Origin of the sequence: Rouxiella sp. T17, from assembly GCF_036663475.1 — a bacterium.
Lineage (GTDB): Bacteria > Pseudomonadota > Gammaproteobacteria > Enterobacterales > Enterobacteriaceae > Rouxiella.
This window is the reverse complement of the sequence record NZ_JAWUEA010000031.1, coordinates 57,672-154,160: the sequence shown is the minus strand read 5'-3', so window position 1 is coordinate 154,160 and position 96,489 is coordinate 57,672. Positions and strand designations below refer to the sequence as shown.

Annotated in this window: 75 protein-coding genes and 1 pseudogene (1 of these 76 cut by a window edge); 44 read left to right on the top strand and 32 right to left on the bottom strand. The window is 52.9% G+C overall.

Annotation, left to right across the window (positions count from 1 at the left end):
• Positions 1-247: 247 nt before the first annotated feature.
• The gene (locus SC206_RS11725; RefSeq protein ID WP_332737369.1) at positions 248-2,284 is read right to left on the bottom strand and encodes a choline transporter; all 2,037 of its coding nucleotides are present in this window, start codon (positions 2,282-2,284) and stop codon (positions 248-250) included.
• A gap of 441 nt (positions 2,285-2,725) precedes the next feature.
• On the opposite strand from SC206_RS11725, the gene betI reads away from it, so the two are divergent.
• The 5 genes from betI to SC206_RS11700 all read left to right on the top strand — a co-directional run bounded on the left by betI (position 2,726) and on the right by SC206_RS11700 (position 8,946).
• Positions 2,726-3,319: a transcriptional regulator BetI gene (betI, locus tag SC206_RS11720; protein WP_332737367.1), complete on the top strand. Its 594-nt coding sequence runs from the start codon at positions 2,726-2,728 to the stop codon at positions 3,317-3,319.
• 46 nt (positions 3,320-3,365) lie between these two features.
• Complete coding sequence (gene betB / locus SC206_RS11715; protein ID WP_332737365.1) at positions 3,366-4,838, top strand: betaine-aldehyde dehydrogenase; 1,473 nt, start codon at positions 3,366-3,368, stop codon at positions 4,836-4,838.
• Between the two features lie 25 nt (positions 4,839-4,863).
• On the top strand, positions 4,864-6,549 hold the full coding sequence (gene betA, locus SC206_RS11710) for a choline dehydrogenase (RefSeq protein ID WP_332737363.1): 1,686 nt from the start codon (positions 4,864-4,866) through the stop codon (positions 6,547-6,549).
• Positions 6,550-6,957: 408 nt separating this feature from the next.
• Entirely contained in the window at positions 6,958-7,830 is an 873-nt protein-coding gene (locus SC206_RS11705) for a nucleoside-specific channel-forming protein Tsx (protein ID WP_332737361.1), read from the top strand.
• Between the two features lie 255 nt (positions 7,831-8,085).
• The gene (locus SC206_RS11700) at positions 8,086-8,946 is read left to right on the top strand and encodes a glycosyl transferase (RefSeq protein ID WP_332737359.1); all 861 of its coding nucleotides are present in this window, start codon (positions 8,086-8,088) and stop codon (positions 8,944-8,946) included.
• Here SC206_RS11700 and SC206_RS11695 read toward each other — a convergent pair.
• Together SC206_RS11695 and SC206_RS11690 are read right to left on the bottom strand one after the other, a co-directional pair.
• Positions 8,943-9,458: a type II toxin-antitoxin system YhaV family toxin gene (locus SC206_RS11695; RefSeq protein ID WP_332737357.1), complete on the bottom strand. Its 516-nt coding sequence runs from the start codon at positions 9,456-9,458 to the stop codon at positions 8,943-8,945. The genes SC206_RS11700 and SC206_RS11695 overlap by 4 nt on opposite strands.
• A 7-nt stretch (positions 9,459-9,465) precedes the next feature.
• Positions 9,466-9,819 (bottom strand): type II toxin-antitoxin system PrlF family antitoxin, encoded by a 354-nt coding sequence (locus tag SC206_RS11690; protein WP_332737355.1) that lies wholly within the window; start codon positions 9,817-9,819, stop codon positions 9,466-9,468.
• Between the two features lie 295 nt (positions 9,820-10,114).
• On the opposite strand from SC206_RS11690, the gene SC206_RS11685 reads away from it, so the two are divergent.
• Positions 10,115-11,710: an ABC-F family ATPase gene (locus tag SC206_RS11685; RefSeq protein ID WP_332737353.1), complete on the top strand. Its 1,596-nt coding sequence runs from the start codon at positions 10,115-10,117 to the stop codon at positions 11,708-11,710.
• A gap of 93 nt (positions 11,711-11,803) precedes the next feature.
• Here the strand turns inward: SC206_RS11685 and moeB are convergent, their stop codons facing one another.
• Both moeB and moeA read right to left on the bottom strand, forming a co-directional pair.
• A complete protein-coding gene (gene moeB, locus SC206_RS11680; protein ID WP_332737351.1) occupies positions 11,804-12,559 on the bottom strand; it encodes a molybdopterin-synthase adenylyltransferase MoeB in 756 nt (251 codons plus the stop codon).
• 4 nt (positions 12,560-12,563) lie between these two features.
• The gene (gene moeA / locus SC206_RS11675) at positions 12,564-13,820 is read right to left on the bottom strand and encodes a molybdopterin molybdotransferase MoeA (RefSeq protein ID WP_332737349.1); all 1,257 of its coding nucleotides are present in this window, start codon (positions 13,818-13,820) and stop codon (positions 12,564-12,566) included.
• A gap of 304 nt (positions 13,821-14,124) precedes the next feature.
• On the opposite strand from moeA, the gene SC206_RS11670 reads away from it, so the two are divergent.
• The 6 genes from SC206_RS11670 (at position 14,125) to gsiD (ending at position 21,136) form a co-directional block, all read left to right on the top strand.
• Positions 14,125-14,355, top strand: coding sequence for a DeoR family transcriptional regulator (locus SC206_RS11670; RefSeq protein ID WP_332737384.1), 231 nt, complete (start codon positions 14,125-14,127; stop codon positions 14,353-14,355).
• A 225-nt stretch (positions 14,356-14,580) separates the two neighbouring features.
• Entirely contained in the window at positions 14,581-15,594 is a 1,014-nt protein-coding gene (locus SC206_RS11665) for an isoaspartyl peptidase/L-asparaginase family protein (protein WP_332737347.1), read from the top strand.
• Positions 15,595-15,634: 40 nt separating this feature from the next.
• Positions 15,635-17,557 (top strand): dipeptide ABC transporter ATP-binding protein, encoded by a 1,923-nt coding sequence (locus SC206_RS11660; protein WP_332737345.1) that lies wholly within the window; start codon positions 15,635-15,637, stop codon positions 17,555-17,557.
• Positions 17,558-17,669: 112 nt separating this feature from the next.
• Positions 17,670-19,208, top strand: coding sequence for a glutathione ABC transporter substrate-binding protein GsiB (gsiB, locus tag SC206_RS11655; RefSeq protein ID WP_332737343.1), 1,539 nt, complete (start codon positions 17,670-17,672; stop codon positions 19,206-19,208).
• 78 nt (positions 19,209-19,286) lie between these two features.
• On the top strand, positions 19,287-20,207 hold the full coding sequence (gene gsiC / locus SC206_RS11650) for a glutathione ABC transporter permease GsiC (protein WP_332737341.1): 921 nt from the start codon (positions 19,287-19,289) through the stop codon (positions 20,205-20,207).
• 8 nt (positions 20,208-20,215) lie between these two features.
• Positions 20,216-21,136, top strand: a complete 921-nt coding sequence (gene gsiD / locus SC206_RS11645; RefSeq protein WP_332737340.1) for a glutathione ABC transporter permease GsiD — start codon at positions 20,216-20,218, stop codon at positions 21,134-21,136.
• 941 nt (positions 21,137-22,077) lie between these two features.
• Here the strand turns inward: gsiD and fghA are convergent.
• Both fghA and ptrR read right to left on the bottom strand, forming a co-directional pair.
• Positions 22,078-22,938: an S-formylglutathione hydrolase gene (gene fghA, locus SC206_RS11640; protein ID WP_332737338.1), complete on the bottom strand. Its 861-nt coding sequence runs from the start codon at positions 22,936-22,938 to the stop codon at positions 22,078-22,080.
• 62 nt (positions 22,939-23,000) lie between these two features.
• Positions 23,001-23,894, bottom strand: coding sequence for a putrescine utilization regulator PtrR (ptrR, locus tag SC206_RS11635; RefSeq protein ID WP_332737336.1), 894 nt, complete (start codon positions 23,892-23,894; stop codon positions 23,001-23,003).
• 170 nt (positions 23,895-24,064) lie between these two features.
• Here ptrR and SC206_RS11630 point away from each other — a divergent pair, with 170 nt between their 5' ends.
• The 7 genes from SC206_RS11630 (at position 24,065) to mglC (ending at position 32,629) form a co-directional block, all read left to right on the top strand.
• Positions 24,065-25,192 carry a YbfB/YjiJ family MFS transporter gene (locus SC206_RS11630; RefSeq protein WP_332737334.1) on the top strand — a complete coding sequence of 376 codons (1,128 nt, stop codon included), beginning with the start codon at positions 24,065-24,067 and terminating at the stop codon, positions 25,190-25,192.
• A gap of 127 nt (positions 25,193-25,319) precedes the next feature.
• Complete coding sequence (gene folE / locus SC206_RS11625; RefSeq protein WP_332737332.1) at positions 25,320-25,991, top strand: GTP cyclohydrolase I FolE; 672 nt, start codon at positions 25,320-25,322, stop codon at positions 25,989-25,991.
• Between the two features lie 91 nt (positions 25,992-26,082).
• A complete protein-coding gene (yeiB, locus tag SC206_RS11620) occupies positions 26,083-27,240 on the top strand; it encodes a DUF418 domain-containing protein YeiB (protein ID WP_332737330.1) in 1,158 nt (385 codons plus the stop codon).
• 287 nt (positions 27,241-27,527) lie between these two features.
• Positions 27,528-28,550, top strand: coding sequence for an HTH-type transcriptional regulator GalS (galS, locus tag SC206_RS11615; protein ID WP_332737328.1), 1,023 nt, complete (start codon positions 27,528-27,530; stop codon positions 28,548-28,550).
• A gap of 200 nt (positions 28,551-28,750) precedes the next feature.
• Positions 28,751-29,749 carry a galactose/glucose ABC transporter substrate-binding protein MglB gene (gene mglB / locus SC206_RS11610; protein WP_332737327.1) on the top strand — a complete coding sequence of 333 codons (999 nt, stop codon included), beginning with the start codon at positions 28,751-28,753 and terminating at the stop codon, positions 29,747-29,749.
• Positions 29,750-30,079: 330 nt separating this feature from the next.
• Positions 30,080-31,600 carry a galactose/methyl galactoside ABC transporter ATP-binding protein MglA gene (mglA, locus tag SC206_RS11605; protein WP_332737325.1) on the top strand — a complete coding sequence of 507 codons (1,521 nt, stop codon included), beginning with the start codon at positions 30,080-30,082 and terminating at the stop codon, positions 31,598-31,600.
• Between the two features lie 18 nt (positions 31,601-31,618).
• Entirely contained in the window at positions 31,619-32,629 is a 1,011-nt protein-coding gene (gene mglC / locus SC206_RS11600; RefSeq protein WP_332737323.1) for a galactose/methyl galactoside ABC transporter permease MglC, read from the top strand.
• A 114-nt stretch (positions 32,630-32,743) separates the two neighbouring features.
• Here mglC and sanA read toward each other — a convergent pair whose 3' ends face one another.
• The 3 genes from sanA to cdd all read right to left on the bottom strand — a co-directional run bounded on the left by sanA (position 32,744) and on the right by cdd (position 36,638).
• The gene (gene sanA / locus SC206_RS11595) at positions 32,744-33,562 is read right to left on the bottom strand and encodes an outer membrane permeability protein SanA (protein WP_332737321.1); all 819 of its coding nucleotides are present in this window, start codon (positions 33,560-33,562) and stop codon (positions 32,744-32,746) included.
• Positions 33,563-33,836: 274 nt separating this feature from the next.
• A complete protein-coding gene (locus SC206_RS11590; protein ID WP_332737319.1) occupies positions 33,837-35,534 on the bottom strand; it encodes an NAD-dependent malic enzyme in 1,698 nt (565 codons plus the stop codon).
• Positions 35,535-35,744: 210 nt separating this feature from the next.
• Positions 35,745-36,638 (bottom strand): cytidine deaminase, encoded by an 894-nt coding sequence (gene cdd / locus SC206_RS11585; RefSeq protein ID WP_332737317.1) that lies wholly within the window; start codon positions 36,636-36,638, stop codon positions 35,745-35,747.
• A 230-nt stretch (positions 36,639-36,868) separates the two neighbouring features.
• Between cdd and SC206_RS11580 the strand changes: the two genes are divergently transcribed.
• Positions 36,869-37,954 carry a hypothetical protein gene (locus SC206_RS11580; RefSeq protein ID WP_332737315.1) on the top strand — a complete coding sequence of 362 codons (1,086 nt, stop codon included), beginning with the start codon at positions 36,869-36,871 and terminating at the stop codon, positions 37,952-37,954.
• Between the two features lie 75 nt (positions 37,955-38,029).
• Here SC206_RS11580 and artM read toward each other — a convergent pair whose 3' ends face one another.
• The 4 genes from artM to artP form a co-directional block, all read right to left on the bottom strand.
• Positions 38,030-38,698 (bottom strand): arginine ABC transporter permease ArtM, encoded by a 669-nt coding sequence (gene artM, locus SC206_RS11575; protein ID WP_332737312.1) that lies wholly within the window; start codon positions 38,696-38,698, stop codon positions 38,030-38,032.
• The gene (gene artQ, locus SC206_RS11570; protein WP_332737310.1) at positions 38,698-39,414 is read right to left on the bottom strand and encodes an arginine ABC transporter permease ArtQ; all 717 of its coding nucleotides are present in this window, start codon (positions 39,412-39,414) and stop codon (positions 38,698-38,700) included. Before artQ ends, artM begins: the two co-directional genes overlap by 1 nt.
• 11 nt (positions 39,415-39,425) lie before the next feature.
• Complete coding sequence (gene artJ, locus SC206_RS11565) at positions 39,426-40,157, bottom strand: arginine ABC transporter substrate-binding protein (RefSeq protein WP_332737308.1); 732 nt, start codon at positions 40,155-40,157, stop codon at positions 39,426-39,428.
• 96 nt (positions 40,158-40,253) lie between these two features.
• Positions 40,254-40,982, bottom strand: coding sequence for an arginine ABC transporter ATP-binding protein ArtP (gene artP, locus SC206_RS11560; protein WP_332737306.1), 729 nt, complete (start codon positions 40,980-40,982; stop codon positions 40,254-40,256).
• Positions 40,983-41,324: 342 nt separating this feature from the next.
• On the opposite strand from artP, the gene SC206_RS11555 reads away from it, so the two are divergent.
• Positions 41,325-42,173, top strand: a complete 849-nt coding sequence (locus SC206_RS11555; protein WP_332737304.1) for an N-acetylmuramoyl-L-alanine amidase — start codon at positions 41,325-41,327, stop codon at positions 42,171-42,173.
• 65 nt (positions 42,174-42,238) lie between these two features.
• On the opposite strand, the gene SC206_RS11550 is transcribed toward SC206_RS11555, so the two are convergent.
• From SC206_RS11550 to SC206_RS11530, 5 genes are all read right to left on the bottom strand, one after another.
• Complete coding sequence (locus SC206_RS11550) at positions 42,239-43,270, bottom strand: NAD-dependent epimerase/dehydratase family protein (RefSeq protein ID WP_332737302.1); 1,032 nt, start codon at positions 43,268-43,270, stop codon at positions 42,239-42,241.
• Between the two features lie 220 nt (positions 43,271-43,490).
• Positions 43,491-44,963 (bottom strand): DUF2867 domain-containing protein, encoded by a 1,473-nt coding sequence (locus SC206_RS11545; RefSeq protein WP_332737299.1) that lies wholly within the window; start codon positions 44,961-44,963, stop codon positions 43,491-43,493.
• Positions 44,964-45,044: 81 nt separating this feature from the next.
• A complete protein-coding gene (ltaE, locus tag SC206_RS11540) occupies positions 45,045-46,058 on the bottom strand; it encodes a low-specificity L-threonine aldolase (RefSeq protein WP_442976082.1) in 1,014 nt (337 codons plus the stop codon).
• A gap of 124 nt (positions 46,059-46,182) precedes the next feature.
• Positions 46,183-47,904 carry a ubiquinone-dependent pyruvate dehydrogenase gene (poxB, locus tag SC206_RS11535; protein ID WP_332737297.1) on the bottom strand — a complete coding sequence of 574 codons (1,722 nt, stop codon included), beginning with the start codon at positions 47,902-47,904 and terminating at the stop codon, positions 46,183-46,185.
• A gap of 96 nt (positions 47,905-48,000) precedes the next feature.
• Entirely contained in the window at positions 48,001-48,900 is a 900-nt protein-coding gene (locus SC206_RS11530; protein WP_332737294.1) for a lysine exporter LysO family protein, read from the bottom strand.
• 185 nt (positions 48,901-49,085) lie between these two features.
• Between SC206_RS11530 and SC206_RS11525 the strand changes: the two genes are divergently transcribed.
• Positions 49,086-50,969: an ATP-dependent endonuclease gene (locus tag SC206_RS11525; protein WP_332737292.1), complete on the top strand. Its 1,884-nt coding sequence runs from the start codon at positions 49,086-49,088 to the stop codon at positions 50,967-50,969.
• A 327-nt stretch (positions 50,970-51,296) separates the two neighbouring features.
• On the opposite strand, the pseudogene SC206_RS11520 reads toward SC206_RS11525, so the two are convergent.
• Positions 51,297-52,141, bottom strand: a pseudogene (locus SC206_RS11520) (VirK/YbjX family protein).
• A 388-nt stretch (positions 52,142-52,529) separates the two neighbouring features.
• The gene (gene cspD / locus SC206_RS11515; RefSeq protein ID WP_332737290.1) at positions 52,530-52,751 is read right to left on the bottom strand and encodes a cold shock-like protein CspD; all 222 of its coding nucleotides are present in this window, start codon (positions 52,749-52,751) and stop codon (positions 52,530-52,532) included.
• Between the two features lie 498 nt (positions 52,752-53,249).
• Between cspD and clpS the strand changes: the two genes are divergently transcribed.
• Positions 53,250-53,570, top strand: coding sequence for an ATP-dependent Clp protease adapter ClpS (gene clpS, locus SC206_RS11510; RefSeq protein ID WP_045046344.1), 321 nt, complete (start codon positions 53,250-53,252; stop codon positions 53,568-53,570).
• Between the two features lie 27 nt (positions 53,571-53,597).
• The gene (gene clpA, locus SC206_RS11505; RefSeq protein WP_332737288.1) at positions 53,598-55,877 is read left to right on the top strand and encodes an ATP-dependent Clp protease ATP-binding subunit ClpA; all 2,280 of its coding nucleotides are present in this window, start codon (positions 53,598-53,600) and stop codon (positions 55,875-55,877) included.
• Between the two features lie 348 nt (positions 55,878-56,225).
• Here the strand turns inward: clpA and infA are convergent, their stop codons facing one another.
• From infA to trxB, 5 genes are all read right to left on the bottom strand, one after another.
• The gene (gene infA / locus SC206_RS11500) at positions 56,226-56,444 is read right to left on the bottom strand and encodes a translation initiation factor IF-1 (protein WP_002211347.1); all 219 of its coding nucleotides are present in this window, start codon (positions 56,442-56,444) and stop codon (positions 56,226-56,228) included.
• A 101-nt stretch (positions 56,445-56,545) separates the two neighbouring features.
• Positions 56,546-57,274, bottom strand: coding sequence for a leucyl/phenylalanyl-tRNA--protein transferase (aat, locus tag SC206_RS11495; protein ID WP_332737282.1), 729 nt, complete (start codon positions 57,272-57,274; stop codon positions 56,546-56,548).
• Positions 57,275-57,364: 90 nt separating this feature from the next.
• Entirely contained in the window at positions 57,365-59,047 is a 1,683-nt protein-coding gene (cydC, locus tag SC206_RS11490; protein WP_332737280.1) for a heme ABC transporter ATP-binding protein/permease CydC, read from the bottom strand.
• On the bottom strand, positions 59,044-60,816 hold the full coding sequence (gene cydD / locus SC206_RS11485) for a heme ABC transporter permease/ATP-binding protein CydD (protein WP_332737278.1): 1,773 nt from the start codon (positions 60,814-60,816) through the stop codon (positions 59,044-59,046). The genes cydC and cydD overlap by 4 nt, the downstream gene beginning before the upstream one ends.
• A 241-nt stretch (positions 60,817-61,057) precedes the next feature.
• Positions 61,058-62,026 carry a thioredoxin-disulfide reductase gene (gene trxB / locus SC206_RS11480; protein ID WP_332737277.1) on the bottom strand — a complete coding sequence of 323 codons (969 nt, stop codon included), beginning with the start codon at positions 62,024-62,026 and terminating at the stop codon, positions 61,058-61,060.
• Between the two features lie 601 nt (positions 62,027-62,627).
• Between trxB and lrp the strand changes: the two genes are divergently transcribed.
• The 6 genes from lrp (at position 62,628) to SC206_RS11450 (ending at position 72,190) form a co-directional block, all read left to right on the top strand.
• Positions 62,628-63,122: a leucine-responsive transcriptional regulator Lrp gene (gene lrp / locus SC206_RS11475; RefSeq protein WP_009636652.1), complete on the top strand. Its 495-nt coding sequence runs from the start codon at positions 62,628-62,630 to the stop codon at positions 63,120-63,122.
• Between the two features lie 126 nt (positions 63,123-63,248).
• Positions 63,249-67,001: a DNA translocase FtsK 4TM domain-containing protein gene (locus tag SC206_RS11470; protein ID WP_332737276.1), complete on the top strand. Its 3,753-nt coding sequence runs from the start codon at positions 63,249-63,251 to the stop codon at positions 66,999-67,001.
• 328 nt (positions 67,002-67,329) lie between these two features.
• Positions 67,330-67,941 carry an outer membrane lipoprotein chaperone LolA gene (gene lolA / locus SC206_RS11465; RefSeq protein ID WP_332737275.1) on the top strand — a complete coding sequence of 204 codons (612 nt, stop codon included), beginning with the start codon at positions 67,330-67,332 and terminating at the stop codon, positions 67,939-67,941.
• 7 nt (positions 67,942-67,948) lie between these two features.
• Positions 67,949-69,292, top strand: coding sequence for a replication-associated recombination protein A (locus SC206_RS11460; protein ID WP_332737274.1), 1,344 nt, complete (start codon positions 67,949-67,951; stop codon positions 69,290-69,292).
• 105 nt (positions 69,293-69,397) lie between these two features.
• Entirely contained in the window at positions 69,398-70,690 is a 1,293-nt protein-coding gene (serS, locus tag SC206_RS11455) for a serine--tRNA ligase (RefSeq protein ID WP_332737273.1), read from the top strand.
• Positions 70,691-71,044: 354 nt separating this feature from the next.
• Positions 71,045-72,190 carry an MFS transporter gene (locus SC206_RS11450; RefSeq protein ID WP_332737379.1) on the top strand — a complete coding sequence of 382 codons (1,146 nt, stop codon included), beginning with the start codon at positions 71,045-71,047 and terminating at the stop codon, positions 72,188-72,190.
• A 140-nt stretch (positions 72,191-72,330) separates the two neighbouring features.
• Here the strand turns inward: SC206_RS11450 and pflA are convergent, their stop codons facing one another.
• The 4 genes from pflA to ycaO form a co-directional block, all read right to left on the bottom strand.
• Positions 72,331-73,071, bottom strand: a complete 741-nt coding sequence (gene pflA / locus SC206_RS11445; RefSeq protein ID WP_332737272.1) for a pyruvate formate lyase 1-activating protein — start codon at positions 73,069-73,071, stop codon at positions 72,331-72,333.
• A gap of 153 nt (positions 73,072-73,224) precedes the next feature.
• Positions 73,225-75,507 (bottom strand): formate C-acetyltransferase, encoded by a 2,283-nt coding sequence (pflB, locus tag SC206_RS11440; protein ID WP_332737271.1) that lies wholly within the window; start codon positions 75,505-75,507, stop codon positions 73,225-73,227.
• A gap of 86 nt (positions 75,508-75,593) precedes the next feature.
• Positions 75,594-76,451 (bottom strand): formate transporter FocA, encoded by an 858-nt coding sequence (focA, locus tag SC206_RS11435; protein ID WP_332737270.1) that lies wholly within the window; start codon positions 76,449-76,451, stop codon positions 75,594-75,596.
• A gap of 523 nt (positions 76,452-76,974) precedes the next feature.
• Positions 76,975-78,735: a 30S ribosomal protein S12 methylthiotransferase accessory factor YcaO gene (ycaO, locus tag SC206_RS11430; RefSeq protein ID WP_332737269.1), complete on the bottom strand. Its 1,761-nt coding sequence runs from the start codon at positions 78,733-78,735 to the stop codon at positions 76,975-76,977.
• Between the two features lie 275 nt (positions 78,736-79,010).
• On the opposite strand from ycaO, the gene serC reads away from it, so the two are divergent.
• Positions 79,011-80,096, top strand: a complete 1,086-nt coding sequence (gene serC, locus SC206_RS11425; protein ID WP_332737268.1) for a 3-phosphoserine/phosphohydroxythreonine transaminase — start codon at positions 79,011-79,013, stop codon at positions 80,094-80,096.
• Between the two features lie 134 nt (positions 80,097-80,230).
• The gene (gene aroA, locus SC206_RS11420; protein WP_332737267.1) at positions 80,231-81,514 is read left to right on the top strand and encodes a 3-phosphoshikimate 1-carboxyvinyltransferase; all 1,284 of its coding nucleotides are present in this window, start codon (positions 80,231-80,233) and stop codon (positions 81,512-81,514) included.
• Between the two features lie 12 nt (positions 81,515-81,526).
• Here the strand turns inward: aroA and SC206_RS11415 are convergent, their stop codons facing one another.
• Positions 81,527-81,739, bottom strand: a complete 213-nt coding sequence (locus SC206_RS11415; RefSeq protein ID WP_332737266.1) for a hypothetical protein — start codon at positions 81,737-81,739, stop codon at positions 81,527-81,529.
• A gap of 67 nt (positions 81,740-81,806) precedes the next feature.
• Here SC206_RS11415 and cmk point away from each other — a divergent pair, with 67 nt between their 5' ends.
• From cmk to kdsB, 10 genes are all read left to right on the top strand, one after another.
• A complete protein-coding gene (cmk, locus tag SC206_RS11410; protein WP_332737377.1) occupies positions 81,807-82,508 on the top strand; it encodes a (d)CMP kinase in 702 nt (233 codons plus the stop codon).
• Positions 82,509-82,685: 177 nt separating this feature from the next.
• The gene (rpsA, locus tag SC206_RS11405; RefSeq protein WP_332737375.1) at positions 82,686-84,359 is read left to right on the top strand and encodes a 30S ribosomal protein S1; all 1,674 of its coding nucleotides are present in this window, start codon (positions 82,686-82,688) and stop codon (positions 84,357-84,359) included.
• Positions 84,360-84,434: 75 nt separating this feature from the next.
• Positions 84,435-84,719: an integration host factor subunit beta gene (gene ihfB, locus SC206_RS11400; RefSeq protein ID WP_045046360.1), complete on the top strand. Its 285-nt coding sequence runs from the start codon at positions 84,435-84,437 to the stop codon at positions 84,717-84,719.
• Positions 84,720-84,966: 247 nt separating this feature from the next.
• Positions 84,967-87,258, top strand: coding sequence for a ComEC family protein (locus SC206_RS11395; protein WP_332737265.1), 2,292 nt, complete (start codon positions 84,967-84,969; stop codon positions 87,256-87,258).
• A 35-nt stretch (positions 87,259-87,293) separates the two neighbouring features.
• Positions 87,294-89,042: a lipid A ABC transporter ATP-binding protein/permease MsbA gene (gene msbA, locus SC206_RS11390; protein WP_332737263.1), complete on the top strand. Its 1,749-nt coding sequence runs from the start codon at positions 87,294-87,296 to the stop codon at positions 89,040-89,042.
• Positions 89,039-90,049 carry a tetraacyldisaccharide 4'-kinase gene (gene lpxK / locus SC206_RS11385; protein WP_332737261.1) on the top strand — a complete coding sequence of 337 codons (1,011 nt, stop codon included), beginning with the start codon at positions 89,039-89,041 and terminating at the stop codon, positions 90,047-90,049. The genes msbA and lpxK overlap by 4 nt, the downstream gene beginning before the upstream one ends.
• 540 nt (positions 90,050-90,589) lie before the next feature.
• Entirely contained in the window at positions 90,590-90,802 is a 213-nt protein-coding gene (locus tag SC206_RS11380) for a cold-shock protein (RefSeq protein WP_332737259.1), read from the top strand.
• Positions 90,803-91,063: 261 nt separating this feature from the next.
• Positions 91,064-92,290, top strand: a complete 1,227-nt coding sequence (locus SC206_RS11375; protein WP_332737257.1) for a winged helix-turn-helix domain-containing protein — start codon at positions 91,064-91,066, stop codon at positions 92,288-92,290.
• A 101-nt stretch (positions 92,291-92,391) separates the two neighbouring features.
• The gene (locus SC206_RS11370; protein WP_332737255.1) at positions 92,392-92,574 is read left to right on the top strand and encodes a Trm112 family protein; all 183 of its coding nucleotides are present in this window, start codon (positions 92,392-92,394) and stop codon (positions 92,572-92,574) included.
• Complete coding sequence (kdsB, locus tag SC206_RS11365; RefSeq protein ID WP_332737254.1) at positions 92,571-93,329, top strand: 3-deoxy-manno-octulosonate cytidylyltransferase; 759 nt, start codon at positions 92,571-92,573, stop codon at positions 93,327-93,329. Before SC206_RS11370 ends, kdsB begins: the two co-directional genes overlap by 4 nt.
• 132 nt (positions 93,330-93,461) lie before the next feature.
• Here kdsB and elyC read toward each other — a convergent pair whose 3' ends face one another.
• Positions 93,462-94,247: an envelope biogenesis factor ElyC gene (gene elyC / locus SC206_RS11360; protein ID WP_332737252.1), complete on the bottom strand. Its 786-nt coding sequence runs from the start codon at positions 94,245-94,247 to the stop codon at positions 93,462-93,464.
• 132 nt (positions 94,248-94,379) lie between these two features.
• Here elyC and cmoM point away from each other — a divergent pair, with 132 nt between their 5' ends.
• Positions 94,380-95,204: a tRNA uridine 5-oxyacetic acid(34) methyltransferase CmoM gene (cmoM, locus tag SC206_RS11355; RefSeq protein WP_332737250.1), complete on the top strand. Its 825-nt coding sequence runs from the start codon at positions 94,380-94,382 to the stop codon at positions 95,202-95,204.
• Positions 95,201-96,489: the 5' portion of a chromosome partition protein MukF gene (mukF, locus tag SC206_RS11350; protein ID WP_332737248.1), read on the top strand. The gene runs 37 nt beyond the window's last position; the window shows 1,289 of its 1,326 coding nt (coding positions 1-1,289); it begins with the start codon at positions 95,201-95,203; the stop codon falls past the right edge of the window. Before cmoM ends, mukF begins: the two co-directional genes overlap by 4 nt.

Genomic DNA, 96,489 nt, shown 5'->3' with positions numbered 1-96,489 from the left:
TGAATTTGAATTTAAAAGTTTGCTGTTAGATTTTCAAATCTAAACCCGACTGCGCCTCTTTGGGCGGTCTGCGCCGCTGCCCAGTAAGCGAAGCGCATGAAGTTGACCTAAAAGATTTTGAATTTAAAAGATTAAAGGTCAAAATCCGTTGACCCATAACTTTTGAATTTAAAAGATTAGGAACCTAAAAAAATTGCCATTAGATTCCAAATCTACTTAAAAACCATTTTTAAGCGCCACCGAGTCGCTACTCGGGAAAGGTGAGCGTATTCCCCGGCGCTTCTCGATTAATGTGCAAGAAGTTCAAGTGACGCTCGTACTGATCCAGAATGTCGTTGATGACCTGATGCTTGGTAAAGTCCATCAAATCATTACCCTGCGTGCCTTCCAGCAGGAAAGTCTCCAGACGGTAATAGTGCGATTTCCCGGTGCGGGCGCGATAGGTAAACGCCGGAACCGCGTAGCGCTGCGGCCAGATTTGATAGATAAAGTTCTGCTCTTCACCCAGCTTGACCAACAACTCCAGATGATTGATCTTCTCGTCTTCCAACGGTTCGCCTTCGCTAAACTCTACCTTGGCGCCACGCAGCTTCAACTCGTTCGCCACGTCCTGCATCGCCGGACGACACACCGTATCCAACATCTTCTGCGTGTGCGTCGTGCCCGGGAAGTTCATCACGCGGGAAAGACGCTGCTTCCAGTTCAGCGCGGCATCACCGGTTGAAGGGGTCGCAGGCGCGAAGTTTTGCAACGTACTGGCGCGGCGATAATCTTCAAGACGCAGCGATTTATACAAGCCGGCCATCACGAAGAAAATCACGAAACTAAACGGTAGCCCCATGATAACCGTGGTATTTTGCAGCGCAGAAACCCCGTCCGTCATCAACATGCCCAGCGTCAGCACGCCAATGGTCACCGACCAGAAAATACGCAGCCAGTTAGGAGCATCGTTATTAATGTCGGCCAGCTTCGAGGTGAAATTACCCAGCACCAGCGAACCCGAGTCAGCTGAGGTGACATAGAACAGCAGGCCGGTAATCGTCGCCACCGAGGCGCTCAGTGTAAAGCCCGGATACTGCGCCAGCAGGCTGTAAACGCCGCGTTCAGGGTGCGCAATCACCTCGTTGGCGAAGGCCAGATTGCCATGCAGAATCTGATACAGCGCGCTGTTGCCGAAAATCGACAGCCAGAACAGCGTAAAGACGAACGGAATGATCAGCGTACCGAGCACGAACTGACGGATAGTACGGCCACGCGAAATACGCGCCAGGAACAGGCCGACAAACGGCGACCAGGCAACCCACCATGCCCAGAAGAATAGCGTCCAGCTGTTCATCCATTGGGTCGGCCTGTCAAACGCAAAGGTGTTCAGCGTCATGCCCATAAAGCGATTGATGTAATCACCGATGTTCAGCACCAGCGCGTTCAGCAGGAATTCCGTGTTGCCGAAGAACAGCAGGAACAGAATCATCCCGAGCGCCAGCAGCACGTTCAGCTCCGAAAGAATTCGGATACCTTTATTCACGCCGGACGTCACGGAAACCGTCGCCATAATCACCGACAGCAAAATCAACGCCGCCTGCACACCCAGATTTTCCGGGATGTGGAACAGTACTTTCAGCCCGTAATTCAGCTGCACCACGCCGATACCTAACGTAGTCGCGATACCAAAGATAGTGCCGACCACCGCCGCGATATCAACCGTATGACCAATTGGACCGTTGATTCGCTTGCCGAAAATCGGATACAGCGCCGAGCGAATCGTGAGCGGCAGGTTATAGCGATAGCTGAAATAACCCAGCGCGATGCCCATCAGCGCGTACATCGACCAGCCGGTCAGCCCGTAGTGGAACAGCGTCCAGACCATTGCCTGCCGCGCGGCTTCCATAGTTTGACCGTGTCCTTCGGGCGGCATCATATATTGCGTAACCGGTTCGGCCACCGAGAAGAACATCAGGTCGATGCCGATACCGGCGGCAAACAGCATCGCGGCCCAGCTCATCATGCTGAATTCAGGTTTTGACTGCTCCGGCCCAAGCTTGATGGAGCCGAAACGCGAGGCGGCGATAAACACCACGAAGACGATATAAAGCGTGGCGGCCAGCATGTAATACCAGCCAAACGTTGCAGACACCCATTCCAGCGCCGCGCTAATTGCTTTCCCAGACATATCGGTAAAGAAAATGGTCATCAGCGTAAAGGCCAGAATCAGCCCCGCCGAGGTAAAAAACACCACCTTGTTCAACGAGTCTTTTGGTTTATCCGAAAGTTCGATAGAAGCCATCGTTTTCCCATTCTTAAAAAGAAAAAAACATCAAAAAGTAGAGGCCAAAAAAGAAGCTAAAAGCAGCGCGCCTTAGCGCATATCAAGAACACCGGGGACATCGATTCTTTACAAAAATCTTTATAAAACTCTCTATAAATTTTTTATAAAAAAAGTGTCCTGACAGGAGATCCGCTGAGTGCACTGGCTGTAAATCCCATTTTTTGACCAAGCGGTAAATTCGTGGCAATTACGCCGTTTATTCACCTTTTATCAACCATTTGGCAATTAATGTGCTCTGTTTAGATCACAAAATTGTTGCCAGCTGGTCATAAAATATATTCATTTTTTATTGAACGTTCAATCAAAAAAAAGTTTAATAGGGTCAGTTCCGGCGTTAGCTAACAACGAAACAGGCATCAAAACGGCCGTTTCATAGCGCCTTTTTCAGGAGTGGAGTTCATGCCCAAAGTTGGAATGCAGCCGATCCGTCGGCAGCAATTAATAGACGCGACGCTGGCCGCCGTAAACGAGGTCGGCATGCATGACGCCTCTATTGCCCAGATTGCCCGCCGAGCGGGTGTCTCTAACGGCATCATCAGTCACTATTTTCGTGACAAAAACGGCCTGCTCGAAGCGACGATGCGCTATTTGCTGAGTCATTTGGGCGAAAGCGTCAAGAAACGGCTTCTTACGCTCAACGATGATGCCCCGACGGCGCGACTGCGTGCGATTGCGCAGGCCAACTTTGATGAAGGGCAAACCAACGATCCGGCGATGAAAACCTGGCTGGCGTTTTGGGCCAGCAGCATGCATCACCCGGGGCTTTATCGCCTGCAGCAGGTGAACAGCAGAAGGCTCTACTCAAATCTATGCGTCGAATTTCGACGATTTTTACCTCATCACGAGGCACGTTTGGCGGCGAAAGGTCTGGCCGGACTGATTGACGGTTTGTGGTTACGCAGTGCATTAAGTCACGAAGCGTTTGACCGTCAGGAAGCGTTGTTGATTACGCATCGTTATATCGAATCACTGGCGCAGTCCGCACCCCGCTAAGGGGCGTTCCACCTTATTCGTTGCCCGCTTTGAAACAGGAGAATTTATGTCGCGCTTTGGCATGCAAAAACTTTATATCGACGGTCACTACCAAGAGAGCACCGGCGCTGAAACCTTCCCGGCGATTAATCCAGCCAACGGCGAAACGCTGGCAGAGGTTGCGTCTGCGACTCGCGAAGATCTCGATCGCGCCGTCGAAGCAGCGCAAAAAGGACAGAAAGTCTGGGCCGCGATGACCGCCATGCAGCGTTCGCGCATCCTGCGTAAAGCGGTGGATATCCTGCGCGATCGCAACGACGAGCTGGCGCAAATCGAGACGCTGGACACGGGTAAACCGCTGTCCGAAACCACCGCCGTGGATATTGTTACCGGCGCTGACGTGCTGGAATACTACGCCGGTCTAATCCCTTCCATTGAAGGTCAGCAAATTCCGCTGCGTGACAGCGCGTTTGTCTATACCCGTCGCGAGCCGCTGGGCGTGGTGGCCGGTATTGGCGCGTGGAACTACCCGATTCAGATTGCCCTGTGGAAGTCTGCGCCTGCGCTGGCCGCGGGCAACGCGATGATCTTCAAGCCGAGCGAAGTGACCTCTTTAACCGCGCTGAAACTGGCCGAAATCTATACCGAAGCGGGCGTGCCCGACGGCGTGTTCAGCGTGCTGACAGGAAAGGGCGCTGAAATCGGCCAATACCTGACCGAGCATCCGGGCATCGCCAAAATCTCCTTCACCGGCGGCGTAGTGACCGGCAAGAAAGTGATGGCCAGCGCCTCAGCCTCGACGCTGAAAGAAGTGACGATGGAGCTGGGCGGTAAATCGCCGCTGATTATCTTCCCGGATGCCGATCTGGATAAAGCTGCCGATATCGCCATGATGGCGAACTTCTACAGCTCGGGTCAGGTCTGCACCAACGGCACCCGCGTTTTCGTACCGAAAGCGTTGCAGGCCGCATTCGAAAGCAAAATTGTTGAACGCGTTCAGCGCATCAAGCTGGGTCAGCCAACTGACGAAGCGGTTAACTTTGGCCCGCTGGTCTCCTTCCCGCACATGGAAAACGTGCTGCGCTTCATCGAAAGTGGCAAGCGTGAAGGCGCGCGCCTGCTGATTGGCGGCCATCGCGTGACCGACGGCGACTATGCCAAAGGCGCATTTGTCGCGCCAACCGTCTTTACCGATTGTCACGACCAGATGGAAATCGTCCGTGAAGAGATTTTCGGACCGGTAATGAGCATCCTGACGTACGAAAGCGAAGAAGAAGTGGTGCGCCGCGCCAACGACACCGATTTCGGTCTGGCAGCTGGCTTGGTCACTCGTGATCTCAATACCGCGCACCGCGTGATTCACCAGCTGGAAGCCGGTATTTGCTGGATCAATACCTGGGGCGAATCCGCCGCAGAGATGCCGGTAGGTGGCTACAAGCATTCAGGTGTCGGTCGTGAAAACGGCGTCAGCACCCTCGAACATTACACACAAATCAAATCCGTGCAGGTTGAGCTGGGCGAATTTAGTTCGGTGTTTTAACCGCCGACCGCAAGAGGAGATTTTTATGGAATACGATTACATCATTATTGGTGCCGGTTCTGCCGGCAACGTGTTAGCGACCCGTTTAACCGAAGACAGCAGTGTCAGCGTGCTGCTGCTGGAAGCGGGCGGTCCTGACTATCGCGCCGATTTCCGTACCCAAATGCCCGCCGCGCTGGCGTTTCCGTTACAGGGCCGTCGCTACAACTGGGCGTATGAAACCGATCCTGAGCCACACATGGACAACCGTCGCATGGAATGTGGACGCGGCAAGGGCCTCGGCGGCTCGTCGCTTATTAACGGCATGTGTTACATCCGTGGCAACGCGATGGATTTCGACAACTGGGCGACTGACCCGACGCTCGAAAACTGGAGCTACCTCGACTGTCTGCCCTATTTCCGTAAAGCGGAAACCCGTGACATCGGCCCGAACGATTTCCACGGCGGTGACGGTCCGGTGAGCGTTGCGACGCCAAAAGCGGGCAATAATCCGCTGTTCCACGCGATGGTAGAGGCGGGCGTGCAGGCCGGTTATCCGCGCACCGATGACCTGAACGGTTATCAGCAGGAAGGTTTTGGTCCGATGGATCGCACCGTCACGCCGAAAGGTCGCCGCGCCAGCACCGCGCGAGGTTATCTGGATCAGGCCAAGCCGCGCGCCAACCTGACTATCGTGACCCACGCCACTACCGATCGCATCCTGTTTGAAGGCAAAACGGCGGTAGGCGTCAACTATCTGAAAGGTGACAGCGTCGAGCACGTTGAAGCGCGCGCCCGTCGTGAAGTGTTGCTGTGCAGCGGCGCGATTGCTTCGCCGCAAATTCTGCAACGTTCCGGCGTAGGTCCTGCCGATCTGTTGAAATCGTTGAACATTCCCGTAGTGCATGATTTACCGGGCGTGGGCGAGAATCTTCAAGATCACCTGGAAATGTATTTGCAGTACAGCTGTAAAGAGCCGGTGTCGCTTTATCCCGCGCTGCAATGGCACAACCAGCCGAAAATCGGTGCCGAATGGCTGTTCAACGGCACGGGCGTAGGTGCCAGCAACCAGTTTGAAGCCGGCGGTTTTATTCGTAGCCGCGAAGAGTTTACCTGGCCGAACATTCAGTACCACTTCCTGCCGGTAGCAATTAACTACAACGGCAGCAACGCGGTAAAAGAGCACGGTTTTCAGGCGCACGTTGGGTCGATGCGTTCGCCAAGTCGTGGCCGCGTGCAGGTGAAATCGAAAGATCCGCGCCAGCATCCGAGCATTCTGTTCAACTATATGTCGAGCGAGCAGGATTGGCAGGAGTTCCGCGACGCGATTCGTATTACCCGCGAAATCATGGCCCAGCCCGCGCTGGACCCGTATCGTGGCCGCGAAATCAGCCCGGGTATCGAGGTGCAAACCGACGAGCAGCTCGACAAGTTTGTGCGCGAACACGCCGAAACGGCTTTCCACCCGTGCGGCACCTGTAAAATGGGTGGCGACGCAATGTCGGTGGTTGATGGACAGGGCCGCGTTCACGGCATGCAGAACCTGCGTGTCGTCGATGCTTCTATCATGCCGCAGATTATTACCGGCAACCTGAACGCGACCACCATCATGATCGGCGAGAAAATTGCCGATGCGATTCGCGGTCGTCAGGCCTTGCCGAAAAGCACGGCAGAATACTATCAGGCCAATGGTGCGGTGGTTCGAACTGAACCTGCCAAGAAAATCGCCTGATTTTGCTGGATATTTAGCCAATTCAGTAAAGAGATTATTAATAGCAAAAGGCGACCTTCGGGTCGTCTTTTTTTGTTTTTATTTGTTCGTTTTTTATTGAATAATTTTTTATTTAATGAAAGTCGCGCTGAAAATTTGCACGAAAAAAGCACAGAAGGATAAGGCTGAAATGGCTTTAAAATGTGATCGAAATCACATAAAGCATGTATCCGAATGAAACTGAAATTGACAAATGTTGACGGAATCGATAATTAAGGGGACGTCTAGCGCGCTGAATACAGAATTTTCCGATGTGCCGTTTTTTTGAACGCGTCGTTTACCGGAATGGTTCAGCCTTTTTGGCATGTCGTTAACCCTTCTAGTCGACTCCTGCAGGGGAGAGGCTTTACCTTTTGCTTCTGGTAATCCATGAAAAATAAAATCTTGCTGGCAAGTGCACTCCTGATTTCTTCCTACAGCGCGCAATCGCTTGCGGAAGACCTTAAAGATCAATACGTTTCCGACTGGTGGCATCAGAGCATCAACGTAGTGGGCAGCTATCACACCCGCTTCGGACCTCAGCTGAACAACGACGTTTATCTCGAATATGAAGCCTTTGCCCGTAAAGACTGGTTCGATTTCTACGGTTATGTCGATGTGCCAAAATTCTTCGGCGTGGGTAACGGCAACGACAACGGTATCTGGGACAAAAAAGTCGGTTCTCCGCTGTTTATGGAAATCGAACCGCGTTTCTCCATCGATAAGCTGACCGGCACTGACCTGAGCATTGGTCCAATCAAAGAGTGGTATTTCGCCAACAACTATATCTACGATATGGGCCCGAACAACGCCAATCGCCAGAACACCTGGTACATGGGCCTCGGCACTGACGTAAACACCTACACTCCGTTGAATCTTTCCCTGAACGTCTATGCCAAATATCAATGGCAGAACTACGGCGCAGCTAACGAAAATCAGTGGGACGGCTACCGTTTCAAAGTGAAGTACTTCCTGCCATTGGGCGACATGTGGGGCGGAAAGGTGAGCTACATTGGCTTCACCAACTTTGACTGGGGTTCAGATCTGGCCGATAACGGCAACACCTCGCGCAGCAATAATTCCATCGCCTCCAGCCACATTCTGGCGTTGAACTATGCGCACTGGCATTACTCGCTGGTGGCGCGTTACTTCCACAACGGCGGCCAGTGGGAAGACGGCACCGGCCTGAACTTCGGCAAGGGCGATTTCACCGTGAAATCCACCGGCTGGGGTTACTACGCGGTGATCGGTTACAGCTTCTAATAGCCTGTTAGATAAGGTCTTTTAAACCGCCTGCTGATTGATTTCAGCGGCGGTTTTTTTATTTGTTTAAGTTACGTTTAGACACCTTGCTTTAGTTTGGAGAAATATTTAGAAATCTTTATCGATAATAACCGATCGGCGAATTTCTGTTCTATGCGCTAAATTCTTAGCAGTAGCTCTCTTTGTTGCTAATAACATTGTTAATGACTTTATTAATGACGAAAGAAATTCTGCCGACGACTAAAAGGATGATTTATGTCTTTCCCCGCTGAAACGGCGCGCGTTTTTGTGGGTTGTGATCCCAACGATTGTGACCTTGAGCAAATGATGGTGCTGGAATACAGCCTGCGCAAACACGCCTCCATTCCCGTTGAAATAATCTGGATGCGACTGTCACGCGACGAGAAAAGTTTCTGGTTCTCAGACGGCAAAGGGGCTGGCTGGACCACCGATCGCTGGGCCACGCCTTTCTCTGCGTTTCGTTGGGGAATTCCGGCCTACTGTAATTTCGAGGGCAGGGCGCTGTATCTCGATGCCGACATTATGTTTATGAGCGACGTGGCCGAAATGTGGCAGCATCCGATTGAAGCGGGGCGCATTATGCTGGCTTCCGGTGCAGGAAAGGCGCTGCGATTAGGGGAAATACTGTGGGATTGCGCCGCCGCCAAGGCCGTATTGCCCGAGATTCGCCAACTGCATCGCGAGCCGGAAGGCCATAAAAAGCTGCAACACTATTTCGAAGAGCATCCACAGCAAGTGCAGCCCCTGGGCGCGGAATACAGCAATATCGACGGCGATGACATTCCACTCGAGCAGCTGAAAGCGGTGCATTATTCGAAAATGGGCACCCAGTTTTCCCATCAATTTGCCTTGCCGCGCCTACAGGCCGAGCAGAAAGGGCACTGGTTCGACGGCAAAATCGAGCCGCATCCGCGCGACGAACTGCGCCAGCTGTTTGAGCAGTATTATCACGACGCGCTTGCCGCCGGTTATTCCCTTGATAACTATCGCAATCCCGAACCTTTCGGCGCATTCAACAAACAGTCGCAAAATGTCGGTCACGGCAAAAAGCGCAAACCTTTCCTCAAGCGCCTGTTCGGCAGTCTGGTTGGCTAAGTAGCTTGTTGAAGCAGCTCGCGCCAGTCATCGGGCGGGTTGCCATTTTTCAGCATGCTGCCAAAATCGGCGTAGGCATCAGATTTTTGGTCGTAGGCGCGTAGCGTTTTGTCGTCATTGACCCAAGCCAGAATCACAATTTTCGCCTGCCGGTCGAAACGAAAAAACAGCCGATACTGTTGCAGGAATTTGGCTCTGCACCCGTGTTGATGCCCCTTGCCCAGCGTTTTCCCCTGCATAAAATCCGCTGCGGCCGGATTAACGGCAATTCTTTCCGTAATCACTTTATGGATAGCGTAGAGCACTTTGCTGGCACGTTTATTCTGAAAACTCTCTGGATGCTTTAGACGCAGCGCCTCGACCTTATCGATTAACGCCGTGAACTGCGCGTCGAAGCAGGGATGATGAAAGAAAGTCCAGCTATTGATCGTCATGGCGTTTTGCAGAATAGCGTGATTAGAATGAGTCTGTTGAGCGTCCGCGTTGCTGGTCATAAACGTGTTGCTGGACATAAATTAGTTACTCATCATCATCTTCCGTGAGAGGGTCATCAAGAGAGACCTCCATACCGGCGGTAAGTTCTGCCACGTTGTCCATTAAGGCCTTCGAAAGCGGTAAAATGTGCTGCGGATTTTGCTGCATGTCGTGCGATAAAAACACTAAAAACGCGCTAACCACAGGATCTTGCTCATTCTCCTCTTCCTGACGTGAAATCAGCACTTTACCGCCGGGTAAAATCTCGTAAGCGATACGATCTTCGCCGGGCTTGAGTTTCAACGCTTCACGAACCGGCGTGGGAATAGTCGTTTGGCCTCGCTGCGTGACTTTTGATTCAACGCGTAACGCCATTTCTGCATGAGGAGTGATGGGCATAATAGAGGCCTATAAAGGAAGGGGTGATATTTTCAGCATAATGCAGTTGCATTATTTTGGCAATGCATTTGCATTATCAGCCACGTATGAAGCAGGTCAAGCCTGTCAGCAGGCCATTAGCGCAATAATTCACCAAAACTTCGCACGATCTCTCGCCTCATTTGTGGCATAATGCGCGCCAAATCACACTTGATACTCTTTATCTTTCAAATTGCATCTGTCAGGTTTCAGACAGTTGATTGCCCTTGAAATCGATTGAGTATGTTTAACCCTATTAAACTTAAGAGCGAGCTCTGTGCTAAGTACTTACAACATCACCATGCAATTCGGCAGCAAGCCGCTATTTGAAAACATTAACGTCAAGTTTGGCGGCGGTAACCGTTATGGTTTGATCGGCGCGAACGGCTGCGGTAAATCGACCTTTATGAAAATCCTCGGTGGCGATTTAGTGCCATCGGGCGGTAACGTCGTGCTCGACCCGAACGAACGTCTGGGTAAGCTGCGTCAGGACCAATTCGCCTTCGAACAATACAGCGTGCTCGACACCGTTATCATGGGTCACAACGAGCTGTGGGCCGTAAAAGAAGAGCGCGATAAAATTTATGCCATGCCAGAAATGAGCGAAGAAGACGGCTATAAAGTCGCTGACCTCGAAGTGGCTTACGGCGAAATGGACGGCTACAGCGCCGAATCTCGTGCCGGCGAACTGCTGCTGGGCGTAGGTATTCCGGTTGAACAGCATTATGGCCCGATGAGCGAAATCGCGCCGGGCTTCAAGCTGCGTGTCCTGTTGGCGCAGGCGCTGTTCTCGGATCCTGAAATTCTGCTGCTCGACGAACCAACGAACAACCTCGACATCGACACCATTCGCTGGCTCGAGCAGGTGCTGAACGAACGTAACAGCACCATGATTATTATTTCGCACGACCGTCACTTCCTGAACATGGTCTGCACCCACATGGCTGATCTGGACTACGGCGAGCTGCGCGTTTATCCGGGCAACTATGACGAATACATGACGGCGGCAACCCAGGCGCGCGAGCTTCTGAACGCCAACAACGCCAAGAAAAAGGCGCAGATTGCCGAGCTGCAATCTTTCGTTAGCCGTTTTAGCGCCAACGCCTCGAAATCCAAGCAGGCGACCTCGCGTGCGAAGAAAATCGATAAAATTCAGTTGGATGAAGTCAAAGCTTCTAGCCGTCAGAACCCTTACATGCGCTTCGAGCAGGACAAAAAACTGTTCCGTAACGCGCTGGAAGTGGAAGGCATCACTAAAGGTTTCGACAACGGTCCGCTGTTCAAAGGTTTCAGCCTGATGCTGGAAGTCGGCGAGAAAGTCGCGATTCTGGGCGCTAACGGCGTGGGTAAAACCACCATGCTGAAAACGCTGGTCGGCGACACTCTGCCAGACGCGGGTACGGTCAAATGGTCTGAAAACAGCAAAATCGGTTACTACGCGCAGGATCACGAATACGAATTCGACGAAACCCTGAACGTGTTTGACTGGATGAGCCAGTGGAAAGCCGAATCTGACGACGAGCAGGCCGTGCGCGGCATTCTGGGTCGTTTGCTGTTCGGTCAGGATGACATCAAGAAGAAAGTCAAAGTGCTTTCCGGTGGTGAAAAGGGCCGTATGCTCTTTGGTAAATTGATGATGCAGAAGCCAAATATTCTGATCATGGACGAACCCACCAACCACTTGGATATGGAATCCATCGAATCACTGAACATGGCGCTGGAAATGTACGAAGGCACGCTGATCTTCGTTTCCCATGACCGCGAGTTCGTGAGTTCACTGGCGAGCCGTGTCATCGAAATCACGCCAAACAAAATCACTGACTTCACCGGTAATTACGAAGATTACCTGCGCAGCCAGGGTATCAACAGCTAATCAGCCCGTCTGAATCGTTTTTGATTTGTTGGTGAAAAGAAAACAAAAGGCCGATCGCAAAGATCGGCCTTTTTAATGCCCGCAAAACGGCAATTAGCTGCCGCAGACTTCACAATGCGGATTTTTTGGCAGTTTCATCTCGGTGAATTGCAGAGTCATGGCGTCGAACATTAACAGACGGCCCGGCTTGGTTTCGCCATAATTCGCCAGCAGTTTGATGGCTTCCAACGCCTGCAAGCTGCCGATAGTGCCAACCAGCGGCGCCATCACGCCCGCCTCGACGCAGGTTAGCGCCTGCTCACCAAACAGCCGACTCAGGCAGCGATAGCAAGGTTCGTTTTGATGATAAGTGAAAACGCTTATCTGACCTTCCATGCGAATGGCCGCGCCGGAAACCAGCGGAATTTTGTGGCTAAAGCAGGCCTGATTCAGCTGATTGCGGATTTCAACGTTATCGGTGCAGTCGAGCACCACGTCACAGCGGGCAATCAGCGCCGCCAACGCTTCTGCGTCGAGCTGGTGGTCAATTTGTTCCAGCACGACGTGCGGATTAATCGCCGCCAGCGCGATAGCCGCCGAGGCCACCTTTTTCATGCCAATTCGCGCGTCGGTATGCAGCGTTTGACGTTGCAGATTCGACAGCGAGACGGTGTCAAAATCCAGTAGGGTCAGCGTGCCAACGCCCGCCGCGGCCAGATACTGCGCGGCAGCACAGCCTAATCCGCCCAAACCCACCACCAGCGCATGGCTGGCTTTGAGCTTTTCCTGTCCGTCGAAATCGAAACCTCGCAGCACAATTTGGCGATTATAACGCAGCATTTCTGCGTCGCTCAGCTCTGGCAGCGTCATCGGTTTATCCTTGTAACAGCGCGTTGAACGGCTCGACCTCAACCCATTCGCCCACCGCCACGTCGCCGCGCTCGCGCTCGAGCACTACGAAGCAGTTCGCCAGACTGTAAGAGCTGAAAACGTGGGAACCCTGAGCGCCGGTGGTGCGAGCTTCAAGTTCACCCAGCCCATTATCATCTTGTTGATAGCTGAACACCGCGCGCTGGAAATCCAAACGTCCCGGCGTCTTTTTAAACGGCGTCGCCGCTTTGGCGCGCAGGCGAGGGGGCAGGCTCCAGTCGCTTTGCGCCGACAGTTTGGCAATCAGCGGCTGCACCAGCTGGTAAAAGGTCAGCGCGGCAGAAACCGGATTGCCCGGCAGGCCGCAGAACCACGCATTATTCAGCTTGCCAAAGGCAAATGGCTTGCCCGGCTTGATTGCCAGCTTCCAGAAACCGATGGTGCCGATCTCTTCGAGCATAGTTTTGGTGTAATCCGCCTCGCCCACTGACACGCCGCCGCTGCTTATCACCAAATCGGCAAACTCATCGGCCTGTTTAAACGCCTGACGCAGCGCCTCGGGGTCATCGCGAATAATGCCGAGATCCAGCACCTCGCAGCCGAGCTTGTCGAGCATCAAATGCACGGCAAAACGGTTGGTATCGTAAATTTGCCCTTCTTTTAGCGGCGTGCCGACCGGTTGCAGCTCGTCGCCAGTTGAGAACACCGCCACTTTCAGCCGACGATTAACTTCAATCTTTTCAACGCCCAGTGACGCCAGCAACGGCAGCTGAGACGCGCCCAAACGTACGCCAGCGGCCAATACTTCCTGACCTTCACGAATGTCGTCACCGATTAGGCGAATATTTTGTCCCGGCTGAATCTCGGCGGTAAAACGCACGCCCGCGTCACGCGTTTCGGCCTCTTCCTGCATGATAACCACGTCGGCACCGGCTGGCACAGGCGCGCCCGTCATGATGCGAATAGCGCTTCCCGCGGGCCATTCACCCGTAAAAGGCGCGCCGGCAAAGGCTTTACCCGCCACGGGGAAAATGGCTTCGGGATGGAAATCGGCGCTGCGAATGGCATAACCGTCCATCGCGGAGTTATCGAAAGGCGGCACAAATACCGGCGAACTGACGGGCGTTGCCGTAATGCGTCCGGCGGATTCGGTCAGCGGCAGCCATTCGGTTTGCGTGGAGGTCAGCGGCGCGGTTTGCGTCAGCATTTTATCCAGCGCTTCCTGAAGAGAAATCAGGCCGGAAGTGAACGTGTTTTCCATGAGTAAACCTTTTTTATGACCGGTGCTGAGAAAATAAGGATGAAATAGGTGTTGAAAACGATTCTGTCAGTATGCCAGAAAACGCGCCCTTCATTAATACACCTCTCTCGAACGTCTCGGCTTAACCCCGCTTCAAAACGATCCTTTAACGCTAAAAAAGCCAGAAAAGCTAAATTTCCGCTGATAAAAATCTTAAAACAATGAGATCGATCGCAAAATTTACCGCTGCAAACGCGTATCATAAGCCTCGATTTTGTGACCTGTGTCACATAAAATTGTCTTCTGCGTTTGGAGTTGCATCGTGATGAAAAAAAACCGCCACCAGGCAATATTGAAATTGGTGGATCAGCATGAGGTAGTTCAGGTAAACGAGTTAGCGCAGTGGTTGGCGGTGAGTTTGGAAACAATTCGCCGTGACCTCAATGAAATGCAAGACAAAGGATTGATTCAGCGCCGCCATGGTCGGGCCCGGCGCGTAGATCCACTGCCGTCTTACGGCTGGATCAACAGCTTGCAGCGCGTCTCGCCAAGTTGAGCACCCCGCAATAGAAAAAAGGAAAATCAGTCCCGCTGGTTTTCCTTTTTTTATGCCTTACGTCCCGACGTTATTCGATTTTATCCGCAATTTTCTCTAAATATTCTAAGCAATTACCTCTGTTGCCGTGGACTTCACTTTCAGCTTTACATACGCTGGCGGGCTAAATATAGTCAAAATCTTCGACTATTCTTTAGACTGCCTTAATGGCAGAAGAGCGCGCACATGACAGATTCAAGCAACGTTTCCAACAGTGAAAAGCCCAACCTTTCCGCGCCGGTCGCGGTCATTGCCATTCATGGCGGCGCGGGCGCGATAACGCGGGCGGCGATGAGCGCTGAAAAAGAGCGCCTTTATTTGCTCGCGCTGGAACAGATTGTCAGCAGCGGTCAGGCGATTCTGGCGGCGGGCGGCAGCGCGCTGGACGCCGTGACCGAAGCCGTGCGCCTGCTCGAAGAGTGTCCGCTGTTCAACGCCGGAACCGGATCGGTGATGACCCATTTGGGCACCCATGAGCTGGACGCCTGCATCATGGATGGCAAAACGCTCGACGCAGGCGCGGTAAGCTGCGTGAGCCATATTCGCAATCCGATTTTAACTGCGCGAAAAGTGATGGAATTGAGTCCGCACGTCCTGTTTACTGGCGAAGGTGCAGAAATTTTCGCCCGCGAGCATCAGCAGGAAATGGTGGCGGCAGACTATTTTTATACTCAGGAGCGCTATGACCAGTTGCAGCGCGCCAAGGCCAGCGCGGGCGTCATGCTGGATCACGACGCGGCGTCGCTGACGGCGAGTAAATCGGACGATCCACTCGATCCCGATCGCAAATTTGGTACAGTCGGCGCGGTGGCGTTAGACGCTTTTGGTAATCTGGCGGCGGCGACGTCAACCGGCGGCATGACCAACAAACAGGCCGGAAGAGTAGGCGATACGCCAATTATTGGCGCGGGCTGCTACGCCAGCAATCGCACGGTTGCCGTTTCCAGCACCGGCACCGGCGAAGTTTTCATGCGCGCAGTGGCGGCTTACGACGTCGCAGCGCTCATCGACTATGCCGGCATGACGCTGCAACAGGCCGCCGACAAAGTCGTCATGGAAAAACTGGTCGCGCTCGACGGTCAGGGCGGCATGATTGCCATTGACCGTTTCGGCAACGTTTGCCTGCCGTTTAACAGCGAAGGCATGTATCGCGGCTTTGGCTACGTCGGTCAGGCGCCCGAGGTCGCAATCTATCGATAAAACGTGTTTTCAGGGAGCGTTAAATGAGTAAGGAGTCACGGTGAAATCGCAAAATCCTCAACCTGTCAGCCCTGCCTTGCAAGAGGATGAGGTGCTGTCGGTGCGCGACCTCGGCGTGCGTTTTGTGCATGACGGGCAAACCACCGACGCCGTCCGCAATCTCAGCTTCGAGGTGAAACGCGGCGAAACGTTGGCGATCGTCGGGGAGTCAGGTTCGGGGAAATCCGTGACGTCTCTGGCGCTCATGCGGTTGGTGGAGCAGGGCGGCGGCGAGCTGCATCACGGCGACATCAACTTTCGGCGGCGCAATGGGCAGCAGGTGAATCTGACCACTGCCCGCCAATCCGAAATGCGCAAGCTGCGCGGCGCGGACATGGCGATGATTTTTCAAGAGCCGATGACCTCGCTGAACCCGGTGTTTACCGTCGGCGAGCAGATTGCCGAATCCATTCGACTGCATCAGGGCAAAGACCACGCGGCGGCCTCTGCCGAAGCGCTGCGCATGCTGGAACTGGTGCGCATTCCCGAAGCCAAAAATATCCTCGTCAGTTATCCGCATCAACTTTCGGGCGGCATGCGCCAACGGGTGATGATTGCGATGGCGCTCTCCTGCAAACCGGCGCTGCTGATTGCCGACGAACCCACGACCGCGCTCGACGTCACTATTCAGGCGCAAATTTTGCAGTTAATTCGCGTCCTGCAACAAGAGATGCAGATGGCGGTGATTTTCATTACCCACGACATGGGTGTGGTGGCCGAAATCGCCGATCGCGTGTTGGTGATGTATAAAGGCGAAAGCGTGGAAGAGGGCGAGGTCAGCCAGATTTTCAATGCGCCGCAGCATCCTTACACCCGCGCGCTACTTGCCGCCGTGCCCCAGCTTGGCGCGATGGCAGGCACCCAGTTGCCCGCACGTTTTCCGCTGCTCGCCGTCTCGGACAACGCACCGGCTGTTGATCCCGATTCCCTGATTCAAACCACGCTACGCCCTAACGCTGCGCCTATTTTACAGGTCCGTAATCTGGTGACCCGATTTCCCCTGCGCAGCGGCTGGCTAAATCGCGTGACGCGTTACGTGCACGCCGTCGAAAAGGTCAGCTTTGACCTGCATCCGGGTGAAACCTTGGCGCTGGTGGGCGAGTCGGGCTGTGGAAAATCCACAACCGGGCGATCGCTGCTGCGACTGGTCGAAAGTCAGGGCGGATCGGTGATTTTTAATGGCAAAACCGTGTTTGATGGCGACGTTTCCGATAACAGCAAGACGGGGCAAATTTCTTCCTCTTCATTGCAGCATTTGCGGCGTGATATTCAGTTTATTTTTCAGGATCCCTACGCCTCGCTCGACCCGCGCCTTACCGTCGGTTATTCGATTATGGAACCGCTGCTGGTTCACAAAATTGGCACGCGGCAGGAGGCGAAAGCGCGCGTTTCGTGGTTATTGGAGAAGGTTGGGCTGCTGCCTGAACACGCCGATCGCTATCCGCACGAGTTTTCAGGCGGCCAAAGGCAGCGAATCTGTATCGCCCGCGCGCTGGCGCTGAATCCGAAAGTGGTGATTGCCGACGAATCCGTTTCCGCGCTCGACGTCTCGATTCAGGCGCAGATCGTCAATCTGCTCATGGATTTGCAGAAAGAATTTGGGATCGCGTTTCTGTTTATTTCGCACGACATGGCGGTGGTCGAACGTATCAGCCATCGAGTTGCGGTGATGTATCTGGGGCAAATTGTCGAGATTGGCCCGCGCGCGGCGGTGTTTGAAAATCCGCAGCATCCGTACACCCGCAAGCTGATGGCCGCCGTGCCGGTAGCGTCGCCGGAGCATCGCCGTAAAGAGCACACGCTGCTGGTCGACGATATTCCGAGCCCTATTCGGCCGATTGGCGACGATCCTGTTATTGCGCCGCTGGTTGAAGTGTCAAAGGGACATTTCGTTGCGCGGCACGCGATTTCCAGCGTCTATTGACCAGCATTTTTATGACGATCGACCTATGCCAATCAATTTATGACGAGCGACTTATAGCAATCGATTTATGGCAAGCAACAATTCTACGGGTTACTAAGGAAAAGGAATCAGTATGCAGCAGAAAACAATACGCAGGGCCGTGTTAGCCACGTTAATGGTCAGCGCGATGGCGTCCGGTTCAGTCTGGGCAGCGAAAGACGTGGTGATTGCCGTGGGGTCAAATTTCACCTCGCTGGACCCTTATGATGCCAACGATACTTTGTCGCAGGCGGTCGCCAAATCCTTCTATCAGGGCCTGTTTGGCTTTGATAAAGACATGAAACTTATCAACGTGTTGGCAGACAGTTATACCGTCAGTCAAGAGGGTTTGACCTACACCATCAAGCTGCATCCGGGCGTGAAATTCCAGGACGGCACCGATTTCAACGCCGAAGCCGTGAAGGTTAACCTCGACCGCGCCAGCAATCCCGACAGCCATCTCAAACGTTATAATCTGTTCAAGATGATTGCCAAAACCGAAGCTGTAGACGCAACGACGGTCAAAATTACTCTGAAGGCGCCATTCTCGGCCTTTATCAATAACCTCGCGCACCCGTCGGCGGTGATGATTTCGCCTGCTGCGCTGACCAAATATGGCAAAGATATTGGCTTCCATCCGGTCGGTACCGGCCCTTACACGCTGGAACAGTGGAACCAGACCGATTTCGTCAAGGTTAAGAAATTCGACGGTTACTGGAAAAAAGGCGAGCCGAAGCTGGACACTATCACCTGGCGTCCGGTGGTCGACAACAATACCCGCGCCGCGATGCTGCAAACCGGCGAAGCGGATTTAGCCTATCCCGTGCCTTACGAGCAGGCCGCGCTGCTGGAAAAAAACGCCAAGCTGAATCTGGTGACCTCGCCTTCGATTCTGCAACGTTACATTAGCTTTAACGTCACGCAGAAGCCGTTCGACAATCTGAAAGTACGTCAGGCGATTAACTACGCGATTAATAAGCAGGCGCTGATTAAAGTCGCCTTTGCCGGTTATGCCGTGCCCGCTGAAGGTCCGCTGCCCGCCAATATCGAGTTTTCGACCAAATATCAGCCGTGGCCTTATGATCCGGCAAAAGCGCGTGAACTGCTGAAAGAGGCGGGTTATCCAAACGGCTTTAGCACCACGCTTTGGTCATCGCATAACTCCAGCACCGCGCAGAAAGTGATTCAGTTTGCTCAACAGCAGCTGGCACAGGTGGGCATTAAAGTGACCGTCACCGCCTTTGACGCCGCACAGCGCGCTGCGCAGGTAGAAAACGTCGGTCAGAAAGAGTCGGGTTTGCGGATGTTCTATACCGGTTGGTCAGCCTCGACGGGCGAAGCCGATTGGGCGTTAACGCCGCTGTTTGCCACTCAGTCTGCGCCACCAAAACAGTTTAATACGGCGTTTTACAGCAATCCTCTCGTTGATAAAGACCTGAGCGATGCGCTGAATACCACCGACAAGGCCGCCAAAGCCAAGCTCTATAAAGACGCGCAGGACAAAATCTGGGCCGACGCGCCGTGGGCTTTCCTGGCGACCGAGCGCCTGCTTTCAGCCAGCAACAAGCGCCTGAGCGGTTTCTACGTAATGCCCGATACCTCCTTTAACTTTGACAACGCGGATGTGAAATAACAGCCGTTTTTGCCACCGCCCCGGGGCGACTCGGGGCAATAAAGGGATGAAAGACTCAATGATGACACCCGTTTTATTATGCTGAATTATTTTATCCGCCGACTGCTTGGGCTCATTCCCACCTTGCTGATTGTCGCCGTGCTGGTGTTTTTATTCGTCCACCTGCTGCCGGGCGATCCTGCGCGGATGATGGCCGGACAAGACGCCGACGCCAGCGTGGTCGAGCTGGTGCGTCAGGATTTGGGCCTCGACAAGCCGCTGTGGCAGCAGTTTATTACCTTCTTCGAACGGGCACTGCACGGCGATTTTGGTCATTCGATGGTCTCCAAAAGGCCGGTGAGCGAAGAAATCAGCTCGCGCTTTATGCCGACGCTTTATCTCACGCTGACCAGCATGCTGTGGTCGGTGATTTTTGGTCTGGTGATCGGCGTGGTTTCTGCCGTGTGGCGCAATCGCTGGCCCGATCGTCTTGGCATGGCGCTGGCCGTGTCTGGGATTTCTTTTCCGGCGTTCGCGCTCGGCATGCTGTTAATGCAGGTCTTTTCCGTGCAACTTGGCTGGCTGCCGACTATCGGTGCCGACGGCTGGCGCAACTATATTTTGCCCTCCATCACGCTGGGCGCGGCTGTCGCCTCCATTATGGCGCGCTTTACTCGCGCCTCGTTTGTCGAGGTGATGCAGGAAGATTACATGCGCACCGCGCGGGCTAAAGGCGTGCGTGAATCTGTGGTGGTCGTGAAACACGGCCTGCGTAACGCGATGATCCCCGTGGTCACCATGATGGGTTTGCAATTCGGTTTTCTGCTGGGCGGCTCGATCGTCGTTGAAAAGGTCTTTAACTGGCCCGGCTTGGGGCGATTATTGATTGATTCAGTTGAAATGCGCGATTACCCGGTGATTCAGGCCGAAGTGCTGTTGTTTTCGCTGGAGTTTATTTTGATTAACCTGCTGGTCGACATGCTTTACGCGGTCATCAATCCTTCAATCCGATACAAGTGAGTACGCGCATGAAAAACTGGCGACGCAAGGCCGCGCTGGCATCCATGCCATTGATTACCCAGAATACGTTGAGCAGCACGCCCGTGCGGACGCCGTGGCGCGCTTTCTGGCGACGCTTCCGCAAACAGCATATTGCGCTGGCTGCCGGCGTATTTGTTCTGCTGCTGATTGCCGCCGCCGTGTTCGCGCCGTGGCTGGTGCCGTTCGATCCTGAAAACTATTTTGATTACGATCGCCTAAACGAAGGGCCATCCGCGATGCACTGGCTCGGCGTCGACTCGCTCGGACGCGATATTTTCAGCCGCATACTGATGGGCGCAAGAATTTCATTGGCGGCGGGCGTGCTTTCGGTAATTCTCGGTGCGGCGATAGGCACGGTGCTTGGGCTAATGGCGGGATATTACGAGGGCTGGTGGGACAGAATCACCATGCGAATCTGCGACGTGCTCTTTGCCTTCCCGGGCATTTTACTGGCTATCGCGGTGGTCGCGATTATGGGCAGCGGAATGTCGAACGTCATTATAGCCGTCGCCATTTTCAGCATTCCGGCCTTTGCGCGATTGGTGCGCGCCAACACGCTGGTGCTGAAAAATCTGACCTATATCGAGGCTGCCCGCAGCATTGGCGCGTCTGACGTCACGATACTTTTCCGTCACATTTTGCCCGGCACATTATCGTCGGTGGTGGTTTATTTCACCATGCGCATCGGCACGTCGATTATCACCGCCGCGAGCCTGTCATTTCTCGGCATGGGTGCACAGCCTCCCACGCCGGAGTGGGGTGCAATGCTTAACGAAGCGCGCGCTGACATGGCGATGGCACCGCATGTGGCTATTTTTCCGAGCGTGGCAATATTCCTGACGGTGTTGGCGTTTAATCTTCTAGGCGATGGCCTTAGAGATGCGCTCGATCCGAAATTGAAAAACTAGGTTTTATCTTTTGATTCAAAATATTTTTTAAATTCAAATTAAAGGATTTAAATTCAAATTCAAGTTCAAAAGCATGCGCTTCGCTTACTGCGCGGCGGCGCAGACCGCCTCAAGGATGTTCCTAAGCGAACACCCTTGAGAATCCCGCGCTTTTTTTCCAAAGTTGCAGCTTGAGGACTACATTCGTAGATCTTTCCAGAAGCCTCCGCGCGTGGCGTAGGTCGCGCGGCTTCGCCGTCCCCTCGCTGCGTTCACAAGCCAAAAACGTCTTGTTCATCTCCGCTCAGCGCCGCCCTGAGGCCGCCAATTACAGCTATTAAAGAAAAGGCGGATACTCTTGGGCGGTCAAGGACCGATTACTTGGGCTTGTTTGAGAAATCAGCAATATCAGAAAAAAATCAGGAAAAAATCAGTTTTAATTTGCATGATTATCAGACTCAAAGTGTGAGTTGCCGAAAAACAAAAATTTTATTCAGTTAGAGGGATCGGCTTTTGACCGCCTAAGAGATACCGCCCTTGCCGTAAATGCTGTGACAGGTTGAGGAGTCGGTTCTTGACCGCTGAAAAGTTTCCGCCCTTGCTTTAATTGCTGTGATTGGCGGCTTCAGGGCGGCGCGGAATGGAGTCGAGCAAGACGTTTTTGGCTTGCGAGCGTAATGAAGGGAGTGCGAAGCACCGCGACCTACGCCACGCGCGGAGGCTTCTGGAAAGATCTCCCTTTCTAGTCCTCAAGTTGCAGCTGTGGAAGAAAAACGCGGGAGTGCAGAGGGTGCTCGTTAAAGCACCTTCTGCCTGGTCTGGGCCAGCGCCCAGTAAGCGAAGCGCATGCAGTTGATTTTAAAGATTTTGACCTAAAAAGACTTTGACCCAAAAGATTTTGACCCAAAAGATTTAGAATCTAAGAAAATTGCCTTTAGATTCCAAATCTAAAAATTCAGCCGTTAATTCGAACGCAGACGCAGAGTCTCTTCATGAAAGCGAAGATGTTCTTCAATAAACGACGCTATCGTAAAATAGCTATGATCATACCCAGGTTGAACCCGTAACTGTAATGGCCACCCGCGCTGACGAGCAATTTCAGCCAGTTTCGACGGCTGAAGCTGATCCGGCAGGAACTGATCGCTATCACCCTGATCCACCAGGATCGGGAAGGTCGGCTGATCCGCTGGCAATACGCTCAGCAAATGACAGCTGTCATACTGCAACCACTGGCTTTGGTCATCGCCCAGATACGCGGTAAAGGCCTTTTGACCCCACGGCACCTGCGCAGGATTCACAATCGGTGCGAAAGCGGAAACCGAACTGAAACGCTGCGGATTGCGTAGCGCAAGCATCAGTGCACCGTGGCCGCCCATCGAGTGACCCATAATCGACTGGCGATCGCTGATGTTGAAATGGCTCTGCACCAGCTGCGGCAGCTCGTCGACCAGATAATCGTACATCTGATAATGAGCCGCCCACGGCGCTTGCGTCGCGTTGAGATAAAAACCGGCGCCCTGACCCAAATCATAACCCTGATCGTTGGCGACGTCGTCACCGCGCGGGCTGGTGTCGGGCATCACCAGAACCAATCCGAGCTCGGCGGCAACGCGCTGTGCGCCCGCTTTGGTCGTGAAGTTTTCATCATTGCAGGTCAAACCGGACAACCAGTAAACCACCGGCGGTGGATTGTCATCGCGCGGAGGCGGCAGATAAATGTTGAAGGTGGCGCTGCTCTGCAAACTGCTGGAAAAATGACGGTAACGCTGTTGCCAGCCGCCAAACATCCGATGTTCTTCCAGAAGTTCAAGTGAGGTGCTCATCTGTTGCTCCTTTCTTTTTTATTGTTCAATATTTCGATGAATGGGTCTTTTTTATGCCTAAATCACGCCAAAACAGGCTGAACATCAGTCAGCGTCGCCTGCTGTTCGAGAATCAACGCCTTCAACGCCTGCACGTTCGGGCCGAAAGCATCGCGCCGCCAGAATAACCAGGTGGTCGCGTCGGCAAACTGCGGGGCAATTTCATTAACCTGCACCCGCTCGGCACCCGGCAGCTGGGCAAGCAGGCTGCGCGGCAGCATGGCAATGCCCGCGCCGCTGGCCACACAGGCCAGCATCGAATGATACGACTGGATTTCCATGGTGGTGTTGGCTTGCAAACCAGAATGTTTTAACCAGTTTTCCAAACGTTGACGATAAGAGCAGCTCGGGCGAAAAGCAAATACGGTATGCCCCGGCCTTCCGGGCAAATCGACCATCGGCGCTTCCCCAAGAGGCGATATAATCACCATCGTTTCGTGAAACGCGATACAACCGGTTAAATCATCATAGTCTATCGGGCCATCGGCGAGCCCGGCGGCCAGTCTGCCCGAACGCACGCCTTCCATCGTTTCACCCGAGGTAGCGGTAATCAGCGACAACGCAACCCGAGGATAATGTTGATGATAATTCGCCAGTAGTGCCGGAAGACGGGTGGCGGCGGTGCTTTCCATCGCGCCGAGAGTAAAGTGTCCGGCGGGTTCGCCCGCGTGAGTCAGTGCCAGCGCCTCGTCACTTAGGGCCAGAATACGCTGTGCGTAATCAAGAAAATTATGCCCCAGCGCCGACAGCCGCAAACGCTGTTTCTCGCGGATGAAAAGATCGTTGCCCAGCTCGAGTTCAAGCTGGCGCAGACGGGTAGTGAGATTGGAAGGCACGCGGTGCAACAGCTCGGCCGCGCGGGCAACAGAACCGGTTTCCGCCACCGAACAAAACATGCGCAGCTGGGTAAGATCCATAGTTGTTCTCTTATCGTCACGAAGTTGATTTTAATTATTCACTATTCGTGATTCTAACTTTGGACCATGATGATGCAAGACTTTTCTTTTATTCAACGACAACAGTTTTACTCTACAACAACTAAGGGTCGCGGGTAGACGTTTTAGACCGCTATTTAAAGGGAACAGGTATGGCATTTCGCGTGGCGTTAACGGGTTTTTTGGCCTTCGTGGTCGCGATGGGTATCGGGCGTTTTGCGTTTACGCCGCAGGTGCCTTTAATGATAGCCGAGCACCAGTTTACCCTGACGGGCGCGGGGCTGGTCGCGGCATTCAACTATCTGGGCTACCTGTTTGGTGCCTATGATGCGATGAAAGCCACGCGACACGTCGAGCGCCGCGTGTGGATTGGCGTGTGGGGCGCGGTGGTGCTGACCCTGCTTTCAGCGGCCGTCACGGGCGAAGTCTGGCATTCGGTGATCCGCTTTGCGATCGGCTGGACCAGCGGCTGGGCAATGGTGTTGATTGCGGCGTGGTGCAACGAACGGTTGGCGCATTTTGGCCGCCCCGCACTGAGCGCGGCGGTGTTTGCAGGGCCGGGCGCGGGTATTTTTCTCAGCGGAATTCTGGCGGCGGCAATTCACAGTCTGGCGTTGAGCGCGGCGCAGGCGTGGGCGGTTTATGGCGTTCTCGCCCTCATTCTGGTGCTGCTGATCACTCGCAACCTGCCGCGAGCCGGTGAGGTGCATCGCGCAAACAGCGTAAGCGAGCCGCTGGTCATGACGCCCGCGTTGAAACGCCTGCTGCTCTCTTACAGCCTCGCCGGCTTCGGTTATATTCTGCCCGCGACCTTTTTCTCGCAGATGGCGAACGCGCGTTTCCCCGATAGCCTGTTTGCCCAGTTCGTCTGGCCGGTATTTGGCGGCGCGTCGGTTATTGGTATCGTTATCGGAATTTTAACGCGCAACTGTCTGACCACTCATCAACGCCTGGCGATAGTCCTCGCGCTACAGGGTTTTGGCGTGCTCTGTTCCGAAGTCGTGCCGGGCGTTAACGGCCTGATATTTGGCGCAATATTGACCGGCGGCGGCTTCCTTTGCGTGGTTCAGCTGGCGCTGCAATACAGTCGTGAACTTGCGCCGAATCACAGTCGATACATGGCGGGCTTGCTGACCACGGGTTATGCGGTGGGTCAGTTGATGGGGCCGCTATTGTCGGCGCTGTCGACGGCGTTGACGCATCGTCTCGAGCCCGCGCTGTATGTGGCGATGGTCGGATTTTTTATCGCGAGTGCGCTGGTGATTCGTCGCGGTCGATAACTTGCAGCTATTTCACCCATCATGAAAGACAATCACTGGATTCTGGACCCAGACTCCACTACAGTAAGCCACCTCATTTTGGTGTGTCTGGCATCAGGGTGGTTTTAATGGCTGGAGAAGAGAAGAAATGGCAACGTTGAGTAAAGAAGCTGTACTGGTTCATGAGGCCCTGATGGCCCGTGGTCTTGAAACCCCGCTGCGTGAAGAGCCTTCGCTGGACGCCGAGACACGCAAGCAGCGTATTAAAGAGCACATGACCGGTATCATGCAGCTGCTCAATCTTGACCTGACCGACGACAGTCTGGCCGAGACGCCAACGCGTATCGCCAAAATGTATGTCGACGAGATCTTCTCGGGTCTGGATTACGCCAACTTCCCGAAAATCACCGTCATCACCAACAAGATGAAGGTTGACGAGATGATTTCCGTGCGTGACATCACGCTGGTGAGCACCTGTGAACACCACTTTGTGACCATCGACGGCAAGGCGACCGTGGCCTATATTCCGAAAGACGCCGTGATCGGTTTGTCTAAAATCAACCGTATCGTGCAGTTCTTCTCGCAGCGCCCGCAGGTGCAGGAACGTCTGACCCAGCAAATCCTGATTGCCCTACAAACGCTCTTGGGCACCAAAGATGTCGCGGTTTCCATCGACGCCGTGCATTACTGTGTTAAAGCGCGCGGCATTCGTGACGCGACCAGCGCAACGACCACCACGTCGCTGGGCGGCCTGTTCAAAACCAGCCAGAATACTCGTCAGGAATTCCTGCGCACTATCCGCACCGTGCGTCACGACTGACAGATAGCACCACACTAATCCACGCTTCAGCACTTGCGGCACCTTATGGGTGCCGTTAGTCTATCTGTCTTTCAATCACAGGACGTCATCGATGCGCCCACGTATTGCCACGCTGGATTTTGCCCGTGGTATCGCCATTTTTGGCATTCTTCTGCTCAATATCAGCGCCTTTGGCCTGCCGAAAGCCGCCTATCTTAATCCTGCTTACGCCGGACAACCTTCAACTTCCGATGCGTGGACCTGGGCCGTGCTTGACGTGCTGGCGCAGGGCAAATTCCTGATGATGTTTGCCATCCTGTTCGGCGCAGGGCTACAACTGCTGCTGCCGCGCGGCAAGGCGTGGATTCAATCGCGTTTATCTTTGCTGCTGCTCTGCGGGCTGATCCACGCCGTTTTTTTCTGGGATGGCGATATTTTGCTGGCTTACGGCCTGATTGGGCTGGTGTTCTGGCGACTGGTGCGCGAGACGAAAAATACGGCATCGCTGTTACGCACGGGGATTGTGCTCTACCTCATTGGCGTCGGTATCTTGTTGATGCTTGGACTGATTTCATCACCGCAGCCGGGCAGTTATTGGACGCCGGGCTACGCCGAAATTCAGTACGAGCGCTTTTGGCATCTGAAAGGCGGGCTGGAAGCGATTGATAATCGGCTGGATTTACTCTCTTCGAGCCTGATTTCCATTGCGGTGCAGTATGGCTGGGAGCTGGGTGGCGCAATGCTGTTAGGCGCGAGTCTGATGCGCAGCGGCTGGCTGCGAGGCGAGTTTGCTACCCGGCATTATCTTGGCATCGCGGCAACACTGTTACCGCTTTCATTACTGATTCAAATTCCGGCGGCCGTCATGGCGTGGCATACCGGCTGGAACTATCGCTGGAGCGGCTTCTTTTTGCAGGTGCCTCGCGAGATTGGCGCGCTGATGCAGGCGGTCGGCTATCTCGCACTCTGTTACGGCCTGTGGCCAAAGCTGGTATCACAACGCTGGGTGTGGGCAATATCGCAGATCGGTCGCATGGCGCTAACCAATTACCTGCTACAAACGCTGATCTGCACCTTTTTCTTCAACTGGCTGGGCTTTTATCAGCATTTCAGTCGCCTGCAGCTGGTGGCGCTGGTGCCTGCGGTTTGGGCAATCAATCTGCTAGTGACGCTGCTGTGGCTGCGCTTTTTCAGGCAGGGGCCGATGGAATGGCTATGGCGCAAGCTGACGGCAAAAGCCGCGGGCGTCGAGAGTTTGGGCGAGCGTTAGCGATGAGCTAACGCAGCTAACATAGATTGAGCAGGCAATTTTGTGAGCTTTCAGGGAAAGTTGCAAAATTGTATGTAAACGTTTTCTGTGCTGTGACGTGATTCACGCTGAATCTTCGTTAAAGCGTTTAGGATAGCGGTCGTGCAGAGTAAGCCGATCGCTTAACTAAAAACAGGAAATACCCATGATCACTGTACTTCACCTTTTGCCAGACTTGTTCTTCTCGCCCCGGGATACCTCCTCTTCCTGCTCTTGTCGACCGCTATTTATGACCCATGGAGCGGCTTATGGTCACCATTCGTGATGTAGCCAGACTGGCGGGCGTCTCCGTTGCCACGGTTTCTCGCGTCCTTAATAATCCGGCGATCGCCAGCGAGCAGGCCCGCGAACAGGTGTTGAAAGCGGTTAAAACGCTGGGTTATCGACCGAATGCCAACGCGCAGGCGCTCGCGACGCAAAGCAGCGACACCATTGGCGTGGTGGTGATGGACGTTTCCGACCCTTTCTTTGGGGCGCTAGTCAAAGCCGTTGATACCGTCGCTCAGCAGCACAACAAATATGTACTGATCGGCAACAGTTATCATCAGGCTGAAAAAGAGCGTCATGCCATTGAAGTGTTAATCCGTCAGCGCTGTAACGCCTTGATAGTCCATGCAAAATCGTTAAGCGACGCCGAGCTGGCGCTGTTTATGGATCAGGTGCCCGGCATGGTGCTGGTAAACCGCATGGTAACCGGTTACGAGCATCGCTGCGTGTCGCTCAATAACGTCGTTGGGGCCGAAATGGCAACCAAGCTGTTGTTATCGCAGGGACATCAACGCATCGGTTATATCGGTTCCAGTCATTCAATTGCCGATCAGCAGCAGCGGCTAGAAGGTTACACCACCGCCATGCGGCAGGCACGTCATGCGCCACCAGACAGCTGGCACGCCACGGGTTCGCCCGATTTGCAGGGCGGCGAGGCGGCGATGGTCGAGCTTTTAGGCCGTAATCTGCACCTCAGCGCAATTTTTGCCTACAACGATTCTATGGCGGCCGGTGCGCTTGCCGTGTTGAAAGAGAACGGAATTAGTGTGCCGAATGACTTCTCGCTGATTGGTTTTGATGACATTCCAATCGCGCGTTATACCAGCCCTAAACTTACTACCGTGCGCTATCCGATTATTTCCATGGCGACGCTGGCGACTGAATTGGCATTGCAGGGCGCGGCAAATCAGCTAACGGCGGGCGTTTCACACTGCTTTATGCCAACACTCGTTCAACGCCATTCCGTTGCGCCATGGCAAAGTGTGGCACCCGTCACTCAATGAATATTTATTATCATGTAACCGTTTTCAATCTGTGAGAACTTTCACAGTTTATTAACATCGCAGCGATTATGATTCAGGCGTTTTCAGGATGATTCTTAATGTGTCATCCCGTCTGATTCACGGCAGCAGTGACAGTTAATCGTCTGCCAAGAGAGGCGAAGGCCAATTCAGTACCCCTACATAAAACCGGAGATATAAAAATGAATAAGAAGGTTTTCACCCTGGCGACGCTGGCTGCCTGCATGATGTTTGGCACTGCCGCACATGCTGCCGATACCCGTATTGGCGTCACCATTTATAAATATGATGACAACTTCATGTCTGGCCTGCGCAAAGATCTCGAAAAAGACGCCAAGGCTGCGCCAAATATTCAGCTGCTGATGAATGACTCGCAGAACGACCAGTCCAAACAGAACGATCAGGTTGACGTGCTGATTGCAAAAGGCGTTAAAGCGCTGGCGATTAACCTGGTTGACCCAGCGGCTGCGCCGGTGATTATCGAGAAAGCGCGCGGTGCCGATATTCCAGTGGTGTTCTTCAACAAAGAGCCGTCACGCAAGGCGCTCGACAGCTATGACAAAGTTTATTACGTCGGCACTGACTCCAAAGAGTCTGGCGTGATTCAGGGCGAGCTGATTGGCAAGCACTGGAAAGCCAACCCATCTTGGGATCTGAATAAAGACGGCGTGATCCAGTATGTATTGCTTAAGGGCGAGCCGGGTCATCCGGATGCCGAAGCGCGTACCACCTACGTTATCAAGACGTTAAATGAGAAAGAGGGTATTAAAACCCAGCAGCTGCAACTTGATACCGCAATGTGGGACACCGCGCAGGCGAAAGATAAAACCGACGCCTGGTTCTCTGGCCCGAACGCCAACAAGATTGAAGTAGTTATCGCCAACAATGACGCGATGGCAATGGGCGCAATCGAAGCACTGAAAGCTCACAACAAATCCAATATTCCGGTATTCGGTATCGATGCCCTGGCAGAAGCGCTGGCGTTGGTTAAATCAGGCGCTATGGCCGGTACTGTATTGAACGATGCGGAAAACCAGGCAAAAGCGACCTTCGATCTGGCTAAAAATCTGGCCGAAGGCAAACCTGCAGCAGACGGCACGCAGTGGAAAGTGGTCGATAAAGTGGTTCGCGTCGCTTACAAACCGGTTGATAAAGATAATCTTAGCGACTACGTAAAATAAAAACTCATCGTACTTGCAACATCAGTAGGGAAATGAGCAAAACGAGCAATTAAGACTATTAGCAAAAAACAAAGTAAGCAAAATAAGCAAAGTAAGCAAAGAAAAGTCGGACGGCTACTAAGCTAAAGCAGTGGCATGTTTTAAGCAAAACCTTACGTCTTTAAGACTGTTTTTTATAATGCAGTGAGATGAGGCTTTTTTTCATTAAACAAATTAAAAAAGACGGTAAGTCATTAAGATCTTGCGTTATGTCGCTTAGGTCAGCCGGTCAGGATGTTTCTGGCCGGTGATTTTAATCATTAGCCAGGTTTCATTTAATTAGGTAGCGCTATGGCCGATCTTGGTACGGAACAGCCCCGCGAGTGGCTGCTGGAAATGAGCGGTATTAATAAATCATTTCCGGGCGTAAAGGCGTTAGACAATGTGAATTTAAAAGTGCGACCGCATTCCATCCATGCATTAATGGGTGAAAACGGCGCCGGTAAATCGACATTATTAAAATGCCTGTTTGGTATTTACAGTAAAGACTCAGGGACCATTCTTTTTCAGGGTAAAGAGGTAAACTTCAAGAGCTCGAAAGAGGCCTTGGAGCAGGGCGTGTCGATGGTTCACCAGGAATTGAATCTGGTGTTACAGCGCACCGTCATGGATAACATGTGGTTAGGTCGTTATCCAACTAAAGGCTTTTTTGTCGATCAGGACAAAATGTATCAAGACACCAAAGCGATATTTGATGAGCTTGATATAGATATCGACCCGCGTGAAAAATGCGGCAAACTTTCCGTCTCGCAAATGCAGATGATTGAAATTGCCAAGGCGTTCTCTTATAACGCGAAAATCGTGATTATGGATGAACCGACCTCGTCTCTTACCGAGAAAGAGGTTAATCACCTGTTTACGATTATCCGTAAATTAAAAGAGCGCGGCTGTGGCATCGTCTATATTTCGCACAAGATGGAAGAGATATTCCAGCTGTGTGACGAAATTACCATTTTGCGCGACGGTCAGTGGATTGTTACCCAGCCTCTTGAAGGTCTGGACATGGACAAAATCATCTCGATGATGGTTGGCCGTTCGCTGAGCCAGCGCTTCCCCGATCGCCTGAACACGCCGGGTGAAGTTATTTTGGAGGTGCGTAATCTGACCTCTCTACGCCAGCCGTCGATTCGCGATATCTCCTTTGATTTACACAAAGGCGAAATTCTGGGTATTGCCGGGCTGGTGGGCGCGAAACGTACTGACATTGTCGAAACGTTATTTGGTATCCGCGAGAAATTGCAGGGCACCATTAAGCTTCACGGCAAGAAAATAAATAACCACAGCGCCAACGAAGCGATTAATCACGGCTTTGCACTGGTGACGGAAGAGCGTCGTGCGACGGGGATTTATGCTTATCTGGATATCGGCTTTAACTCGCTTATCTCCAATATACGCAGCTATAAAAATAAAATGGGTCTGCTCGATAATAACCGCATGAAAAGTGATACCCAGTGGGTTATCGATTCAATGCGCGTTAAAACGCCCGGACACCATACCAGTATTGGCTCGCTTTCCGGCGGTAACCAGCAAAAGGTCATTATCGGCAGATGGTTGCTGACGCAGCCTGAAATATTAATGCTGGATGAACCGACGCGCGGTATCGACGTTGGCGCGAAGTTTGAAATCTATCAGTTAATGACAGAGCTGGCGAAGAAGGAAAAGGGCATCATTATTATCTCTTCCGAAATGCCTGAGCTGTTGGGAATAACCGATAGAATTTTAGTTATGAGTAATGGACAGGTGGCGGGTATCGTTGAAACAAAAAATACCTCGCAGAATGAAATATTACGCCTTGCCTCTTTGCACCTCTAATTTTTAAGGGTTCTTATTATGAAAGCATTAAATAAGAAAAGCCTGCTCACCTATTTCAAAGAGGGCGGGATTTATGTGGTGCTGTTTGTGTTGCTGGCGATTATTATTTTCCAGGATCCAACGTTCCTCAGTTTAATTAACCTGGGCAATATTTTAACCCAGTCTTCCGTGCGCGTAATTATCGCGTTGGGCGTGGCGGGCTTGATTGTTACCCAAGGTACTGATCTGTCGGCAGGTCGTCAGGTTGGCTTGGCGGCGGTTATTGCGGCCACCATGTTGCAAGGCATGGATAACGTCAATAAGGTCTTCCCGAATATCGACGTGGTGCCCATTCCGCTGGTAATTTTGGCGGTTTGTCTGGTCGGCGCGCTTATCGGCCTGATTAACGGCATTATCATTGCTTATCTGAACGTTACGCCGTTTATAACGACGTTGGGCACCATGATTATCGTTTACGGCATCAACTCGCTGTATTACGACTTTGTGGGCGCCTCGCCGATTGCCGGCTTCGATTCGCACTTTTCGCATTTTGCCCAAGGTTTTATCAATGTCGGCGGATTAAAGCTATCCTACATTACCTTCTACGCGATTATAGCCATCGCTTTCGTTTGGGTATTGTGGAATAAAACCCGCTTCGGCAAGAACATTTTTGCCATCGGCGGTAACCCGGAAGCGGCGAAAGTGTCGGGTGTAAACGTTCCACTTAATCTGATCATGATTTATGCCCTATCAGGCGTGTTTTATGCCTTCGGCGGGATGCTCGAAGCCGGACGCATCGGCAGCGCGACCAACAACCTGGGCTTTATGTACGAGCTGGATGCTATCGCAGCCTGCGTCGTAGGCGGAGTTTCGTTTGCGGGCGGCGTGGGGTCGGTGGCGGGCGTGGTAACGGGCGTGCTGATCTTTACGGTCATCAACTATGGCCTGACCTACATCGGCGTGAACCCTTACTGGCAGTATATTATCAAAGGCGGCATCATCATCTTCGCCGTTGCACTGGATTCACTGAAGTACGCCAAGAAGAAGTAAGTTAAAACTTAACCGTTGTTCCTCGTTTAACGCAGAGTACAGGACTGTACTCTGCTTTTTTTTGCCCATTTTTTGCCACGTTGCTGTCCACTTTATAGCTTGCTTTACAGCCAACTATTTAGCGCGGAACGGCGGAACGACCTCTTGCGACATCTCAGGCTTTGGCTCTTTCTCAGGCGCGGCGGCCAGCAGCTTTTTCTGGGCGGTTTTCTTCTCGTTCGCCAAAAGCTGTTGTAATGCGAGCACCTGTTCAGGCGTAACCGCCGGATAACCCTGCGCATCTTCAGGAACATGATGCACGGCGGGAATCGGAATCAGCGGGCCAAGAAAGCGCGGCTGGCGTTTAAGAATATAAAGATCGTTGAGCGCGCCGAGACGAGCGAAAATCTCGCGGCTGCGCACGTTAAGCATATTTTTCGGCGAGGGAACGGCAAAACACTGCGCCTGAATTCCCATGTGCAGCGCAATAAACAGCGCGCGCTCACAGTGGAATCGTTGGGTGATCACCAGAAAATCGTTGGTATCGAACACTTTTCGGGTACGTACGATAGAGTCGAGCGTACGGAAACCGGCGTAGTCGAGCACGATATCGGAGGAGGGAATACCGGCCGCCATCAGGTCGCGGCGCATGGTCATCGGCTCATTATAACTTTGCAGCGCATTGTCGCCGCTCAGCAGCAAATACTTCACCTTGCCGCTGTTATAGGCGTTGATCGCGCCCTGAATTCGGTAAAGATAATACTGATTGATCACGCCGGTGCGATAATATTTGGCCGTGCCAAGCACCACGCCAACCTGCCGATGAGGCAATTCCTGCACTTCATCGTAGATGTAATCTTTCGTCTTCCAGCTAATCCAGCGGTCAAGCCCAATAGCGACAATCAGCATCAAAACGACCATGCCGATGAAGCCTACGAGTAGCCGCTTAATCATGAAATTGCCTTTAAGTTACAGTGGATGTGCAGAAGGTCAAGGCTACTTTACCTGCCCCACAGACGCAATAAATTGGACACCAACAAGCCTCACTTGCTCTATTTTTCAGCTAAATCCTGCGTATTTGGCACTGTAGCGGCGTTGGCTTCACTTACTCACCCGAATCACCCAAATCCATTACCCATTGGAATTTGCCAAAAAATTAAATTCGTATATTTGAGTTTCTTAATAAAAAGTTGGCACTGTAGGGTTAACTACAGTGCCGAGGTGGGGATTAGAAAGAGGTGCGTTTATAGCTGCGGTATTGCGGGACCCAGAAATTGTGCTCGATGGCTTTCGAGAGCGCGTCTTCCGTGGTGACCTGCGCCACGCCTTCTATTTGTGCGGCTTTGCCCACTTCCATGGCGATGCATTTCGAGACGCCCTGAATGTCATTGACGTCTGGCAGCAATGAGCCAGTGCCGTCGGTGGCGAGCGGTGAACAGTCGGCGAGCGCGCGGCTGGCGGCCATCAGCATGCCGTCGGTTACCTGTTTGGCGCCAGAAGCGATGACGGCCAAGCCAATTCCCGGGAAGATGTAGGAGTTGTTGCACTGGGCAATCGGGTACACCTTGTCTTTATAGCTGACAGGCGCGAAAGGACTGCCGGTGGCAACCAGCGCCGCGCCGTCGGTCCAGCTGATAATGTCTGCCGGATGGGCTTCAACGCGTGAAGTCGGGTTAGACAATGGCATCACGATCGGGCGCGGACAGTGCTTGTACATCTCGCGGATAATCTCTTCGGTAAACAGCCCCGGTTGACCCGATACGCCGATAAGCACCGTGGGTTTGGCATGACGCACCACTTCCAGCAGCGAAATGTTGTCTTTGTCTACGTCCCAGCCTTGTAGATTGTCGCTGTGCTGCACCAGCTTGCTCTGGAAGTCGAGCAGGTTGGTTAGCTTGTCGGTGAGCAGGCCGAATCGGTCAACCATGAAGATTCGCGCGCGCGCTTCTTCTTCACTTAATCCTTCCGATTTCATCTGGGCAATAATTTGTTCGGCGATGCCGCAACCCGCCGAACCCGCGCCAAGGAAGGTCACGGTTTGGTCGCGCAAACGGCTACCGGCGGCGTGGCTCGCGGCAATCAGGCTGCCGACAGTGACCGACGCGGTGCCTTGAATATCGTCATTAAAGCAGCACAGCTCTTCGCGATAACGGTTAAGCAGCGGCATGGCGTTTTTCTGCGCGAAGTCTTCGAATTGCAGCAGCACGTTCGGGAAGCGGACTTTTACCGCCTCGATAAACTGATCGACAAAGGCGTAATACTCTTCGCCGGTGATGCGCGGATGACGCCAGCCCATGTAAAGCGGGTCATTGAGCAGCTGCGGATTATTGGTACCGGCGTCAAGCACCACGGGCAGCGTGTAGGCCGGACTGATGCCGCCACAGGCGGTATAAAGCGAAAGCTTGCCGATGGGAATGCCCATTCCGCCGATACCCTGATCGCCAAGGCCGAGAATGCGTTCGCCGTCGGTCACGACAATCACTTTAACGTGCTGTTTGGTGGCGTTTTGCAGCATGTCGTCGATGTGTTCACGATTCGGATAGGCGATAAACAGCCCGCGTGCGCGACGATAAATTTCGGAGAAGTGTTCGCAGGCTTCGCCAACAGTCGGGGTATAAATCACCGGCATCATTTCACTCAGATGCTCGTCGATCAGCCTGTAAAACAGCGTTTCGTTGGTGTCCTGGATATTGCGCAGGTAAATGTGCTTATCAATATCGGTCTTGAAATCCTGAAATTGACGATAGGCGCGCGCGGCCTGTTCTTCAATGGTTTCAACGGTTTCAGGCAATAATCCATGGAGATTAAAGTTGGCGCGCTCTTCCTGGCTAAAGGCGCTGCCTTTGTTCAATAAAGGGAATTCAAGCAGGATCGGGCCTGCGTGCGGAATGTAGAGCGGACGTTTACTTTCGTATTCTAGTTCCATTGATTTTACTCTTCAGGTCTCGGAAAGGGCAGGAAAGGCAAAGTGAATAAGTGTAGATGATCACATCGATTTTTTAGTGACTTGTGTGACCCAAAGAATGTAACAGAGGTGAAAGGCGCAACTCAATTTTTTCCCTGAAAAGGGTGCCATTGGTTGAGATTTTGTTGATAAGGGAAACAGTAGAGGCCATCGGCGATGGCCTCTAGAAGATTAAAGCTGGACGTGTTGCAACTGCTGACAACCCAGCGCAGAAAGCGTAGCGCGGGTGGCGTCGAGCTGGCTAACCAAAGGATCGGGACGTTCGATCAGCACTGCACGGCGGATTTTCAGGCAATCTTCGCCCGACAGATTCAGCAGCACCAGCGCGGCCTGAAGTGGCGGCAGGCTGGGATTAAACGCCGCGTTTTCAGCATAACGACCGGTATAAATCTTGCCGTTTTGGCTTTCCAGCGCGATGCCGCTGTGCGACTGGCTGTAAGGCGCGTGACTTTGATTGCAGGCGATCAATGCCTGCTGCGTGAGATCATCGGCATTGTTCGAATGATCAAACTGATAGCCGTGATCGACCTTGTCCATCAGCAGCGTTTCGATGGCTAAATCGCGCGGGCCAAAAGAGTAGGGAAGATAATCGCCGAGGCTGGCGACGGCACGGTCGGGCAAATGTATAGCTAATTCGGTGCCGCTATTCAGCTCGTTCATAAACTGGCGGCAGTGACCGCACGGCGTGTAATTAACGGTAATCGAATCAAGACGCGCTTCGCCGCGCAGCCAGGCATGGGTCACCGCAGATTGCTCGGCGTGCACCGTTTGCTGCATCGACGCGCCGCGAAACTCCATGTTGGCACCAAAATAGAGATTGCCACTCACACCGCGCGCCACGGCACCAACGTAAAACTTTGAAATTGGCGCAACGGAACAGGCCGCTGCGAGAGGCAGCAGGGCGAAAGCCAGCGCCGCGTCGTCGAGGTTGGTCTGCGATTTAATCTGGCTTACCTGTTCGGCAGTCAACATCGCGGGGAAGTCGTCATGGCGGAGTATCGGCTCAAGGGCAGATTGCAGGGAAGCGGGCAGGCCAGCGAAAGCAGCGATAAAACGAGTGTGCATGGAGACATCCTTGAATACGTTTTGGCAGGCTATTCTAAGGCGCTTTGTGGCTGTTTAGTGTGACTTTTATCACTTTATTTATGTAACCACTGCAATAAATGTTGGGTTTGCGAGATGTCTCGCAGAGTCAGGCGACCGCTGAGCCTCATTGGAGGCCGTGTTCCGCCTAGTTGAGTTGTATTTATCGAGCCTATAGTGGGTTATCAAATGATTCTGCCCAGGAATTAATTATGCCTATAGGAAAAATTTTACCGCAGCCGACGATGTCCAATTCGAGCCGTAAAACCTCAGCGACTTCAACGGATTCAAGCCACTCTTCTGGTACTTCGAGCAATTCCGATACTTCGGGATACTCGTCAGAAATACCTAGGGAACCAATGACTTTAGAGGATTACCTCGCTAAATTACAAACGACTAAATTTGACAAGGCAATGGCTATCAGGGATGAAATAAGCAAAGAGTTTGTTACCAAGGATCATATGATAGCGATGGAAAGGGCGTCGCGAATCGGTAATTTTGCGGGGAGTTTTCGCTCTGCCGGTGGACCGACTCTGGATGCGCTGAATCGGGGGGCGGCGGCCAAAGGGCATAATATTCTTGAGAAAACTATCAAGCAAGCGTCGGTAACGAAAGCCTATGGCGCGGCCGAAAGCGGCCACATTTTACTATTAGCGAAAGAAAAAGGCCTAATTGGCATGGTTGGGCGTTGGGACAAAAAGACCAATAAAATAACTGGCATTTATGTTCATAATACTACAACCAAAGAAGATATCGTGTTTCCACTGGATTTAGATGATGACGTTAAAATAAATCAATATAAACAGGCCGTTGAAAATAAAGAGATTATCCCTTATACGGGGGATTACGATATGCACGATATTATCAAGTTCAACCGAGACACTAAAAGAGGCCATGTTCCAGTGGCAGATGGAGTTGAAGAGGAGGAAGTTAAAAATCTTATTAATCGTGAGGTTGCGAAAATTGATGCAAACAGACCTTATGAATTCATCGCCAAAAATGTGGTGCGCCATGGGCCTCAGGTCAACTATGTTCCCCACATGTGGAACCATGAAAAAGAAAATGTAATTAAAAGTGGAGGCTATCTGGGCGTAGTCGCGAGAATGGGAGAGTTCTCAGTCGCGTTTGTGAATCGCGGCAGGTGGGAAAAGCTCAAAAGTTGGGTAGATTTATATCGTTTTTATTATGAAAACAAAACCAAAATTCCTGAACACTGGCAACAGGGTGGTTTAGTTGAGCGAAAAAATGGGTTTGTAGCAACGCCAGAGCATGCGGCTGAACTGGATAACTTGAAATAATGAGTACTAAACCAAGCGGGTGTAAAGCTTGTTAGGGCATAACATCTCGACACCGTTATGCCCTAACAGAGAAGTTTAATCCCGACGTTCAAACGCCAGTGCGCGGCGTTCAATCAGTCGCATCATCAGGGTGAGCAGGCCGTTGACGCACAGGTAAACCACGCCCGCCGCGCCAAATACCATCACGTCGTAGGTGCGACCATACATCAGCTGGCTGTGGCCCATAATATCCAGCAGCGTAATGGTGTACGCCAGCGAGGTGCTTTTAAATACCAGCACCACTTCGTTGGAATAAGAGGAGAGCGCGCGTTTAAAAGCAAAGGGCAGCAGAATACGCAGCGACTGTTTTCTCGACATGCCAAGTGACTGGCAGGACTCCCACTGACCGTTCGGAATCGCTTTCACTGCGCCGACAAACAGCAACGTTGTGTAAGCCGCGCTGTTTAACGCCAGCGCAAACATCGCGCACAGCCAAGGTTGCGACAGCGCTTCCCACAGCCACGGAATGGCGCGGATAGACGGAAACTGCCCCGGTCCGTAGTAAATCAGGAAGATTTGCACCAGCAGCGGCGTGCCGGTAAACAGCGTGATGTAAGCGCGCACTATCTGCCTCAACACCGGCACCTTGAGGGTGAGCACGATGGTAAACAGCACCGACAGCACCAGCGCGACAATCAGCGCCGCGACGGTGAGCGTCAGGCTGGTATGCAGACCTTGCAGAACTTCAGGCAAATAATCCCACATCAGGAAGCACTCCGTTCAAAGCGGGTGGTACGGAGTTCGATGCGTTTAATGACGAACTGACTGAACAGCGTGACGACCAGATAAATCGCGGCGGCGGTCATGTACCAGGTAAACGGCTCCTGCGTGCGGGTCGCGATACTTTTGGTTTGCAGCATCAAATCGTTAACGCTAATAAGCGACACCAGCGCGGTATCCTTGAGCAGCACCAACCACTGATTTCCGAGACCCGGCAGGGCGTGACGCCACATTTGCGGCATAATCAGACGGAAGAAAATCGCCGCTTTTCGCATACCCAACGCCTGACCCGATTCCCACTGGCCGTGCGGTACGGCTTTCAACGCACCGCGCAACGTTTGCGACGCATAGGCCGAATAGAGCAATGAGAGCGCAATCACGCCGCAGACAAAAGGACTGACCTCGAAATTATCGACGGGCAGTTTGACCGGGATCTGCACGAAATAAAGATTGAGCGTAAAGCCATCGGCGAGCGTCAGTAACAGCTGCGACGAGCCGAAATAGATAAACAGCACCACCAGAATCTCGGGCAGGCCGCGCAGGATAGTCACCCACGCGGTACCCAACCAGCTTAGCGGTTTCCAGGGAGCAGATTCCCAGACGGCAAAGATCATGGCCAAAAACAGGCCCAGGATCAGCGCACAAAGGGCAAGGCCGACGGTCATGCCGGCGGCGCTTAGCAGAGGTTGAAATTCAATCATCGATAATCAGATTATTGCTGGAACCATTTGGTGTACAGCGTCTTGTAAGTGCCGTCTTGTCTGACTTTCGCCAGCGCGTCGTTCATTTTACCCAGCAGCTCGGTGTTGTTCAGACGCACCGCAATGCCTAAACCGTTGCCGAAATAGCTCTGATCGGTGATTTTATCACCCACAGTGGCCAGCGTCGGGTTCTTTTTCAGGAACTCTTGCACCACGGCAGTATCACCGAATACGGCATCAACGCGGCCGTTTTTCAGATCAAGCACGGCATTCTGATAGCTGTCGTAAGGCACGACGTTGATTTCAGGATGCTTGTCCATCAGGAATTTCTGGTGGGTGGTGCCGTTCTGAATACCCACACGTTTGCCCTTCAGCGCGGCCAAATCAGCAAATTTGCCTTTCTGCGCGAAGAAAATCGCGGAGTTATCGTAGTAGGCGTTGGTAAATGCGACCTGCTTCATGCGCTCGGCGGTGATGTCCATACCGGAGATCACGGCGTCAGTGCGACGGAATTTCAGGCTAGGGATCAGGCTGTCGAAAGATTGATTGGTAAAGGTACAGGTCGCCTGCATCTCTTTACACATTGCGTTCGCCAGGTCGATATCGAAGCCCTGAATCTGGTTATTCGAGTCAACAAACTCAAAAGGAGCATAACCGGCTTCTGTCGCGAAGCGGATAGTCTCTGCCGCGCTGGCGGAAAGGCTGGCGCTGGCTAAAACGGCCGCAATAATTAGCTTTTTCATTGCAAACTACTCCATTATGTAATCTAGAATATTTTATCTACTGTTCGAATAATCACTTAATCAATCAATTAATTACTCAAGCAATCAGTCGAACAATCAATGGGATAAATAGCTGGCAAACTCTTTAGTCTGCGGCTGCGCGAAGCAGTTGGCATCGCCTTGTTCAACGATGCGGCCATTTTCCATATATACCACCCGCGTCGCCGTTTTACGCGCCACCTCAACTTCATGAGTGACGATCACCTGCGTGATGCCGGTCGCGGAGAGTTCACGAATAATACTGACGATTTGCGCGGTGATTTCAGGGTCCAGCGCGGCGGTCGGTTCGTCGAACAGCAGCACTTGAGGTTCCATCATCAGCGCACGGGCAATCGCCACGCGTTGCTGTTGTCCACCGGAAAGATGCAGCGGATAGCGATTGGCATAGTCTTTCAGACGCAGGCGGGTCAGCAGTTTTTCGGCACGCGTCATGGCGGCCTCTTTGCTTAATCCGAGCACGCGGCAGGGCGCTTCGAGCAGGTTGTCGAGCACGGTGCGGTGCGGCCACAGGTTATATTGCTGGAATACCATGCCGACGTTTTGGCGCAGTTCGCGGATCGCCTTTTCGTCCGGCTTCTTTTGGAAGTCAAACTGATTACCGGCGATCTGCAGCGTGCCGGAACGCGGCATCTCCAGCAGGTTAAGCACCCGCAGCAGCGAGCTTTTACCCGCGCCGCTCGGCCCGAGCAGCACCAGGGTTTCACCCGCGGGGCACTCAAGCTGAATGTCAAAGAGAGCCTGATGGACTCCGTAGAAGCAGTTAATACTGTTTAGTTGAATACTCATGCGTAAATACTGAATAGCCATTAATGCCGCAGAGGGTAACCTCTGTAGCATAGTTATGCAACAAAGGAGGATTAAAATTTATTTGTGTGCGAGCTGAATCATAAAGCTAGCATAAGATCTCGTTAACGCGCTGTTACAGGACTGAGTAACTTATGCTTGAATAACGCGTCGTTTGTGGTGATGTAAAACCAAGTCTCTGATGATTCTATAATAAAGCCATCGCTGATTTTGCCTAAAAGCCGTCGCTCTCATTCAGGTAAAAGTATAAAAGCGATTTCAAATAATGCATCACCCGTTACACTTCTACCACCCCAAAAACGCTCATTTGCCAAGGCAGGGACGATGAATTTTTTACTGCAATCACGCTATTTACTGCTGTTGGCAGCACTATCACTCTTGGGATGTCAGGCACATAAGGCCGATAAATCGCCGGCGGATTACGTGCTGGAAACCAGTCGACAGGCGCAGGGAGCGGACCAGCGGATCCGTTTTCTGGTGATTCATTACACCGCCGAAAATTTCCGCAATTCATTAACGACGTTAACGGATGAAGAAGTTAGCGCCCACTATTTGATTCCCGAGAAACCGCCCTTGGCGCTCGGTAAACCTGTTGCGTGGCAGCTGGTGCCGGAGTCAATGAGAGCGTGGCAGGCGGGTGCCAGCTTTTGGCGTGGCCGCACCAATCTAAACGACACCTCAATTGGTATTGAGCTGGTGAATAAAGGTTTTACCCAAAGGCTGCTTGAGAAGCGTTTTTATTCGTTTTCCGCCCCGCAGATTTCGCTATTAACTTCGCTAAGTCGGGACATTATTGCTCGTTACCACATCAAGCCGCAAAACGTGGTGGCGCACAGCGATATCGCACCTCAGCGCAAGGAAGATCCCGGCCCGATGTTCCCGTGGCAGCAGCTGGCAGAACACGGAATTGGCGCGTGGCCGCAGGCGGCGCGGGTGAAAACGTTATTGAACGGGCGTGACCCGCAGCAGCCGGTCGACACGGCGCAACTGCTCGAGAAACTGGCGCGCTACGGCTATCCGGTGAGTGAAGGGATGACGCCGCGCCAGCAGCGTCGGGTGATTGCCGCCTTCCAGATGCATTTCAGGCAGAGTGATTATCGCGGCAATGCGGATGCGGAAAGCGAGGCGATTATCGACGCATTACTGGCCCAGTATCCGCCGTCTTCCGACTGATCACGCGGCGGGTTGGGTAGCGGATTAGGGAGCGGATTGAGTAAAGAATGGGTCAGCATAATTAATCAGTTAGGGTGGCCCACAATGCCCTGTTTTTTCTGCAATTTGCCATGATCTTTAAGCCACAGGGCAGTACGGCGGATCCCTTCGTCGAGCGAGACGATCGGTTGATAGCCCAACTCGCGTTCTGCCCGCTGGGTATCTAACGTCACGTCGAAATTAAGTTTTGCCACGCTGTAGTGGGTCAGCATCGGCTCGTGATGCTGCTTGCGACCCAGTTTTTCCATGCCGCGCGCCATCATGTCCAGCAGCGGATAAGGCACCGATCGAATACGATATTTCACGTCGAGCCCGCTCATTAACTGTTCAATCAGCGATTTTAACGGGCGCGGCTGCTGATTAGTGATGTTGTAGGCGCGCCCTGAAACGTGGCTTTGGCTTTCCGTCGCTAACCACATGGCGTGCGCCACATTTTCGACGTAGGTCATGTCAACCAGGGCGTCGCCACCGCGCGGCAGCATCAGCGTGCCATATTTGATCATTTGCAGCAGTCTCGGCAGCAGCACGTTATCGTGCGGGCCAAAAATGCCCTGCGGGCGCAAAATGGTAAAATGGGTCTGCGGATTCGACAGCGCGAGGGTAGTGATCACCTGTTCAGCGGCGGCCTTGCTGCGCGCAAACTGATTGGCAAAGCGCAGCGGGCGGAAATCTTCATTAATGTCGCGATGATGATGGAAATCGAAATAAATGGCGGGCGAAGAGAGGTGAACAAAATTTTCGACGCCGTAAGCCGCGGCCCATTCGCCCAAGCGACGCGTGGCACGCACATTGGCGAGCTCGAAATCCTGCTCGCTGCCCCACGGCGCGCTCAGTCCGGAGCAGTGCCACAGCGTATCGACATCGGCCAGCAGCGCTTTGGCCTGCGAGGAAACCAGCTGAGTCAGGTCGGCGTGAATAAATTCTGCTCCCAGCCTTTCAAGCAGCGGACCCATCGCGGCATTGCGGCCCGTGGCTCTCACCTTGATGCCTTTTTTGCGCAGATATTCTACTGCGTTGCGGCCGGGACCACTGGTTGCGCCGGTAACCAAAACCTTCATAAATATCCGAATTCCGTGAAAAAGCCGTTGCCCGGCAGGCTATCCTGTCTTGCGGGCAAATAGGCGCTCATTCTTTCGTGAAATTGTAGGCTATGCAATGAGAAACAGGGAAAGTTGTGAGCCTCACGGTGCGTTTGTCTGCAAAATAGCCGGCGCTTTGTTTAGGCTTCGTTAACTCAAAATCTCCCCAAAAAAGTCATTGAATAGGAGAAGGTTCGACTCAATGACCTCGGCGATCTTTCTGGCGGGCCAAACTGGCGATGCGCTTGGCCATGCCGCGAAACAGAAACAGGTGAGCCGGCATCATGCCGTACCAGTAACACAGCCCGCGAGCGCCCGCCGGATGCCACCCCGCGCTTATCTCCAGACTGCGCCTTTCGCCGTGATCTTTCAGCGTAAACGTCAATCGACCCAAGCCGGGCGCTTTCATGCCAAACAGCAGCGTCAATGATTTTTCGGGAACCACACTGATCACTTTCCAGCCGTCGATGCTGTCGCCCACCGCCAGTTTAGGCTGGCTCGGACGGCCAAGCCGCGTTTTGTTGCCCATCAGCCTATCGATGCGCTGGCGCAGCTTCCACAGGCTCGGTGCGTAAAAGAATCCCTCTTCGCCGCCAAGCTGCTGTAATACTTCCCACATTGCCCGCGTGCTGGCCGAGGTCTCGAGACGAAATCCGGCCTGCTTGGGATAAAAAGCATAACCCGGACGCCAGCGCCGATAAGCGTCAGGATCGCTGGCCCACTCCGGCGTGCTCAGCACCTGCTGCGCTTCACTGGCGAGGGTCTGGATAATCGCCTCGTCAATGGTGGTCAGCGGCTGCGGCAACAGCTGGCGCAGGGCGTCGCTATCGCTGGGTAAATCCTGACGTAGTCCCTGTATCAGCGCCTTGACCAGCGGCGTTGGCACCGAGGTGAGCAGGTCGAGAAAGGCCAGCGTTAACAGCTGCGTGGGCAGCGGAACGGGCATCAGCCAGCGTCGTTTGCCACTCAGCGCGATAAAACGCTCCATAAGCTGACGATAGCTCAGATATTCGGGACCGGCGGCGTCAAAAATTCGGTGATCGGACGCGGGATGCTCCACCAGCCCGACCAGATAATAGAGCAGATCGTTTAACGCAATGGGTGCCGCGTGATTACGCACCCAGCTCGGTGGCGTCAGCACGGGCAGGTTGTAAATCATGTCGCGCATCACTTCAAACGCGGCCGAACCCGGGCCGATCACCATGCTGGCGCGCAGCTCGGTAACGGGAAGCGGGCCCATACGGAACAGGTTGCCGGTGAGTTTACGTGCCTGCAAATGGGTCGAAGAGGGCTTTTCGGGCTGGATCGCGCCGAGATAAATAATCTGCGAGATAGAGGAGTCTTTCAGCGCCAGCAGGGTATTTTGCGCCGCCTGTCGCTCTTTCTCGAACAGCTCGTCGTCGTCGCTCATGGCGTGAACCAGATAAATCAGGATATCGGCATCGGCAAAGGCATCGCGCAGGCTGGCGTTATGATAAACGTCGGCAAAGCAGCAGCGCACGCCCGGCCATTTTTGCGCCACTAGCTTGTCACGGCGGCGCGCGGCGGCGGTGACCTGATAACCCTGCTGGCGCAGCAGGGGCACTAAATGTTGACCAATATAGCCACTGGCACCCAAAACGACGACACGTGTCTCTGAGGGTGCCCGTGTCTGTGTATGAGATAAAGGCATCTTCCATTTTGCTCGTTCAAAGTGACAGGAAATGCCCGCAGGTCAGAAGCAAGGTCCGCGCTTTGGCCTGCGGGCAGCGAATTAACCCGACAAGTGCAGGAAACGCTGCCACAGCTCGACAACGTTCTGCAAGTCCTGACGGCTGATATTAATGTGCGTAATCAGGCGCGTAAGCGGACCGGCGCTGATCAACACGCCATGCTCGCGCATCCACGGGCCCAGTTTGGCGGCCTGCTCGGCGGATTGGCGAATGTACAGAATATTGGTCTGTGCGCCCGGTTCGGCAATCTCGACGCCAATTTCACGCAGCTGTTGCTCCAGCCATTTGGCGTTATCGTGATCCTCTTTCAGCCGTTGTACGTTGTTTTCCAACGCATAAATTGCTGCCGCCGCGAGAATGCCCGATTGACGCATGCCGCCGCCGGTCATTTTCCGCCAGCGATTGGCGCGCTGAATATACTCTTTACTGCCGCAAAGTAGCGAACCAATCGGCGCGCCGAGGCCTTTCGACAGGCAAATCGTGAGAGTATCGCAATATTGAGTGATGTCGCTGAGCGGAACGTCGAGCGACACGGCGGCATTCATGATACGCGCGCCGTCAATGTGCAGCGCGAGGCCTTTTTCACGGGTAAACGCGAAGGCCTGTTGCAGATAATCGAGGGGCAGAACTTTGCCGCTGTGGGTGTTTTCAAGGCTGAGCAAGCGCGTGCGGGCAAAGTGAAAATCATCGGGTTTAATCGCCGCCGCCACTTTGTCGAGCGGGAGAGAGCCGTCGTCCGCCATGTCCAGCGGCTGGGGCTGAATACTGCCGAGCACCGCCGCACCGCCGGCTTCGTACATATAATTATGGGCCTTCTGGCCGACGATATATTCGTCCCCGCGCTGGCAGTGAGAGAGCAGGGCCACCAGATTTGCCTGGGTTCCCGTTGGGAAAAATAGCGCGGCCTCTTTGCCTGTCAGCTCACAGGCGAGGGCCTGCAAGGCATTGACGGTCGGGTCGTCGCCGTACACATCATCGCCAACTTCGGCTTGATACATGGCTTTGCGCATCGCCTCACCCGGGCGCGTAACGGTGTCACTGCGTAAATCGATCAACGTTGCTTCCTCTCACTATTGGCATTAAAGACAGGAGGCGTCGCGCGCCTCCTCGGGAATGTGACTTCCACTATATACCTTTAAATTGCCGAAAAGCGAAATTGCCGAAAACAGCGCGCATTCCCTAACGTAACCAGTTAGTTTTCGCCAAATCAACGACTTCATCGCCGCGACCGTTGATAATCGCGCGCAGCATATAGAGACTAAAGCCCTTGGCCTGCTCCATTTTTATCTGCGGCGGCATGGCGAGTTCTTCCTTGGCGGTGCGTGCGTCGATCAATACCGGGCCGTCGTGGGCGAACGCTTCCTGCAACGCGGCGTCGACGTCGGAGGCTTTGTCGAGACGAATGCCCTTGATGCCGGTGGCTTCGGCAATGGCGGCAAAATCAGGATTGACCAACTCGGTGCCGTCAGTGAGATAGCCCCCGGATTTCATCTCCATCGCCACGAATCCGAGCGAGCTGTTGTTGAAAATCACCAGCTTAATCGGCAGCTTGTGCTGGGCAATCGACAGGAAATCGCCCATCAGCATTGCAAACCCGCCGTCGCCGCACATCGCGACGACCTGACGATTTCTGTCGATCGCCTGCGCGCCAATCGCCTGCGGCATGGCGTTGGCCATCGATCCGTGGTTGAACGATCCTAACAGGCGGCGCTTGCCGTTCATTTCGAGATAACGACAGGCCCAAACGGTTGGCGTGCCCACGTCGCAGGTGAAAATCGCATCTTCATCGGCAAACTTGCTGATCTGCTGCGCCAGATACTGCGGGTGGATCGGCAGCTTGTCGTTAGCGGTAGCGAGATCGTCGAGACTTTTGCGCGCGTCGAGATAGTGCTTGCGCGCCTTGTCGAGGAAGCTTGAATCGCCTTTGAGCGCAAGGCTCGGCAGTAGGGCTTGCAGAGTGGATTTAATGTCGCCGACCAGCGCCATATCGACGTGACAATGCGAGCCGATGCTGCCCGGATTAATATCAATCTGGATGATTTTTGCGTCGGTCGGATAAAACGCGCGATACGGGAATTGCGTGCCGAGCAGCACCAGCGTGTCGGCGTTCATCATCGCGTGATAACCCGACGAGAAGCCAATCAGGCCGGTCATACCGACGTCGTAAGGGTTGTCCCATTCGACATACTCTTTGCCACGCAGCGCGTGAACCACCGGCGCTTTCAGCGTTTCGGCCAGCTGGACCACTTCCTGATGCGCGCCCGCACAGCCGCTGCCGCACATCAGCGTGATATTAGCGGATTCGTTAAGCAGTTCGGCAAGTTTGTCGAGTTCGGAGCGTGGCGGCTGTACCACGGGCAGCAATGGCTGATACCACGCGGTATCGGCTCCCTCTGGCGCGGGTTGCAGCGCCACATCACCGGGCAGCACGATAACCGACACGCCCTTGTTTAGAATCGCCTTGCGCATTGCGATGCCAAGCACCTGCGGCAGCTGTTCAGGGTTGCTGATCAGCTCGCAATAGTGGCTACATTCGCGAAATAATTCAGTGGGATGCGTCTCTTGAAAATAGCCGCTGCCAATTTCGCTGGAGGGAATATGCGCGGCGATGGCGACCACCGGCACGTGGCTGCGATGGCATTCGAACAGGCCGTTAATCAGATGCAGGTTACCCGGTCCGCAAGAACCCGCGCAGACCGCGAGTTTGCCGGTGATTTGCGCCTCGGCACCGGCGGCAAAAGCGGCCACTTCTTCGTGACGGGTGCCCAGCCATTCAATGGTGCCCATGCGATTCAGGCTGTCGCTCAGGCCGTTCAGCGAGTCGCCGGTCACGCCCCAAATTCTTTTGACTCCAGCTTCTTCGAGCGTTTTTGCGATAAATGCTGCGACGGTTTGTTTCATGAATCCCTCCGGTGTCTATTTTTTTTACCGCAGGAAAAAGGCCTGCGGTTTCAATAAATTTAAAAGCACTGGGGGTAAGCATAGACGATAAGTTTTTTACGACGAGAACACCGCCATTAAAATCGGCGCAATCAGACTGAGCACAAAGCCGTGAACGACCGCCGCAGGCACCATGTCCAGCCCGCCGCTGCGCTGTAAAACCGGCAGGGTAAAGTCCATCGAGGTCGCGCCACAAAGGCCCAGCGCCGAGGAGCGACTGCTGCGCACCAACGTTGGAATCAGCATGATGGCGCACAGTTCGCGGGCCAAATCATTGAAGAAGGCCGCGCTGCCGATAACGGGGCCAAAAGCGTCGGTCAGCACGATGCCGGAAAGAGAATACCAGCCGTAACCCGAGGCGATCGCCAGGCCCGTTTTCAGCGGCAATCCGAGTAGCAGCGCGGCAATCAGCCCGCCGCCAAGCGAGGTCACGCCGACCACAACCGCCACCATCATCCCTCGACGATTCAACACTATCTGGCGCAGCGTCATGCTGCTGTTACCGAGTTGCAGCCCCACCAGCACTAGCAGGAAAATCAGCGCCGCCTCGCTCGCTTCACCCGCGTAGGTCAGCCAGTGCCATTGGGTCAGACCCAGTAAAAATCCGCCTACCACGACGCCGCACAGGCGCAGCGAATCTAACGCCATGCGCATTCTCGACGGCAGTTCTTGCTGCTGATATTTCGATTTCCACGGCCTGCGGCGTTCTAAAAGCCACAGCGCCAGCAGGTTGACGGCAAAAATAGAGACGAAAAAAACCGAGGTGTATCTGAAAATCGTTAACAGGTTAGTGCTGAGATTGTCTAAAAACGCCAGACTAACGCCCATGATGAACAAAATCACGTAGACCATCCAGCTCAGCAGCTGATTAACCAGATGCAGCGCGGCGCGGTTTTTAACGGGGATCAGATAGCCCAAAATCAGCGGCACGAGAATAATAAGCAGGCCAGAGTACATAGCGAAACAACGTCCATATTGAAAGAGAGATAAATCGTGCCACAACCTAGCGAAAAGGCCTTGTAGAGTAAAGTTTAGAAGCGCCGAGCGACGGCTTTTCTTAACGTAGCTTGACCAATGCCCCAATTTATCGTCATTCTCAAGCAGGGATCGACACGGGAATAAACGCAGCACGGGAGGTGCCAATGTATCTTGAGCATATTGATATCGCCGGTTTCCGAGGGATAAATCGCCTCTCATTAACCTTGACCCAACCCGATCGCCGAGGCGTGTCGCTGGATGCGCTCAATACGGCGCGACCGGTTAGCCATCAGGGCACGCTCAACACCAACACGGTATTGCTCGGGGAAAATGCCTGGGGCAAATCCAGCCTGCTTGATGCGCTGAGTTTATTGCTGTCGCCCGAGCAGGATTTGTACTGTTTTCAGGAGCAGGATTTTCATTTTCCGGCCGGAGAGCTGCAAGAAAAGCAGCGTTATCTGCACGTAGTGTTTACCTTTTGCGAGAGCCAGCCGGGCAATCATATTTCGCCGCGATTCAACCCGCTTTCGCCTCTGTGGGTGCGCTGTAGCGACAAATTAAACCGCATTTATTATCGTCTCGAAGGCGAGATCGACGGCGATGGCAGCGTGGCGACCTGGCGCTCTTTCCTCTCTGCCAGTGGCGAACCGCTGGCGCTGACCACGATTGATCCTCTCGCAAAAGCCTTGATCAAGCTGCATCCGGTGCTGCGATTGCGCGATGCGCGTTTTATTCGCCGCATCCGCAAAGAAGATCTCGCCCCTCAGTTGCAACAAGATAATGCCAGTCTGGCGCGACAGCTCGACGAGCTCACCCAAGGGCTGATTCATAACCCGCAGCTGTTGACCAACGCCGATCTGCGGCAGGGTCTGGCGGCAATGCAGCAGCTGCTTGAGCATTACTTTGGCATGAACAGCTTTGGAATGAATAGCTTTGGAATGAACAATTCTGGGATGAATAGTTCTGGATTGAGCTCTGTTGGGACGAACAATGCAGGTAGCGAAAATCAGCTGGAAAACAAAAACTCAGCCCCGCAAAACGGCGCAGCGGAAGAGCGGCGGCGTAACAGAAATACCTGGCAGCAAAAGCGTCAGGGCCGGGCGGAAAGCCGTCAGGCGTGGCGCTCGTTAAACAATATCAACCAAATGATCGCCGAACCGAACAGCCGCAGTATGCGCGTGATGCTGCTGGCAATGTTTTCGACCCTGTTGCAGGCCAAGGGATCTGTCGCGCTGCATCCCGACGCGCGTCCTTTATTACTGATTGAAGACCCCGAAACGCGCCTGCATCCGATTATGCTGTCGGTGGCGTGGGGCCTGCTCGAACAGCTGCCTTTGCAGCGTATTACCACCACTAACTCGGGCGATTTGCTGTCGCTGGTGCCGGTGGAGCAGATTTGCCGGCTGGTGAGGGAGTCGGGCAAGGTGGCGGCCTATCGGATTGGACCGCAGGGCATGAGTTCGGAAGACAGTCGGCGGATTGCGTTTCACATTCGCTACAGTCGGCCGTCGTCGCTTTTTGCCCGCTGTTGGCTGCTGGTGGAAGGCGAAACTGAAGTCTGGCTGTTAAACCAGCTGGCGCGCCAGTGTGGCTATAATTTTGAGTCGGAAGGCATCAAAGTCATTGAGTTTGCTCAAAGCGGATTAAAACCGCTGCTGCGTTTTGCGCGGCAAATGGGCATCGAATGGCACGTGCTGGTGGATGGCGATGAAGCGGGCAAAAAATATGCCGCGACGGTGTCGAGCATGGTCGAAAACAGCGACGAAATGCTGCGTCATCGGCTGACGGCGCTGCCTGCGGTAGATATCGAAAATTACCTTTATCTCAATGGTTTTGAAGAGGTTTATCGACGCGCGGCGGGTACGCCGGAGCACGCGGCGATGGCGTCGCGGCAGATTATCGAAAACGCGGTTCGGCGCAGTTCAAAGCCGGATTTGGCGATAGAGGTGGCGATGGCGGCGGCAGGGCGCGGGGGAAGTGCGGTGCCGACGGTGTTGAAACAGATGTTTTCGCGCGTTGCGTGGCTCGCCCGTGGGCGCGCAGACTGATACTCGTCGTACTTGAAGCTGTAGCTGCGTTGGCTTCTCTCGCGCACCCCAGTCACTGACGTGTGTCAGCTCCTGAGGATTTGCTCGCTCGCCGCCTTGCTACAACTCCAATTACTTAGAGTATTCCAATAGGCTGCGTTCTTGGGGCTGACACTGCGTTGGCTTCTCTCGCGCACCCCAGTTACTGACGTGTGTCAGCTCCTGAGGATTTGCTCGCTCGCCGCCTTGTTTCAGCCCCAATTACTTTGCCTATTAATCAGTCACATATATTTCAATAAATAATTAAAAACGCATTTATTTAAATTAATTAAATGCGTAATTAACAAATCAAAATTTCCCTCGAATTTGCATCTCCATCTCGTCGAGCAGTTGGTAGCGGCGGCGGTATTCGGCGCGTTTTTTGCTGGCGATTTCTTCGAGGGATTTGTGGGGGATTTGCGCGGGAAAATGGTAGTAGCCGTTGGCGTGCTGGTGTGCGCCGAGAGTTTCCCAGAATGCGTCGTAGTCGGCGAAGATAAACTGCTTTCTTTTGCTGTAGCGCGAGCTTTCGTAAATGTGGGTGTTATTGCTGACGGCGAAGACCTGCTGCATGTTCATTTTGTCGGCGAGGAGCAGGGCGGCTTCCATTAATATGCGCTTTGGAAAGAGTCCGTAACAGGCTTTGGTTGCCTGCTGAATTTGCTGGCGATCAACCCCTTTATTTGGACCTTGAATAGCACCGATAAAGAGAGTGGGCACGGCGTCGTGATTGATAAAAATAAAGGTGATATTGGCCAGTGGCCGATCGGTTTCATCAAGAAATCGTAGAGTAACTTCTCCCTCTTTATCCAACCCCTGACACGCGTTCATGCTGATGGAAAACGTTAACTCATCTTTGCCGGTTAAGGTCGCCAGTTTCAACGTTGTTTTGGACAAATGCGCGGTCTGCATGGCAAGCGGCATCCGTGTGCGAGTAAATTCGTAGTGATCGCAAAGAGCCTCGACATGCTGTGAGCGCGTCATGTTAACGCGAGGTAGGGCCGTTGCACTTTACAGGGCAAGGTAGGTTGCGCGTGCAGAATTTCATCGCAAAGAGGGTGGGCTGCCAGCTGCTTTACGATCTGAAAGGTCGCGCGCGGAAAAAACAGGCTACGAGCAAAAAACTTCAGGCGATAATGCGGCCTTTCCCACATTTTACCGGGCCGAAGCTGGCCGGTAATCAGCGAGGACATCAAGGCTAAGCCGGACGGTTTTTTCGTGTGTGAAGCTGGAAAGCTGAGCGTTGACATATTTGGAGGGACCCGTAAAAAAGATGGGGCCATTGAAGCAGTGAATAGCTAAACCAGATTACAACGTTAAACAGGCAAAAATGGGAGTTATGAAGCTGTTTATGAAGAGTTTAATTTCGAGAAATCCGGAATAAATGAACCTTAAACGATCGTGAGGTTAAATTTATTTTAAGAGAATGCTTGAAGAGCGGATCTTTCTCCCCCATAAATAAAATACCAGCCAATGAGCGACTGGTATTTTATCAAGTTTGCATGATTGTATGCTGTTATCACCTGAGGTTGAGTTGGGTCGTCAGGCGACCGCTTCGGTTTCAACAGGAATGATAATGCTGGCATGGTTTCCTTTTGGGCCCTCATGAACGTCATAACTGACCTGTTGCCCTGCCTTGAGTGTCCGATAGCCGTCCATTTTTATTGTTGAGTAGTGGGCAAAAATATCTTCGCCGCCCCCGACTGGACAGATAAACCCGAAACCTTTGGCGTTATTAAACCATTTAACAGTACCCGTCTCCATGCTCTCACGTCCCTCTCATGACTATGGTGGTAGTAATAACTATGGTGGTGGCAATAGCGTCATTGGCAGTGATGAACCAGACTGTTATTACCACGATGGTAGTAACCAGGAAGTAGTAAAAAGAAGCGTTTAAGCCCGAATTTAGACGTATTTACCTGTGAAAATACGTGAAAAAGGAAAAGGCGTAATAGCTCATCCGGCTTATAAATTTACACTCTAGTGTATTAGTCTAGGACGTCAAGAAAGGACTATTTGTCTGGGGCAGGCAGTTATCCAAACTTTGAAGCAGGTAACGATATTGAGATTTTTTAAGCGGATTTTATGTCAATTCGTCTGAAAAAAATCGCAACCTATGTCCTGCGGCAAGGATGCTCAAAAAATGATAAAATGAGTGAAGTGATCCAGTGACCTGACGAAAGAATCCTGTAAACGCTCTTTCATCACGTGTCGAATCGGACGGTGTTCAACATTTTAGATACCAAGGGTAGCGGACAGGCGATGGGCGACAATCAAGATTGGCAAAATTTTGAACATTTGGCAGCGGACAAGCAAAAGGAAGAGCTAAAACCGCCATCTATGTATAAAGTTATATTAAACAACGACGATTACACTCCAATGGAATTTGTGATTGACGTTCTGCAAAAGTTCTTTTCTTATGATATTGAACGTGCAACGCAACTGATGCTTACAGTGCACTATAAAGGCAAGGCTGTTTGCGGTACCTACACCGCGGAAGTGGCTGAAACCAAAGTCGCACATGTGAATAGCTACGCTAAGGAGAACGAGCATCCGTTGCTGTGTACGCTGGAAAAAGCCTGATTAAGGCAATCTATTTGGGAGGTGCCTATGCTCAATCAAGAACTTGAACTCAGTCTCAATATGGCTTTCGCAAGAGCCCGCGAGCACCGGCATGAGTTTATGACCGTCGAGCACCTGCTGTTGGCGTTGCTGAGCAACCCGGCAGCTCGTGAAGCGCTTGAGGCCTGTACGGTCGATTTAGTGGCCTTACGTCAGGAATTGGAAGCCTTCATCGAACAGACCACACCCACTTTACCTGCAAGTGAAGAAGAGCGTGATACCCAGCCGACGTTGAGTTTTCAACGCGTGCTGCAACGTGCTGTTTTCCATGTGCAGTCTTCAGGCCGAAGTGAAGTTTCCGGCGCGAACGTGCTGGTTGCCATCTTTAGTGAACAGGAATCTCAGGCTGCCTATCTGTTGCGCAAGCACGATGTCAGCCGCCTTGACGTGGTGAATTTCATCTCCCACGGTACGCGTAAAGACGAAGCGAGCCAGGCTCCGAACAATGCGGAGAACCCGGTTAACGAAGAGCAGTCGGCAGGGGAAGATCGTATGGAGAACTTCACCACAAATCTTAACCAGTTAGCGCGCGTAGGTGGAATCGACCCGCTGATTGGCCGTGATAAAGAGTTGGAACGTGCTATTCAGGTGCTGTGCCGCCGTCGCAAGAACAACCCGCTGCTGGTGGGTGAGTCTGGCGTAGGTAAAACAGCGATCGCCGAGGGTCTCGCTTGGCGTATTGAACAGGGCGATGTGCCAGAAATCATGGCCGACTGCACGCTCTATTCTCTGGACATTGGTTCATTGCTTGCCGGAACCAAGTACCGTGGCGATTTCGAAAAACGTTTTAAAACCTTGCTGAAACAGCTCGAGCAGGACAAGAACAGCATTCTGTTTATCGATGAGATCCACACCATCATCGGTGCAGGTGCCGCGTCCGGCGGGCAGGTTGACGCTGCGAATCTGATCAAACCGCTGCTGTCGAGTGGCAAGATCCGCGTGATTGGTTCAACGACCTATCAGGAGTTCAGCAGCATCTTCGAAAAAGATCGTGCACTGGCGCGTCGTTTCCAGAAAATTGATATTACCGAGCCTTCTCCGGAAGAAACGGTGCAGATCATCAACGGCCTGAAAACCAAGTACGAAGCGCACCACGACGTGCGTTATACCGCGAAAGCGGTGCGTGCGGCGGTTGAACTGTCGGTGAAATATATCAACGACCGTCATTTGCCGGACAAAGCCATCGACGTGATCGACGAAGCCGGTGCGCGTGCCCGACTGATGCCGGTGAGCAAGCGCAAGAAAACAGTCAACGTCAGTGACATTGAAAGCGTGGTTGCCCGTATCGCCCGCATTCCAGAGAAAACCGTGTCAGCCACCGACCGTGATGTGCTGAAAAACCTCGGCGATCGCCTGAAAATGCTGGTATTCGGACAAGATAATGCCGTCGAGGCACTGACCGAAGCGATCAAAATGAGCCGCGCCGGTCTGAGCCAGGACCGCAAGCCAGTCGGTTCCTTCCTGTTTGCCGGTCCAACCGGGGTCGGGAAAACCGAGGTTACGCTGCAATTGGCGAAAGCGCTGGATATCGAACTGCTGCGTTTCGACATGTCGGAATACATGGAGCGTCACACCGTGAGCCGTCTGATCGGTGCGCCTCCAGGCTATGTTGGTTTCGATCAGGGCGGACTGTTGACCGATGCGGTTATCAAGCATCCTCACGCCGTCGTGCTGCTCGATGAAATCGAGAAAGCGCACCCAGACGTCTTCAACCTGCTGTTGCAGGTGATGGATAACGGTACGCTGACCGATAACAACGGCCGCAAAGCTGATTTCCGTAACGTGATTCTGGTCATGACCACCAACGCCGGTGTGCGTGAAACTGAACGTAAATCGATTGGTCTAATCCATCAAGACAACAGCCCTGACGCAATGGAAGAGATCAAGAAAGTGTTTACGCCAGAGTTCCGTAACCGTCTGGACAACGTGATTTGGTTCAACCACTTGTCTACCGAGGTGATTCAGCAGGTTGTCGACAAGTTTATCGTCGAACTGCAGGCTCAGCTGGATGCGAAAGGCGTATCGCTGGAAGTTAGCGATGAAGCGCGCGATTGGCTGACCGTGAAAGGTTACGACCGTGCAATGGGTGCTCGCCCAATGACGCGTACCGTGCAGGAAAACCTGAAGAAACCGCTGGCTAACGAGCTGCTGTTTGGTTCGCTGGTTGACGGAGGTTCCGTGTCTGTTGGCCTCGATAAAGCCGCTGACAAGCTGACCTATCACTTCATGAGTGCGCAGAAGCTGAAAGAAGAGGGCGCGGTACACTAATACCGGTTCTGTTGTGAAAGGCTGAAGCTGCCAAAGTAGAATAGAAAAAGGCGATGTGAAAACATCGCCTTTTTTATTAATCAATTTAAGCTCAGAAACTCTTTATTTGAGTTCATAAGCTCTTTATTTAAGCTCACAAGCTCTTTATTTAAGTTTTGCGCCTAAATAATGTGCATCAGGTCTGTACTTAAAACGCATACAGCAATCTGTATTATCTTCTGGAGCAGCTTATTAGGCCTGAATAGCGGATATCACAAAACGCCCTCGCCACGCTTCATTGCTGAATGTGGGAAAGGCGAAATGGGTAACCTCAGGTATCGCGGGATAAATCAGCGATGGGCAGGCCTATCAGCGGCTACGGAAGACAATGCGGCCTTTGCTCAGGTCGTACGGGGTCAACTCTACAGTGACTTTGTCGCCCGTCAGGATGCGGATGTAGTTTTTGCGCATTTTACCGGAGATATGTGCAGTGACCACGTGTCCGTTTTCTAATTCAACGCGGAACATGGTGTTTGGCAACGTATCCAATACGGTACCTTGCATTTCAATATTGTCTTCTTTGGCCATCGAGTCCTCTAGGTGTTACTACCATAGTTTTTTAATCGGCAAGATAATGCCGAAAAACCCACATTATGTAAAGAATTGTTGGCGTTTGCCGCACTCATTCCCTATTCCATCAGGAGGGATGGCAAATCAACGTCATGTGGGGGTAAGTCTTGGGGCAACCAGCATTCCGGTGGCAATTTTTGTTGCGAAAGCCGGGATAACTGCTGCAGAAATTGGCGGCGGGGGATCTCTCTCGCACCCAGCGACGCAGTGTGAGGGTTGAGGACCTGACAGTCAATCAGTTCTCCCCCAATTGCGCTAAAATATTGGCAAAAAATCATAATTGCGCACTTCGAGGCGTTGATTCGACGGCTAAACATCGACTCGCCGCAAAACAAACCCCCGACCGCCACGCCGTACATTCCGCCCACCAGCTCGTCGCCCGACCACACTTCAATCGAATGCGCGTGACCCGCTTTATGCAGCGCCTGATATCCCTGCTGCACCAACGGGCCGATCCAGGTGCCGTCTTCACGCGCGTCGGCGCAGGCGGCGATCACTTCATCAAACGCGCGGTTCAGAGTGTAGCGATACTTTGTCTGGCGCAAAAAACGTTTCAGGCTGCGGCTGACGTGACGCTCGGCCGGAAACAGCACCGCGCGGGGATCGGGAGACCACCAGAGAATCTCTTCGCCGGGATTAAACCACGGAAAAATCCCGTGATGATAGGCGGAAAGCAGCCGGGCGGGAGAGAGGTCGCCGCCAATCGCCAGCAGTCCGTCAGGCTCACGCAGGGCCATTTCAGCAGGTGGAAAACGAACCGAGTGTGGCGAAAGTTGAATCAGGGGCATAAAATTCCTGAAGGTTAGGGCCTGGTTTTACGTTGAAACGGGGCGGTTATACTCAGCAAAAACATAAGCTTTTGCTGAGTATAGATGAATTTAACGCGTAATAATCCTGCCCGCTTCCATTTCAATCAATCGATCCATTTTCTCAAGGCCGGTCAGGCGATGCGTGATCATCAGCAGCGTTTTGCCTTTGCAGTGGCTGGCAAGCAGGCTCAAAATGTGGCGTTCGGTTTCGGCGTCCAGCCCTTCAGTGGGTTCGTCGAGGATCCACAGCGGCGCATCGTGCAACAGCGCGCGGGCCAGCCCGAGCCGTCTTTGCTCGCCGCCCGAAAGCTGACGGCCGCCTTCGCCAAGCCAGGCGTTCAGCCCGCTATTTTCAAGCAGGACGTGTAAATCGACCTGCTTTAGCGCCTCTTCTAGCCGCTTGTCTGAGGCCGTGGGCGCAGCCAGCAGCAGATTATCGCGTAGCGTAGCATTGAACACGTGCACACGCTGGCTCAGAACGCTCACCATGCTGCGCAAGCTAGCTTGTTGGTAATCTGCTAAACGAACACCGTTAAGCAGAATATAGCCCTGCTGAGGGTCCCAGGCGCGCGTTAGCAGTTGCGCGAGCGTCGATTTTCCACAGCCGGTCTTGCCCAGCAGCGCCACGTGTTCGCCTGCGGCAATCTCCAGCGTTATCTCTTTCAACACCTCGAGCGGCTGATCGGGATAACGAAAACTCACATTCTGAATCGAGATACTGGCCTGCGCCGCGCCAAAATCACCGTGCTGTGGAACACTAGCCTGTGAAACATCAGCCGGTGGAAAAGTCACGGCGGGCTGCTGGCTGATAATCTGACTCACCCGTTCGGCCGACGCCATCACCTGACCAAAATGCTGGAACGCGGCCGCCACCGGGCCTAGCGCTTCAAAGGCGGCAAGCGGCGTAAACACTAACAGCGCCAGCAGCGCGCCCGCGTCGGGCAGCTTGTCGGCTGCCAGCCACAGCAGCAGGCAAGCCGTTATACCGGAGAAGGCAATCATCAGCGCCTGCGCCAGACCAGAAAGTTCGGCCTGCTCGTGCTGGCGTTTCAGCCAGCGCCGTTCGAGAGCATCCAGACTTTCGCGACGCTGAGATTCGGCACCAAAAATTACCAGCTCCGACTGACCCTGCAACCAGCCGTTCAGCTGGGTACGATATTCGCCTCGCAGCTTCGCGAGGTCACGACCTATCGGCTTGCCCGCGAGATAAAAAATGCAGGGCAGCAAGATGAGCAGGGCAAGCATGATACCGCCGAGCAGCAGCGCCAGATGTGGGTCGAGAAAACTTAATCCTGCAGTGACGACCACAATCACTACCAGCGCGGCAATCACCGGCGAAATGACGCGCAGATAAAGATGATCGAGCGTATCGACGTCGGCCACGAGCCGATTAAGCAGCTCGGCTTTCTGGAAACCGGCCAAACCGCCCGGCGACAGCGGCAGCAGCTTGCTGAAGGTAAACACCCGCAGATGCGCCAGCACGCGGAAGGTCGCGTCGTGGCTGGCAAGCCGTTCGGCATAACGCCCCGCGGTGCGCGCAATGGCTGCACCGCGCACGCCTGCCGCGGGCAGCATGTAATTGAAACTGTAAATACCGGCCAGCCCTGCGAGCGAGGTTGCGGCGAGGAACCAGCCCGACAAAGTGAGCAGCCCGATACTGGCGAGCAGCGTCACGATAGCCAGCAAAATGCCGAGCGCCATACGGATCCAATGGCGGCGATAAAGCGCGAGGAAGGGCAGCAAAATTCTCATGCCGGTTGCTCCTGCGTGCGCTGGTTAAGCAGGCGGGAAAAACGTCCGTTCTGTAACGTTAACTGCTGAAAATGCCCTTTTTCGACCAGCCGACCTTTCTCCATCACCCACACCTCATCATATTGCGCGGTATCTTCCAGCCGATGCGTTACCAGCAGCGTAGTTTGCTTTTTGGCCGCCGCATTGAGCGCCAGCATCACGCGCTTCTCGCTGTCGGCGTCCAAACTTGCAGCGGGCTCATCGAGCAGTAAAAGCGCGCAGGGCGCGAGCAGGGCGCGCGCAACGGCCACGCGCTGTGCCTGACCGACAGAAAGCCGCGTGGCCTCTTCGCCAATCGGCGTATCGATTCCCTGAGGCAGCTGCGTGGCGAATTCGTCGACATAAGCCCGCTTTATGACCTCGTCGAGCCGTTGCCGAGACACGTCGGTCTGACCGAGCAAGATATTTTGTCGTAAGGTCAATTCTGGAAGATGCGGGTTTTGCCCCACCCAGCTGACCTGCTTTCGCCATTCATCGACCTTTATCTCGCGCAGCTCTACGCCGTTCAGCGTTAACTGCCCTTCATACGGCAGAAATCCAAGCAAGGTATTAAGCAGCGAGCTTTTCCCCGCGCCACTCAGGCCGACAATCGCCACGCTTTTACCTGTCTCAAGCTCGAAGTCCAGCGGGCCGGCAATAATCTGGCCGTCCGGCGACAAAATCGTCAGCGCCTGCGCCTTGATGGTGACAGATTCCGCCGTCACCCACGGACGATCGCCCGCTACCGGCTGCGTGGCTTCGGCGGTTAAAAACGCCTCCAAGCTGTCAGCCGCGCCAACGGCCTGTGCTTTGGCATGGTAAAACGCGCCGAGATCGCGCAGCGGCTGGAAAAATTCAGGGGCGAGAATGAGCACCAAAAATCCCGAAAACAGCGTGATCGGCGTGCCGTAATGGCCGAAATTCAGTTCGCCCATGTAAGAGAAGCCAAAGTAAACCGCGACCACGGCAATCGAAATAGAGGCGAAAAACTCCAGCACGGCGGAGGAGAGAAAGGCTAGCCGCAACACTTCCATGGTGCGGGCGCGGAAATTTTCGGTTGAGGTAGTAATCTGCGCGATTTCGGCGTCTGCGCGATGAAATAATCGCAGCGTGTCGAGACCGCGCAGGCTGTCGAGGAACTGTCCGCTGAGCCGGGCCAGCGCCTGAAAGTTGCGACGATTGGCATCGGCCGCGCCCATGCCGACCAGCGCCATAAAAATCGGAATCAGCGGCGCGGAGACCAGCAGAATCAGTCCGGCTGCCCAGTTGATCGCAAACACGCTGACCAGAATCAGCAGTGGAATAATCCCCGCCAGCGAGATTTGTGGCAAATAACGCGCGTAGTAATCCTGCATCTCTTCGATTTGCTCGAGAATCAGCGTCGCCCAACTGCCCGCGGGTTTGCCTTTAATCCACGCCGGGCCGAGCTGGTGCAGGCGATCCAGCACCAACTTGCGCATCTCTTCACGAATAATTTGCCCGCAAACAAAACCGACCTGCTCACGCAGCCAGGCAACCAGCGCGCGGGTAACAAAAGTCAGCCCTAAAAATTCAAAACTAGGTATCAACAGTCCACGGGGCGTATGCAAGACGATGAGATTATGCAGCAGTCCGGCCAGCAGCCAGGCCTGAGCCAGGATAAGCAGGCCTGACAGTAGCCCGAGCAGCATGGAAATCCGAATCCATTTTTTGGCCCTGCTACTTTGCTGTTTAAGCCAGTGGATTAACGCGTGTTGCCTTGTTTTATTCATTGCGGGGAACTCGACTGCAGAATGCGTGAGCTTAAAAAACACCTAATGAGGTGTTTCCGACCTTGGCGTTTTCAACCTAAGAAGTTTTAGCTTAAACCTGATTCAGCCTAAACCTGAGATGTTTCAACCTAAATGGAAAGCCCGCATATTCTACAGGGTCTTTCAGTGGCTTAATACAAAAAAAGGCGACCCGAAGGCCGCCCTGATTGAATGCAATTTTTCTTAACCGGCGTTCAGCCTATTACTGGAAGTTGGCTTCCGCCAGTCCATCGAGATAACGCTCGGCGTCCAGCGCGGCCATACAGCCAGTGCCTGCAGAGGTGATTGCCTGACGGTACACGTGGTCCATGACGTCACCCGCGGCAAACACGCCAGGAATGCTGGTTTGTGTCGCGTTGCCCTGAATGCCGGACTGCACTTTAATGTAGCCGTTTTCCAGTTCCAGCTGACCCTGGAAAATGCCGGTATTCGGGCTGTGGCCGATGGCGATAAACATCCCGGCTACGTCAAGCTTGTTCAGCTCGTTGTTATTTACGTTACGCAGCGTCGCGCCGGTCACGCCCATTTCATCGCCCAGAACTTCTTCCAGCGTTTGATTGGTGTGCAGCACGATTTTACCGCTGGCGACTTTATCGTTCAGACGGTCGATAAGAATTTTTTCTGCGCGGAACACTTCACGGCGGTGAATCAAATGCACTTCCGAGGCAATATTCGCCAGATAAAGCGCTTCTTCAACCGCCGTATTGCCGCCGCCGACTACCGCAACTTTTTGATTACGATAGAAGAAACCGTCGCAGGTTGCGCAGGCAGACACGCCGCGACCTTTGAATGCCTCTTCTGAAGGCAGGCCCAGATAGCGTGCAGATGCGCCGGTCGCGATAATCAGCGCGTCGCAGGTGTACTCTTCGCTATCACCAAACAGGCGGAAAGGGCGAGACTGAAAATCGACGCGGTTAATATGGTCGAAAACAATTTCGGTATTAAATTTGGTTGCGTGCTCGTGCATACGCTCCATCAGGCCCGGTCCAGTCAAACCTTCAGGATCGCCCGGCCAGTTTTCCACTTCCGTGGTGGTGGTCAACTGACCGCCTTTTTCGATGCCGGTAATCAAAACCGGTTTCAGGTTGGCGCGCGCCGCGTAGACTGCCGCCGTATAACCTGCGGGGCCAGAGCCTAAAATCAATAACTTACTGTGTTTTACTGTACCCATGAGAATGAATCTCCGTTGTGGCAAACTTCATGATGTTAGCGATTGTAGGGAAAACTGACGCGTAAAAAAAGCATACTCAGATGTTGTTAGCGATTTGTCTGATAGTTTTTACCGGAAATCGCCTGTAAAAATGTTTTCCGATTAAGTTTCTGTGTTGGCTTTTGTTATTGTTCATTCTGAAAAGGCAGCAAAAAAGGGCGTGACGGGAATTTTACCCAACATGTTCTTCTGATTTTGCTTCTTTTACTTTGACAATCCGCTGTGCATTTGCGAAAACATCTAGGGAAGAAGAAATTAAACGCCAGTAGACGTTTTAAAATCACACAATGTGCTACCGCTTTATCCGTTTACGTCGCACGTTGTATGTTTTTTAAACGTCATCAACCCATGTTTTAGGTTTTGTTTAGCCTAATTAGTTACTTGGCGTTATTTCTTTTTCGACTCCGCTCTAAAATTCGTTTCCTTTTGACAGGGGTAAGACGTCTTGAGATGAGTCATGACAAGCTATAAAAAACAGGTCATCGCTTAGGATAAGCCCTTATACATTGAAGTTGGTTAGGGTATGGCAAGTGCAGGGAAGGACATCAGAGAGATAATAATAATGGTAGATAACAAGAAACGTCCGGGAAAAGATCTCGACCGTATTGACCGTAACATTCTTAATGAGCTGCAAAAGGATGGCCGGATCTCTAACGTCGAACTTTCCAAACGTGTAGGTTTGTCGCCTACACCATGTCTGGAGCGCGTTCGTCGTCTCGAACGTCAAAACTTCATTCATGGCTACACTGCGTTGCTTAATCCACATTATCTGGATGCATCGTTGTTGGTGTTCGTTGAGATTACCCTCAACCGTGGCGCACCGGATGTGTTTGAGCAATTCAATGCAGCAGTACAAAAATTAGAAGATATTCAGGAGTGTCACCTGGTTTCCGGCGACTTCGACTATTTGTTGAAAACGCGTGTACCGGATATGTCTGCTTACCGTAAACTGCTGGGCGAAACGCTGCTTCGTTTGCCAGGCGTTAACGACACCCGTACCTACGTGGTCATGGAAGAAGTGAAACAGACTAACCGCCTGGTAATTAAGACCCGGTAAGCAAAAGGTTCTGGTGCAAAACCTAAATTATTTCGCTACACTCCTGTTTATTCATACAGCTCTGGCGCCGGGGTTTGTTCCCGGCGCTATCGCTATTTCAGTTCACAGGAACCTGGAGAGCCTTTCTTGAGCCAGGAATATACAGAAGACAAAGACGTTACCCTGAGAAAACTAAGCGGAAGCCGCCGAATTCTGGAAGCTGTGCTGGTGGTGGTAGCGGTGTTCGCCATTTATTTGATGGCGGCATTACTCAGTTTTAATCCATCCGATCCAAGCTGGTCGCAGACCTCTTGGCACGGGCCTATCCATAATTTGGGTGGCGGTGTTGGTGCCTGGATGGCCGATACGCTGTTCTTTATATTTGGGGTGCTGGCTTACGCCATACCTCCTATCATGATTTGCCTTTGCTGGGCCTCTTTCCGCCAGCGAGACAGTCAGGATTACATCGATTATTTCACCCTTTCGCTACGTCTCATTGGCACGTTGGCGCTCATTATCACGTCTTGTGGTTTAGCTTCGCTTAACATCGACGACCTTTATTACTTCGCTTCCGGCGGCGTGATAGGCAGTCTGCTGGGCACCGCCATGACGCCGTGGTTCAACAACATAGGCGCAACACTGGTGTTGCTCTGCGTCTGGGCAGCGGGTCTTACCCTGTTTACGGGCTGGTCCTGGCTGACTATCGCCGAGAAAATTGGCGGCGTTGTACTGGGTGCGACAACCTTTATGACCAACCGTTCTCGCCGTGATGACGACTACGATTACGAACATGAAGACGATTACGATGAAGCACACGACGACACGCTGTTAAAAAATCAGCCGCGTGCCGACGACGCGCATACGCCAGCCTCACCGGCGCAGGTTGCCGCAGCAGGCGCGGTCACGATTTCGGCCGCTGCAATGGGTGACGATGATGACGACGTGCTGTTCTCTGCGCCTTCGGTAGGTCAGGGGGCACAAGTTCAGTCTGCTGTTCAACCAGCAAATGAGCCGCCAGCCGCGCCAGTTAACGCGCCAACGGTGGATGCCCAGCAGCCAGCGTTGGCCGACTCGGTTTCGCCGGCGTCCGTTGCGCACGTTGAAGCTCAGCCGCAATCGCCTGCCGCGTCGCAATTTGGCGAACCGCAACCTTCTGTGCAGCTGCATAAAGAAGCGTTTGATTCCGCCACGCCTCAGCTTTATGCGACCGAGTCTGAGTCGACTCCGCCGCTTTATAACTTTGAAATCCCTGAAGAAACCCCAGCGCCGCGCCACGTTCAGCCCTCGTCGGAAGGCAGTTCTCGCCGGCATGACGAGCCGCAGATGGGCGACTGGAATCAGGTTTCCGAGCCGCACCACGATCGCTCGCCGTTTGAATTCACTGCGCCACCGGATGCTGCCAGTATTGCTGCTACGGCTGCATTGGCAACGGGGTTGGCACAGGCGGGCAAGGCTTCTGCCGACGCTGCCAATACCTTTATGCCCGCTTTTAGCGCCGTCAGTGATGACAATCCGCAGATCAAAAAAGGCTTTGGTCCCGAGCTGCCGCGCCCTAATCCGGTCAAGCTGCCTACGCGCCGCGAAATGGCTTCTTATGGCATCAAATTGCCTTCTCAGCGCATTGCCGAGCAGCAGGAGCAGGAAGCCGCACGTCTGGCGCGAGAAGCGCAGAATCAGCCGCCGGTTGCCACTTCTGTTGAAGATGAAGAGGAGCAGCAGCAGGCCTTGCTGCGTCAGGCTTGGGTTGATCAACAGAATCAGCGCTACGGCGAAAATACCGAAACTCATGCTGTAGAAACCCAATCTGGGGCAATCGAGCCGGTTGAAGATGATGAAGAGGCGCTGATGCAGGCGCAGCTTCGTCAGGCCTTTGCCGAGCGCGAGCAGGCGCGTTATCACGCTGCGCCCGTGCCAGAAGTGACGCCGCAGGTGCAGCAGCCGAGTGTTCAGGCCGCAGCGTCCGCTGCGATTCACCAGACTATCAGCACGCACGACGCCTTCAACTTCTCGCCGATGGCCGATTTGATTGATGATACGCCGGTTGAGCCGTTGTTTACGCTGTCGCCACAGGTTGAAGCTTCTACGCAGCCTGCCGAATACAGTCAACATGCGCAGGCGGCGACGGTAGAAACGCGTCAGCCGATTGAGACGCCACACTATTCTCAATCACAGCCTGCACAGTCGCAGCCGACTCAGACACAGCAGGTATATCAGCAACCTGCACAGCCGCAGCCCGCTCAGACACAGCCTGTATATCAGCAACCTGTTCAGTCGCAGCCCGTTCAGACGCAGCAGCAGCCGGCTCAGCCGCAATATGCTGAACCGCAGCAGCCTGTCGAGCCGCCGAAACCGGCGATGGACAGCCTGATCCACCCGTTCCTGATGCGTAACGATCAGCCGTTGAGCAGGCCGACCACGCCGTTGCCGAGTCTGGACTTGCTTACCTCCGCGCCTGCAACCGAAGAGCCGGTCGACATGTTTGCTCTTGAGCAAACGGCACAGTTGATTGAGGCGCGCCTTAACGATTACCGAATCAAGGCTGAGGTCGTCGACAAGCTGCCGGGTCCGGTGATCACCCGTTTCGAGCTTGATTTGGCACCCGGCGTGAAAGCGGCGCGTATCTCCAATCTTTCTCGCGATTTGGCGCGCTCACTTTCTACCGTGGCGGTGCGTATTGTTGAAGTTATTCCGGGCAAACCTTACGTTGGCCTCGAATTACCGAACAAAAAACGCCAGACCGTTTACCTGCGCGAAGTGCTGGATTGCCCACAGTTCAAAGACGATCCGTCGCCGTTGACCGTGGTGCTCGGTAAAGATATCGCCGGTGAGCCGGTGGTGGCCGATTTGGCAAAAATGCCGCACTTGCTGGTTGCCGGTACAACCGGTTCCGGTAAGTCTGTCGGCGTGAACGCCATGATCCTCTCGATGCTGTATAAAGCGACGCCGGAAGACGTGCGCTTTATCATGATCGACCCGAAAATGCTCGAGCTGTCGGTTTACGAAGGCATTCCGCACCTGCTGACCGAAGTGGTTACTGACATGAAAGACGCCGCCAATGCGCTGCGCTGGTGTGTCGGTGAAATGGAACGTCGCTATAAGCTGATGTCGGCGCTCGGCGTGCGTAATTTGGCAGGCTATAACGAACGAGTGAAACAGGCGGAAGATATGGGACGTCCAATCCCTGATCCGTTCTGGAAACCGGGCGATGGCATGGCTGCCGAGCCGCCAATGCTTGAGAAGCTGCCGTTTATCGTGGTGCTGGTCGACGAATTTGCCGACCTGATGATGACGGTCGGTAAAAAGGTTGAAGAGTTGATTGCCCGTCTGGCGCAGAAAGCGCGTGCCGCGGGTATTCACCTCGTGCTCGCGACTCAGCGTCCGTCGGTCGATGTGATAACGGGTCTGATCAAGGCCAACATCCCGACCCGAATCGCCTTTACCGTGTCGAGCAAAATCGACTCCCGCACCATTCTCGATCAGGGTGGCGCAGAGTCCTTGCTGGGAATGGGTGACATGCTTTACATGGCGCCGAACTCCTCGATTCCAATTCGCGTTCACGGAGCGTTCGTGCGCGATCAGGAAGTTCACGCGGTCGTACAAGACTGGAAGGCTCGCGGTCGTCCGCAATACATCGACAGCATTATCAAGGGCGGTGAAGAAGGCGAAGGCGGCGGCGGACTCGAAGAGGGCGAAGAGCTCGATCCATTGTTTGATCAGGCAGTCGAGTTTGTGGTCGAAAAACGTCGTGCTTCAATCTCCGGCGTTCAGCGTCAGTTCCGTATCGGCTACAACCGCGCGGCGCGTATCGTTGAGCAAATGGAGGCGCAGTCCATCGTCAGTACGCCGGGCCACAACGGCAACCGTGAAGTGCTCGCACCGGCACCGAATGGGCAGTCTTAAGATTGCACGCGCTGTTATGCTGATAATCACTGTTGAATCGGCAACCCAGTGAAGTTGAAAACCCAATTAAGTTAAAACCCAAGGGTCGCTCATGCGGCCCTTGTTAATTCTACGGCATTCTGCGGCATTGTATGGCTAAATTATTGAGCGAACGCCCTATCGGCCAAGATTGCAAAGAATCGTAAAAGCTATAATTCTCAGATAATTGAGCTATCGCAGTGTGAGCTGCATCAGCTAAAGTTTAGCTCTCGGGGTTGTTTTTCCGGGGATCCCCCCAATTGTTGGGAGAGGTCGTCCGTTCGCCATAGATTTTGAGGTAACAATAACAATGAAAAAATTATTAGCTGTAAGCTGTTTGTTGACCGCATTTATTTCAGGATCTGTGTTGGCCGATGCCAGCAGCGATTTAAAAACTCGTCTCGGTAAACTGAATACGTTCCACGCCAGCTTCACCCAGACGGTGACCGGCGATGACGGCTCCAATATCCAGCAGGGCGAAGGCCAGCTGTGGGTGAAACGTCCGAACCTGTTTAACTGGCACATGACGACGCCAGACGAAAGTATTCTGGTTTCCGACGGCAAAACCCTGTGGTTCTATAATCCGTTTGTCGAGCAGGTTACCGCCACCTGGCTGAAAAATGCCACGGGCAACACGCCGTTTATGCTGATCACCCGCAACGACAGCAGCGACTGGGCGAAATATAACGTGACCCAAAAGGGCGACGATTTTAACCTGACGCCTAAAGCCTCGACCGGCAACCTGAAACAGTTTGCGATCACCGTAACGCCATCGGGCACCATCAAGAGCTTTACCGCCGTCGAGCAAGACGGTCAGCGCAGTGCCTACGCGCTGAAAGGCGAGCAAAATGCCGCCGTTGATGATGCTAAATTCAAATTTACCCCGCCGCAGGGGGTCACGCTGGACGACCAGCGTCAGTGAGGACACAGTGAGCAATCTGTCACTCGATTTTTCCCATAACGAATTCCAGCCACTGGCCGCGCGAATGCGGCCTGTTACCTTGGCTGAATATATTGGTCAGCAGCATTTGCTGGCGCCGGGCAAGCCGCTGCCTCGTGCAATCGAGGCCGGACAGCTGCACTCCATGATCCTGTGGGGACCGCCCGGAACGGGGAAAACGACGCTGGCAGAGCTGATTGGCCGCTACGCCAACGCTGATGTTGAACGCATTTCGGCGGTGACCTCAGGTATCAAAGAGATCCGTGAAGCCATAGAGCGCGCCCGTCAGAATCGCAACGCGGGCAGGCGCACAATTTTGTTCGTCGATGAAGTACACCGTTTCAATAAAAGCCAGCAGGACGCTTTTCTGCCGCACATTGAAGACGGCACCATCACCTTTATCGGCGCAACCACCGAAAACCCGTCTTTTGAGCTGAATTCGGCGCTGTTATCGCGCGCCCGCGTTTATCTGCTTAAAGCGCTGACTGCCGATGACATCGAGAAAGTGGTCGATCAGGCGATGACCAACTCGGAGCGCGGTTATGCGGGTCAAAACATTCGTATTCCGCCACAAACGCGTCGCATGCTGGCCGAGCTGGTCAATGGCGATGCGCGTCGGGCGCTGAACAGCATCGAGATGATGGCCGACATGGCCGAGGTCGATGCCAAAGGCGTCAGAGTATTGACGCCAGAACTGCTGAACGAAATTTCCGGTGAACGCAGCGCGCGCTTCGACAATAAAGGCGATCGCTATTACGACCTGATTTCTGCACTGCACAAATCGGTGCGCGGCTCGGCACCCGACGCGGCGCTCTATTGGTATGCGCGAATTATTACGGCGGGCGGCGATCCTTTGTATGTTGCTCGACGACTGTTGGCGATTGCCTCTGAAGACGTGGGCAATGCCGATCCTCGGGCGATGCAAATTGCCGTCTCTGCCTGGGACTGCTTCACGCGGGTCGGCCCGGCAGAAGGCGAAAGGGCGATCGCGCAGGCCATCGTTTATCTTGCCTGTGCGCCGAAAAGTAACGCCGTTTATACCGCTTTCAAAGCCGCGCTTCGCGATGCAAAAGAGCAGGCCGATTACGACGTTCCCGAGCATCTGCGCAACGCGCCAACCAAACTGATGAAAGAAATGGGTTTAGGGGCAGAATATCGTTATGCCCACGACGAGCCAAATGCCTATGCCGCTGGCGAACGCTATTTCCCGCCTGAAATGGCCGAAACGCGCTACTACTATCCGACCTCACGCGGGATGGAAGGCAAAATCGGTGAAAAACTGGCATGGTTGGCTGAACAAGATCAAAATAGCCCGACAAAACGCTACCGATAAATTGGCGGGTGCGGTAAGGTTACGGCTGATAACTCTTTGACATGCTGCTGTTTCAGGCAGCCTGTAATCTCAAAATTTTATTTAATCAACACGAACAGGATTAGCATGCTCGATCCCAATCTGCTGCGTAATGAGCTAGACGCAGTTGCAGAAAAACTCGCTCGCAGAGGCTTTAAACTTGATGTAGAAACATTGCGCGCTCAAGAAGAACGTCGCAAAGTGCTGCAGGTTGAAACGGAAAATCTTCAGGCTGAAAGGAATGCACGATCGAAATCGATCGGGGCGGCCAAGGCTCGCGGTGAAGACATCGATGCCCTGCGTCAGGAAGTCAATGAGCTGGGTGACAAGCTGAGCGCGGCCAAGGCCGAGTTGGAAACGCTGCTGGACGAGATGAACAAAGTCACGCAGGCGCTGCCAAACTTGCCTGATGACTGTGTTCCTGTTGGTAAAGACGATAGCGAAAACCTGGAAGTCAGCCGTTGGGGCGAGCCGCGTCAGTTCGACTTCGAAGTGCGTGATCACGTCTCGCTGGGCGAATTGGCCGGTGGTCTTGATTTCGCGGCGGGCGTTAAACTGACTGGCGCACGTTTCGTCGTGATGCAGGGTCAGATTGCCCGCATGCACCGCGCGCTGTCACAGTTCATGATTGACTTGCACACCGAGCAGCACGGTTATATCGAAACTGTCGTGCCTTATCTGGTCAATCAGGACTCGCTGTTTGGTACTGGCCAGCTGCCGAAATTCGGTGAAGACCTGTTCCACACCAAGCCGCTGGGCGAAGAAGCGGGCAGCAGTAACTACGCGCTGATCCCAACCGCCGAAGTGCCGCTGACCAATCTGGCGCGCGACGAAATTCTTGAAGAAGAGTCTTTGCCGCTCAAACTGACCGCGCACACACCGTGCTTCCGTTCAGAAGCGGGTTCTTACGGTCGCGACACGCGTGGTCTAATCCGTATGCACCAGTTCGACAAGGTCGAGATGGTTCAGATTGTCCGTCCTGAAGATTCCATGCAGGCGCTTGAAGAGCTGACCGGCCACGCCGAAAAAGTGTTGCAGCTGCTGAATCTGCCTTACCGCAAAATGCTGCTGTGTACCGGCGACATGGGTGCAGGTTCGTGCAAGACCTATGACCTCGAAGTTTGGCTGCCGGCGCAAAACACTTACCGCGAAATCTCTTCCTGTTCAAACATGTGGGATTTCCAGGCGCGTCGCATGCAGGCACGTACTCGTGCTAAAAACGAGAAAAAACCTCGCCTGGTTCATACGTTGAACGGTTCAGGTTTAGCTGTTGGCCGTACGCTGGTCGCCGTGCTGGAAAACTACCAGCTGGCCGATGGTCGTATCGAAGTGCCAGAAGTGCTGCGTCCTTATATGCGCGGGCTTGAAGTTATCGGTTAATTGCCTATTCAATACGTCATCACCGATGAATAAAAGGGTCGATTGTTAACGCAATCGGCTTTTTTTTTGCCTTATGAATGGCTAAAATTTCTCAGCGATATTTTTTAATCGTTACCTTCTCCAAGATGTTAATTTTTAATGAATTTTCTTGATGAGATAAAGCATTAATTCTTTATTAATCATGCCATTAAAAATACCCTGTTTGCCTTAAGTTTAAATTTCATTACGCGATTGATTAGCGATTTAAATCATGGAAATACAGATCGTGCGCTAGCCCAAATTCACCTAATTGACTTTTTTACGGCGAATGGCATGATGCGCGCAATTTCCTTCTCTCTTTGGTCGCTCATTCCGATGTCCACTTACTCTCGCCCGGTGCTATTACTGCTCTGTGGCCTTTTACTGTTGACCGTTTCCATCGCGGTTTTGAGCACCCTCGTCCCTTTATGGCTGACGCATGAAGCGTTACCCACCTGGAAAGTTGGGCTGGTAAGTTCTTCATATTTCGCCGGTAATCTGGTGGGCACGCTGATCGCTGGCCGCCTTATCAAACGTCTCGGATTCAATCTAAGCTACCAGCTGTCGTGCATTCTTTTTGCCATCGCCACGGCTGGTTTAACGCTGTCGATGAACTTCTTCGGTTGGGTGAGCTGGCGTTTTATGGCGGGCATCGGCTGTGCGCTGATTTGGGTGGTCGTTGAAAGCGCGCTACTGCGTAGCGGCACTGTCAAAAATCGCGGTCAGCTGCTGGCGGCGTACATGATGGTCTATTACGTCGGCACCGTGGCGGGCCAGCTGTTATTGGGTAATGTATCGACCGAAATTTACAGCGTCATTCCGTGGGTGACGGGCCTGATTGTTGTCGCGATGCTGCCATTACTGTTTGCGCATATCACCAATCAGGACAGCGAGTTGCCTACCACGTCAGTTTGGCCGATGCTTAAACGCCGCAACGCGCGTCTGGGTATTAATGGCTGCGTGATTTCAGGCATTGTGCTGGGTTCTTTATACGGTTTGATGCCGCTGTTTTTGGCCCATCGCGGGCTAAGTGATGCCGACGTCGGTTATTGGATGGCGCTGCTGATAAGTTCCGGCATCATTGGTCAGTGGCCGGTTGGCCGTCTTGCGGATCGTTACGGCCGCCTGATGGTGCTGCGCGTGCAGGTTTTCGTCGTCATTCTTGGCTGCTTAGCGATGCTGGTAGGTTACGCGATGGCACCGGCGATGTTTGTACTTGGCTGTGCGGGCTTTACGCTCTATCCGGTGGCGATGTCATGGGCCTGTGAAAAGGTCAGTGCCGACGAGTTGGTCGGGATGAATCAGGCCTTGCTGATGAGCTACACCATCGGCAGTCTGGCGGGTCCTTCAATGACCGCTATGCTGATGCAAAGTTATTCCGATGCCGTCCTGTTTGTGATGATTGCCGCCGTGGCGCTGGTTTATCTGCTAATGCTGCTTCGTAAAGCAGATCAGCAAACCACACCTTTCGCCGCCATCTAAATTCGCTTCGTTCTTGAAGCTGCAGCGGTGTTGGCTTCGCTCGCTTACCCTAGTCACTTACTTATTGTAAGTTCCTAGGGATGCGTCTCGCTTGCCGCCTTGCTGCAGCTCCAATTACTTTGCGAATTGCTCAGCAGATTTCAATAAATGACTTTGTGACCATAGCCTTCTAAAATACCTTTCACTCTTTCCATGATTTCTTTACTCGGCGGATTCACGCCTTCCAGCCCGTACTCTTCGCCCATCGCCGTCCATTTATGTTTGCCGAGTTCGTGATAGGGCAGCAGCTCGATTTTCTCGATGTTCTTCATCTCGCGAGTAAATTCGCCGAGGCGGTGAACCGAGTCATCATCGTCTGACCAGCCGGGTACGACAACATAACGGATCCAGGTGCGGGTGCCACGTTCGGCAAGATAGTGCGCGAAATCCAGCGTGCGGTGATTTGAAACGCCCACCAGCTTTTGGTGAATCTCATCGTTAAGCTGTTTTAGGTCGAGCATGACAAGATCGGTGGCGTCAATCAGCTCATCTATTACCGGATCATAGCGACGAACGAACCCATTGGTGTCGAGGCAGGTGCTAATACCTTCGGCCTGACAGGCGCGGAACCAGTCGCGCACGAACTCGGCCTGTAAAACCGCTTCGCCGCCCGATGCCGTTACGCCGCCGCCCGATGCGTTCATATAGTGGCGATAGGTCACCACCTCTTTCATTAAATCTTCGACACTCACTTCTTTGCCGCCGTGCAGATCCCAGGTATCGCGGTTGTGGCAATACATGCAGCGCATCAGACAGCCTTGAAAAAACACGATATATCTTATCCCGGGTCCATCAACGGTCCCGCAGGATTCATAAGAATGAATGCGACCTTGGATTGACATTGCAGGTGTTCTCCACAGTCTCAAGACTCCTTAAACTCGAGCCTTGATAAGAAATTTTGTTGGCAAAAGGCCCCAGCTGAGTGGGGCCTTCACTATTTACGATGCAAACGTTTAACGACTTTAAATAAACCAATACGTTAAACGCGGCTGTCGTTACATCGTTTTGGTAAAGGTACGGGTAATCACGTCCTGCTGCTGCTCTTTGGTCAGCGAGTTGAAACGCACCGCGTAGCCTGAAACACGAATGGTAAGCTGCGGATATTTCTGCGGATCTTCCATGGCATCCAGCAGCATCTCGCGATTCATCACGTTCACGTTAAGATGCTGACCGCCTTCGATAGCCGCTTCGTGGTGGAAGTAGCCGTCCATCAGACCCGCCAGATTTGACTTACGCACGTCATCATCTTTACCCAGCGCATTTGGCACGATGGAGAAGGTGTAGGAGATTCCGTCTTTAGCGTAGGCAAACGGCAGTTTAGCCACTGAAGTCAGCGAGGCGACAGCACCTTTCTGATCACGACCGTGCATCGGATTGGCTCCCGGTCCAAATGGCGCACCGGCACGGCGTCCGTCAGGTGTGTTACCAGTTTTCTTACCGTACACTACGTTTGAGGTGATAGTAAGTACTGACTGGGTAGCGACAGCATCGCGATAGGTTGGCAGTTTCTGAATTTTCTTCATGAAGCGCTCAACTAAATCACAGGCGATGTCATCGACGCGCGGGTCGTTGTTCCCAAACTGCGGATATTCGCCTTCGATTTTAAAATCTACCGCCAGCCCGTCTTCATCACGAATAGTGCTGACTTTGGCATATTTAATCGCAGAGAGTGAATCGGCGGCGACGGAAAGTCCGGCAATGCCGCAGGCCATGGTGCGATAAACGTCGCGGTCGTGCAGCGCCATCAGCGAGGCTTCGTAGCTGTATTTATCGTGCATGAAGTGAATACAGTTCAGCGCGGTCACGTATTGGGTGGCTAACCAGTCCATGAAGTGATCCATGCGCGCCAGCACTTTTTCGTAATCCAAAACGTCGTCCATCATCGGCGCTTCTTTCGGGCCGACCTGAATTTTCATTTTTTCATCCACGCCGCCGTTAATCGCATACAGCATGGTTTTGGCCAGATTGGCGCGCGCACCGAAGAACTGCATCTGTTTGCCGACGATCATCGGGCTGACGCAGCAGGCGATCGCGTAGTCATCGTTGTCGAAATCAGGACGCATCAAATCATCGTTTTCATACTGAATCGATGAGGTGTCGATAGAAACTTTCGCCGCATATTTTTTGAAATTAACCGGCAGCTTTTCTGACCACAAAATGGTCATGTTTGGCTCTGGCGACGGCCCCATAGTGTAAAGGGTGTTCAGGAAGCGGTAGCTGTTTTTGGTGACCAGCGTACGACCGTCAACGCCCATACCTGCCAGCGATTCGGTGGCCCAGATTGGGTCGCCGGAGAACAGCTCGTCATATTCTGGCGTACGCAGGAAGCGCACCATGCGCAGCTTCATGACCAAATGGTCGATAAGTTCCTGCGCCTGTTCTTCGTTCAACGTGCCAGCAGCAATATCGCGTTCGATATAGATGTCGAGGAAGGTTGAAACGCGACCAAATGACATAGCCGCGCCGTTTTGTGATTTCACGGCGGCCAGATAGCCGAAATAGGTCCACTGTACGGCTTCCTGCGCGTTAGCGGCCGGACGCGAGATATCGAAGCCGTATTTGGCCGCCATCTCTTTCATTTGACCAAGTGCGCGATGCTGTTCGGAAATTTCTTCGCGCAGCTGAATGGTCATCTGCAAATCTTCGCCATTTTCAAGGCGCGATTGCAGCGACTGGAACTGGTTGTATTTGTCGGCCATCAGGAAGTCGATGCCGTACAGCGCCACGCGACGGTAATCGCCGATGATGCGGCCACGACCGTAGGCGTCAGGCAAACCGGTCAACACGCCGGATTTACGGCAGTTCAGGATGTCTTTGGTGTAGACGTCAAATACGCCCTGATTGTGGGTTTTGCGGAAATCGGTGAAGATTTTTTTCAGCTGCGGATCAAGTTCGCGGCCATAAACCTTACACGAGCCTTCAACCATTTTGATGCCGCCAAACGGAATAATGGCGCGTTTCAATGGTGCATCGGTTTGCAAGCCGACGATGGTTTCCAGCGATTTGTTGATGTATCCGGCATCGTGCGAGGTAATGGAAGAGGCGAGGTCGGTATCAAAATCGACAGGCGCTTTCGTGGCGTTTTCCTGCTTGATGCCTTCCATGACGCTGTCCCACAGGGTCGTCGTCGCCTGTGTGGCGCCAGCCAGAAACGCTTCGTTACCCTCGTAAGGGGTGTAGTTTTTCTGGATAAAATCACGAACGTTGACGTCGGTCTGCCATTCACCCGCGCTGAAACCCTGCCATGCGGTGGTCAATTTCTCATTGAGCTTGGACATGTTACACCTACCTTCTGATGTTGAAATTTGGAAAAAATCGTTGTCGGGCTAACCCGTGAAACTTTCGCGAAGGGCAGCGGGAATCGTTATTTTGCTTGCTGATCGCGCAGATAAATGACCCAGTAGGTCAGGCCGACCAGCAGACCGCCGCCGATAATATTGCCAATCGTGACGGGGATCAGGTTGTCGGTAATAAAGTGCGTGACGTCGAGCGCGGCGAACTTTTCTGGCGCGCTACCCACGGCCTGCCAGAACTCCGGCGCGGCAAAGTTTTTAATCACGATCCCTAAGGGAATCATGAACATATTGGCGATGCTGTGTTCGAAACCGCAGGCGACAAACATCGCAACCGGCAGGATCATGGCGAACATTTTGTCCATCAGGCTGCGACCGGAATAGCTCATCCACACGGCCAGACAGACCATTAAATTGGCTAAAATGCCCAGACACACCGCCTCGATAAAGGTGTGGTGCATTTTGTGATCGGCGGTTTGCAAGACGTTTAAGCCCCAAAGGCCGTTATCGGTCATAATCATGCCGGAGAACCAGATCAGCGCGACGAAAAACAGCGCACCGAACAGATTGCCGATATAAACGTTGGCCCAGTTACGCGCCAGCTGGCCCCAGGTGATGCGGCCGCTGGCCTTGGCAATCACCGTTAATACGGTTGAAGTAAAAAGATCGGCGCCGCAGACGACGACTAACATTAATCCGAGTGAAAAACAGATACCGCCAACCAGTTTTGCCAGGCCAAAAGGCACGCTCGCGGTTCCGGTGGTTGAAGTAATATAAAAAACGAAGGCAATTGAAATAAATACGCCGGCAGTGATCGCCAGAAAAAAGGTTTTTATCGGTTGTTTAGTGGCTTTATAAACGCCAGCATCTTCAGCAACTTTCGCTGTAGCGGCCGGTAATAATAAATTGAAGGGGTTGTCAGCGTTCACATTAACTCTCTCTTAAGGGTTATGTACTGCACGACGAATAGTAGCAATCTAGTGTAGTTGAGATATTGATGTGGATCATAATAGAGCGGGGTTGACATTGACGAGCAAAATGCCAAAGGGGATTTTTAGCCTATCTATATGAATTTAAAGTAATAAATAAATTTTATTTGTTGCGTGAAAATTTTAATTAGAAAGGATTTATTGACCGGGAGTGTTGTTATTTATCAGTAATTGTTGCCGGCAGGTTGTTTAATTGAATTAATTCCGTCAGCGATATTTAACATTCTAAAAATAATGCCAGCAAGATTAACTGCGCCATTATTTTTATATTGCCGCTATTTAATCGCCGATTTGAAAAAGAGTCAAACGAGAAAGCGTGTTTATAATTTTTAAGAGAGACAAAAAAGGTAAAGTAACCAACGGGTAAAAATTATCAAAAGAAAAGCCGGAGCTTATTTTCCGGCTTTTATAGAATATTACTCTGTAGAAAAAAGGATAAAGGAAAGCTTAATCCTGATTTCTTTTATTTTGCCCAATGACGACGCTTGGCAACCTGCAGTTTTTCATAGGCCGCAAGCAGGCCCTGATGAGCAGGCAATGCCTTGAGTTCGGCATCTACCGCAAACAGGCCGTGGAAACGCTCTTCGCCACTGATGGCTGCAGACGCGCGGTCAACGGCGTCCTGACCGTACATTTTAACGAAGGCAGTATAATACTGAGACGCTTCACGCTCTGGCTCAAGCGCCAGTTGCAGCAGAGTTTGCAGACAACGGTAATAGTTGTTGCGCTCATCGCTATAAACGGAAGAGTTGAACTCGTGCGCCCATTCGGCCCAGGTCAGCGCCTGATCCATATCGCCACCGGCCAGCGCCAGCATTGATTTCAGCTCGCCAACGCGCAGCGTATACCAACCGTTGTCTTTACCACTGGCGATGCCCAGCAGCTCGCGCACGCGGGTGAAGTCGTCAAGACCTTCATCGTCCAGCTGGGTAATCATCTGCAAATACTCTTCCGGTGCGAAATCGCTGTCTGGCAGCGCCAGAATTTGTTCGCGCACGTTGGCGCCCATGCTGTTGTTGGCCAGCAGCAGGTCTTCGGCAGGGTAAATGTCAGACATGCCCGGTACGATAATACGGCAGGCGTAAACGTCGAGATGTTCGTAATCGGCGATGTAAACTTCGGCGTCTTCTTTATCGAAGATAGCCATCAGCGTGGCGAACTCTTCTTCAGTGCTGCCGCTGAAGCTCCAGTCGGCGAATTCAAAATCGGCGTCCTGCTTAAACAGATCCCAGCAGATAAGGCCGCTTGAATCGATAAAGTGAGTTTCGAGGTTCGCGTGTTCGGCAACTTCTTCGTCGTCGAAGGTTGGCGCGGTAAACACGTCGAGATCTTTCAGACCACGGCCCTGCAACAGTTCGGTAACGGTACGCTCGAGCGCCACGCCAAAGTCAGGGTGCGCGCCGAAGGAGGCGAAACAGGTGCCGTTTGCCGGGTTGAACAACACCACGCAAATCACCGGATATTCGCCACCGAGCGAGGCGTCGTAAGAAAGGATAGGGAAACCTTCCTCTTCGAGCCTGGCGATAGCTTCAACCACGCTCGGATAGCGCGCCAGCACCTCGGCCGGAATTTCCGGCAGGCTGATGGATTCGGCAATAATGCGGTTTTTCACGTAACGCTCGAAGACTTCGGAAAGCCCCTGTACGCGCGCTTCGTTAGCAGTATTACCCGCTGACATGCCGTTTGAAACATACAGGTTGCCGATAATATTCATAGGAATATAGACGGTCTGCTGGTCGGATTGACGGGTGAAAGGCAGCGCACAAATACCGCGATCGGCATTGCCGGACTGCAAGTCAATCAGGTCACTGCCGGTCAGCTCATTTTCTTCATCATAGAACGCGTGCAGACGCTCATCCAGAATGCCCGCTGGCAGGCTGTTATCCGCCGGGATCGGGAACCATTTTTCATTCGGATAATGTACGAAATCACCGTTGGCGATCTCTTTGCCCAGATAGAAATCGGCGAAGAAATAGTTGGTGGACAGGCGCTCGAAGTATTCGCCCAGCGCTGAAGCCAATGCCGCTTTCTTACTGGCTCCCTTGCCGTTGGTGAAGCACAGCGGGCAATCGCGATCGCGAATATGGACGGACCAGACATTAGGGACCGGATTCAGCCACGAGGCCTCTTCAATATTGAAGCCGAGGTCGGTGAGTTTCTGCTGAAAACGGGAGATGGAGTCTTCCAGCGCCGCGTCTTTGCCAGGGATAAAAGTTTGCGTCATTGAGTTCACTTTTGTGCGTTCTAAAAACGCGCAATGATACGGGGTTTTTGGCTCAACCTCCACGTATTCATTATGCTAAGAAAAAAGAATGTCACGGCGCTCGACATGAATTTTATTACTGATTATTACTCTACGGCGAATAACAATTGCAGCGGGCAGAGACCAGTGATAAAACCGATAAACTGGTTATTGGTATAGGCAAGCATTCAAAATTGCTATCAATCAATGACTCAACTGGCTTTCAAATAGCTATCAAAGAAAAGTGGTGAGGGGAAATGACTCAGGTTTATAATTTTAGCTCAGGCCCGGCGATGATCCCGGCTGAAGTTTTACGTCGTGCCGAACAGGAACTCTGCAACTGGCGCGGTCTCGGTACCTCGGTGATGGAAATCAGTCACCGTAGCAAGGAGTTTATCGAGGTTGCCGAAGAGTCCGAAAAGGATATTCGGGACCTGATGAATATTCCCTCGAACTATAAAGTGCTTTTCTGCCACGGCGGCGCGCGCGCGCAGTTCGCGGCAATTCCAATGAACCTGCTGGGTGACAAATCCACGGCGGATTATATCGACGGCGGATACTGGGCGCACAGCGCAGTAAAAGAGGCGCAGAAATACTGCACGCCAAACGTTATCGACATCACCACCACGGTTGGCGACAAGCGCGGCCTGCTGCCAATGAGCGAGTGGAAACTAAGCGCCGATGCGGCCTACGTTCACTACTGCCCGAACGAAACCATCGACGGTTTGGCTATCGACGAGATGCCAGACTTCGGCGATAAAGTCGTGATTGCCGACTTCTCCTCTACCATCCTGTCGAGCCAGATCGATGTCAGCCGTTTTGGCGTAATTTACGCCGGTGCGCAGAAAAATATCGGTCCTGCCGGTCTGACGCTGGTTATCGTGCGCGAAGACTTGCTGGGCAAGGCGCGTCAAGAGTTGCCTTCTATTCTTGATTACACCGTACTGGCAGAAAACGATTCAATGTTCAACACGCCACCCACTTTCGCCTGGTACCTCTCCGGTATGGTGTTCAAATGGCTGAAAGAGCAGGGCGGCATTGCCGAAATCGAGAAGCGCAACAAGGCGAAAGCCGAGCTGCTGTATAAAACTATCGATGACAGCAACTTCTATCGCAATCAGGTTGCCGACGCTAACCGTTCGCGCATGAATATTCCTTTCCAGCTGGCAAATCCTGCACTGGATGACGTTTTCCTGAAAGAGTCGCTGGCAGCCGGTCTGCACGCGCTGAAAGGTCACCGCGTAGTAGGCGGAATGCGTGCATCCATTTATAATGCGATGCCGCTGGAAGGCGTTCAGGCGCTGACCAACTTCATGATCGATTTCGAAAAACGTCACGGCTAAGCCGACGTTGTAGCAACTGTTTGATTTACATTTTTATTATTAGAAATGTTGGAAATTAAACATAACCCCGGCGCTATTGACCGGGGTTATGTTTTTTAATTTATTTGGCTATTTTTCCGATCCGAGAGAACACTGTGGAAGCTCTAACACTACAACCTATTGCAAAAGTTGATGGCACCATCAACTTACCTGGCTCAAAAAGCGTTTCTAACCGCGCGCTGCTGCTGGCCGCCTTTGCCGAAGGCACTACGCAGCTGACTAATTTGCTCGACAGCGACGACGTGCGCCACATGCTTAACGCGCTGACCCAGCTCGGCGTGACTCATCGCCTGTCGCAAGACCGTACCCGTTGTGAAATCGACGGCCTTGGCGGTATTTTCCCGAAGGCTCAGGATCTGGAGCTGTTTCTGGGCAACGCCGGCACCGCGATGCGTCCGCTGGCGGCGGCGCTGTGTCTGGGTGAGCAAAACGTCGTGCTGACCGGCGAACCGCGCATGAAAGAGCGTCCGATCGGCCATCTGGTTGACGCGCTTCGCATGGGCGGCGCGAAAATCGAGTATCTCGAAAACGAAAACTATCCGCCGCTGCGCCTGCAGGGTGGCTTCGCGGGCGGTGAAATCAGCGTTGACGGCAGCGTGTCCAGCCAGTTCCTGACCGCGCTGTTAATGACTGCGCCGCTGGCAGAAAACGACACCGTTATTCGCATTAAAGGCGATCTGGTTTCCAAACCTTACATTGATATCACGTTGAATCTGATGAAAACGTTTGGCGTTTCCGTGACCAACGAAGATTATCAGCAGTTCCGCGTCACTGCCAAACAGCGCTACGTTTCTCCGGGCACGTATCTGGTCGAAGGCGACGCCTCGTCAGCCTCTTACTTCCTTGCGGCAGCGGCCATCAAGGGCGGCACCGTGCGCGTGACAGGCATTGGTAAAAACAGCATGCAGGGCGATATTCGCTTTGCCGACGTGCTCGAGAAAATGGGCGCGACCATTAACTGGTCTGACGATTACATCGAATGTACGCGCGGCGAGCTGCACGGCATCGACATGGACATGAACCACATTCCCGATGCGGCGATGACTATCGCGACGGCGGCGCTGTTTGCACAGGGTCCTACCACATTGCGCAACATCTATAACTGGCGTGTGAAAGAGACCGATCGCCTGTTTGCCATGGCGACCGAGCTGCGTAAAGTCGGCGCAACGGTAGAAGAGGGCGAAGATTATATTCGTATCGAGCCGCCGTGCACCCTGACTTTCGCCGAAATCGGTACTTACGACGACCACCGCATGGCGATGTGTTTCTCGCTGGTGGCGCTGTCCGACACGCCGGTCACTATTCTCGACCCGAAATGTACGGCAAAAACGTTCCCTGACTATTTTGAGCGTCTTGCCTCGCTCAGCACGCCTGCCTGATCGTTTTTTTAATTATTCATCGCGAACGGACATCGATTGATGTCCGTTTTTTTTGCTTTCAACACCGGCAATTTTTCTCTGCTGTGCTTTACTGTGCTGAGTTTTGACCATTAATTGACTGTTTTGTTGATTATTTGAATAGTTACGCCCCGTGATCAGCCTTATTTTGCGCAACTTGCTGATGCGGGGTAACAGTTCGGCGATAAGCAGCGTATAATGCTGCACCTGAATTAGCCCCGTTGGGTTAACGATGAGGGGTTTTCCCCACCGAAAGGAGAGAGAAATGACGGCTATGACCTCGTCTATAACCCCAGTAATTACCGTTGACGGCCCAAGTGGCGCGGGCAAGGGCACACTTTGCAAGGCGCTTGCCGAAGCCTTTGACTGGCATCTGCTGGATTCCGGGGCCATTTATCGCGTTCTGGCGCTGGCTGCGCTGCATCATCAGGTTGATATCGTTTCCGAAGAGGCGTTGGTGCCGCTCGCTGCCCACCTCGACGTGCGTTTTGTATCGAATAACGGACACCTGAGCGTAATTTTGGAAGGTGAGGACGTCACGCACGAGATCCGCACCGAAACTGTTGGCAATACAGCGTCGCAAGCGGCTGCTTTTCCTCGGGTTCGTGAAGCGTTGCTGCGTCGTCAGCGCGCTTTCAAAGAGAAACCGGGCCTGATTGCAGACGGCCGTGATATGGGCACCGTGGTGTTTCCGGAAGCCCAGGTGAAGATATTTCTCGACGCCAGCCCCGAAGAACGTGCAAACAGAAGAATGCTACAGTTGCAGGAAAAGGGCTTTAGTGTTAACTTTGAACGTCTTTTAGCCGAGATAAAAGAGCGGGATGACCGCGATCGTAATCGGTCGATAGCGCCTTTGGTGCCCGCGCAAGATGCGTTAATGCTGGATTCAACCAGTATGTCCATCGAGGCAGTCATTGAAAAGGCGTTGGCTTACGCCACTGAAATTTTAGGGTTACCGGTTAAGCAAAGCCGTTAATTCACGCTACAATCTGGTGCTACTCCGTTCTTTTTTGTAAAGAACAAGGAGTGAGTGCCAGTTTTTGCTACCGTTTTTTTTAACCTCGCCGCCAGGATGGTAGTGGGGCATTTGAAACAACCCCATCCAGCATGAAGCCAGATGGACGTTAAACTTAAGAAACTAAAGATTATCAATATGACTGAATCTTTTGCTCAACTCTTTGAAGAATCCTTAAAAACAATCGAAACCCGTCCGGGTTCAATCGTTCGTGGTGTTGTTGTGTCTATCGACAAAGACGTCGTACTGGTTGACGCCGGTCTGAAGTCTGAGTCTGCTATTCCAGCAGAGCAGTTCAAAAACGCACAGGGCGAACTGGAAATCCAGGTAGGCGACGAAGTTGACGTTGCACTTGACGCTGTTGAAGACGGCTTCGGTGAAACTCTGCTGTCCCGTGAGAAAGCCAAGCGTCATGAAGCATGGCTGATGCTGGAAAAAGCTTACGAAGAAGCTGCAACTGTTACCGGTGTTATCAACGGTAAAGTTAAAGGCGGTTTCACCGTTGAGCTGAACGGTATCCGTGCGTTCCTGCCAGGTTCACTGGTTGACGTGCGTCCTGTTCGTGACACGCTGCACCTTGAAGGCAAAGATCTTGAGTTCAAAGTCATCAAGCTGGACCAGAAGCGCAACAACGTTGTTGTTTCTCGTCGTGCAGTTATTGAGTCTGAGAACAGCGCAGAGCGCGATCAGCTGCTGGAAAACCTGCAGGAAGGCATGGAAGTTAAAGGTATCGTTAAGAACCTCACTGACTACGGCGCCTTCGTTGATCTGGGCGGTGTTGACGGCCTGCTGCACATCACCGATATGGCTTGGAAGCGCGTTAAGCACCCAAGCGAAATCGTGAATGTTGGCGACGAAATCACTGTTAAAGTTCTGAAATTCGACCGTGAGCGTACTCGTGTTTCCCTTGGCTTGAAACAGCTGGGCGAAGATCCATGGGTTGCTATCGCTAAACGTTACCCAGAAAGCACCAAGCTGACTGGTCGTGTAACCAACCTGACTGATTACGGCTGCTTCGTAGAAATCGAAGAAGGCGTTGAAGGCCTGGTACACGTGTCCGAAATGGACTGGACCAACAAAAACATCCACCCATCCAAAGTTGTTAACGTTGGTGACGTAGTGGAAGTTATGGTTCTGGACATCGACGAAGAACGTCGTCGTATCTCCCTGGGTCTGAAGCAGTGTAAAGCTAACCCATGGCAGCAGTTCGCAGAAACTCACAACAAAAACGACCGCGTTGAAGGCAAAATCAAGTCAATCACTGACTTCGGTATCTTCATCGGTCTGGACGGCGGCATCGACGGCCTGGTTCACCTGTCTGACATCTCCTGGAACGTTGCAGGCGAAGAAGCAGTACGTGAATACAAAAAAGGCGACGAGATTGCAGCTGTAGTTCTGCAGGTTGACGCAGAACGTGAGCGTATCTCCCTGGGCGTTAAGCAACTTGCAGAAGACCCGTTCAATAACTACCTGTCTGTAAACAAGAAAGGTACTATTGTTACTGGTAAAGTAACTGCAGTTGACGCTAAAGGTGCTACAGTTGAATTAGCAGGCGGCGTAGAAGGTTACCTGCGTGCTTCTGAAGCTTCTCGCGACCGTATTGAAGACGCAACTCTGGTTCTGAACGTTGGTGATGAAGTCGAAGCTAAATTCACTGGTGTTGACCGTAAGAACCGTGTTGTAAGCCTGTCCGTCCGTGCTAAGGACGAAGCAGACGAGAAAGATGCAATCGCCGTGGTTAACAACAAACCAGACGAAAGCAACTTCTCCAACGCAATGGCTGAAGCTTTCAAAGCGGCAAAAGGCGAGTAATAAACGGGTAGCGGAGGCTAATTTATTAGTCACCGCGCCTATAACGGTAGTTTAGCTGCAAAGCTTGGAGGTTATATGACCAAGTCTGAACTTATTGAAAGACTTGCTGGCCAGCACTCTCATGTTCCGGCGAAAGCCGTTGAGGATGCCGTGAAAGAGATGCTAGAACATATGGCTGCAACCTTAGCTGATGGAGAACGCATCGAAATCCGCGGGTTTGGCAGTTTTTCTCTTCACTACCGTGCTCCGCGCGTGGGACGTAACCCGAAAACGGGCGACAAAGTTGAGTTGGACGGCAAGTACGTTCCTCACTTCAAGCCGGGTAAAGAGTTACGCGACCGTGCGAACATTTACAGTTAAGGGCTTGTCCCTGGCATAGTAGATGTCTGCCTAAAGCGAACAAAACGGTGTCCTCACGGGCACCGTTTTTTTTTGCTTATTTTTCCGGTCACGATCTTTGCAACAGCCCAAATATTAATCATTTTGTTTTGGGTGATGTCTCGCAACGTCCAAAATTGTAGATTGCCTCACTTTCCTCTCTCGACAACAATCCTTCCTCGCCTTCACTCGCAATGCTCTACACCGACCGAATCTTTCAAGGATTGAGATGATTAAATTAACCGTTACTCAAGTCGCATTGGCACTGGTCGCTGGCATCTTGCCGCTCACAGTGCTGCCAACGCTGCCCAACCTTTTACAGGGAGTAGGGCTATTGTTGCTGGCTTGTGTCATGGGATATTTACCTTATCGACTCAGCAAGTTGCTGTGTATTGTCCTGCTGGGTTTTCTGTGGGCGACGGCGAATGCCAACCAGATTTTGCAGCAGACTCAGGCGTTAAGTGGTGGAAGGCAGCAGGTCGAAGCCGAAATACGCAGCGTATCACTTCAAAAAAGAGAACATCACGGCGTGCTTATCACGCTTGATACCGTCAACGGCAAAAGAGTCTTTCCACCGCTGAAAGCCAAAATAGATAGCGAAGGCGTTGGCGACGACTATTGTGCAGGGCAGCGCTGGTTATTTAGCATGAGCTTGCGGCCCGTACACAGTCAGCTAAACAGCGGCGGTTTTGACGGCCAGCGCTGGGCGGTCGCCAATCGGCAGACGCTCACTGGCCGCGTTCACACCGCCGAGCGACTTTCCGGCGAGTGTTCGCTGCGACAAACGATGCTCTCAACCGTGCAGCAACAGATAACAGATCGCGAGAATATGCCCATTCTGCTTGCTCTGGCTTTTGGTGAAAGAGGGTTGGTGAGCCAGAAAATAAATCAGTTGTTCAAGCTCACGGGCACGGCGCATCTCATGGCGATTTCAGGTTTGCACATCGGCGTCGCGGCGCTGATAGGCTGGCTAATAGCGCGCGGAGTGCAGTTTCTGCTGCCGTTACGCCTGATAGATTACCGTTTTCCTATTTTACTTAGCTGGTTGGCGATGATCTATTACACCTGGCTATCCGGCATCAATCCGCCCGCCATGCGCGCTGCTCTGGCCATTTCTCTATGGCTGACCTTAAAACTATTTAAATTACGCTGTCATCCGTGGCAGGTTTGGAGTTGGGGCGTGGCGCTACTGATGCTCGGCGACCCGCTGGGTATTCTCTCCGACAGCTTCTGGCTTTCATGTTTTGCCGTCGCAGGGCTGATTTTCTGGTTTCAATGGGCGCCTTTGCCGACGCGTTTTTCACGTCATTGGTACTGGGCATGGCTGCGTTGGTTTCATTTACAGCTCGGCATGACGTTTTTGCTGCTGCCGATGCAAATGGGTTTATTTCATGGCCTAAGCACGGCGTCGCTGTTTGCCAATCTTTGGGCGGTGCCCATCGTTTCGCTCTTTACTGTGCCACTCGTACTGGCCGCCTTGTTTCTCAATCATTTACCTTCTTTGCTCGCTCAGCCTTTTATTCATCTACTTTGGTCATTGGCCGACCACAGTCTCAACTGGGTGATCCTTGGGCTAGAGAAAGCCGAGCATTTTTGGTGGCCGCTGGGCGAAAGCGCGATGATATTTTGTCTCTGTGGCTGGCTCGGCGTCATTATCTGGCGAATGGGATGGGCAAAGAGTCATCTCGCTTCGCTTTTAGCCCTGTGTGGGCTGATGCTTTTCTGGCGACAATCAGGGAGTAAAGAGAATTGGCGTGTCGATATGCTCGACGTCGGCCACGGTCTTGCCCTGTTAATTGAAAAAAACGGCCGTGGCATTTTATATGATACCGGCAATCGCTGGGAAGGGGGCTCGCAGGCGCAGAAGCACATTTTACCCTATCTGCAATGGCGTAATGTTCGGCTGGAACAGATTATCGTCAGCCACAGTCATCTTGATCATCACGGCGGCACTGACATAATCCGCGCGGCGTTTCCAGACGCCAGCCTGCGCAGCTCGTTTGCAGGGGAGGGAATTCTGCCCTGTATTCAAGGCCAGCAATGGCAGTGGCAGGGGCTGGATTTTAAGGTTTTATGGCCACCCTCGATAAAAGATTATGCCAACAACGATGACAGCTGCGTGATTAAAGTCAGTGACGGCAATTTTACGCTACTGCTGACAGGGGATATCGAGCGCAAAGTTGAAACCGCGTTAATAAAGCAGGATAGACAAGCGTTGCAGGTCAATCTGTTGCAGGTGCCGCACCATGGCAGTAATACCTCCTCGATTGCGCCTTTCTTGCGCGCAACCGAGGCAGAAGTGGCGATTGCCTCTGCATCGCGTTTCAATGTCTGGCATTTGCCGGCGGAAAAAATAAAACGTCGCTACCGTGATAACGGCTTCGTTTGGCGCGACACCGCTCGCTCAGGGCAGCTTAGTGCGTTATTTTTCGACAATTATTGGCTAATTAAGGGCATGCGTGAACAATTAATGCCACGTTGGTACCATCAGTGGTTTGGCGTTAGTGAAGATAATGCGTAGAATAGGCCGCTGTTTATTTCGCTGCTGGTAATTGCATGATGAATGATAAAGATCTCTCCACTTGGCAGACATTCCGTCGCCTCTGGCCGATGATCACTCCTTTTAGAGCTGGGCTTATTGCTGCAGCTATCGCACTGGTGATTAATGCCGCCGGTGATACCCTCATGCTATCGCTGCTTAAGCCGCTATTGGATGATGGCTTTGGTAAGACTGACCGCTCCGTATTAATGTGGATGCCGCTGGTTGTTATCGGCTTGATGCTGGTGCGTGGGGTCAGTGGTTATGTTTCAAGTTACTGTATTTCATGGGTATCAGGCAAAGTCGTCATGATGATGCGCCGTCGCCTGTTTGGTCACATGATGAGAATGCCGGTCGCGTTCTTTGACCAGCAGTCTACCGGTACACTGCTTTCGCGCATTACCTACGATTCCGAGCAGGTTGCGTCGTCATCTTCCAGCGCGCTGGTGACCGTCGTGCGTGAAGGGGCCTCGATTATCGGCCTGTTCATCATGATGTTTTACTACAGCTGGCAGTTGTCGGTGATCCTCGTGATTATCGCGCCGGTGGTTTCTACGGTTATTCGCGTGGTGTCAAAACGCTTCCGTAACATCAGCAAAAACATGCAGAACACCATGGGGCAGGTGACAACCAGCGCCGAGCAGATGCTGAAAGGCCATAAAGAAGTGCTGATTTTCGGTGGCCAGGCCGTCGAAACCGAGCGCTTTGATAAAGTCAGCAACCACATGCGCCGTCAGGGTATGCGTCTGGTTTCTGCCTCTTCAATTTCTGACCCGATTATTCAGCTAATTGCTTCACTGGCGCTGGCATTTGTCCTTTATGCGGCAAGCTTCCCATCAGTGATGGAAACGTTGACCGCCGGTACTATTACCGTGGTCTTCTCCTCGATGATTGCCTTGATGCGTCCGCTGAAATCACTGACTAACGTCAACGCCCAGTTCCAGCGCGGCATGGCGGCCTGTCAAACCCTGTTCTCTATCCTTGATATGGAGCAGGAAAAAGATGAAGGCAAGCTGACCGTTGAACGTGCCAAAGGCAACGTCGAATTCAAAAACGTGACCTTTAGCTATGGTAGCAGCGAGAAGCCGGCCCTTCGCGACATCTCCTTCGAGATCCCTGAAGGTAAAACGATCGCGCTGGTAGGCCGTTCGGGTTCGGGTAAATCGACCATCGCTAACCTGATGACGCGTTTCTATGACATTCAGCAGGGCGAGATTTTGCTGGACGGTCATGACCTGCGTGAATACACGCTTTCTTCATTGCGTGATCAGGTCGCGCTGGTTTCGCAAAACGTGCACCTGTTTAACGACACCATCGCCAATAATATTGCCTACGCGCGTACTGAAAAGTACAACCGCGAAGACGTTGAAAAAGCAGCCACGTTGGCTCACGCCATGGACTTTATCAACAAGATGGACAACGGCCTGGACACCGTTATCGGTGAAAACGGCGTGCTGCTTTCTGGCGGCCAGCGTCAGCGTATCGCGATTGCCCGCGCCTTGCTGCGCGATTCGCCGGTGCTGATTCTCGACGAAGCAACGTCTGCGCTGGATACCGAGTCGGAACGCGCTATTCAGTCTGCTCTGGACGAACTGCAGAAAAACCGCACCTCGCTGGTTATCGCGCACCGTCTGTCGACCATCGAAAAAGCTGACCAGATTCTGGTGGTGGAAGATGGCCGCGTAGTTGAGCGCGGCACGCACGCCGAACTGCTGGAACAGCGTGGTGCTTACGCGCAGCTTCACCGGATGCAATTTGGTCAATGATTGAGCGCATCTGGTCGGGACAATCCAAACTTTACTGGCTGCTGCTTCCGCTAAGCTGGCTGTATGGATTCGTCTCGCAGATGCTGCGTTTCAGTTATCAGCAAGGCTGGAAGAAAAGCTGGCGCGCGCCGGTGCCGGTGGTGATTGTCGGCAACCTTACCGCGGGTGGCAACGGCAAAACGCCGGTGGTTATCTGGCTAGTCGAACAGCTGCAACAGCGCGGGCTGCGCGTTGGCGTGGTGTCGCGGGGTTACGGCGGCAAGGCAGAAAGTTATCCGCTGCTGTTAAACGACGCGACAACCACGGCGCAGGCCGGTGATGAGCCGGTGCTGATTTTTCAGCGTACCGGTGCGCCGGTAGCCGTATCGCCCGTGCGTTCAGACGCGGTAAAAGCCTTGCTCAACGCCTCGCCGCTAGACCTTATCGTCACCGACGACGGATTGCAGCATTACGCACTCCAGCGTGATTTCGAGATTGTGGTTGTCGATGGCGTGCGGCGCTTTGGTAACGGACACTGGCTGCCTGCCGGACCGATGCGCGAAAGAGCCTCGAGATTGCGCAGTGTCGATGCCGTGATTGTTAACGGTGACGGGCAGGGTCAGCACGATGAAATCGGGATGCGTTTGCAGCCCGGCTTCGCGGTGAACCTTGTTAGCGGTGAAAAACGCCAGCCTGACGCGCTTGAAAACGTGGTAGCGATGGCGGGAATCGGCCATCCTCCGCGCTTTTTTGCCACCTTAAAGCAGCTTGGCATTTCGCCCGTAAAAGCGATTCCTTTCGCCGATCATCAGGCCTATGACCCCGCACAGCTCGGCGCGTTAACTTCAACAGGGCAAACGCTGTTGATGACTGAAAAAGATGCTGTAAAATGCCGCAGCTTTGCTCAGGAAAACTGGTGGTATTTGCCTGTGGATGCACAAATTGGCGAAGCCGACAGCGCGTCTTTATTACAGCGCCTTGTGGTTTTGGCTAATAAAAGAGTAACCTCGGCTATTAAAAGCAGTTAAATTGCATACATTGCTGACGAAAACTTGACCGAGGCTCTGAATTATGAGTTAATACGCCTCGGCCTGTGATTGCAGAGCTATTTATGAGACATTATCGTTAACCGTCCCTCCTCTAGATAGGCACCGTTAACCCTAGTAAGTAACTTGTTGTTCCTCCCCAGACGTATCTTCCGGTTATCACCGAAAAGTTTCCGCCCAAAAGACGAACCTCCTGAGTACCTCCCATAAGTATCCTTTCCAAATAATGGCCGTATTTGCCACTGGCAAACTTGATGAATCAAGCTTCGTGAACTAATGTTTAATGGCGTTGTCTTATCCAGTGATGTTTCTGTTTTTCCGGATGAAAAATAGTAAAGCATCAGTAGATAGCACGCAAAACGACAGTGATGCGGCGTTTGAAACTAAACAATGTCCACAAAAAAGTGGATTAATATTGCTCATTAGAGGTTTCTGATAAGAACAACTTTAGTATGGGCAAGCGCATCCGAACAATAATAAAAAAGCGTTGTCATGGATGCCCGAAAAAAAGGAAATAAATATATGATGTTAAAAATGGGTTTAGTGAAATGGTTTAATCAGACCAAAGGTTATGGTTTCATTTCTCCACTCGACGGTTCTTCAGAAATCTACGTTAGCCGCAATTCAATTGCCAACACGCGTAACAAATCCCTGAATGCCGGTCAAAGCGTTGAATTTACGGTTTACAACAGCTCTTCTCACGGTCAGTCTGCAGCCGATGTTATTGCTTTCTAAGCAATAATTATCAAGTGCCAAGCATAAACGATTATCGTGTCGTGTTGTAAAAGAAGTGTCGTAAAGTAGTACCGTAAACAAGTTTTAATTTAATGGTTACCGGCGATTCTCCTTGTCTTACAAGTTGAACCGCAAACAGCGGCGGTAAATTTTACCCCCTGTAAAAAATGTGTTATCGATATCCGCATACTGTTTTATACGCCCGCTTTTCGAAAAATTTTGAAAAGGATGGGGCGTTAGCTGCTACTGACGGATATCGATATGCCCACTCCAAGCCTTTCTCTCTCTTCCGCTCGTGCGCTTCATCTTACTGCTCAACAACTCCATCAGCCTTTAAAACGCCCTGCAACCTATGCCGATCTGCTTGCCTGCATCCAGCAAATGGCGCTATTGCAAATCGACACCATCAGCGTGGTGGCTCGAAGTCCTTATCTTGTGCTGTTTAGCCGTCTGGGCTATTTTCCTGCCGAATGGCTGGAGAAAGCGCTATTCGAACGCCAACTATTTGAATATTGGGCACATGAAGCCTGCTTTATTCCTGTCGAAGACTATCGCCTGTTGCGCCACAAAATGCTCAACCCGCAGAATATGGGCTGGAAATTTAATCAGGCGTGGTTCGACGAACACCAAACCGACATTAGTGCGCTGTTACTGCACATTGCTGAAAAAGGGCCGGTGCGATCTGCCGATTTCACCTCGGACAAGCGTGGCAGCAGCGGCTGGTGGGATTGGAAGCCCCACAAGCGCCATCTTGAAATCTTGTTCACCAGCGGCGAACTCATGGTTGCCGAAAGGCGCAATTTTCACCGCGTATATGACCTGCGCAAAAATATTCTTCCGGATTGGGACGATACCGCCCATACGTTAAGTAAAGACGCGGCGGAATTCGAGATGCTGTGCCGTTCGGCGCAGGCGCTGGGAATTTTCAAAATCGAATGGCTGGCCGATTATTATCGACTCAAACGGATCAACAGCAAAAAGCTCGCCGAAAAGCTGCTGGATCTGGGGTTGATCGTGCCCGTCGAGGTCGAATCCTTTGCCGATCCGCTGTATGTTCATCGCGACTTTGTCGATCTTCTCGATCAGCACAAAATAGAATCGTCCGTTACCGCGCTGCTTTCGCCATTTGATCCCGTGATTTGGGATCGCAAAAGGGCGCTCGAACTGTTTAACTTCGATTATCGCATCGAATGTTATACCCCAGAAGCCAAGCGGAAATATGGCTATTTCACCTTGCCGATACTCAATCGCGGCGAAATCATTGGCCGCACCGATGCCAAAATGCACCGTAAATTTGGCATTTTAGAAATTAAAAGCCTGCATCTGGAAACGGGGATAAAAATAAGCAAACGTCGCGCCAGTGACCTCGCGCAGGCTATTTCACGCTTTGCCCAGTGGCACGGCGCGAAAAAGGTGGCGCTCGGCAATATCCCGGCTGCGCTAGCTGAACTCTGGGGCGAAGGGTGGAATTTGCTTGCGGAGAGTTAACGGCGTGGGGCCGCTGTGGTATTCTCTTTCCCCATAATGACTCGCCCGCGCGCCAGTTTTGCCGCCGCGCGAGTCTCTCTTTGATGCCTCACGGAGGACCTATGGATCATCGTTTACTCGAAATTGTTGCCTGCCCGGTTTGCACTGGCAAACTGTACTTCAATAAAGAAACTCAAGAGCTGGTCTGCAAAGCCGACGGCCTGGCTTATCCAGTGCGCGACGGCATTCCGGTGCTGCTCGAAGTTGAAGCGCGTTCCCTTTCTGCCGACGAGATCCACCCATGAGTTTCGTGGTCATCATTCCTGCGCGCTACGCCTCAACCCGTCTGCCGGGCAAACCACTCGCCGACATCAATGGCAAGCCGATGATTGTTCACGTGATGGAGCGGGCGCGTGAATCGGGTGCCAAGCGCGTGATCGTCGCCACCGATCATCCCGATGTAAAAACGGCTGTCGAAGCCGCGGGCGGCGAAGTCTGTATGACCCGCGCCGATCACCAGTCCGGCACTGAACGTCTTGCCGAAGTTATCGATCTCTGCGGTTTTGCCGATGACGAAATTATCGTCAACGTGCAGGGCGACGAGCCGATGATCCCTTCAGTGATTGTGCATCAGGTCGCTGATAATCTTGCAAATTGTGCTGCCGGAATGGCGACGCTTGCCGTGCCGATTGAAGATGCCGAAGAGGCGTTTAATCCTAACGCGGTGAAAGTAGTGATGGACGCACAGGGCTTCGCGCTCTACTTCTCGCGCGCCACTATTCCGTGGGATCGTGAACGTTTTGCCCAGTCGAAAGAGACTATTGGCGACACCTTCCTGCGCCACATTGGCATTTACGCCTATCGCGCTGGGTTTATCCGTCGTTACGTGACGTGGGAGCCGAGCGCGCTGGAGAAAATCGAGCTGCTCGAACAGCTGCGTGTGCTGTGGTACGGCGAGAAAATTCACGTTGCCGTGGCAAAAGCGATTCCGTCTGTTGGCGTTGATACGCCAGAAGATCTACAGCGCGTGCGCGAGTTTTTCGCCAGCCAAACGCTGTAACGCTAACGCTGTAACGCTAGCGCTAAAGTTTTTCGCCCCGTCGTGATTGATTTTATTTACCGATCACGACGGGGCGTTGTCAGGCTTTATCTGCTCCTTCCTTTATTAACTCGCCATATCCTCTTCCTGTCTCTACCCGTTTGACGACTCGGCTGTCTCATTCTTGCTGGTCAATTTCTGCCACTGCTGGCCCAAAAACTCATACCAGAAACGTTCGCTGTGCAGCAAAAATAGCGACTGCGGAATAATTTTTTCCCACGGATTCAAAGGGGAATCGATAGCAATCTGATTGGCCGGTGCCGGGATAGGCGACAGCCCCTGCTGCTGGAAAAACACCATCGCGCGCGGTAATTGACTGGCCGCGGTCACCAGAATAAACGGCTGTTTGCCGATGCGTTTGGCGACTTCCTGCGCTTCCTGATGCGTATCTTTCGGTTTGTCGAGAATAATAATGTCGCTGGTCGGCACGCCCAGACTCTCTGCCGCCAATGCTGCCACTTCGGCCACGCTTTTTGGATTGCCAATCGCCGCTGCGCCGGTAAAAATCATTTTCGAACCCGGATGCTGGTGATAAATACGAATCCCTTCCGTCAGACGCGCCAGCGTGCCGTCGACCAGATTCGACGTCGGCGCCCAATCCGGGTTGTAGGTGTAGCTGCTGCCCAGCACCACAATATAGTCGGCGGCATCGTGGCCCCGGTAAGTCGGATAGGTTTTTTCTATCTGTCGCATCAAACCATCAGCGACCGGTTGCAGGCTCAGCAGCCCTAAAATCAGCCAACAGACTAAAAATATGACTTTGCCGGTTTTCTGGCGACGGGTAAACCACAGCAGGCACAGCGCGACGCCCATCATTATCAATAAAAAGGGCAGCGGCATTAAAAGCCCGCCGACAATTTTTTTCAGGATAAAAAGCATTATTTTTAGGTTCCTTTTGAGTGAAAAAACGGCATCCGGGTGAGTTTATCCGTCAGGATGATTTATTCTAGGCCAGCCTGTGCGAAAATAGCAGAATACAGCCTCTCGTCAGCCAACGGTTAAATTAAAAAATTGAGCAAGAAAAAACGCATTGTAGTGGAGGAGCCTTCCCCTCAGGGTCGTAATTTCGATGATATGGCTGAAAAGTTTTCGCGAAATATTTACGGCACCACAAAAGGGCGCATTCGCCAGGCGGTACTGGGTCAGGATTTGCAGGCGTTATTAGCTCGGCTTCCTCAACGTCCTTTGCGTATACTCGATGCCGGCGGTGGCGAAGGGCAGATGGCCTGCGAACTCGCGGCTTTAGGACATCAGGTATTGTTGTGCGATCTCTCTGGTGAGATGATTCGACGCGCGAAACTCGCTGCCGAAGAAAAAGGTGTGAGCGACAACATGCAATTTGTACAATGTCCCGCTCAGGATGTTGCACAGTATTTGGAACAGCCGGTTGATCTGATATTGTTCCACGCGGTTATCGAATGGCTGTCGGAACCACAGCAGGCCCTTGATGCTCTGCACGACTGCCTGCTACCCGGAGGCGCGCTCTCGCTGATGTTCTATAACGTCAATGGTTTGCTGATGCGCCACATGGTGCTGGGTAATTTTGGCCATGTCGAGGCGGGGTTGCCCAAAATTAAAAAAAGCTCGCTGCTCCCCGACTACCCGCTGGAGCCGAATCAGGTTTATCAGTGGCTCGAAGAGATGGGCATGCAGATTACCGGCAAGACCGGCGTGCGGGTTTTTCACGATTATCTGCGCAACAGGCAGCAGCATAAACAGGATTTTGACGAGCTTCTGGCGCTGGAACAGCGTTATTGCCGGCAGGAGCCATTTGTTAGTTTGGGGCGTTACATCCACGTGATGGCGCAGAAACCCGATCGGAAGGACGAATTATGAGTGAATTTTCCCAGACTGTCCCTGAACTGGTCGCCTGGGCACGTAAAAATGATTTCTCAATTTCATTGCCGACGGAGCGACTGGCCTTTCTTATGGCGATTGCCACGCTTAACGGCGAGCGTCTTGACGGAGAGATGAGCGAGGGCGAGCTAATTGACGCTTTTCGCCACGTTAGCAAGGGATTTGATCAGACCCACGAAACCATCGCGGTGCGTGCCAACAATGCCATCAACGATCTGGTACGCCAGCGTTTAGTGAACCGTTTTGTCAGCGAAATGGCGGACGGTCACGCCATTTATCGCCTGACGCCGCTCGGCATCGGCATTACCGATTACTACATTCGCCAGCGAGAGTTCTCGACGTTACGTCTGTCGATGCAGCTTTCCATCGTGGCGCAGGAGCTTAAACGCGCCGCCGATGCCGCCGATGAAGACGGCGACGAATTCCATTGGCATCGCAACGTTTTTGCCCCGCTCAAATATTCCGTGGCTGAAATTTTCGACAGCATCGACATGACGCAGCGCATCATGGACGAACAGCAGCAGGGCGTGAAAGATGACATCGCGGGGCTGCTGAGCAAGGATTGGCGCGCGGCGATTTCCAGCTGCGAGCTGCTGTTATCTGAAACGTCCGGCACTTTGCGCGAGCTGCAAGATACGCTGGAAGCCGCCGGTGACCTGCTTCAGGCTCACCTGTTGCGCATTCAGGACGCCACGCTGAACGGACCTGCCGGATTGGGCTTTATCGATAAACTGGTGTTTGACCTGCAAAACAAGCTCGACCGTATTACCAGCTGGGGCCAGCAGGCGATCGATTTGTGGATTGGCTACGACCGCCACGTGCACAAGTTTATCCGTACCGCCATCGATATGGACAAAAACCGCGTCTTTGCCCAGCGTTTGCGCCTGTCGGTGCAAAATTATTTCGACCATCCGTGGACGCTGACCTTCGCCAATGCCGATCGCCTGGTGGACATGCGTGACGAAGAGCTGGCGCTGCGCAGCGAAGAGGTCACCGGCGAGCTGCCACCAGACCTCGAATTTGAAGAGATCAGCGAAATCCGCGAACAGCTGGCAGCCCTGATTGAGCAGGCGTTGCTGGTGTATCAGCAAGACAAAGTGCCTCTCAATCTGGGCCTCGTGATGCGCGATTATCTCGAACAATATCCACGCGTTCGTCACTTTGACGTGGCGCGTATCATGGTCGACCAGGCAGTTCGCCTTGGTGTGGCTGAAGCAGATTTTTCAGGGTTGCCCGCGCAGTGGCAGGCAATCAATGATTACGG

Bases quoted from the DNA above. Each gene is read 5' to 3' on its own strand.
- SC206_RS11725 (WP_332737369.1), bottom strand. From the start codon at position 2,284: ATGGCTTCTATCGAACTTTCGGATAAACCAAAAGACTCGTTGAACAAG.
- betI (WP_332737367.1), top strand. From the start codon at position 2,726: ATGCCCAAAGTTGGAATGCAGCCGATCCGTCGGCAGCAATTAATAGAC.
- betB (WP_332737365.1), top strand. From the start codon at position 3,366: ATGTCGCGCTTTGGCATGCAAAAACTTTATATCGACGGTCACTACCAA.
- betA (WP_332737363.1), top strand. From the start codon at position 4,864: ATGGAATACGATTACATCATTATTGGTGCCGGTTCTGCCGGCAACGTG.
- SC206_RS11705 (WP_332737361.1), top strand. From the start codon at position 6,958: ATGAAAAATAAAATCTTGCTGGCAAGTGCACTCCTGATTTCTTCCTAC.
- SC206_RS11700 (WP_332737359.1), top strand. From the start codon at position 8,086: ATGTCTTTCCCCGCTGAAACGGCGCGCGTTTTTGTGGGTTGTGATCCC.
- SC206_RS11695 (WP_332737357.1), bottom strand. From the start codon at position 9,458: ATGTCCAGCAACACGTTTATGACCAGCAACGCGGACGCTCAACAGACT.
- SC206_RS11690 (WP_332737355.1), bottom strand. From the start codon at position 9,819: ATGCCCATCACTCCTCATGCAGAAATGGCGTTACGCGTTGAATCAAAA.
- moeB (WP_332737351.1), bottom strand. From the start codon at position 12,559: ATGACGCTGCCAGAGCTGAGCGACGCAGAAATGCTGCGTTATAATCGC.
- moeA (WP_332737349.1), bottom strand. From the start codon at position 13,820: ATGGAAAACACGTTCACTTCCGGCCTGATTTCTCTTCAGGAAGCGCTG.
- SC206_RS11670 (WP_332737384.1), top strand. From the start codon at position 14,125: ATGAAAAAAAACCGCCACCAGGCAATATTGAAATTGGTGGATCAGCAT.
- SC206_RS11665 (WP_332737347.1), top strand. From the start codon at position 14,581: ATGACAGATTCAAGCAACGTTTCCAACAGTGAAAAGCCCAACCTTTCC.
- gsiB (WP_332737343.1), top strand. From the start codon at position 17,670: ATGCAGCAGAAAACAATACGCAGGGCCGTGTTAGCCACGTTAATGGTC.
- gsiC (WP_332737341.1), top strand. From the start codon at position 19,287: ATGCTGAATTATTTTATCCGCCGACTGCTTGGGCTCATTCCCACCTTG.
- gsiD (WP_332737340.1), top strand. From the start codon at position 20,216: ATGAAAAACTGGCGACGCAAGGCCGCGCTGGCATCCATGCCATTGATT.
- fghA (WP_332737338.1), bottom strand. From the start codon at position 22,938: ATGAGCACCTCACTTGAACTTCTGGAAGAACATCGGATGTTTGGCGGC.
- ptrR (WP_332737336.1), bottom strand. From the start codon at position 23,894: ATGGATCTTACCCAGCTGCGCATGTTTTGTTCGGTGGCGGAAACCGGT.
- SC206_RS11630 (WP_332737334.1), top strand. From the start codon at position 24,065: ATGGCATTTCGCGTGGCGTTAACGGGTTTTTTGGCCTTCGTGGTCGCG.
- folE (WP_332737332.1), top strand. From the start codon at position 25,320: ATGGCAACGTTGAGTAAAGAAGCTGTACTGGTTCATGAGGCCCTGATG.
- yeiB (WP_332737330.1), top strand. From the start codon at position 26,083: ATGCGCCCACGTATTGCCACGCTGGATTTTGCCCGTGGTATCGCCATT.
- galS (WP_332737328.1), top strand. From the start codon at position 27,528: ATGGTCACCATTCGTGATGTAGCCAGACTGGCGGGCGTCTCCGTTGCC.
- mglB (WP_332737327.1), top strand. From the start codon at position 28,751: ATGAATAAGAAGGTTTTCACCCTGGCGACGCTGGCTGCCTGCATGATG.
- mglA (WP_332737325.1), top strand. From the start codon at position 30,080: ATGGCCGATCTTGGTACGGAACAGCCCCGCGAGTGGCTGCTGGAAATG.
- mglC (WP_332737323.1), top strand. From the start codon at position 31,619: ATGAAAGCATTAAATAAGAAAAGCCTGCTCACCTATTTCAAAGAGGGC.
- sanA (WP_332737321.1), bottom strand. From the start codon at position 33,562: ATGATTAAGCGGCTACTCGTAGGCTTCATCGGCATGGTCGTTTTGATG.
- SC206_RS11590 (WP_332737319.1), bottom strand. From the start codon at position 35,534: ATGGAACTAGAATACGAAAGTAAACGTCCGCTCTACATTCCGCACGCA.
- cdd (WP_332737317.1), bottom strand. From the start codon at position 36,638: ATGCACACTCGTTTTATCGCTGCTTTCGCTGGCCTGCCCGCTTCCCTG.
- SC206_RS11580 (WP_332737315.1), top strand. From the start codon at position 36,869: ATGCCTATAGGAAAAATTTTACCGCAGCCGACGATGTCCAATTCGAGC.
- artM (WP_332737312.1), bottom strand. From the start codon at position 38,698: ATGTGGGATTATTTGCCTGAAGTTCTGCAAGGTCTGCATACCAGCCTG.
- artQ (WP_332737310.1), bottom strand. From the start codon at position 39,414: ATGATTGAATTTCAACCTCTGCTAAGCGCCGCCGGCATGACCGTCGGC.
- artJ (WP_332737308.1), bottom strand. From the start codon at position 40,157: ATGAAAAAGCTAATTATTGCGGCCGTTTTAGCCAGCGCCAGCCTTTCC.
- artP (WP_332737306.1), bottom strand. From the start codon at position 40,982: ATGAGTATTCAACTAAACAGTATTAACTGCTTCTACGGAGTCCATCAG.
- SC206_RS11555 (WP_332737304.1), top strand. From the start codon at position 41,325: ATGAATTTTTTACTGCAATCACGCTATTTACTGCTGTTGGCAGCACTA.
- SC206_RS11550 (WP_332737302.1), bottom strand. From the start codon at position 43,270: ATGAAGGTTTTGGTTACCGGCGCAACCAGTGGTCCCGGCCGCAACGCA.
- SC206_RS11545 (WP_332737299.1), bottom strand. From the start codon at position 44,963: ATGCCTTTATCTCATACACAGACACGGGCACCCTCAGAGACACGTGTC.
- poxB (WP_332737297.1), bottom strand. From the start codon at position 47,904: ATGAAACAAACCGTCGCAGCATTTATCGCAAAAACGCTCGAAGAAGCT.
- SC206_RS11530 (WP_332737294.1), bottom strand. From the start codon at position 48,900: ATGTACTCTGGCCTGCTTATTATTCTCGTGCCGCTGATTTTGGGCTAT.
- SC206_RS11525 (WP_332737292.1), top strand. From the start codon at position 49,086: ATGTATCTTGAGCATATTGATATCGCCGGTTTCCGAGGGATAAATCGC.
- cspD (WP_332737290.1), bottom strand. From the start codon at position 52,751: ATGGAGACGGGTACTGTTAAATGGTTTAATAACGCCAAAGGTTTCGGG.
- clpS (WP_045046344.1), top strand. From the start codon at position 53,250: ATGGGCGACAATCAAGATTGGCAAAATTTTGAACATTTGGCAGCGGAC.
- clpA (WP_332737288.1), top strand. From the start codon at position 53,598: ATGCTCAATCAAGAACTTGAACTCAGTCTCAATATGGCTTTCGCAAGA.
- infA (WP_002211347.1), bottom strand. From the start codon at position 56,444: ATGGCCAAAGAAGACAATATTGAAATGCAAGGTACCGTATTGGATACG.
- aat (WP_332737282.1), bottom strand. From the start codon at position 57,274: ATGCCCCTGATTCAACTTTCGCCACACTCGGTTCGTTTTCCACCTGCT.
- cydC (WP_332737280.1), bottom strand. From the start codon at position 59,047: ATGAGAATTTTGCTGCCCTTCCTCGCGCTTTATCGCCGCCATTGGATC.
- cydD (WP_332737278.1), bottom strand. From the start codon at position 60,816: ATGAATAAAACAAGGCAACACGCGTTAATCCACTGGCTTAAACAGCAA.
- trxB (WP_332737277.1), bottom strand. From the start codon at position 62,026: ATGGGTACAGTAAAACACAGTAAGTTATTGATTTTAGGCTCTGGCCCC.
- lrp (WP_009636652.1), top strand. From the start codon at position 62,628: ATGGTAGATAACAAGAAACGTCCGGGAAAAGATCTCGACCGTATTGAC.
- lolA (WP_332737275.1), top strand. From the start codon at position 67,330: ATGAAAAAATTATTAGCTGTAAGCTGTTTGTTGACCGCATTTATTTCA.
- serS (WP_332737273.1), top strand. From the start codon at position 69,398: ATGCTCGATCCCAATCTGCTGCGTAATGAGCTAGACGCAGTTGCAGAA.
- SC206_RS11450 (WP_332737379.1), top strand. From the start codon at position 71,045: ATGTCCACTTACTCTCGCCCGGTGCTATTACTGCTCTGTGGCCTTTTA.
- pflA (WP_332737272.1), bottom strand. From the start codon at position 73,071: ATGTCAATCCAAGGTCGCATTCATTCTTATGAATCCTGCGGGACCGTT.
- pflB (WP_332737271.1), bottom strand. From the start codon at position 75,507: ATGTCCAAGCTCAATGAGAAATTGACCACCGCATGGCAGGGTTTCAGC.
- ycaO (WP_332737269.1), bottom strand. From the start codon at position 78,735: ATGACGCAAACTTTTATCCCTGGCAAAGACGCGGCGCTGGAAGACTCC.
- serC (WP_332737268.1), top strand. From the start codon at position 79,011: ATGACTCAGGTTTATAATTTTAGCTCAGGCCCGGCGATGATCCCGGCT.
- cmk (WP_332737377.1), top strand. From the start codon at position 81,807: ATGACCTCGTCTATAACCCCAGTAATTACCGTTGACGGCCCAAGTGGC.
- rpsA (WP_332737375.1), top strand. From the start codon at position 82,686: ATGACTGAATCTTTTGCTCAACTCTTTGAAGAATCCTTAAAAACAATC.
- ihfB (WP_045046360.1), top strand. From the start codon at position 84,435: ATGACCAAGTCTGAACTTATTGAAAGACTTGCTGGCCAGCACTCTCAT.
- SC206_RS11395 (WP_332737265.1), top strand. From the start codon at position 84,967: ATGATTAAATTAACCGTTACTCAAGTCGCATTGGCACTGGTCGCTGGC.
- msbA (WP_332737263.1), top strand. From the start codon at position 87,294: ATGATGAATGATAAAGATCTCTCCACTTGGCAGACATTCCGTCGCCTC.
- lpxK (WP_332737261.1), top strand. From the start codon at position 89,039: ATGATTGAGCGCATCTGGTCGGGACAATCCAAACTTTACTGGCTGCTG.
- SC206_RS11380 (WP_332737259.1), top strand. From the start codon at position 90,590: ATGATGTTAAAAATGGGTTTAGTGAAATGGTTTAATCAGACCAAAGGT.
- SC206_RS11375 (WP_332737257.1), top strand. From the start codon at position 91,064: ATGCCCACTCCAAGCCTTTCTCTCTCTTCCGCTCGTGCGCTTCATCTT.
- SC206_RS11370 (WP_332737255.1), top strand. From the start codon at position 92,392: ATGGATCATCGTTTACTCGAAATTGTTGCCTGCCCGGTTTGCACTGGC.
- kdsB (WP_332737254.1), top strand. From the start codon at position 92,571: ATGAGTTTCGTGGTCATCATTCCTGCGCGCTACGCCTCAACCCGTCTG.
- elyC (WP_332737252.1), bottom strand. From the start codon at position 94,247: ATGCTTTTTATCCTGAAAAAAATTGTCGGCGGGCTTTTAATGCCGCTG.